At 51.4% G+C, this 115,343-nt stretch carries 98 protein-coding genes; 48 read left to right on the forward strand and 50 right to left on the reverse strand.

Annotation, left to right across the window (positions count from 1 at the left end; genetic code table 11):
- The first annotated feature begins 192 nt into the window (after positions 1-192).
- Positions 193-2,532, forward strand: coding sequence for a type IX secretion system anionic LPS delivery protein PorZ (gene porZ, locus RIC19_RS01070; protein WP_350175937.1), 2,340 nt, complete (start codon positions 193-195; stop codon positions 2,530-2,532).
- Positions 2,533-2,724: 192 nt separating this feature from the next.
- On the opposite strand, the gene bshA is transcribed toward porZ, so the two are convergent.
- Positions 2,725-3,858: an N-acetyl-alpha-D-glucosaminyl L-malate synthase BshA gene (gene bshA / locus RIC19_RS01075; RefSeq protein WP_350176227.1), complete on the reverse strand. Its 1,134-nt coding sequence runs from the start codon at positions 3,856-3,858 to the stop codon at positions 2,725-2,727.
- A 153-nt stretch (positions 3,859-4,011) separates the two neighbouring features.
- On the reverse strand, positions 4,012-6,876 hold the full coding sequence (locus RIC19_RS01080; protein WP_350175939.1) for a T9SS type A sorting domain-containing protein: 2,865 nt from the start codon (positions 6,874-6,876) through the stop codon (positions 4,012-4,014).
- 305 nt (positions 6,877-7,181) lie between these two features.
- Here RIC19_RS01080 and RIC19_RS01085 point away from each other — a divergent pair, with 305 nt between their 5' ends.
- The gene (locus RIC19_RS01085) at positions 7,182-8,096 is read left to right on the forward strand and encodes a MerR family transcriptional regulator (protein WP_350175941.1); all 915 of its coding nucleotides are present in this window, start codon (positions 7,182-7,184) and stop codon (positions 8,094-8,096) included.
- A gap of 61 nt (positions 8,097-8,157) precedes the next feature.
- A complete protein-coding gene (locus RIC19_RS01090) occupies positions 8,158-8,832 on the forward strand; it encodes a YceI family protein (protein ID WP_350175943.1) in 675 nt (224 codons plus the stop codon).
- Between the two features lie 102 nt (positions 8,833-8,934).
- Here RIC19_RS01090 and RIC19_RS01095 read toward each other — a convergent pair whose 3' ends face one another.
- Positions 8,935-9,387, reverse strand: coding sequence for a low molecular weight protein-tyrosine-phosphatase (locus RIC19_RS01095; RefSeq protein WP_350175945.1), 453 nt, complete (start codon positions 9,385-9,387; stop codon positions 8,935-8,937).
- Between the two features lie 115 nt (positions 9,388-9,502).
- Here RIC19_RS01095 and trkA point away from each other — a divergent pair, with 115 nt between their 5' ends.
- The 5 genes from trkA (at position 9,503) to mtnA (ending at position 14,373) form a co-directional block, all read left to right on the forward strand.
- The gene (trkA, locus tag RIC19_RS01100; RefSeq protein ID WP_350175947.1) at positions 9,503-10,846 is read left to right on the forward strand and encodes a Trk system potassium transporter TrkA; all 1,344 of its coding nucleotides are present in this window, start codon (positions 9,503-9,505) and stop codon (positions 10,844-10,846) included.
- A 24-nt stretch (positions 10,847-10,870) separates the two neighbouring features.
- Entirely contained in the window at positions 10,871-12,322 is a 1,452-nt protein-coding gene (locus RIC19_RS01105; RefSeq protein WP_350175949.1) for a TrkH family potassium uptake protein, read from the forward strand.
- A 76-nt stretch (positions 12,323-12,398) separates the two neighbouring features.
- Positions 12,399-12,545: a hypothetical protein gene (locus RIC19_RS01110; protein ID WP_350175951.1), complete on the forward strand. Its 147-nt coding sequence runs from the start codon at positions 12,399-12,401 to the stop codon at positions 12,543-12,545.
- Between the two features lie 69 nt (positions 12,546-12,614).
- Positions 12,615-13,169 carry a hypothetical protein gene (locus RIC19_RS01115; RefSeq protein ID WP_350175953.1) on the forward strand — a complete coding sequence of 185 codons (555 nt, stop codon included), beginning with the start codon at positions 12,615-12,617 and terminating at the stop codon, positions 13,167-13,169.
- A 79-nt stretch (positions 13,170-13,248) separates the two neighbouring features.
- On the forward strand, positions 13,249-14,373 hold the full coding sequence (gene mtnA / locus RIC19_RS01120) for an S-methyl-5-thioribose-1-phosphate isomerase (RefSeq protein WP_350175955.1): 1,125 nt from the start codon (positions 13,249-13,251) through the stop codon (positions 14,371-14,373).
- 2 nt (positions 14,374-14,375) lie between these two features.
- Here the strand turns inward: mtnA and hisIE are convergent, their stop codons facing one another.
- Both hisIE and hisF read right to left on the reverse strand, forming a co-directional pair.
- Positions 14,376-14,981, reverse strand: a complete 606-nt coding sequence (gene hisIE / locus RIC19_RS01125) for a bifunctional phosphoribosyl-AMP cyclohydrolase/phosphoribosyl-ATP diphosphatase HisIE (protein WP_350175957.1) — start codon at positions 14,979-14,981, stop codon at positions 14,376-14,378.
- Between the two features lie 26 nt (positions 14,982-15,007).
- Positions 15,008-15,763 carry an imidazole glycerol phosphate synthase subunit HisF gene (gene hisF, locus RIC19_RS01130; RefSeq protein ID WP_350175959.1) on the reverse strand — a complete coding sequence of 252 codons (756 nt, stop codon included), beginning with the start codon at positions 15,761-15,763 and terminating at the stop codon, positions 15,008-15,010.
- A gap of 149 nt (positions 15,764-15,912) precedes the next feature.
- Here hisF and RIC19_RS01135 point away from each other — a divergent pair, with 149 nt between their 5' ends.
- The 3 genes from RIC19_RS01135 (at position 15,913) to RIC19_RS01145 (ending at position 23,263) form a co-directional block, all read left to right on the forward strand.
- The gene (locus RIC19_RS01135; RefSeq protein ID WP_350175961.1) at positions 15,913-18,318 is read left to right on the forward strand and encodes a T9SS type A sorting domain-containing protein; all 2,406 of its coding nucleotides are present in this window, start codon (positions 15,913-15,915) and stop codon (positions 18,316-18,318) included.
- Between the two features lie 100 nt (positions 18,319-18,418).
- Positions 18,419-20,821, forward strand: a complete 2,403-nt coding sequence (locus RIC19_RS01140; protein ID WP_350175963.1) for a T9SS type A sorting domain-containing protein — start codon at positions 18,419-18,421, stop codon at positions 20,819-20,821.
- A gap of 24 nt (positions 20,822-20,845) precedes the next feature.
- Positions 20,846-23,263: a T9SS type A sorting domain-containing protein gene (locus tag RIC19_RS01145; protein ID WP_350175965.1), complete on the forward strand. Its 2,418-nt coding sequence runs from the start codon at positions 20,846-20,848 to the stop codon at positions 23,261-23,263.
- Between the two features lie 205 nt (positions 23,264-23,468).
- Here RIC19_RS01145 and RIC19_RS01150 read toward each other — a convergent pair whose 3' ends face one another.
- The 3 genes from RIC19_RS01150 to RIC19_RS01160 form a co-directional block, all read right to left on the reverse strand.
- On the reverse strand, positions 23,469-25,967 hold the full coding sequence (locus RIC19_RS01150; protein ID WP_350175967.1) for a TonB-dependent receptor: 2,499 nt from the start codon (positions 25,965-25,967) through the stop codon (positions 23,469-23,471).
- 391 nt (positions 25,968-26,358) lie between these two features.
- Positions 26,359-27,993, reverse strand: a complete 1,635-nt coding sequence (locus tag RIC19_RS01155; RefSeq protein WP_350175969.1) for a T9SS type A sorting domain-containing protein — start codon at positions 27,991-27,993, stop codon at positions 26,359-26,361.
- A 101-nt stretch (positions 27,994-28,094) separates the two neighbouring features.
- Positions 28,095-29,471 (reverse strand): serine hydrolase, encoded by a 1,377-nt coding sequence (locus RIC19_RS01160; RefSeq protein ID WP_350175971.1) that lies wholly within the window; start codon positions 29,469-29,471, stop codon positions 28,095-28,097.
- 285 nt (positions 29,472-29,756) lie between these two features.
- Between RIC19_RS01160 and RIC19_RS01165 the strand changes: the two genes are divergently transcribed.
- Together RIC19_RS01165 and RIC19_RS01170 are read left to right on the forward strand one after the other, a co-directional pair.
- A complete protein-coding gene (locus RIC19_RS01165; protein WP_350175973.1) occupies positions 29,757-30,305 on the forward strand; it encodes an acyloxyacyl hydrolase in 549 nt (182 codons plus the stop codon).
- 101 nt (positions 30,306-30,406) lie between these two features.
- On the forward strand, positions 30,407-31,390 hold the full coding sequence (locus RIC19_RS01170; RefSeq protein ID WP_350175975.1) for a hypothetical protein: 984 nt from the start codon (positions 30,407-30,409) through the stop codon (positions 31,388-31,390).
- Here RIC19_RS01170 and RIC19_RS01175 read toward each other — a convergent pair.
- From RIC19_RS01175 to RIC19_RS01200, 6 genes are all read right to left on the reverse strand, one after another.
- Complete coding sequence (locus RIC19_RS01175) at positions 31,387-32,049, reverse strand: endonuclease V (RefSeq protein ID WP_350175977.1); 663 nt, start codon at positions 32,047-32,049, stop codon at positions 31,387-31,389. The two genes, RIC19_RS01170 and RIC19_RS01175, sit on opposite strands and share 4 nt — an antisense overlap.
- The gene (locus RIC19_RS01180) at positions 32,042-32,701 is read right to left on the reverse strand and encodes a hypothetical protein (RefSeq protein WP_350175979.1); all 660 of its coding nucleotides are present in this window, start codon (positions 32,699-32,701) and stop codon (positions 32,042-32,044) included. The genes RIC19_RS01175 and RIC19_RS01180 overlap by 8 nt, the downstream gene beginning before the upstream one ends.
- Before the next feature lies 1 nt (position 32,702).
- On the reverse strand, positions 32,703-34,028 hold the full coding sequence (locus RIC19_RS01185) for an ABC transporter permease (protein ID WP_350175981.1): 1,326 nt from the start codon (positions 34,026-34,028) through the stop codon (positions 32,703-32,705).
- A gap of 19 nt (positions 34,029-34,047) precedes the next feature.
- Positions 34,048-34,944, reverse strand: a complete 897-nt coding sequence (locus tag RIC19_RS01190) for an ABC transporter ATP-binding protein (protein ID WP_350175983.1) — start codon at positions 34,942-34,944, stop codon at positions 34,048-34,050.
- A 184-nt stretch (positions 34,945-35,128) separates the two neighbouring features.
- A complete protein-coding gene (locus RIC19_RS01195; RefSeq protein WP_350175985.1) occupies positions 35,129-35,956 on the reverse strand; it encodes a DUF4249 family protein in 828 nt (275 codons plus the stop codon).
- Positions 35,957-35,964: 8 nt separating this feature from the next.
- Positions 35,965-38,340, reverse strand: coding sequence for a TonB-dependent receptor (locus RIC19_RS01200; RefSeq protein ID WP_350175987.1), 2,376 nt, complete (start codon positions 38,338-38,340; stop codon positions 35,965-35,967).
- Between the two features lie 343 nt (positions 38,341-38,683).
- On the opposite strand from RIC19_RS01200, the gene RIC19_RS01205 reads away from it, so the two are divergent.
- Positions 38,684-39,373, forward strand: coding sequence for a hypothetical protein (locus tag RIC19_RS01205; protein WP_350175989.1), 690 nt, complete (start codon positions 38,684-38,686; stop codon positions 39,371-39,373).
- A gap of 62 nt (positions 39,374-39,435) precedes the next feature.
- Here the strand turns inward: RIC19_RS01205 and RIC19_RS01210 are convergent, their stop codons facing one another.
- Entirely contained in the window at positions 39,436-40,071 is a 636-nt protein-coding gene (locus tag RIC19_RS01210; RefSeq protein WP_350175991.1) for a thymidine kinase, read from the reverse strand.
- A 188-nt stretch (positions 40,072-40,259) separates the two neighbouring features.
- Here RIC19_RS01210 and RIC19_RS01215 point away from each other — a divergent pair, with 188 nt between their 5' ends.
- The 4 genes from RIC19_RS01215 to RIC19_RS01230 all read left to right on the forward strand — a co-directional run bounded on the left by RIC19_RS01215 (position 40,260) and on the right by RIC19_RS01230 (position 43,723).
- On the forward strand, positions 40,260-41,012 hold the full coding sequence (locus RIC19_RS01215; protein WP_350175993.1) for an SDR family NAD(P)-dependent oxidoreductase: 753 nt from the start codon (positions 40,260-40,262) through the stop codon (positions 41,010-41,012).
- 92 nt (positions 41,013-41,104) lie between these two features.
- A complete protein-coding gene (locus RIC19_RS01220; RefSeq protein ID WP_350175995.1) occupies positions 41,105-41,431 on the forward strand; it encodes a HesB/IscA family protein in 327 nt (108 codons plus the stop codon).
- Positions 41,432-41,517: 86 nt separating this feature from the next.
- Entirely contained in the window at positions 41,518-42,474 is a 957-nt protein-coding gene (locus RIC19_RS01225) for a hypothetical protein (protein WP_350175996.1), read from the forward strand.
- A 91-nt stretch (positions 42,475-42,565) separates the two neighbouring features.
- Positions 42,566-43,723: a glycosyltransferase family 4 protein gene (locus tag RIC19_RS01230; RefSeq protein WP_350175998.1), complete on the forward strand. Its 1,158-nt coding sequence runs from the start codon at positions 42,566-42,568 to the stop codon at positions 43,721-43,723.
- A 6-nt stretch (positions 43,724-43,729) separates the two neighbouring features.
- Here RIC19_RS01230 and RIC19_RS01235 read toward each other — a convergent pair whose 3' ends face one another.
- Positions 43,730-45,079: a mechanosensitive ion channel family protein gene (locus tag RIC19_RS01235; protein WP_350176000.1), complete on the reverse strand. Its 1,350-nt coding sequence runs from the start codon at positions 45,077-45,079 to the stop codon at positions 43,730-43,732.
- A gap of 145 nt (positions 45,080-45,224) precedes the next feature.
- On the opposite strand from RIC19_RS01235, the gene RIC19_RS01240 reads away from it, so the two are divergent.
- Complete coding sequence (locus tag RIC19_RS01240; RefSeq protein WP_350176002.1) at positions 45,225-45,893, forward strand: phosphatase PAP2 family protein; 669 nt, start codon at positions 45,225-45,227, stop codon at positions 45,891-45,893.
- 18 nt (positions 45,894-45,911) lie between these two features.
- Positions 45,912-47,282, forward strand: coding sequence for an FAD-dependent oxidoreductase (locus RIC19_RS01245; RefSeq protein ID WP_350176004.1), 1,371 nt, complete (start codon positions 45,912-45,914; stop codon positions 47,280-47,282).
- Between the two features lie 225 nt (positions 47,283-47,507).
- Here RIC19_RS01245 and RIC19_RS01250 read toward each other — a convergent pair whose 3' ends face one another.
- Both RIC19_RS01250 and RIC19_RS01255 read right to left on the reverse strand, forming a co-directional pair.
- Positions 47,508-47,990, reverse strand: coding sequence for a DUF6438 domain-containing protein (locus RIC19_RS01250; protein WP_350176006.1), 483 nt, complete (start codon positions 47,988-47,990; stop codon positions 47,508-47,510).
- A gap of 24 nt (positions 47,991-48,014) precedes the next feature.
- On the reverse strand, positions 48,015-49,478 hold the full coding sequence (locus RIC19_RS01255) for a M48 family metalloprotease (protein WP_350176008.1): 1,464 nt from the start codon (positions 49,476-49,478) through the stop codon (positions 48,015-48,017).
- A gap of 175 nt (positions 49,479-49,653) precedes the next feature.
- On the opposite strand from RIC19_RS01255, the gene RIC19_RS01260 reads away from it, so the two are divergent.
- Entirely contained in the window at positions 49,654-50,541 is an 888-nt protein-coding gene (locus RIC19_RS01260) for a mechanosensitive ion channel family protein (RefSeq protein WP_350176010.1), read from the forward strand.
- On the opposite strand, the gene RIC19_RS01265 is transcribed toward RIC19_RS01260, so the two are convergent.
- Entirely contained in the window at positions 50,517-51,527 is a 1,011-nt protein-coding gene (locus RIC19_RS01265) for an SRPBCC family protein (protein WP_350176012.1), read from the reverse strand. The genes RIC19_RS01260 and RIC19_RS01265 overlap by 25 nt on opposite strands.
- 266 nt (positions 51,528-51,793) lie before the next feature.
- Between RIC19_RS01265 and RIC19_RS01270 the strand changes: the two genes are divergently transcribed.
- From RIC19_RS01270 to RIC19_RS01295, 6 genes are all read left to right on the forward strand, one after another.
- Positions 51,794-54,892 carry a ligand-binding sensor domain-containing protein gene (locus RIC19_RS01270; protein ID WP_350176014.1) on the forward strand — a complete coding sequence of 1,033 codons (3,099 nt, stop codon included), beginning with the start codon at positions 51,794-51,796 and terminating at the stop codon, positions 54,890-54,892.
- 91 nt (positions 54,893-54,983) lie between these two features.
- Entirely contained in the window at positions 54,984-57,557 is a 2,574-nt protein-coding gene (locus tag RIC19_RS01275; RefSeq protein WP_350176016.1) for a T9SS type A sorting domain-containing protein, read from the forward strand.
- Positions 57,558-58,016: 459 nt separating this feature from the next.
- Complete coding sequence (locus RIC19_RS01280) at positions 58,017-58,667, forward strand: hypothetical protein (RefSeq protein ID WP_350176018.1); 651 nt, start codon at positions 58,017-58,019, stop codon at positions 58,665-58,667.
- A complete protein-coding gene (locus RIC19_RS01285; protein WP_350176020.1) occupies positions 58,664-58,978 on the forward strand; it encodes a winged helix-turn-helix domain-containing protein in 315 nt (104 codons plus the stop codon). The genes RIC19_RS01280 and RIC19_RS01285 overlap by 4 nt, the downstream gene beginning before the upstream one ends.
- 45 nt (positions 58,979-59,023) lie before the next feature.
- Positions 59,024-59,707: a DUF1361 domain-containing protein gene (locus tag RIC19_RS01290; RefSeq protein WP_350176022.1), complete on the forward strand. Its 684-nt coding sequence runs from the start codon at positions 59,024-59,026 to the stop codon at positions 59,705-59,707.
- Positions 59,704-61,200, forward strand: a complete 1,497-nt coding sequence (locus RIC19_RS01295) for a DUF4153 domain-containing protein (RefSeq protein ID WP_350176024.1) — start codon at positions 59,704-59,706, stop codon at positions 61,198-61,200. The genes RIC19_RS01290 and RIC19_RS01295 overlap by 4 nt, the downstream gene beginning before the upstream one ends.
- 2 nt (positions 61,201-61,202) lie before the next feature.
- Here the strand turns inward: RIC19_RS01295 and RIC19_RS01300 are convergent, their stop codons facing one another.
- The gene (locus RIC19_RS01300) at positions 61,203-61,961 is read right to left on the reverse strand and encodes a LamG domain-containing protein (RefSeq protein ID WP_350176026.1); all 759 of its coding nucleotides are present in this window, start codon (positions 61,959-61,961) and stop codon (positions 61,203-61,205) included.
- A 123-nt stretch (positions 61,962-62,084) separates the two neighbouring features.
- Here RIC19_RS01300 and hisB point away from each other — a divergent pair, with 123 nt between their 5' ends.
- Genes hisB through hisA form a run of 3 tightly spaced genes read left to right on the forward strand, consistent with a single transcriptional unit; the run spans position 62,085 to position 64,554 of the window.
- Entirely contained in the window at positions 62,085-63,218 is a 1,134-nt protein-coding gene (gene hisB / locus RIC19_RS01305; protein ID WP_350176028.1) for a bifunctional histidinol-phosphatase/imidazoleglycerol-phosphate dehydratase HisB, read from the forward strand.
- A gap of 21 nt (positions 63,219-63,239) precedes the next feature.
- Entirely contained in the window at positions 63,240-63,827 is a 588-nt protein-coding gene (hisH, locus tag RIC19_RS01310) for an imidazole glycerol phosphate synthase subunit HisH (protein WP_350176030.1), read from the forward strand.
- Between the two features lies 1 nt (position 63,828).
- Positions 63,829-64,554, forward strand: coding sequence for a 1-(5-phosphoribosyl)-5-[(5-phosphoribosylamino)methylideneamino]imidazole-4-carboxamide isomerase (gene hisA, locus RIC19_RS01315; RefSeq protein WP_350176032.1), 726 nt, complete (start codon positions 63,829-63,831; stop codon positions 64,552-64,554).
- A 2-nt stretch (positions 64,555-64,556) separates the two neighbouring features.
- Here hisA and RIC19_RS01320 read toward each other — a convergent pair whose 3' ends face one another.
- A complete protein-coding gene (locus RIC19_RS01320; RefSeq protein WP_350176034.1) occupies positions 64,557-65,132 on the reverse strand; it encodes a nitroreductase family protein in 576 nt (191 codons plus the stop codon).
- Between the two features lie 102 nt (positions 65,133-65,234).
- Here RIC19_RS01320 and RIC19_RS01325 point away from each other — a divergent pair, with 102 nt between their 5' ends.
- Both RIC19_RS01325 and RIC19_RS01330 read left to right on the forward strand, forming a co-directional pair.
- Positions 65,235-65,999, forward strand: a complete 765-nt coding sequence (locus RIC19_RS01325) for a glycosyltransferase family 2 protein (RefSeq protein ID WP_350176036.1) — start codon at positions 65,235-65,237, stop codon at positions 65,997-65,999.
- The gene (locus RIC19_RS01330) at positions 65,986-66,825 is read left to right on the forward strand and encodes a glycosyltransferase family 2 protein (protein WP_350176038.1); all 840 of its coding nucleotides are present in this window, start codon (positions 65,986-65,988) and stop codon (positions 66,823-66,825) included. Before RIC19_RS01325 ends, RIC19_RS01330 begins: the two co-directional genes overlap by 14 nt.
- Positions 66,826-67,069: 244 nt before the next feature.
- Here the strand turns inward: RIC19_RS01330 and RIC19_RS01335 are convergent, their stop codons facing one another.
- From RIC19_RS01335 to RIC19_RS01360, 6 genes are all read right to left on the reverse strand, one after another.
- Positions 67,070-67,567 (reverse strand): dihydrofolate reductase, encoded by a 498-nt coding sequence (locus RIC19_RS01335; RefSeq protein ID WP_350176040.1) that lies wholly within the window; start codon positions 67,565-67,567, stop codon positions 67,070-67,072.
- 11 nt (positions 67,568-67,578) lie between these two features.
- Entirely contained in the window at positions 67,579-69,450 is a 1,872-nt protein-coding gene (mrdA, locus tag RIC19_RS01340) for a penicillin-binding protein 2 (RefSeq protein WP_350176042.1), read from the reverse strand.
- 43 nt (positions 69,451-69,493) lie between these two features.
- Positions 69,494-70,018 carry a hypothetical protein gene (locus tag RIC19_RS01345; protein ID WP_350176044.1) on the reverse strand — a complete coding sequence of 175 codons (525 nt, stop codon included), beginning with the start codon at positions 70,016-70,018 and terminating at the stop codon, positions 69,494-69,496.
- The gene (gene mreC / locus RIC19_RS01350) at positions 70,011-70,838 is read right to left on the reverse strand and encodes a rod shape-determining protein MreC (protein WP_350176046.1); all 828 of its coding nucleotides are present in this window, start codon (positions 70,836-70,838) and stop codon (positions 70,011-70,013) included. The genes RIC19_RS01345 and mreC overlap by 8 nt, the downstream gene beginning before the upstream one ends.
- Before the next feature lie 33 nt (positions 70,839-70,871).
- Positions 70,872-71,903: a rod shape-determining protein gene (locus tag RIC19_RS01355; protein ID WP_350176048.1), complete on the reverse strand. Its 1,032-nt coding sequence runs from the start codon at positions 71,901-71,903 to the stop codon at positions 70,872-70,874.
- A gap of 484 nt (positions 71,904-72,387) precedes the next feature.
- The gene (locus RIC19_RS01360) at positions 72,388-73,659 is read right to left on the reverse strand and encodes a M16 family metallopeptidase (protein ID WP_350176050.1); all 1,272 of its coding nucleotides are present in this window, start codon (positions 73,657-73,659) and stop codon (positions 72,388-72,390) included.
- A 204-nt stretch (positions 73,660-73,863) separates the two neighbouring features.
- Between RIC19_RS01360 and dnaN the strand changes: the two genes are divergently transcribed.
- From dnaN to RIC19_RS01390, 6 genes are all read left to right on the forward strand, one after another.
- Positions 73,864-74,979 carry a DNA polymerase III subunit beta gene (dnaN, locus tag RIC19_RS01365; RefSeq protein WP_350176052.1) on the forward strand — a complete coding sequence of 372 codons (1,116 nt, stop codon included), beginning with the start codon at positions 73,864-73,866 and terminating at the stop codon, positions 74,977-74,979.
- A 53-nt stretch (positions 74,980-75,032) separates the two neighbouring features.
- The gene (locus RIC19_RS01370; RefSeq protein WP_350176054.1) at positions 75,033-75,485 is read left to right on the forward strand and encodes a hypothetical protein; all 453 of its coding nucleotides are present in this window, start codon (positions 75,033-75,035) and stop codon (positions 75,483-75,485) included.
- A 10-nt stretch (positions 75,486-75,495) separates the two neighbouring features.
- The gene (gene nadD, locus RIC19_RS01375; protein WP_350176056.1) at positions 75,496-76,077 is read left to right on the forward strand and encodes a nicotinate (nicotinamide) nucleotide adenylyltransferase; all 582 of its coding nucleotides are present in this window, start codon (positions 75,496-75,498) and stop codon (positions 76,075-76,077) included.
- A 74-nt stretch (positions 76,078-76,151) separates the two neighbouring features.
- Positions 76,152-76,559 (forward strand): hypothetical protein, encoded by a 408-nt coding sequence (locus RIC19_RS01380; protein ID WP_350176058.1) that lies wholly within the window; start codon positions 76,152-76,154, stop codon positions 76,557-76,559.
- A gap of 23 nt (positions 76,560-76,582) precedes the next feature.
- Positions 76,583-76,936: a hypothetical protein gene (locus tag RIC19_RS01385; protein ID WP_350176060.1), complete on the forward strand. Its 354-nt coding sequence runs from the start codon at positions 76,583-76,585 to the stop codon at positions 76,934-76,936.
- 278 nt (positions 76,937-77,214) lie between these two features.
- The gene (locus RIC19_RS01390; protein WP_350176062.1) at positions 77,215-78,627 is read left to right on the forward strand and encodes a DUF2851 family protein; all 1,413 of its coding nucleotides are present in this window, start codon (positions 77,215-77,217) and stop codon (positions 78,625-78,627) included.
- Here RIC19_RS01390 and RIC19_RS01395 read toward each other — a convergent pair.
- From RIC19_RS01395 to RIC19_RS01445, 11 genes are all read right to left on the reverse strand, one after another.
- Entirely contained in the window at positions 78,570-79,598 is a 1,029-nt protein-coding gene (locus tag RIC19_RS01395; protein ID WP_350176064.1) for an SPASM domain-containing protein, read from the reverse strand. The two genes, RIC19_RS01390 and RIC19_RS01395, sit on opposite strands and share 58 nt — an antisense overlap.
- A gap of 261 nt (positions 79,599-79,859) precedes the next feature.
- Complete coding sequence (locus tag RIC19_RS01400; RefSeq protein WP_350176066.1) at positions 79,860-81,416, reverse strand: YifB family Mg chelatase-like AAA ATPase; 1,557 nt, start codon at positions 81,414-81,416, stop codon at positions 79,860-79,862.
- A 96-nt stretch (positions 81,417-81,512) separates the two neighbouring features.
- Entirely contained in the window at positions 81,513-82,334 is an 822-nt protein-coding gene (locus RIC19_RS01405) for a Spy/CpxP family protein refolding chaperone (RefSeq protein ID WP_350176068.1), read from the reverse strand.
- A 42-nt stretch (positions 82,335-82,376) separates the two neighbouring features.
- Positions 82,377-82,766, reverse strand: a complete 390-nt coding sequence (locus RIC19_RS01410; protein ID WP_350176070.1) for a hypothetical protein — start codon at positions 82,764-82,766, stop codon at positions 82,377-82,379.
- Between the two features lie 9 nt (positions 82,767-82,775).
- Positions 82,776-83,171, reverse strand: coding sequence for a hypothetical protein (locus tag RIC19_RS01415; RefSeq protein ID WP_350176072.1), 396 nt, complete (start codon positions 83,169-83,171; stop codon positions 82,776-82,778).
- Positions 83,168-83,710 carry an RNA polymerase sigma factor gene (locus RIC19_RS01420; protein WP_350176074.1) on the reverse strand — a complete coding sequence of 181 codons (543 nt, stop codon included), beginning with the start codon at positions 83,708-83,710 and terminating at the stop codon, positions 83,168-83,170. Before RIC19_RS01420 ends, RIC19_RS01415 begins: the two co-directional genes overlap by 4 nt.
- 291 nt (positions 83,711-84,001) lie before the next feature.
- The gene (locus RIC19_RS01425) at positions 84,002-85,126 is read right to left on the reverse strand and encodes an extracellular catalytic domain type 1 short-chain-length polyhydroxyalkanoate depolymerase (protein ID WP_350176076.1); all 1,125 of its coding nucleotides are present in this window, start codon (positions 85,124-85,126) and stop codon (positions 84,002-84,004) included.
- A gap of 64 nt (positions 85,127-85,190) precedes the next feature.
- Positions 85,191-86,072: a glutamate--tRNA ligase family protein gene (locus RIC19_RS01430; RefSeq protein WP_350176078.1), complete on the reverse strand. Its 882-nt coding sequence runs from the start codon at positions 86,070-86,072 to the stop codon at positions 85,191-85,193.
- Between the two features lie 349 nt (positions 86,073-86,421).
- Entirely contained in the window at positions 86,422-88,380 is a 1,959-nt protein-coding gene (locus RIC19_RS01435) for a histidine kinase (protein ID WP_350176080.1), read from the reverse strand.
- 518 nt (positions 88,381-88,898) lie between these two features.
- Complete coding sequence (locus RIC19_RS01440) at positions 88,899-89,042, reverse strand: hypothetical protein (RefSeq protein WP_350176082.1); 144 nt, start codon at positions 89,040-89,042, stop codon at positions 88,899-88,901.
- A 412-nt stretch (positions 89,043-89,454) separates the two neighbouring features.
- Positions 89,455-90,210, reverse strand: a complete 756-nt coding sequence (locus RIC19_RS01445) for a LytR/AlgR family response regulator transcription factor (RefSeq protein WP_350176084.1) — start codon at positions 90,208-90,210, stop codon at positions 89,455-89,457.
- A 703-nt stretch (positions 90,211-90,913) separates the two neighbouring features.
- On the opposite strand from RIC19_RS01445, the gene RIC19_RS01450 reads away from it, so the two are divergent.
- The gene (locus tag RIC19_RS01450) at positions 90,914-91,741 is read left to right on the forward strand and encodes an ion transporter (protein ID WP_350176086.1); all 828 of its coding nucleotides are present in this window, start codon (positions 90,914-90,916) and stop codon (positions 91,739-91,741) included.
- 3 nt (positions 91,742-91,744) lie between these two features.
- On the opposite strand, the gene RIC19_RS01455 is transcribed toward RIC19_RS01450, so the two are convergent.
- Together RIC19_RS01455 and RIC19_RS01460 are read right to left on the reverse strand one after the other, a co-directional pair.
- Positions 91,745-92,638, reverse strand: coding sequence for a universal stress protein (locus RIC19_RS01455; RefSeq protein ID WP_350176088.1), 894 nt, complete (start codon positions 92,636-92,638; stop codon positions 91,745-91,747).
- 3 nt (positions 92,639-92,641) lie between these two features.
- A complete protein-coding gene (locus tag RIC19_RS01460) occupies positions 92,642-92,848 on the reverse strand; it encodes a hypothetical protein (protein ID WP_350176090.1) in 207 nt (68 codons plus the stop codon).
- A 113-nt stretch (positions 92,849-92,961) separates the two neighbouring features.
- Here RIC19_RS01460 and RIC19_RS01465 point away from each other — a divergent pair, with 113 nt between their 5' ends.
- Together RIC19_RS01465 and RIC19_RS01470 are read left to right on the forward strand one after the other, a co-directional pair.
- Positions 92,962-94,056, forward strand: coding sequence for a transporter substrate-binding domain-containing protein (locus RIC19_RS01465; RefSeq protein ID WP_350176092.1), 1,095 nt, complete (start codon positions 92,962-92,964; stop codon positions 94,054-94,056).
- Between the two features lie 85 nt (positions 94,057-94,141).
- The gene (locus tag RIC19_RS01470; protein WP_350176094.1) at positions 94,142-94,894 is read left to right on the forward strand and encodes a DUF547 domain-containing protein; all 753 of its coding nucleotides are present in this window, start codon (positions 94,142-94,144) and stop codon (positions 94,892-94,894) included.
- A 3-nt stretch (positions 94,895-94,897) separates the two neighbouring features.
- Here the strand turns inward: RIC19_RS01470 and RIC19_RS01475 are convergent, their stop codons facing one another.
- From RIC19_RS01475 to RIC19_RS01495, 5 genes are all read right to left on the reverse strand, one after another.
- Positions 94,898-96,391 (reverse strand): tetratricopeptide repeat protein, encoded by a 1,494-nt coding sequence (locus RIC19_RS01475; RefSeq protein ID WP_350176096.1) that lies wholly within the window; start codon positions 96,389-96,391, stop codon positions 94,898-94,900.
- Between the two features lie 321 nt (positions 96,392-96,712).
- Positions 96,713-97,474 (reverse strand): zinc ribbon domain-containing protein, encoded by a 762-nt coding sequence (locus tag RIC19_RS01480; protein ID WP_350176098.1) that lies wholly within the window; start codon positions 97,472-97,474, stop codon positions 96,713-96,715.
- Positions 97,475-97,523: 49 nt separating this feature from the next.
- Entirely contained in the window at positions 97,524-98,576 is a 1,053-nt protein-coding gene (locus RIC19_RS01485) for a Nif3-like dinuclear metal center hexameric protein (protein WP_350176100.1), read from the reverse strand.
- Entirely contained in the window at positions 98,576-99,064 is a 489-nt protein-coding gene (gene rfaE2, locus RIC19_RS01490; RefSeq protein WP_350176102.1) for a D-glycero-beta-D-manno-heptose 1-phosphate adenylyltransferase, read from the reverse strand. The genes RIC19_RS01485 and rfaE2 overlap by 1 nt, the downstream gene beginning before the upstream one ends.
- 3 nt (positions 99,065-99,067) lie before the next feature.
- Positions 99,068-100,150, reverse strand: coding sequence for a lysylphosphatidylglycerol synthase transmembrane domain-containing protein (locus tag RIC19_RS01495; RefSeq protein WP_350176104.1), 1,083 nt, complete (start codon positions 100,148-100,150; stop codon positions 99,068-99,070).
- Between the two features lie 68 nt (positions 100,151-100,218).
- On the opposite strand from RIC19_RS01495, the gene RIC19_RS01500 reads away from it, so the two are divergent.
- The 3 genes from RIC19_RS01500 (at position 100,219) to RIC19_RS01510 (ending at position 101,925) form a co-directional block, all read left to right on the forward strand.
- On the forward strand, positions 100,219-100,443 hold the full coding sequence (locus RIC19_RS01500) for a hypothetical protein (protein WP_350176106.1): 225 nt from the start codon (positions 100,219-100,221) through the stop codon (positions 100,441-100,443).
- A gap of 84 nt (positions 100,444-100,527) precedes the next feature.
- A complete protein-coding gene (locus tag RIC19_RS01505; RefSeq protein ID WP_350176108.1) occupies positions 100,528-101,481 on the forward strand; it encodes an isopenicillin N synthase family dioxygenase in 954 nt (317 codons plus the stop codon).
- A gap of 216 nt (positions 101,482-101,697) precedes the next feature.
- On the forward strand, positions 101,698-101,925 hold the full coding sequence (locus RIC19_RS01510; protein ID WP_350176110.1) for a Sec-independent protein translocase subunit TatA/TatB: 228 nt from the start codon (positions 101,698-101,700) through the stop codon (positions 101,923-101,925).
- 263 nt (positions 101,926-102,188) lie between these two features.
- Here RIC19_RS01510 and RIC19_RS01515 read toward each other — a convergent pair whose 3' ends face one another.
- Positions 102,189-102,818, reverse strand: a complete 630-nt coding sequence (locus RIC19_RS01515; RefSeq protein WP_350176112.1) for a DUF937 domain-containing protein — start codon at positions 102,816-102,818, stop codon at positions 102,189-102,191.
- A gap of 426 nt (positions 102,819-103,244) precedes the next feature.
- Between RIC19_RS01515 and RIC19_RS01520 the strand changes: the two genes are divergently transcribed.
- Positions 103,245-103,565, forward strand: coding sequence for a hypothetical protein (locus RIC19_RS01520; protein ID WP_350176114.1), 321 nt, complete (start codon positions 103,245-103,247; stop codon positions 103,563-103,565).
- A 12-nt stretch (positions 103,566-103,577) separates the two neighbouring features.
- On the opposite strand, the gene rsmI is transcribed toward RIC19_RS01520, so the two are convergent.
- Positions 103,578-104,255, reverse strand: a complete 678-nt coding sequence (gene rsmI / locus RIC19_RS01525) for a 16S rRNA (cytidine(1402)-2'-O)-methyltransferase (protein ID WP_350176229.1) — start codon at positions 104,253-104,255, stop codon at positions 103,578-103,580.
- A gap of 504 nt (positions 104,256-104,759) precedes the next feature.
- A complete protein-coding gene (locus tag RIC19_RS01530) occupies positions 104,760-105,470 on the reverse strand; it encodes a CDP-alcohol phosphatidyltransferase family protein (protein WP_350176116.1) in 711 nt (236 codons plus the stop codon).
- A gap of 110 nt (positions 105,471-105,580) precedes the next feature.
- Here RIC19_RS01530 and RIC19_RS01535 point away from each other — a divergent pair, with 110 nt between their 5' ends.
- Both RIC19_RS01535 and RIC19_RS01540 read left to right on the forward strand, forming a co-directional pair.
- Positions 105,581-108,520 carry a T9SS type B sorting domain-containing protein gene (locus RIC19_RS01535; protein WP_350176118.1) on the forward strand — a complete coding sequence of 980 codons (2,940 nt, stop codon included), beginning with the start codon at positions 105,581-105,583 and terminating at the stop codon, positions 108,518-108,520.
- A 14-nt stretch (positions 108,521-108,534) separates the two neighbouring features.
- Complete coding sequence (locus tag RIC19_RS01540) at positions 108,535-111,522, forward strand: T9SS type B sorting domain-containing protein (protein WP_350176120.1); 2,988 nt, start codon at positions 108,535-108,537, stop codon at positions 111,520-111,522.
- Positions 111,523-111,693: 171 nt separating this feature from the next.
- On the opposite strand, the gene rpsU is transcribed toward RIC19_RS01540, so the two are convergent.
- On the reverse strand, positions 111,694-111,885 hold the full coding sequence (gene rpsU, locus RIC19_RS01545) for a 30S ribosomal protein S21 (RefSeq protein ID WP_350176122.1): 192 nt from the start codon (positions 111,883-111,885) through the stop codon (positions 111,694-111,696).
- Between the two features lie 639 nt (positions 111,886-112,524).
- On the opposite strand from rpsU, the gene RIC19_RS01550 reads away from it, so the two are divergent.
- Positions 112,525-114,432: a LuxR C-terminal-related transcriptional regulator gene (locus tag RIC19_RS01550; RefSeq protein WP_350176124.1), complete on the forward strand. Its 1,908-nt coding sequence runs from the start codon at positions 112,525-112,527 to the stop codon at positions 114,430-114,432.
- Positions 114,433-114,805: 373 nt separating this feature from the next.
- On the opposite strand, the gene RIC19_RS01555 is transcribed toward RIC19_RS01550, so the two are convergent.
- Positions 114,806-115,315, reverse strand: a complete 510-nt coding sequence (locus RIC19_RS01555; protein WP_350176126.1) for a hypothetical protein — start codon at positions 115,313-115,315, stop codon at positions 114,806-114,808.
- Between the last annotated feature and the right edge of the window lie 28 nt (positions 115,316-115,343).

Below are 115,343 nucleotides of genomic sequence, written 5' to 3' on the forward strand. Positions count from 1 at the left end.
TATAGGGTATGGATGAGTATTTTTTGCCAGATCAAAGAACGCCCGGAACCTCGTAGCCTAAGCTACGAAGGTGAGGACGAGATGCAGAGCTGGTGAAAAAGACCATTCAGAGACATACAAAATTTGCGTTAATAAACTCTATTCTAGGTAACTTATTATTGCGCCCCCTAAGCCTTGAATAAACTCAATGAGATGCGCCCATTTCTACTGCTGACTTTTGGTCTTTGCTCGATTTGCTCCTTTGTGCATAGTCAAACCCCATTGCCCATTGGGCAGTGGAGAAGCCACCTCCCTTATCAGTCGGGGCAATACGTCACTCAAAGCGCGGATAAGATCTACTTCTCCACCGAGCTATCCGTCCTGTCTGTAGACAAAACCGACTTCGCCGTTGATTTTCTATCTACTGTCAACGGGCTCAGCAATGCGGGGGTGGAGTTTATCCGCTACAACCCACTTAGCAATATCCTGGTCATCATCTATCAAAATACGGTCATCGACCTGGTCTACGAAGACGGGGAAGTGGTGACCCTGAATCAAATCCGAAACTTCCAGAATTTTTCCGGAGAAAAACGGATCAACGACCTGCACATCCTTAACGACAGTACGGTGTACCTGGCCGCTACCTACGGCGTTTCTGAGCTGGACATCCTGAATGCCGAGTTCCGTTCTACCACGCTGACCGGCGTGGAGGTCAACAGCGTGCATGTTTTTGAAGACGATCTCTATGCTGCGACGGAAGAAGGTGTTTACCGTATTGCTACGGATAACGTCAACCCCGATGACTTCGGCAACTGGGCACTCCTGGGGCCTGCGGAAGGCTTCCCGGCAGATTATAATGCCCGTGGGTTCGAAACCTTTGAGGGGGCCCTTTACGTTGGCGTCAACGATACAGCTTTCCGGTACGAGAATGAGCAGCTGGAATACTTTTACGCTGAGATGGGCAGCACCCTGCAGTTTATGTCGCACGAAGGGACGCTCCTGCTTGTTGGTTTCCGCCCCGGGCGCGTTGTTTACCTGCACCCGGACGGCAGGACCGGCGCATTGCCTTTCAACTGTATCTTCACTCCTAATTACGCTATTGAGGACGAGCGGGGCCGCCTCTGGTATGGTAACGAAGCTGTCGGGTCAGACTTCCGTTATGCGGAGAATTTTGAGCAAGGCTTCTGCGAGTCCTTCTCCTTCAATTCGCCCCGGTCTGAAGCCGTCTGGGACATGTCTATCGCCAACGGGCAGCTTTGGATGGCTTCCGGCGGGCTGGATCAAACCCTTGGCCCTATTTTCCTCTCTGACGGGTTCGCCTCTTTCATTGACGGGCAATGGTCAATCTACAACCGGGACCTGCGCGAAACGCTCAAAGGCGAGGACCTGAACAGCACCGATGATGACATACAGGTCTTTGTCACTTCTGCTATCAACCCCGAAAATGGCAAGGTCTTCATGGGCAGCTACATTGAGGGCTTAGTGGAAATAGACCCGGCTACCGACGAACTAACCGCCTACAACGTGGAGAACTCTACTTTGCAGATTGCACAGCAAGATGTACGGGTCCGGGTTGGCGGACTCGCCTTTGATGAAGACAACAATCTCTGGGTCGGCAACAACTCAGCTCCGGCCCCCATTTCCGTGCTGATGCCGGGTGGGGAATGGCGCAGCTTTCAGCCGGCCTGCGGGCAAAATGCCGTGCTGGATATCGCAGTAGACGGCAGCGGGTATAAGTGGATGCGCCTCGGTACGAACAGCGCAGGGCTACTGCTCTTTGACGAGGGCGATATGGAGGACCCTAATGACGACCGGTGCCGGGTTTTCACCTCCAATAACAGCGAACTGCCGAATAACGACGTGAATTGTATAGTAACGGATATCGAAGGGGACATCTGGGCCGGCACCACCGAGGGCGTCGTTATTTTCGAGTGTGGCAGCAGTGCCTTCGATGAATCCTGCCTGGGCACCCGCCGTATCGTGGAGCAGGATGGGTTTGGAGCACGCCTCCTGGAAACCGAGAACATCATCGATATCGCAGTGGATGGCGCTAACCGCAAATGGATTGGCACGCAGAATGGTGTCTTCCTGCTATCATCTTCCGGCGAAGAGCAGGTCGACCGGTTTACCGTAGCCAACAGCCCGCTATTCGACAACGAAATCGTTGATATCGAGGTGGACCAACAAACCGGCGAGGTCTTTATCGGTACCGCCAAAGGCATTATCTCTTACCAAAGCGATGCCGTAGCAGGCGGCCGGGTGCATAGCAATGACCTATTAGTATACCCCAATCCGGTACGGGAGGATTACGAAGGCCCGATCGCCATCAAAGGGCTGGCCCGGGATGCGGAAGTAAAAATCACGGACGTTACAGGGAAGCTGGTCTTTGAGACCAATGCTCTGGGCGGGCAGGCTATTTGGGATGGACGGGACTACAACGGCCGCCGCGTGCAAACAGGGGTCTACCTGGTTTTCAGCAGCAGCAATGCCCGAAACACCAGCCTTAATGCCCAGCCGGATGCGGCTGTTGCTAAAATTATGGTGATTAATTAAAGGGAAAGTCCATTTGGTACCGCTGCCGTGCCTGTTTGGCCTGATGGTGCTGACTGGTACAGAAGATTAAGAAGGTATAAACTTCACTTGCCTACCTGCTCCAAGGAGGGCGGGTACGTATGGACGGGGCGATTACCAAGTTGGAGGTATTTGGAGGTGATTACCAAGGTAAAGGCTGCTTCAAACCCATTCTTAATAAACCGTCATTTTGATGACTTCCTCGTAGTACGCTTCGTACTGCGGCAGGATGTGTTCGATATCAAACCGTTTGGCCTGCGCCAGGGCATTATTGCGGAAGGTCTGTAGCTTTTTGTCGTCCTGCAATATGCTCAGGGCGTTGCGGGCCATATCATCCACATCTCCCACCGGGCTCAGGTAGCCGGTTTTGCCATGTAAGTTTACTTCGGGCAGACCGCCTACGTCAGAGGAGATGACGGGCACTTCGCAGGCCATAGCTTCCAGGGCGGCCAGGCCAAAACTTTCACTGCCCGATGGCATCAGGAAGAGGTCGCCAACCGCCAGCAGCTCTTCGACGGCATCCTGTTTGCCCAAAAAGCGTGTTTCGTGGCACAGCTCCATCTTCCGGCAGAGTTCTTCCAGATTATGCCGTTCCGGCCCATCCCCAATCAGGAGTAGTTTGGAAGGTATTTCCTTATAGACCTTGGCAAACACTTTCAGCACATCATCCACACGCTTTACTTTCCGAAAATTGGAAACGTGCACCAAAATTCGTTCGCCATTGGGCGCAATGGCCTTCTTAAAATGATCTTTGTTGACTTTCCGGAAGCGTTCGAAGTCAATAAAGTTGTTGATGACCCGGATGTCGTTGTGCACATCAAAGTACTCGTAGGTTTGCTGCTTCAGGCTTTCGGATACCGCAGTGACCCCGTCCGACTTGTTGATGGAAAAGGCCACGACCGGTGCGAAAGCATTATTGGTACCCACCAGGGTAATGTCTGTACCGTGCAGGGTAGTGATCACAGGAATATATTTGCCTTCTGTGAGCAGAATTTTTTTGGCCATGTAAGCGACAGCGGCATGCGGGATGGCATAGTGCACGTGCAGGAGGTCCAGATGAGCAAACTTCACCACATCCACCAGTTTGCTGGCCAGAGAAGTGTCATAGGGCGTATACTCAAACAGCGGATAGTCTTCGGTAGCCACCTCGTGGAACACCACGTTTTCGTGAAATGCAGACAGGCGGGCCGGGCGTTTATAAGTAATGAAGTGGACCTCGTGCCCCTTACGGGCAAGTCCCAGACCAAGCTCTGTGGCGACAACGCCACTTCCTCCGTAGGTTGGATAACAGACAATCCCTATTTTCATAAGCGGTGACAGTCCCGCCATAACAGCGGGTTGAAGTTTTGGTTTGCTTAGGATGGATACGTTTGGGGGCTTAAATAGTTTAGTTTTTAACAACAACGGGGCGCTCCCTGCTGATCAGGAAACGCCCCGTTTGGGATTCTCAAGCTGGTATTCCTACAACCCGGCTCTGATCAGTTTGGCGGTCTTAACCTGGCCGTCTGCAAAGATACGGACCCAGTACATACCACTATCATAACGGCTGAGGTCAATTGGGTAGGTCCCCTCTGTGACCTGTTGGTCTACGGTTTCGTAAAGCAATTGCCCCATGGTGTTGAGCACCTGAATACGGGCATCCACCGGTTGCTTAAAGGCAACCGTGAGTGTGCTTGTGCCAGACGTGGGGTTAGGCGCAAGATTAACGCTGCCGATGTGGTCCAGCTCAATCGTACCTACCATTACATCCACTACAAAAGTCTTCACGTCCTGACAGCCAAAGCCATCAGTAATGGTAACAGTATACTCGCCTACGCCAAGGCCGGAGACCACGCGGGTAGAGTCGTTGGTGCTCCAGACATAGGTGAAAGGCCCTTCAGCGTTTGTGGGCAACACCTCAATACTGCCATCCATCATGTCCATCCCGCTTGTACCTGTGATGGTAGAATCAATGGTGATGCCATTACATCGGCGGATATTGATGTTGTCGATATCAAGCCAGTAGTCGCTTTCGCCCCAAATGCCCTGAAAGCGGACGCGGATGAATTCCCCTTCGAAGTCTTGGCCTAGGGGCAGCGCTACAGTGGTCATATCCACGGAGGGAGTATGCTCGGCACCGGAAATCGTGAGCACATCGGTGTAAGTCTCACCGCAGTCTGTAGAAACGGCAACGCCCAGGGTGTCCAGGTCTGTAAGCACGGTAGCCTCAGTACCCGCAAAGTAATCTACGTACCGGTAGTCAAAACGCAGGGTGTCCCCTGCTTCCACAGGGCCCAGTACAGGCATTTCCATGGCAATAGAGTCGTTGAAGGACCAAATATTGGCATGTATGGCGAAAGAAGCGTTGTTGTGCCCATTGGTGACCGAAACACTTGAGCTAACCTCCCAGTCATCGGGCACATTACCTGCTTCAAAGTCTTCCTTGTAGGGAAGATCGGCTGCGGTCTGAAAGCGGTATACCGTAGTATCATTAGACAGGAAGCCATCGCCGTCCAGCATAGCCCAGGCCCGGACTTCGTAAGTGCCGGGTACCGAAGAGTCAAAGGTTTGCTCGAAAGTGTAGACCAGTTGATCCCCAGGGAAAACAATAGGCAGGCCTGTAGACTCGACAACTATGGGGCCGCCATTTACAGAGTAGGCAACCGGAATATTTTGTTGCGGCTCATCGCCAACGTTACGAACGGTGAAGGTCACTTCATCATCGGGGCTGCCACAGGCAACATCCTGCAGTGTGGTAATACCGGAAGCCGCCATATCATCGGCAACCGTTGGCCCGATCAGGATATTGTCGATGCCAATCCCCTCACGAGGTACCGAAGCATCAGAAGAAAAGACAAAGCGGACTTTCACATCTGCTGAGTTGGCTGTGTTAGTCAGAATGTTTTGTACATAAGCCCAGCCTTCGAAGCCGCCAGTACCGTCCCACCAATCGTTGAAGGGATCATTGTACCAATTTACACCCGTGTCTGCTTCACCAACTTTTGTCCAGGTTTCTCCGTCATCGGTGGATACTTCCAGCCACAGTTCGTCACAGCAGGACTCAGACTCAAAGTTCATAAAAAAGGCAATCCGGGGGTCTTCATCCAGCTCGCTAAAGTCAAGGCAGGGCGATACCAGATAAGAAATCTCGCTGTTATTGTACTGCCCATCCAGGTTAGTAACCCAGGCGTTATCGCCACTTACCGCGCTGTTGATCAGGGTGCCTTCGGGTACGCCATACTCCCAGGTTGCTTCACCGGTACCGCCCTGCTCAACGGTCCAGCCTCCGCCCCACTCCTCAAAAGTCTGGTAGTAAGGGTAGGTGGTCACCTCCGGAATATTCACGATCAGTACGCGGGTGGTATCATTGGTCCGTACGCTGTCGCCTTCCAGGTCTGTCCAGACCTCAAACAGGTACTCCCCTGGTTCGGAGAGGTCATAGGTCGCATCAAATTGGGCGATATCCGTGCTGTCAGTGCCGATCACACCGGTAAAGAGGCCATCTGTAGGCATATTCACCCCGCCCGGAATACCATTCACTGCAAAATTGTAGGGAATGAGGGTTTGGGGTGCCCCTCCGAAGTTAGAGATCCCCAGGGTGATGCTGTCGACTATGCCCAGGTTACAAGCCGTGGTGGGGTTAAATAAGTTGACCACACCTACGTCATTCGCAAACGGTGTCGCAAAAGCATATGGCCCAATCACTATACTTGTATCTCCATTGGCACAAGCAGCAGAAAGGTAGATTTCGTATGCTGTATTTTCGGAGAGGTTAAATAAGGTAGTGGAAGCACCATTGATGGTCTTGAAAGTACCATCACCGGGCATAAAGCCGGCTTCACCAAGCTCAATGATAGTGCCCCCCTGTGGGTCAGACGGGATCAAGGAGACATCGGCGCGGAAGGCTCTGATATTTTCTACATCAACGCCACCGGTGGGCGGTGGCGGGCAGGATGGGCAGAACGCACTGCTGGTAAAAGCAATGCCCGTTTGAGGAGCACCGATCAGGCCATCTTCAAAAATGACATTGAGCTCTGCATCAACAAGATTGTAAGAAATTTCCGCGCCAAAAACACCTGCGCCAAAATTCAAAATGATGGTATCGCCTTCAGTCACCGTGATTGGGAATGACGCGAACGAGCCATCATCGTTGATGTTATCAAGCGCGTAAGTCGTGGTAGTATTACCGATGGTAACATCAAGGAAACCACCATTCCAACCGTCACCAAAACTATCGATTAGATTGAGCGTGTATTCGCAGGAAGTTTGGGCATTCAATGTACTGCCGCTCAGTAAAACTGACAGCAGGATGAACCAAAAGGGGCGCAGGGTAAAACTCCGCTTCATATAGTTTTCTTTTTAACTTTTGATAAGTCTTATAGCCGCTATTGTAGCATTGACTTGGCGGGCCCGTACGGTACCTTTGCCCACCACCTCATGCTCCATAACTAGGTGAGCTAAAATTAAGCAAAAATTCCAATACCCTTATGCCTCCTTCACGTCACCTGCCTGCCAAAGCAGCATGATTTTATCAGAAATGATTTTATTTAAACCTTTTATCACGTACGATGTTACAAATTTGTCTTGAATCGTAATAAAATCCAAAGATACTGTAAGGTGATATAACTCACTGATTTAAAATCAATTATAGCGTGGCTGTTTATTCCATAAAGGATCTGGAGAAGCTTTCGGGCATCAAAGCTCACACTCTTCGAGTGTGGGAGCAGCGCTATGATATTATTAAGCCTAAGCGAACGAAAACAAATATTCGGTATTATCTCGATGATGACCTGAAGTTTATCCTGAATATAGCGCTGCTGAATAAGAATGGTATAAAAATCTCCAAAATAGCAGATATGAGCCGCGAGGAAATCGCGGAGAAAGTAGCCGCTATTTCGGAAATCAATTTCGAATACGGTACTCAACTCGATGCGCTGACGATCTCGATGATCGAGATGGATGAGTATAAATTTGACCGTATTATCAGTACCAATATTCAACAGTTGGGTTTTGAACGCACGATGCTCGAAATCATCTACCCTTTCCTTGACAAACTGAGTGTATTGTGGTTGACTGGTTCCATTAACCCGGTGCAGGAAAACTTTATGAGCTACCTGATCCGGCAAAAGATCGTGGTCGCTATCGACAATGAGTCATTAGTAAGCCGTAAAGAAGCGAAAAGGTTTCTCATTTATCTGCCTGAAGGCGAAAAGCAGGAGCTTAGCATGTTATTTATGCACTATCTGCTTAAGTCTCGAGGCAACCATGTAGCTTACATCGGTCAGGATATTACCCTTGCGGACCTTAAAGACGCTTGCAACCTTTACAAGCCTGATTTCATTTTCACTATGATAACGGAAACGTTTTCTAAAGAACCTCTGCAGCAGTATGTTGATCGCCTGGCTAAAAACTTCAAGGAATGCACAGTTCTTCTTTCCGGTTATCAGGTCGTTGCCCAAAAGGTAGAACGGTCAGAAAATATTGAAATTCTGAAAAGCCTGGATCAAACCATGTCTTTCCTGGAACAATTACAGCAGACTAAGCAAAAGGTAAATTCCGGGAAGTAGCCCTCTTTTAAAGTCTGTATCCATCCTAATTTTATTATAACAAATTTCCTAAACAATCATTATGAAAAAGGCAATGCTCTATGCGGGCGCAGCACTGATTTTTGGATTTGCACTAACCTCCTGCGGACAAGCTCCAACAGGCGAAAAAGTAGAAGCGCAAGACGAGGTAGAAACCACTGAATCTGCAAGCAATACCGGGACGGCTTACCGTGTGAATACGGAAGAAAGCCTTATCAACTGGACCGGCAGCAAAATGGTGGGCGATGCTCACAACGGCTTTATAAGGCTGCAGGAGGGTCAGCTCAATGTTGAAGATGGCAAACTGACGGGCGGCACCTTCGCCATCGATATGACCACCCTTTCCAATACGGATATTGAGGAAGAAGGCAAACGCCAAAAACTGGAAGGGCATCTGAAAAGCGATGAGTTTTTCAACGTCGGAGCGCACCCTACCGCAACTTTCAAAATCGCTAAAGTTGAACCCGTTACAGGCAAGTCTAATGCCACCCATACCATCACGGGCAACCTGACCATGAAAGGCATCACCAAGAGCGTGACTATACCGGCTAACATCAGCATGGAAGGTGGCGTAATTAAAGCCTCTACCCCTCAGTTTGTCATCGATCGTACTCAGTGGGAGGTCATGTATGGCGCTTCCGCACTGGGCGTGGTCAAGGACAACATCATCCGGGATGAAGTGGCTCTTGAAATCAACCTGATTGCTGCAGCGCAGTAGAAGCTTGTTGGGGTACACCCATTCACACCAACGGGCTGTGCGAGTATGATACTTGTACAGCCCGTTTTGGGTTTGGTCTTCGATGGCTTTCTGCCACTACCGTCACTGATCCGTAGCAATAATTTTATCGCAGGCTTTGTCCAGCATTTGGTACACTTTTTCAAAGCCGTCATCATCCCAGTAAGGGTCAGGTACGTCCCCGGCAGTGGCATCAGAGGTAAAATCCAGTATTTTCCTGACTTTTTCTTCTTCCTCCGGCGATTGAGCCATACGGAGAATTTCTTGGTAGTTGGACTGATCCATCGCCAGGATGAGGTCGAAGTCCTGCAGGTCTTGCCGGCGGAACTGCCGGGCCCGCTGCCCGGAAATATCAAGCCCGTGCTGACCAGCGGTATAGACGGAGCGGGGGTCAGGTGATTCTCCAATGTGCCAGGAACCGGTCCCGGCGGAGTCCACCGACCAGTTCAGTCCTTTTTCTGCCGCTTTCTGTTCCAGAATGCCCTGTGCCAGAGGAGAACGGCAAATATTTCCGAGACAAACCATTAAGATTTTCATTAAGAACAGCATTTAAAACCCAAAGTAATCTGACTTTCCACTACCCTGCCTATATTTGCAGCTGGTAAAGGATTCGTTGTTAAGACAACTGCCATCGATTTGAAAAGTTCTAATCATGAAGATTGTAATCGCAGGAGCCGGCGACATAGGTTTCCACCTGGCCGAGCTGCTGTCCTTTGAAAAGCAAGATATCGTCCTCATTGATACCAATCAGGAGGTGCTCGACTACGCAGCCACTCACTTGGATGTGATGACCCTGCGCGGTGACGCTTCTTCTATTGATATCCTCCGGCAGGCGGATGTAGCGCGGGCCCGGTTGGTGCTGGCCGTTACGACTTCCGAAAAGACCAACCTGGTCACTGCCATTCTGGCGAAGAAGATGGGCGCCCGCCAAACCATCGCAAGGGTCAGCAACCATGAATACCTGGAGACCTCTCAGCGGGAGACCTTCCGGGAGTTGGGCGTAGACTCTCTGATCTCCCCTGTCTTGCTGGCCGGGGAAGAAATCCGGCGACTGATCCGGGAATGCTCCTTTACCGACCATTTTGCGTTTGAAGATGGTAAGATCAACCTGATTGGAGTGACCCTGGATGAGTACAGCCCGCTGGTGAACCAGCAATTGTTCAACATTGATGATGAGCAGGACACCGACCTCAATCTTCGCCCCATCGCGATCCTGCGCGGGCACCGCACCATTATCCCACGGGGCAAAACCATTCTCAGAAGAGGCGACCATGTTTACTTCATAACGAAGAAGAAGAACATGGAGCAACTCAACAACCTCATCGGTAAGCAAAAGTATAAAGTCAGGAATATTATGATTTTGGGCGGGACGTCGCTCGGGCTGGCCACCGCCAAGCAACTGGAGAATGAGTACAATATTACAGTAATTGAACGGAGCAAGGAGCGCTGCAAAGTTTTGGCAGAGCAACTCGACAACAGCCTGATTATCAATGGAGATGCCAGTAACATCGACCTGCTCGTAGAGGAAGGGCTGAACAATATGGACGCTTTCATCGCACTGAGCAGCAACTCCGAAACGAATATTATCGCGAGCCTCACGGCAAAAAACCACGGGGTGTACAAGACCATCGCTCAGGTTGAAAATAAGGAGTACATCCACATTTCTCAAAACATTGGCGTAGACACCCTCATCAATAAGAAGCTGATTGCCGCCAACAATATTTTTCGTTTCATACGCAAAGGCAAGGTGGAGGCGATCACCAGTTTGCACGGTGTGGATGCGGAAGTCATCGAGTACCTCATCCACAAATCTAATAAAATAACCCGCAAGCCTTTGAAGGACTTGCACTTCCCTCAAACCGCCCTCATTGGAGGGGTCATCCGGGGCGATGAAGCCCTGATCCCCAATGGGGAGTTCCAGTTGCAACTCAATGACAAGGTCATCGTTTTTGCATTGCCCGAGGCCATTGACAAGCTCGAGCAATTATTCCATTAAGCCCCGTACCCATAGCCTTTGCTAATGATCAACTTCAGACCCATTGCCCGTGTCATTGCTGTTTTGCTCGTCATTATTGGCGGTATGATGCTGACCAGCCTTCCTTTTTCTTTGTACTATGACAGTGGAGATTTTTGGGCGTTGCTCCATTCAGGGCTGATTTGCATCACGGTGGGTGGTGGATTGTGGCTGATCCCCATACCCGGCACAGGCAGTATCAAAAAACGAGAGGGCTACCTAATCGTCGCCATGGGGTGGTTGGCTATGGTCACCTTTGGCATGCTGCCGTACCTGCTCAGCGGAGTAATCCCGGATGTGATTGGCGCGTTTTTCGAAACCGTGTCCGGCATGACCACTACGGGCGCATCGGTGCTCACGGATATTGAGTCGGTCCCCAAAGGTATCCTCTTTTGGCGGAGCATGACTCAATGGATTGGCGGCATGGGTATCATCGTGCTGACGGTAGCCATTTTCCCCCTCCTGGGCATTGGTGGCATTGAGCTGTTTGTAGCAGAAGCGCCCGGCCCCACCTCTGATAAGCTCCACCCCCGGATAAGGGAAACGGCTAAGCGGCTCTGGCAAATCTACGTAGGGCTGACCGGCCTGCTTTGCATCGTACTCCTACTGGTAGGGCTCGATTTCTACGAGGCGATCAACCACGCCCTGACGACTATGGCAACCGGCGGTTTTTCCACTAAGAATGCCAGCATGGCCCACTATGACCTGCCACAGGTGCAGTACCCCATCATCTTCTTTATGTTCCTGGCAGGCACCAACTACACCGTCATCTATTTAGGGCTAAAGGGTAAGTTCAAGAATGTATGGCAGAGTGATGAATTTCGTGCCTACCTGACGATTGTTTTTTTACTCGCCATCATTGTCACTTTTGCGGTGCACAATAATACAGACCTGCCCTGGGAAAAAGCCTTCCGGGACAGCCTTTTCCAAATCGTTTCCCTTATCACCACCACAGGGTTCGTATCTGCTGACTATACGTCTTGGGGAAACAGCCTGACGATGTTATTCTTCGTGCTTTTGTTCCTTGGCGCATGTGCTGGCTCTACCAGTGGGGGCATCAAGCTCATTCGTCATCTGGTGTTTTTCAAGAACTCTTTTCTGGAGTTTAAGCGCATCCTGCACCCCCGGGCGGTCATCCCGTTGAAGCTGAACGGAAAGGTCGTAACCGGGCGGGTTCTAACCCATATCATTATCTTTCTGCTGCTGTACCTCATGCTATTTGTTGTAGGCTCCATTGTAGTTGCGGCCATGGGGCTGGAGTTCAAAACTGCCGTGGGCGCAACTGCTACCGCACTTGGGAACGTAGGGCCAGGCATTGGCGGTGTCGGCCCGGTGGATAACTTTGCCTGGCTGAGCCCGCCGATTAAGTTGTTCCTATCGATTCTTATGTTGCTCGGCCGCCTGGAGCTGTTTACGATTCTCGTGTTATTTACGCCTTACTTTTGGAAGTCGAATTAAGCGCACATTACAAAATACTGCCTATAAAAATTTGCTTGCCTAACCCAAAACGCCCTGGTTTAGACGGCAAAACCCAATGAAAACCCCAACGGGCTACAATTCATGGCTGAGCCTTCCCATTCTCATCATCGCAGCAGGCTTCGCCGTCCTTTTCCTGGTCAAGGGGCTATACCGAATTGTAAAGGGCGTACGCCAATTACTCCGTAGGCGCCGCAGCGGGTAACAACCATTTTACTGACTTTAATCATTGCGGATAATCAGTAGCAACTGCACTATGTGTGCAAAAGCCCCTATGAAAAATTTTGCCCTAACCCTACTGCTTACCGTTCTTACCCTCCACTTAAGCGCAGCTGCCATTCACTGGTCCGCTGATACGCTCAAATGCGATACCCTGCTGCTCAAAAATGGCATTGAACTCTATGCCCGGGTCCTGGATATTTCCGGCGATGCTTTTACGGTTCAGTACTGTAATGATGACCGCAAAACTTCCATAGCCGGCTCCAAACTGAACACTATACGGTTCGGGGATGGAAGGGTGATGGACAAAGCTGAAATTCGGCGGAAAATGAGACAGCAACGGAGAATCGCCAATGTATCGAATCCCGATCGAACTACGCTTAAAGGTGCCTTACAGCTTCTCGGTGTATTGCCCACTGGCTTGGCAACTGCCTACTTTGTATTTGCCATTGCCTTTTCCGGGGCAGGCTCAATTTTGTATATCATTCCCATCGCGTTGGCAATCCTGATGATTTACCTGCTCGTAAAGGGCGTTTCCAACCTTGTTCTTGCCGCGCGGCTGAGAAAAGAAGCCCGTTTGAGAGAACCACGAAAAGGCCGGAAACATTAAATCTGTATCAATTTTTCCGCAGCGGTAAAGATATTTCCCAATACGCCCTATTTTCAGGGCTCGCAAAACCTCCTCCGATATGAAAATTGATGGCCAGCACTTCCGTACGATCTGGGAAAAAGCAGACGAGCCCGGCGTTATTCAGATTATCGATCAGCGCCACCTGCCGCATCAGCTGATGATTGAAGACCTGCGGCGGCTCAGCGATTTTGCGAAAGCCATCAAAGATATGCACGTGCGGGGAGCGCCCCTCATTGGTGCCACGGCTGCCTACGGGCTCTACAGCGCTATGCTTGAAGCCCCGGCGGATAAGCGCCGCCTGCCCAAATACATCCGAAAAGCGGCGGATACCCTGCTGCAGACCCGCCCTACTGCGGTCAACCTCGCCTACGCTATTCGCTACAGCCTGCAGAAAATAGATACGCAGGCTGATTTGGAAAGCAAGACAGCCGCCGCCCTGCAGGCCGCCCGGGATATCACCGAAGAAAGCGTAGAGCACTGCCGCCTCATCGGGCAACACGGCCTACCGCTTATCGAAGCGATCAGCAAGCGGAAAAACGGGGCGCCTGTCAACATCCTCACCCACTGCAATGCCGGCTGGATCGCCTGTATCGATCACGGCACGGCTACCGCGCCCATCTATGCCGCCCACGATGCCGGCATCCCCGTGCACGTCTGGGTGGACGAAACCCGCCCCCGCAATCAGGGCGCACGCATCACTGCCTTTGAGCTGCTGCAGCACGGTGTACCGCATACGGTAATTGCCGACAACACCGGTGGCCACCTCATGCAGCACGGGCAGGTCGATCTCGTCATGGTGGGCAGCGACCGCACCACGCGGCGGGGCGATGTGGCGAATAAGATTGGTACTTACCTCAAAGCATTGGCAGCCAACGACAATGACGTCCCCTTTTACGTCGCCCTGCCCTCTTCCACCTTCGACTTTGAGGTATTGAACGGCATAAAGGAAATCCCAATTGAGGAACGCTCTGCGGAGGAAGTACGCTACATTCAGGGGATGCGCAACGGGAAGGTCTTTAAAGTCCTGCTCACGCCGGTGGATAGCCCGGCAGCCAACTACGCCTTTGATGTAACGCCGGCGCGGCTGGTCTCAGGGCTGATTACCGAGCGGGGTATTTGTGAGGCTACAGAAGAAAGTATTGCGCGTATGTTTCCGGAATTTAGCCTCCCGAAGACTGTTTGATCTTACCGGTGGCGCTCCTCCAAAACTTTCAGCACATCCTTCAGCTCGTAGCCCTTGGCGGCCAGTAAGACCAGATAGTGGTACATCAGGTCAGCCGCTTCATTGAGGAAGAGCGCTTCGTTATCATCCTTCGCTTCGATGACCAGCTCCACGGCTTCCTCCCCTACCTTTTGGGCTACCTTATTCATGCCACGGGCAAAGAGGCGGGCGGTGTAGGAAGTATCCGGATCGGCATTTTTCCGGCTTTGGATGACCGACTCCAGGTGGCCGAGAAAGCCTGCCGGGTAGTTGTCTTCCGCCCAGCAGGTGTCAGTGCCTTTGTGGCAAACCGGGCCCGCCGGATGGGCATAGACCAACAGGGAATCCTGATCACAATCGGCCTTGATATCTACCAGCGAAAGCGTATTGCCGGAAGTCTCGCCTTTAGTCCACAAGCGGTTTTTGCTGCGGCTGAAAAAGGTGACCTGCTTCGTATCGAGGGTTTTCTGCAGCGCCTGCTCATTCATATACCCCTGCATGAGCACCCGTCCGGTGGTGGCATCCTGTACAATAGCGGGCACAAGGCCATCGCCTTTCTGAAAATCTATAGTGGTTGGATCTACAGCCATCGTTGATTGTCTTTGAGGTTAATATTTTAAAGCCGCACGGTTACGCCCTTATCCCGAAGATAGGACTTCAGGTCGGTGATGCCGATTTCACGAAAGTGGAAAATACTGGCTGCCAGCCCGGCATCGGCTTTGCCTTCCGTGAAAACATCATAGAAGTGCTCCATGTTCCCGGCACCGCCCGAGGCAATGACCGGAATAGAAACCGTTTCGGATACCCGGGCGGTGATACCGTTGGCAAAGCCATTCTTGGTGCCATCGTGGTTCATGGAGGTGAAGAGGATTTCCCCCGCCCCCCGGTCTTCGGCTTCCTTTACCCAATCGAGCAGGCGAATCTCGGTAGCGAGCCGTCCCCCGTTGAGGTGAACAAACCAGTCGCCATCAATAGACTTGGCATCCACGGCTACCACCACAAACTGACTCCCGAAGCGTTTGGCGAGGTCTTCGATCAGCTGCGGGTTGCGCACCGCTGCCGAGTTGATGGAAATCTTATCTGCCCCGGAGGCCAGGAGGACGTCCACATCCTCTACGGATTTGATGCCCCCGCCGATGGTGAAGGGGATGCTCAGGTGCTCCGCGATATCGTGGGCCAGCGCCGCCAGGGTTTTGCGCTTTTCGTGCGTGGCGGTGATATCCAGGAAGACCAGCTCGTCGGCCCCCTGCTCGCTGTAGAGGGCGCCCAGCTCCACGGGGTCGCCCGCATCACGCAGGTTGACAAAATTGACACCCTTTACGGTGCGCCCGTCTTTGATATCCAGGCAGGGTATGATGCGTTTGGCTAGCATTTGAAAACATTACTTTCCGCGAAGGTAGGAAAATTGCGCTGCTCACACATTGAGGGATTGTATTCACGAAGTCAAAATACAATTTCACAAGTTCACATTGTCTATTGTCCGAAAAAACCAGTATCTTCTATCATTCAAAAGCCACTGATATGAAAAACGCACTTACCCTGTTTGCTTTATTACTGCTTAACCTGCCCAGTTATGCCCAATGCGACCGGACCATTTCCTCGATAAATTTATTTGGCAATGATATCGTTGCGCCGGTTACGACCGGAGGCAGCCTGTTTTGGGATGGCATAGACCAAAGCCTGGGGCGGTATTCTGATGAAGGGCAACCTGCTACCCTGCTGAACGAAGGTTTGTGGCTGGGCGGCCGATCACCGGAGGGCACTTTGCGTGTGGCGGCTTCGCTGTACGGCATTTCAATAAATGCAGATGACTATTATCCGGGCCCGCTTCCTTCAAACGGCAATTTACCGCAATACGACTGTTCCGACTGGAACCGGATATTCAGCGTGAGGCGCTTTGAAGTTGAGCAGCACTTGTCCGACTTTGCAGATAATGAAGTCATTGATGAACCCCTCTCTGCTATTTTGGAATGGCCCGCCAAGGGCAACCCACACTTTGAAGAACGTACCGGACTGGCACTCCCCAATGACGAGTATGGGCTGGCTCCCTACCGGGATGTCAACCAAAACGGCATCTACGATCCCCTGATGGGTGATTACCCGGCCCTGGAAGATACTGAGTTGCTGCCTGCACAGCTCGTTTGGAATGTCTTCAATGACCTGAACGGGCCACACGAGGAATCCAATGCCCTCCCGCTCGGCGTGGAGGTGCAACGGACCCTTTGGGCTTTTGGCTGCGAGAACAACCCTTTGCTTAATCAGTCGGTTTTTGTCCGGTACCACATCATTAACCGCAGCGCTGCCCCGATCGAAGATATGCGGATGGGCCTGTTTATTGATTTCGATATTGGGTGCCACTACGATGACTATATGGGTTCTGCGCCGGAGCTGAATGCCTGTTTTGGGTATAATGCAGCGCCGATGGATCAACAATTCTGCAGCGCCGGAGTAACGGCTTTCCAGGGTTCGCCCCCAATAAATTCAGCTATTGTCCTGGATAAATCCTTTGCTTCGGTCCAGTATGCCACCAGCTTCGACCATTCCATGGAGCCCGTGACCTATCCAAATGACTCCCTGGAGATCTACCGTTTGGCGAATGGCTTATTTACCGATGGGACGCCTCTGACCGAAGGAGGCTCAGGTTACGAAAGTGGCGGGTCTGTTACCTCCTTTGCCTTCCCCGGGCATCCAGCCGACCCTGAATCCTGGGCCTTACCCAATACAGAGGTAGAGCCAGGTGATTTTCGGCCGGTCGGAGGTATTGAAATCGGAACATTGCTGCCCGGCGAAAGCTTTGAGGTTACTACCGCCCGGGTGTATACGGCCACTACTGGCCTGAGTTTTGCAGAAGGCTTCGATCAGATGTACGAAGACCTCGCTCAACTGCAGGTGCTCTTCGACCAGCAATTTGAAGATGCCTGCACCACTCCTGCACCATGCGATACCAACTGTGTTTGGCCCGGGGATATGAATAACGACGGCATTGCCAATCATGCAGACCTTATCGAAATGGGGCTCAACCTCGGGGAAACCGGCCCTGCCCGGGCTTTACCACCAGCCTGGGGCCCGCAAAACAGCGGTGAATGGACGGTTCCCGGGCAGCAGTTTGCTGATGCAGATGGCAATGGCAGCATTGCTTCTGAGGATATTCTGATCACTCTTCTGCATTACGGGAATACCCGCGAAGGCTACGCTCCTGTCCACACCTATCCTGAAGGGCCGGAGCTGCAAGCGGCCAATGTAATTGGTGGCGTTTTCGGGACCTTCTTCCCGTCAGAGTCGTACTTCGGCCGCATACAACTCAACGCCCCGCCAAAGCTCAAAGGGCTGGCGTTTGAGCTGGAGTACGATCCCCGTTACCTGGAACTGACTTTGTCGGGCAATACGCCCCCCATCACAGACTCCCGCCTATCTATTGCACAGCATGCCTCTAACGCCCCGGTCCTGCAGTATGCGGACTTTCAGCTGGGGGATGAGAACAGTTGGATAAGCGGCGATCTTATTTTCAAAGCCTTTAATTTGCATACTTACGACAGCTATACGGAACCTCTGCCCTCTGATACCACTTACCTCCGGTTCCGGAACATCGTAGCCGTGAAGCCGGATGGTGCATTGCTGAACCTCGGTGGAATGGATGCCATGGTTGTTTTTGATGACCTGCCTGTAGTCAGCACCCGTAAGGATGCCATGCCCCAGTTATCAGTTTTTCCCAACCCCACCACCGGGCAATTGCACCTGCGGGCGCCCGGACAGGAATGGGAGGGGATCCGGCTGGTTAGCCCTACTGGCCGGATTTTATTGCAGCGACGAGGGCATTTCGCAGAAACGAGGGACTTAGACTTATCCGGTTACCCGGCTGGTTTCTACTGGCTGCAGGTGGAAAATCAGGGACAATGGTCCAACCGAAAAGTCATACTGACACCCTGAAAGCACTCATTCAGCCATTCCAGAGAAGCACTCACTCATTGCAGATGGCAGCCGCCAGGGAAAATGGCCATATTGGAATACACATCAAAAATACCAGCGTATGCAGACCCGGATACTTCTACTTCTTACCGTTTTAGGCTTGCAGCACCTCCTGAATGCACAGTGCGGGCCGCCTGAAAATATGAGCGACTTGTTTGGGAATGAAATCCAGGCACGGATCACTACCGGTGGTGATCTGTTTTGGAATGGCAATGACGGGCAGTTTCGCATCACAAGCGCTCCGGGTATGCCCAGTACTATTTTTGCGGAAGGGCTGTGGCTAGGCGGTATTGACCCCGCCGGCAACCTGAGGGTATCTGCCCAAACCTACGGCAGAGCCAGTGGAGAGAGCGATTACTTTCCGGGCCCCTTGCCTAACGGTGGCGCCATCGATGCCGATGCCTGTGCCAACTGGGACCGCACCTGGAGTGTGCGCAGGTATGAGATTGAGGCTCACCTTGCCGACTTTGCCGACAACGGTACGGTTGACACTCCCCTACCCGCTATCCTGGAATGGCCAGGCAAGGGCAACCCTTACTTCGAGGAGGCGTTCGGCTTCCCTCTGCCTAATGATGAGCACGGTCTTGCCCCCTTTGCCGATACCGATGGCGATGGGCTGTACGACCCCATGGCGGGGGACTATCCGGCCCTGGAAGAAGTGGCGGTGACACCTGAGCAAATGATTTGGAGTGTATTCAATGATGCTGGCGATGTCCCCGGGCAGAGTTCCGGCATTCCACTAAACATGGAGATACAGCGGACTTCCTGGGCCGTCAGTTGCGGAGGCAGCATCCTGGACCGGACGGTTTTTGTTCAGTACCAACTCATCAACCGCGGAGTGGAATTGCTGGACTCTTTACGGTTCGCCATTTGGACTGACTTTGACCTGGGTTGCTATACCGATGATTATGTCGGCTCCGCTCCCGAATACAATGCTTTCTTTGTGTACAACGACAATCCCATTGACCAAAACCCATGCCCGCAGGGCGTAGACAGTTTTGGAGAAAATCCGCCCGTGCAATCCTCGGTTATCCTCAGTCACCCACTGTCATCCTATATACTCTTCACTGGCGGTAATGGTCCGCCTGGTACAAGCAACCCCGGACAGCCGACAAGCTATTACCATTATATGAACGGCAGATGGCTGGATGATACACCCATCACTGTGGGAGGCAATGGTTATATGAGTTCTACAGAAGAAACCACTTTTATGTTCCCTGATGACCCGAACGATCCGGAGGGATGGTCTTTGTATTCAGAACAGCTTATCGGTCGAGACTGGCGTGGCGTAGGTGGCGTACGACTGGGCAGCTTAAGCCCAAACGAATCGGTAACTGTTGCCACCGCCCGGCTCTACACCCGCGTGCCCGGCAATGACTTCCTCGAAAACGTCTCCGCCATGTACGGCGAGCTCGATGCCCTGCACGAGGCTTACGCCAATGGCTTTGAAAATGCCTGCCCGCAACAGCAGCTTTGCACAGCTGACTGCGTCTGGCCCGGAGATGCCAATGCCGACGGTATTGCCAATCAGGAAGACCTGCTCGCTATCGGGCTCAACGCTACAGCCACGGGCCCTACCCGCGACGGCGGTTTATTCTGGGCCCCCAAAGCAGCCGAAGACTGGGCGATCGACCTTGTCAAACATGCCGATACCGATGGTAATGGCACTATTGACACCGCCGATGTGGAAGTCACCCGCCTCAACTACAATTTGCGGCGGCCCGACTATGTGGAGAGCCCGACTTACGTGGAAGGGCCGGAATTGCAGGTTGCCTCGGCTTTTTCCGATGGGTTTACCGATGTAACAGAAGGGCAGAGCATCCTCACCCTCATCTCTCTGGCGGAGGTGCCGGACCTCAAAGGCCTGTCCTTCGCCCTCGAATTTGACACCCGCTACTTTGCTGGCGTTTTCAATTCCGGGGAAGGCATCACAGCCACTTCTTCAGAACTGCGCGCCCGGATGCCCCTGAACGCAGAAGGGCTGATGGGCTTTGCCCGGTTTAAAATGGCGCCCGATGTACTTATTGAGGGTGCGGGCAACTACGAAGTGTTTACGCTGCGGGCCCGGGAGTTTTTCGATATCCCCGTCCCGTCAGACACCACCTACCTGCGCTTCCGGGACATCGTTGCGGTACGGGAAGATGGCAGCCTGATCCCCATTGGCGGCATGACCGTGCCTGTTACCTATGAGGGTGTTTTTGTGGACACGGAAGATGTGCCAAAGCAAAAGCAGCTTCAGGTTTTCCCCAACCCCACCACCGGGCAGCTCCACGTACAATTCGCCGGGCAGCAGGTGGAACAACTGGAAGTCTGGAACAGCACCGGACAGGTCGTACGCCGCGCGCAGGGCCCCTTCCATGAGCAGCATACGCTGGATTTGAGCGGGCTGCCGGCGGGGCTTTATACCCTGCGGGCGCGGATGGAAATGGGGATGCGGGTGGAGAAAGTTCTGGTACAGCCTTGATCTTAAGTAACGAATGAACTTTGTATGATGAGAATTTATAGCTTGGTGTTATTGGCGCTTTTGCTGCCTGCTTCTGTGCGGGCGCAGTGTGCGCCACCGGAGGCTGTCATACCCCTTTTTGGTAATAACATGCGGGGCATGGTCACGAGTGGAGGGGACACTTTCTGGGATGACCAATTTTTCAGGGTCAATGACCCCAGGCAACCTAGTACTATTGGAACGGAAGGGCTTTGGATTGGAGGAAAAGACTCCGAAGGGAATCTCAGAATAGCAGCACAGACTCTTGAGCGCTACTCAGGCCTCTCTGGATTTCATACCGGTCCATTACCGCAAGGCAGCTCAACCTCCGATAGTAGTTTTTGCATTCAATGGGACAGGTTGTGGAGCGTAAAAGGATATCAGGTCGCAGCTCATATTTCTGATTTTGAAGCAGATGGAGACATTGACAATCCAATTGATGCCCTGCTCGACTGGCCTGCCAAAGGCAACCCGCACTTCGCTGAGCGCTTCGGCTTTGAGCTACCTCACGATGAGCAGGGCCTCGCGCCCTTCACCGACCTGAACGGAAATGGGTTATATGAGCCGCTTTCAGGAGAGTACCCATCCATTGAGGCGGCAGCAGTAATTCCAAGCCAAATTATCTGGAGTGTTTTCAACGATGCTCAAAGTACCAACCCCTGGCTGGATAGCCTTCGGCTTCAGGTAGAGGTACAACGAACCCTCTGGACATTAGGCTGCGATGATCCCGTATTAAAGCATACCATTTTTGTAGATTACAAAGTTATCAACCGAAGTAACCAGGCTTACGACTCTGTACACCTTGCGCTGCCGACCTACTTCAGTATGGGTTGTGGTTTAGATGTTTGCATGGGCGCTGCACCGCAGCAAGATGCTTTTTTTGCCTATAACGAGGCTAATACTGAAGCATTGAGCTGTTACAACTCGAATATCAGCGGTTTTGGGGAGAACCCGCCGGCACAAGCTACCGTCCTGCTTAGTCACCCACTGGCTTCCTTTGTTTATTATTACCCGGGGCATCAGCCATGGATGCAATTGCCCAGTGAAAACCGGCATTTTTTCAATTATATGACTGGTCGTTGGAGGGACGGCACACCGATTACAGAAGGCGGAACAGGATACATGACTGGTGGAGCGGCTACTCCATTTGCCTTTCCGGGAAATCCCAATAATACAGCCGAGTGGTCAATGTATAATTCTGTAACCCCATTCTCCCAGAGCCCCTGGATGGCAGTTGGCAGTATAAGCCTGGGGCAATTGGTTCCCGGGGCACCGGTACACCTCAATACCGCCCGGCTTTACGTACGTGAACCAGGGCTGAACCACCTTGAGAACGTAACGGTCATGTATGAACAGCTTGACGAGCTCCGCGAAGGTTATGCGAATGGGTTCGGTATAGCCTGCAATCAACAGACTTGTGATACCGATTGTGTCTGGCCCGGCGACACCAACACAGATGGCATCGTAGACCACCGGGACTTACTGGCGCTTGCCGGATGGCAGAGCAATACAGGGCCGGAGCGGTCCGGACTGTACTGGGGGGCTCATACCGCTACGCCGTGGTCAGGTACACAAGCAACAGGACGCAATTTGAAACATGCGGATTCAAATGGAGATGGGCTAATCGATTTAAGTGATGTGGAAATCATAGGGCTGAACAAATACCTTACCCAAGTGAACTACAGTCCCACTGCGGCGCTTTACCCAGAGGGTCCTGAAGTCACTATAGTCGGTTTGGGTAATACGTCCACCGATACCCTCTTCGATACCCCTTTGGCCAACAACTTACGTATCGATGTTCAGGAATTACAAGACTTAATGGCCTTTGCCTTTACCCTGGAGTTTGACACCGGTTACTTCGAAGATTTTATTGACCTCACTTTTGACGGAGAGCTCAACGGGACAACTTTTAACGCTGACCGCGCCTATTTTTTTTCGCCGAGGATTTCAGAAGGTGCCATTGACGTTGCTTTTGCCCGGCGTGAGGGTACAGCACCATTTAGCACGCAAGAACTTTTCCTCGCTTTTGATCTGGCACCATATGCCCAACTCCCAGGCAACCAAGTCACCTTCCGGCTGAAAAACCTCATTGGTATCCGTAGCGATGGTGCCCCTTTTCTACTGGGAGCCAATAGCCGTACCTTTTACGTGCCGGAGATCCCGGTCACTGCAACGGAGCACGGCGAAACTCCCCTCCACCTCTTCCCCAACCCCACCACCGGGCAGCTCCACGTACAATTCCCCGGGCAGCAGGTGGAACAACTGGAGGTCTGGAACGGCACCGGGCAAGCCGTACGCCGCGCGCAGGGGCCCTTCCCTGAGCAGCATACGCTAGATTTGAGCGGGCTGCCGGCGGGGCTTTATACCCTGCGGGCGCGGATGGAAAGGGGGATTCGGGTGGAAAAGGTGGTGGTGCAGCCTTAATGCCAAAAAAACTTGCCAAATCTTTGAGGGCAAGAATATTTAATAGGGCTGAGGGAGCCTCGACTTCATGCGAGCGCATTGTGTAGATACAACCGCCGGGCATATGGTTAAAAAACAGTATGCCCGGCGGTGCATTTTCTTGGCTACTCAACGAGCAGCATCACAATGGCTTGACTACCATAGGAAGGTTATCAACCCTTAGCCTCTAAAAATTATCGTTCCCTCCACCTTTCTGATCGTCATTATTGATCTTGGAACGGCGCCCACGGCGGTTACCGCTGAAATCCAGCTCACCAAAATTATAGCTGATGCTAAAGCCAATCGAGCGGAACGGAATGCTAAAGTTGGAGCGCTGATAGAAGTTCTCGCCCTGAATTTCGGATGGGAAACTCTTGCGCTCGTTAAATGGCTCGATGGCGCGGATGCCCAGGCTGAAGCGCTTGTTAAATTGTTTACGCAGTCCCATACCATAAAGCCAGAAACTCGGGTTCTCTCCCTGTAGCGTCTGCTGTGGAGAACGGGCAAAACCGAACAAATCAAACTTCCAGTCGCGTGGCAAATTGATATTCGCACCGATATTGCCGTTCCAAATTACCGTGCTCCGGCTCAGATCAATGCTGTCTACCGTCGACTCGGCGTTATAGGTGAAGATATTGAAGCCCAGGCGAAAGGAACCTATTTCTTTGATGTTGACCGAAGTAAAGAGGTTGACCCCTACGCTGTTGTTCACCCCAATATTGAGATAGCTAGTAGACGACACCTCTGAAGCCGGCTCGATTTGGACGAAGGACTCAATAATATCCGTTGTCTGCCGGTAATAGACCGCGGCATTAATAGCGACCCCTTTGACGAAGGTATTGTAGCTCAACTCGTACTGGTCCACGACTTCGGGGTCAAGTGTTGGATTTCCAAAAACCAGGTTGTTGGGGTCACTGATTTGGGTGAATGGGTTGATAAAGAACAGACTTGGCCGCTGAATACGGCGCGAATAGCTGGCCTTCGCATTACTGAAGTTCTTGAACTGCTTGTTCAGGATAATACTGGGCAAAATATTATCGTATTGCTGGGTAAACGGCTCCTGCTCTAACTCCCGGTATGCGCCACGAATGGTGGTATGCTCATAACGCGCGCCCGTGATCAGTCCGATAGACTTGCTCAATTTCCAGTTAAAGGAAACATAACCGGCGTACACATCCTGATCGTACAGGAAATTGTCAGTAAGGAAAGGAATAGGCGTAAACATAACGGCATTCGTCTCCCTCGTCAGGGTCTCGTAATCACTATTGATGCGCCGAATGACGGTCTTGAGCCCCGTTTCCAGTTTTGTCCCTCCGGGAAAGGGGTGTACATAATCCGCCTGCAGAGTGTACTCACTGTTGATACCATCGTTGAAATTTCGGATATCTTCCTCGTAGCGCAATTCACTGCCATCCTGATCGGTGATGTTTTCCTGATCGCTGTTGGTCGTGCTTAGCTGAAAGGCCATGGAAAACTCCCGTTCAGATTTGGGATAGGTACGCTTGTAATCTACCGTCCAATCGTAGCCATTTCGTACGCTTGCATTATCATTACTGCGCACAAAATCCACGATGGAGCCCGTATTAGGGGCGATGCGGCCATTGGTTGTACCGTCCCGCCAATTATTAAAGCCATTGAACCGGATACTGGAGTTGATACTATTGTAAGCATTGAAGTCGTAGAAGGCCCCGAAATTACCGTTAAACCCGAGTACCTGACTACTATTCGGCCCACCCTGGCTAAAGGTGCTTAGTATGGTTTCGCCCTCCTGCTCCTCCCGCAGGAAGTCTACAGCCCCTTCGCGCCTCCAGGACCAGAAGCTGTTGGCACCACCGTTGAGCCCAAAGCGGCCACGCACCCAATTCAGATTGACCCCACCGTTATTTTGGCGGGTTCCGATTGAGGTATTCATGGAGCCGGTGAAGCCTTCAGCGTTTCGTTTTTTGGTAATGATATTGATGATTCCCGAACTCCCTTCTCCGTCGTACTTGGCGGTAGGCGTCGTGATCACCTCCACGGTTTTAATCTGGTTAGCCGGGATCGTTTTCAGGGCATCCGCCGGGTTGGAACCAAACAAGGTGGAAGGGCGGCCATTGATCAGGATTTGAATATTGGAGGAGCCCCGCAGGCTTACGTTCCCATCCAGATCTACTGACAGCAAAGGGACATTACGAAGTACATCTGCGGCGTCGCCCCCCACGGTACTCGCATCTTTTTCCGCGTTGTAAACCAGTTTGTCAATCCGGTTTTCCACCAGGGCCGCCTGCCCCGTCACCGTAACCTCTTCCAGGTTTACACCCGTTGGCAGGATATAAATAGTGCCCAAGTCCAGGTCGGGCTTTTCCAGGGTGGTTTCCAGGCCTTCCAGTACCTTAGGTTCGTAGCCCAAAAAGCTAATATTCAAATCGTATTTCCCATTCTCCACCTCAATGATCTTGAAGGAGCCATCCGATTCCGTAATCCCACCATCCTGTTGCTTCCCGTCGGCTGACTTGATTAAAACCAGGGTTGCAAATTCTACCGGCTGTCCACTGATCGAATCGATCACCGTCCCGGCAATACGCCCTTTAATGGTAGGCCCCTTCTTGCCGCCCCCAGTGCCGGCCCAGGGAGGCTGAGCCGATATAGCGGAAACCACCAGCAAACAAACTAGCAAGAGGGAAAAATGTATGGCGTTGGACTTCATACTAACGAATATTTTGGTGCAAAACAAAGTTCTCCCTGATCAGTTGCGAGGAACAAGCAGATTGTCACAGGAATGTAATGGCTGGCAAAAGTAAGCTTTTCGTATTTATCCAAGCTACTCCTGCTTTTTGTCGGAGACCATAGGTACTGCTGTTGGAGCAATCGCTTTTTTCAACTAAAAATCTGCGACGCCCGGGTTAAAAGTGTGACCCGGTTATCCCCTTAAAAATGTGATATCACCTGGAAGCTGACTGCATCAAAGATCCGGGAGGTCTTCGCTACCCGAAAAGACTTAGAGATGCTAACATAGCATCTCTTGGCTGTACTTCCTCAGAATCATTGCCGCAGGAGTAAATAGCAAAGGAAATATTGATAAAGAGAGTGGTGGCACATTAACGCCAAACCACTTTCTGCTGCGCCAGCCGCTGTCCCTGCCGCCAAAGGCTGACTACATACCATCCGGCAGCTTGGGTGGGTAAGAACAGTTGCTCTGCCAGATTCCCCGGGGCTTCGTGCACCAGTTGACCTATGGCATTGTGCAAGCGCACCACCACTGGTTGCTGTACGGGCAAAGACCATTCGACCTGTACCTGGCCGGTGGCTGGATTGGGCAGGGCTTTCAGATGAACGGCATTGAGGGCGGGCTCCGGGGTGTTGACGTAGAGCGTAGTGGCACAACTGCGGTTATTCGAGGGATTGTAATCGAAGCTGTAATTGGGTAATTCTGCTGTAACGCAAAGCTGGTAAGGATCTCCAATAATGCCGAAACTATTGAATTCGAACTCCGGGATGTCCCATTCTAGCTCAATGGTACTGCCCGGGGCAAAATCTAAGTTATCCCAGCGCCGTTTGCGGAACTGCTCCATAGAATAACAGGCATCCCATACATTATAACTGACCCATGGGAAATTAATGGTCAGGAAAAGGGTATGGATAGTGTCCGAACCATAGTTCTCAAGCGTAAAGCGGGCAATAGGTAAGTCGTAAGTCTGAACCTCACCGACCGGTGCTTGAACCGCAAGGGTACCCAAGATTGCAGGCCCTTGTACACTGATTTCAGAAAGCGCAATGTCATAACCTTTTGATTCGCTGAATCCGTTGAACTGATAATGTTTAATGAAGGGGGCAAATCCGGCTCGCCCGACTAATAGGTAACCAGTAGGGGTAACTGCAAAGTCGTTGGGCTGTATACCCTGGTCTATATTGAAGCCGCTTAGTGGCTGCAAGGTACTGTCATAAATATTGATCAATCCATTATCATGCAAGATGGCAACCTGCCCAAAGCCAATCGTAACAGACTCTATAGCGGCACCTGATGCCGATGCCACAACGGCCTGAAGCTGCATCGCCTCATCGTGCAGCCATACGGAGTCCTGATCATAGCTGATCAGCCCGCCTGAGCCATTCGATTCCACCTGCTGCCCACGGTAGCCTGGCAAAGTGTCCAGGACTGACAAAGCCGTATCCGTAATGATAATATGCTGAAGTGTCCCGATGGCAATAGTTGTATCACTTAGTCGTTCAAATTCCAGAAACTCCTGCCCACCAGGAAAAGGGATTTCCCGGACCACCTGCCCAGATACCTTTATTTCCTGAAGCATATCGTCGTAGTAATTGTGCACCAGAAAAGACTCCCCCGCTAAAGGAAGAACATTAAACGTAGTCCCCTGCTCAAAGGGCACTTCTTGCCTGACACCCTCCGAATCGATGAGCAGTATATTTGCCCAACCGGAACAAAACCCTACATTGACAGGAAAAGCGAGCGCACTATCCGGAGTTTCCTCTAAAGAAAACAGTTGCCAGGCATTGAGGTCATATGGAAGAGCCTCATTGGTGATCAATTCTCCAGCAGGAGTAAATTCCAGCAGCCGATTGCGGTTGGGCACCAGCATGGCATAATTACCGTTGTGCCGCTCTAGGATTTTCGTGACCTCCCCGGACATCAGCTCAGGAAAAGCTTTTTCCCATTGTGCGGACACGGTCGTGCTGAAAACAAAGAGGACTACTGATAGCGCTAACTTTTGCATCGTATTGGGGTTTTACGATCAATTTAACGCTTCTCTGTATCCGATACAATGTTTTGATATGGTGAATACTGCAACGGGGCTGACTAAACCCCAGGCCTAGATCACCGGTAATGATTCGTCACCACCACCAACACGCCATTCACCAGATCAAACCAGTTGGGGTGCGGGTCGTTGGTAGACAGGGCGATGCTGACATCGGCTTCCGGGACATACATAATGATGCTCCGGTAGTCCATCAAAGAGCCGGTGTGCCCGTAGTGGACGATGCCAAAGTCGTCCCACAGACGGGTGCCCAGACCGTAGTTGCTGCCGCCTACGGCAAAGCCATAATCGGTAATCATCAGTTCTTTGGAAGCGGCGGTGAGGAAGTTGCCCCCGTACACGGCATTGCCATACTTCGCCAGATCGGAAGGGGTGGAAACGATAGCGCCGGCAGCGCCCACTGAGGTCAGGTGGTACTCATAGGCGCGGCTGTTTTCCGCCAGGCTGTCGATTTTTTCTGCGTAGGAGCTGAAGTCGTCATACAAGGTTTGGTCCAGCCCGAGCGGATTGAAAATGTAGGATTTGTACAGGTCACCCAGCGACTGTCCGGTGACGGCTTCCGCCAAAGCGCCCAGCACGTAGAACCCCGTATTGGAATACCGGTAGCTGCTGCCGGGCCAGAAAAAGGAGCCCTGATCGACCGTGTAATCATAAATATCCTCGTGCTCCCACACCCGGGTCTGCCAGTCGCTGCCGGTGTAAAAGCCGCCATCGTTCAGGTGGTCGCCCATGCCAGAGGTGTGGGTCAGCAGGTGCTGAATGGTGATGGCTACCCCGTTGTCCAGTCCGGAGATTTCCAGGTACTCAAAAAGTTTATCGTCCAGCTCAAAGTAGCCTTCTTCCGCCAGCCGGAGAATAAGGGTTGCCGTAAAGGATTTGGTTACACTCGCCACCCGGTACCGGTAGTTGGGATCGAGTGGATTGCCTCCGCCGGGGCTGTGCTCCCCGCGGGTTGTGGTGATGAGTTCGTCCTCCGGCGTCATCAGGGCCACCGAAACGCCCAGCATACCGCTGGTGGCAAATTGAAATTTGTTAGTAACTTCGTTGTTGAGCTTTTCGGTGATGGACAGGTAGACCAGGACCGAGATTTTCAACGTCCGCTTTCGTTCGCCCACATCATCAGCGGCGATGATTTCTATTGTTACATTGCCCTGATCGGAGCGGCTGGGCGTACCCGACAGTACCTGGTCAGCAGCATCGTAGGCTAGCCAGTCCGGCAATCCTTCGAAACTGACCTCAGGGGTAGTCCCGTCGGGGTCGGTAATTTCCAGTTGAACAGTAAACAGGGAGTCGGCAATCGCCGAAACGGTAGACGGTGCGTCAATGACCGGCAGTTGGTTGGCCGGCATGATATCCTCCTGCTGGTCTTCTTTGGAGCAGCTGTGGAAAACGAGCGGTAGTGCGAACAGTGAAAGCAGTAATAAACGATGTAGCATAGACGGTAAAACTCTTGAGTATGCAGATTAAATGTAGAGGAAGTAATTTCTGTTGTTGCACGCAAAGCCGCAAAGGGTAGCGCAAAGATCGCAAAGTTATATGGCTCAGAACCTTCTCAATCGCCATAGCAACCATCCTTCGCGCCCTCTGCGTTGCATTTGCTTCGCGCCCTCTGCGTGAACCCTAGGTGAGCCATCGCTGTACCTGACAGACCACAAAACCAAAGGGATGACCAAGATAAGGAATTCTTCCCTTACCTTTGTAGCCCCAACAATAGAAGGACTATGGCCCGACTGCAAATTTGGATACTGCTTTCCTTGCTCCCCGCTCTGAGTATTGCCCAACAAGCCAACCGGCAGCACTACACCGGGCTCAACCTCGGGGTTAGCGTCATTCAGGAAGACCTGCGGGAAGGATATGCTTATCAGCCTTTCACCTTATTGGCAGAAACCTCACTTTGGCTCATAGGCCCGGTATCTGTATACGCGGAGGGGCAACTTGTCTACGCTGACACTCCCGTGGAGCCGGGTGCTGCCTACGAAGCAGGCCTCAATATGGGGTTCCGCTATCAGGCGCAGCTTTCGGAGCGATGGCTCTTTGGAGCAGCTATCGGGGCCGGGCCGCACTACATCACGCTTAATACAGAGAGCCAGGCACCGGGCTTTATCTTTTCTGATAATTTTGAACTGGGCTTTTCCTACCTCCCCCCTGCCAGAGACTGGGGCATCAATCTGCGCACTCGTTTTAGGCACATCTCCAATGCCGGCTTCAAATACCCAAATCTGGGCCTGGACAACCTGTTTGTCATTCTTGGCATTCGGCAACAGTTTTAATGGCTTCCTACCGAAAGTGCCAGAACATAGGAGCTCCTTTGTTGTTATAACAATGTTCTGCTTTTAGAATAAACACTTGCACAACAAAAAACCCTTCACTGATGAGATTCCTTACCATTATTTGCAGTTTGAGCTTCGTGCTTTTTGGATGTGACATGGGCCGGGAAGCACCAGACACAAAGACAACTAACGCCACGCCTGTCCAAACGGCTGCCTTTGCTTTTAATGATCAAGACCCGGGACTAAGCGACTATTGGTATCAGGGCAAAGCAGAAATCAGCCGGTATGAGCTGCAGCAGAACCGCTATCAGGATGTTCACCCAGGCGAAGCAGTCGCTATTTTCGTGACGGAAGACTTCCTGACCGACAAGCAGGTCAAAAATGATAACTACAGCAACCCCAACAGCACGCCGGCACTGAAGACGAACCTGCTGCTGAAGTTCCCGACCGGCATCTACGACTACAGCATTATGACTTCTGTTTTCACACCTACGAAGGTAAAAGAGCATCCTCAGACGCTGAAGGTTTCCACCACAGCACAGGATTGGTGTGGGCACGCCTACATGCAGCTCAATTACGAAGAAGAGCAGTACCGCATGCAACTGCATTCCTACTTTGAAAATGAGGCGGACCAGGACAAGAAGGTGGGCTACGCAATGCTTGAAGACGAGCTGTTCAACCGCATCCGGATTCATCCGGAAGGATTGCCGACCGGGCAGATCGAGATCATTCCGGCAACCACGGTGATCCGCCTGCGCCATTTCCCCTTCAAAGCCTATACCGCCAATGCCACTCATGTCGATTACAACGGTACAGAATTCGAAGGCAGCAACCTCAAGGTATATACGCTGGAATATCCGGAATTGCAGCGAAAGCTATCCATCGTTTACCAGGCTGAATCTCCCTACATTATTGAGGGCTGGAAAGACACCTATCCTTCCGCATTTGACCGGCAACCACGTACTACGCTGGCCCGCAGGACGAATACTATTTTATCGCCCTACTGGAAACTCAACAGCCGTGAAGATATGCCTGAGCGGCAGCGGTTGGATATGGAAGTCTTCCCTGGAAAAGCGGAGGATTAACCCCGGAATGCCTGCCGGGCCGCCTGATCGGCACGGCGCATGGGCTCGATGTTACGGTATTTGCCCATCAGCTGTTCTACGGTTTGGAGCGCGGTTGCCTGACTCACTTTATGCCCGGCGCTGACGAATACCGGCTTAACATTTTTGCGGGTGCGCAGGGCATGCCCCACTATTTTTTCATTTAGCATAATGGGCAATACAGCGCCCTGCTCCGGCGGTAGTTCCCCCTCATACGGCAGTAAAGTATCTTTAGCTAAACCAATTACCGGGTAGCCGGTAGTGACGCCCAGCCAGCAGGCCAGCCCAAACTGCCGGGGATGGTTGGTCCCGTGCCCATCAGTAATGATAGCCTTAGGGTAGCGGTTGAACTCCCGGGCAATGTCTTCCAACGCATTAACCAGCAATGGGCCTTCCCGAAAGGCGAAAAAACCGGGAGCATAAGGCACCATTACCGGGTACGTTTTGACTACCGTTCCGAAAGGCTCGCCGGGCCAGCGTAACACATCTACGGCTACGGCTCCAATATCTCCCTTGTATTGTACATCTGTGGTAAAGACCCAATCACCGGGCTGTAGCTGTAAATCCTGCCGTGGGCTTTGGGGGATACGCACTTGCTGTGCCAGGTCCAGTTGTCGTTCCCGCAGGGCTTGTTTATCCATTCCTTAGGTAGTTGTGAAGGCGTTGCAGTTGGGGGCGGTTCTTTAGTAAAGTGCCAGCAGGGACCTGGGCGGTCTTGGCTTCTTTCAGGTTGGGAAAGCGCAGTTTGCCATGCGCCAGGGAATACATCCATAGCAGATCCAGGTAGTTGAAGTACAGGTTGAACTTCTCGAAAGATGGTATTTCTACCAATTCAAACCCCAACCGCTCTGCTGTCCGCTCGCTGAAGAAATAGGAACTGCCTTTGACCAGGGTTTCCTCTGCGACCTCTCCTTTTTCCACCAAGTCTGTCAAATGAAGCAGCCCTTCCAAGTAATGAGTCAGCATACGGCGGCGCAGGGGTGCACCGGCGGGCGTGCCCCGCAGCACAAAAAGGTAGTCGAAAGAGGTGCCGTTGTGCAGTCCCCAAACCTTTTCATTGGGCGCATACACCAACAGCATGGGCGACAGATAGCGGTACAGCCCGATGAGCCTGAAGAAAGGCGTGAAGGCAAATTGTATCGCCGGGACAATGAGCAAGAGCAGTGGAATGTAAAAGAGCCAGTGCTCTGTGCCATAAATGATGACTTTACCGGTAAGGTAAGCGCCGGCCGCAAAAAGCAGTAACGCCAGAATCCACTGCACGGCCTTAGGCCAGGTGTAAAATGTATTCATATCAGTCCTTGTAAAAGAGCCATTTGCCCAGTTCCTTAAGTGTCACTTTCTTACCGTACATGAGAATACCTACCCGGTAGATCCGCCCGGACAACCAGACAAAAAAGATCGCTGTGGCGGCCAACAACACGACCGATAGCGCCACTTCCCAGACCGGAGGCGAAAAGGCCAGCCGGGCCGGCATCACAATTGGCGAAAAGAGCGGGAATATAGACGACCAAACCGCCAAACTCGAATTGGGGGCTTGTATAGCCACAATCATAATGTAAAACGCCAGGATCACCGGAATGGTAATCGGGATGGTCAGGGATTGCCCTTCGCCCAGATCGTCGCCCATCGCAGATCCTACAGCCGCGAACAGGGAAGCATACAAAAAATATCCCCCCAGGAAGAAGAAAATAAACATCGGCAGGATGACCCACCAGTTGAGGCTTTTAAACTCCTCAATGGCAAGGGCGACCATAGCTTCTGTGTCCTCCGGATTGAAATTGGCGGCGCCGGGCTGCTGCTGTGCCATCTCCATTTGCGCACTGGAATCAATGCCAAATAGCAGGCTGCTTACCAGTATGATAATCGGGATCAGGATGGCCCAAATAGCGACCTGCGTCAGCCCTACCGCGCCAACGCCTACAATTTTGCCCATCATCAACTGAAAGGGACGGACGCTGGAAATCATGACCTCTACAATACGGCTGGTCTTTTCTTCCATCACCGAGCGCATGACCATCATACCGTAAATAAAGACCACGATGTACATGATGATCCCCATGACACCACCAATACCGGCGGCAATGGCTCCGGTCAGCTTACTGGCATCCGTGCTTTCGTCATCAATAGGCTCTGGCTCCAGTTCGATGCGGGTATCGAGCGCCTCCAGTTGCTGAGGGTCGAGCTGCAGGGCTTCAATTTTGAAGTCGCGCATCTGCCCCCGCACCCGGTCGCGGATCAGCGCATCTATATCCAGAGAAGGCTGCTTGTCAGCATAGTAGTAAATAGTGTGGCGGGTAGCCATCACATCTTTGACCTTGGGCACGACAAGAATGCCATCGTAGTCGAAGTCGTCAAAATTTTGGCGGAGGGTTTCCAGGTCCGTGTCCACAAATTTGAAGTACAAATTTTCTTCATCTTTGATGGACCGGTCGAAGATATTGCCTTCATCGATGATCGCAATGCGCCGGGAATCGTCGCTCTCATACTGAAAGATCAGGCCCGCCACCACGAAAAACAGGCCAAAAGCCAGCGGGGTCAGCAGGGTAGCCAGGATGAAAGAGCGGCGGGTCACCCGTGTGAGGTATTCCCGCTTTATGATGAGCCAAAGCTTATCCATGATCGTTATTTAGGGTTAATTAGTTGACCTGACGAATGAAAATTTCGTTGAGCGTCGGCAGGATTTCCTGAAAGCGCTTCACAAAAACACCCCGGTCGAGCATCGCGCGGAGGAGGGTATTGGACTCGGCTGTTTCTGCCACCTGCACGGTGAGCCGCCCGGGCTTTTGATGGATGACGGTGGCTTGTTCCAGCAGGCCTTCCGGCAGCTCGCCCTCGTACTCCAGTTCAAACAGGTTTTGCTTAAAGCGGTCTTTGACGGCGCTGACTTTGCCCTCCAGCACGTTCTCGCCTTTGTTGATCAGTACGATGTGCTCACAGATTTCCTCGACCTGCTCCATGCGGTGGGTGGAGAATATGATGCTCATGCCCTTCCCACGCAAGCTGTGGATTTCGTCTTTGATCAGGTTAGTATTCACGGGGTCCAGCCCGGAAAAAGGCTCGTCCAGGATCAGCAGCTTAGGCTCGTGAACCACGGTGGCGATAAACTGAATCTTCTGCTGCATGCCTTTGGAAAGCTCTTCCACCTTTTTGTCCCACCAGTCCTCAATGCCAAATTTTTCCATCCAGTCGCTGATCTTGGACTTGGCATCCTTAGCGGATAAGCCTTTAAGGCGGGCCAGGTAGGTCAGGTGCTCGCCCACTTTCATTTTGCGGTAGAGCCCCCGCTCCTCCGGCATATAGCCGATTTCCTCGGGGTGGCGGCTGTTGAGCTTTTCGCCATCCAGGTACACCACGCCCTCATCGGCCCGGGTAATGGTAGTGATGATGCGGATGAGGGAAGTCTTCCCCGCCCCATTTGGCCCCAGGAGCCCAAAGATGCTCCCGGCAGGCACTTCGAAACTCACGTCATTGACGGCGACGTGCTTTTCGTAGGCCTTCACAATATTTTGAATATCAAGTATAGGTCTGCTCACGGTTCAATAGGTTGTGGGAGGGAAGATAAGCCCAATTCTTCGGGGGACGCAAGAAATTCGGTGAGGGATTGGGATTTTTGGATGAATGGGGTTGCAGCTACTCAGAATGTCAAGGCTCGCTGTCCTTTACATTGCTTAGTTGTGAATAGGTAAACTTTAGTCTTCCCGGTCTATTCAAAACCCATCAGAATCGTATTCCAACGGTGGCACTACTAACCGTAAACAGCACCCCATACCCGCCCTCAAAATTGGTAAACAGGTCGTCCTGAGGCGGAAAAAAGCCTCCAATCTCGTCATCTGGCACCGATGCCCGATAGGCATTATACTCATCAGAGATCGTACGGATAAATACCGCTGCACTGTCAATGCTGAGGGTATCCACCGGGACAAAATCCTCAAATCGGGTAACTTGGGCAGGAACAATTAAGTTAAAGCGGACCGTATCGTTTTCAATAAATGGCTCAGCACCACTGATCGCACTGCGCACCCGGTCCCTTACCAGTTGCCCATCAGCATATAAATCGGCAAAAACACTGTAGGAGTCGGCATCCTGCCCGGTATGACTGAAGGATAAAGCGATACTGTATTGGGAGGCCGATTCATTATAGTTGACCGTATAATCAAAGACTTTAGCCGGTGGAGGCAACAGTACTGTTTCTGACACCAGATTGGGGTAATCGTTATGGCGCACCTTCAGCTGATACTGCCTTCCGGGGACGCCCAGTGTAGCTGGTGCAGAGACATATTGATCTTCTTCAAACTGCAGTTCTTCCAAAAACCCGCCGTCTTTGTAAAGTTCCACTACCGCATCCGAAATAAAATTAGCCGAAGCGGTATCTAATGCCTGCACAGTAGGAAAAAGGTAGGCAGATACAGGCCGGTCATTCTCAATACTCGCAAAACAGACCAAAACGGGCGGAGCCTCAGGAAAAATATCCTCATCATACGACCGGGTCAATTCACAGGCGGTGAGCATTAGTAGTGGGGCAAGAAGCATTTTGTTTAATTTCATATGCTAAGCTATTTCCAGTCGAACGTTCGGCTGTAACTAAGTGAAGGAATGAAAGGGAACAGCCCGACAATGACAACCTCTGGCTGATCCTCTCCCAGGTATTGCCCGTCCCGGCTGAAGCGGGGTGTTGACTCTGTGCGAATAAAATAAGGATTAATGCGATTGTAGGCATTGTAGATGCTCAGGCTCAGGTCATGGGTAGGCCCTTCTTCTCTTTTCTGCCAGCTGTAAGTACACCCCAGATCAAGCCGGTGGTAAGAAGGCAGTGTGACATTATTGCGCTGATCGTTGATATGGGCGCCACCGGGGAAAAAAATATCCTCAAATGCAATGTTCGTATTGGGTATTTTGGCAGTGGGCAAAGTAATATGACTACCCGTTTGATAGCTCCAGGTGGCTGAAAATTGCCATTTTTCGGACAACGCATACAAGAGTACCACGGAGCAATCATGACGCCTGTCAAAGCGGAAGGGGAACCATTCCCCCTGATTGATCTGATCGAACTGCCGCTGGCTCTTCGACCAGGTGTAAGACAGCCAGCCGGTAAGCGGGCCTTCCTGCTTTCGTAGCAATAATTCCAGCCCATCTACCCGTCCTTCTCCATTAAACTCCAGGAGCTCTTCCCAGCGGTACACCTCCTCCAACCCACTATTGCCCACGGCCTTTAATTCCGTAAGGCCTGACATGCGCCGGTGAAAGGCTTCCAATGCTACCTCATAACGCGCGCTGGGATCCAACCACCTAATGCCCATTGCCACCTGTGCGCCCTGTTGCGGGGGAGCCGAAGCGGTGGCTCCCAACCAGATTTCATTAGCTTGCCCGGCATTACCCCCCGTAATCAAATGCATAAATTGCTGCCCGTAATTGGCGCTTAGGCTCGCCCATAATCCTTTGCCCACGCGGCTTTCAAATTCTAATCGGGGCTCCAGCGATAAAAAGGTGGTATCTGAAGCCTGATGCACCACCTGCCGAATGCCCAACCGAATATCCGTAGCCTTACCCAGCCGGATGTTCATGTCTGAAAAATAGTTCTGCTGAAAAGCCCGGGCATCACTCAACAGGAGCGTGGCAGACCGACCTTCACTCTGAAAAGTACTCTGCGGGGTGAACCGCTGAATAACCTGCTCAGCACCCAAAATAAAACTTAGATTCCGGTGGGTGTATTTGGCGAAGGCCCGTATCCCAAAATCCTGATTGGATGAGGTACTGGCATTGAAAGATGCTGTCGTCAAACCATTCGCAAAGAGATTCATCTCCCGCTGATAACCTGAAAATCGATACCGGGTATAGTAAATGATACTCTGCAGTGACCAACGATCGCTTAGAAAGGCTGCGTACCTCAATGATGCCGTTTGATTGCCCCATTTCACTCCAATTGCTTCTTCAGATCTGATTCGTTCCTGATTGCCCAGGCTGCCACCCGTAAGGACTTCTTCCACCTGACTGTCATCCAGACTACTATAGTAGCTTAAGTAAACCCTGTGGTTATCATTTATCCGGTGGGTAAGCTTTCCGTTTAGGTCGTACATGAGGTAACGCTGTTTGAAATCCTGGCCCGAAAATGCGTTAAACAAGACGCCCAGCCAGGAAGAGCGGGCCGAAAGCAGAAAGCTGGTCTTATCTGTTTTGAGTGGCCCCTCTACCAGAAAGCGGCCCAGTAAAGGGCTAATAGTTGCTTTGCCCTCCCAATGCTTTAGGTTGCCCTCGCGCGTCCGGATATCAATCAGGCCCGACAACCGCCCCCCATACTTTGCCGGCCAGCTTGCCTTGTAGACATCAAAGTGCTTAATGGCGTCAGTATTGAATACAGATAAATACGCCCCAAAATGGCTAAGATTGTACACCGGAGCCCCATCCATTAAAACCAGATTCTGATCGGGGCTGCCTCCGCGTACCAGCAAGCCGGTAGTGCCTTCTACGCCCTGCGCAATACCCGGCAGCAGCGTAATCGTTTTGAGCAAATCAGCTTCGCCACCTAGCTGAGGCAGCAACTGAAGCGTTGAAACAGGCAAAGAGACCCTGCCAAGTTTCGGCACGCCGTGATTAGAATAAGAAGACACTTCCACCTGAGGCAGGAAATTCGAAGTGCTCAGCTCAATGTGTAAAGCCTTCCCTTCTTCGAAGACTCCACAGATCAATTGGGGCTCATAACCGATGTACTGCGTACGTAAGCAGCCATATGTGCCGGGCAGGCTCAAAGTAAAAAAGCCGTACTCGTCAGAAATACTGTACGCTTTGCTCAATGTATCCTGTATGACCGCTCCGATGACAGGCTCGTGGGAGTTTGCAGATTTAATGGAGCCTCGAATATGGAGCACTGTCTGTTGCGCAAAGACCGCAACGGATACCAACAGAAAGAGGAGCGTGCAGCACTTACCTTTCACGAGAAGTCCTTTTTGTCGTTATTCGTTCTGTCAAAAAGACAAACTGTTAACTTAACGGCGCATCATTATTCTTGTGTTACAAAAGACACTTATTAACAACACAACTGAAATCCAACCACTCAAACATCCACTTATTTGCTGTCGGGCCAAGAGCTTATCCCCGATGCAAACTTGGAATCTTTAGGAAGCTTTTGATTAACACTGGTGAAGACTATGAATAAAGCAGGTTGTGAAGCAACGTGCCAACTATTCACTCTTTTAGAGCCCATGTGGATCGTCTCATGCATAGTATTCCCGATTTATTAGTACTTTAAACGGAAGTCGATTAAATCATTCAAAAGTTATGACTCTTTGCTTGCTATACAATAAGGAGAAGTTTACATTTTCTGGCTTATGCCTGATGCTTCTTCTATCGACAAGTTGTGTAAAAGATCAGGGCATTGACGATGCTGAAGGTGAAGCGCTTCCTGATACAACATGGCTGAGCTCCAATTATTCTTTAAGTCTGGAAGGGGCTTTATCAACCTACAGCGATGAAGATATAGGATATGACTTTTGTACCGATGTCAGCACAAGGAGTATTTCAACTTACAAGCTTTACGGTGACTCCACAGTAGTTTACGAGGTGATATTAAGCCCGCTTAATATCGTTAACCAACCAAAAGTGCTCAGCTATGCGTTCTACGTTTACTGGAATCGATTTGAAGAGACAGACCTTTCGCTTTACAATGCTGTCACTGATATCATTCAAAGCAACTCCTCGCGGAAATATCATTTGCAATTTTCGATAAGGGATGAGGATGTAAGTTACTCCAATAGCTTTTTCTATACAGAGCGTACTACAAACACTGATGCCGATTCTGATTCGGAATCAATCCTTCGCATCCCTGAGAACATTGATTGCAGGGTTTACGGAGAAAGGGTATGCGAATTAAATTTTCAGTACTCCGGATTCGTTTATTCCAATGGCAAAGCAGATTCCTTATTTGTGGATTATTTCGATTTGCAACTCTTTTTGCCTTTGTCGTTGTGAACCGGGTGCCTCCCGTACTAAGTACCTGGTATCCTAGAAGCTTTTATCTTTTTTTCAAAACCCTACATCCGCCGCACCTTCCCCTGCTGCTGCGCTTCGTTGGCTGGCTTCTCCGTCTTAAGGTCCAGGATATTACCCATATGGTAGCAGGTGCGGCAGCGGGCCTCATAGGTATCCTTTTCGCCCAGCACAACGGTGTGGTCATCTGCTGAGAGGCGGTAAGAATGGGTGGCCAGGTTGCCGCAGTGCTGACAGATGGCGTGCACTTTGGTGATGTACTCCGAGACGGCCAGCAGATTGGGCATGGGGCCGAAGGGCTTGCCCCGGAAGTCCATATCCAACCCCGCCACAATGACGCGCAGCCCGCGCAGGGCCAGCATCTGACAGACCTCCGGCAGGTCTTCATCAAAGAACTGTGCCTCGTCTACCCCAATGACGTTGACCCCCTCACTCAGCTCCAGCAGGCGGCTGGAGTGCTCGATCGGCGTGGAGAGGATGTAGTTGGCATCGTGAGATACCACTTTGGCCTCATCGTAGCGCGTATCTACCTTGGGCTTGAAGATTTCCACCCGCTGATTAGCAATTTTGGCGCGTTTCAGGCGGCGGATCAATTCCTCGGTCTTACCGGAAAACATGGACCCACAGATGATTTCTATCCATCCGCTGCGCTGTCCCTTAAAATGTGGTTCTAAAAACATAGGCTTGGGTCATTTGGGCTTGAACCCCTAAAGTTACGGCACCGGAAAGGGATTATGAAATATTCAGGGAAGTGGCGTTGTTTTTCCTGTTCAAACCACCGCTGAAAAACGCCGGCAAAGTGCTAAAAGTCATTGCCCTTTACTAAGGTTTCGGGTACATTAAAAGGTGGAACTAAAACAACCCGATTATGAAACAACTGAATGGAAAAGTCGCCCTCGTTACCGGTGGAAGCTCTGGTATCGGGCGCAGTGTAGCGCTTGCTTACGCGAAAGCAGGTGCAAAAGTAGCCGTGGCTGACCTCAACGAAAAGGGTGGCCAGGAGACGGTACAAAAGATTAAAGATGCAGGTGGTGCGGCCTTCTTCTTCAAAATGGACGCCGGCTCTGCCAAAGACAACGAAGCACTGGTGCAAGCCGTACTCGACCGGTACGGAAGGTTGGATATTGCCTGCAATAACGCCGGCATTGGTGGCCCACAGGCGCCAATCGGAGAATGCCCTATTGAGGGGTGGGAAAATGTTATCCGGGTCAATCTATCCGGCCCGTTCTACGGCATGCGCTATCAGATTCCTGCCATGCTGAAAACCGGAGGAGGTGCCATTATCAATATGGCCTCCATTCTCGGACAGGTGGGTTTTGAAGGCGCGGCCGGATATGTAGCCGCTAAGCACGGTTTGGTTGGCCTTACCAGGAATGCGGCATTGGAGTACTCCGGACAAGGCATACGGACTTTATCCGTAGGGCCGGCATTTATCGATACGCCCCTGCTGTCCGCCAATTTGTCGGAAGACCAGCTGGGCATGTTGTCGCAACTGCACCCGATTGGCCGTTTGGGCAAACCAGAAGAAGTGGCTGAGCTTGTCCTCTGGCTGAGTTCGGATGCCGCCTCCTTTATGACCGGAGCGTACATCCCCATAGACGGTGGATATCTCTCCCGGTAGGTTTGGTGAACTTGACTGGCTGGCCTAATGTTACTAACTTTGAGCTTCCGGCAAAAATGCCCGGACTACATCATGATAAATATTGGTCCGCCATGATAAAAGTTGCAGAAAGTGCAAAAAACCAGATTGCAGAAATTCGTAGAGCCAAAAATTACGGATCAGATTACTTCGTCCGCGTGTGGGTCACAAGCGGAGGTTGTTCCGGTCTGACCTATCAATTGGAGTTTTCGAATGAAGCAAAAGATGATGATCAGGTCTTTGAGGACAACGGCGAGAAAGTCGTGACAGACCTGCGCAGCTTTATTTATCTCTGTAATACTACGCTGGAGTTTTCCGGTGGGCTAACCGGGGACGGCTTTGTGTTCAACAATCCGAATGCATCCCGTACCTGCGCCTGCGGAGAGAGCTTTGCCGTTTAGAGCTTTCCCGCTAGTGAGGTCTTTTTGTACCGGTTGCAGGTACAAGGGCGGCGTGTAGCGCACTACACCTACAAAACTGTTGACCTATGGTGCAAATTGCAAATCCGATTTACGATGTGGTCTTCAAATACCTCATGCGTGATGAAAAATTAGCCAGGTTGCTGCTCTCTGCTATCATTGGAGAGGAAGTAGTCAGCCTGGCATTGCGGCCAACGGAGCACCATTTTCCGTTAGGAGAAAACCTGATGGTCTTGCGCATGGACTTCAGTGCCCGTATACGCTACCCCAACGGAGATGAAAAGCTCGTTATCCTTGAGCTTCAGAAAGCCAAGCTGGCTACCGACATCATGCGGTTCAGGCGGTACCTGGGAGAACAATACAAAAACAAGAATAACGTAGTACAGGAATCTGCGGAGGAGTATGCTTCCCGCAAAGCGCTGCCCATCTTGAGTATCTACTTTCTGGGGCATAAACTTGAGCATACGACTGCCCCTGTTATTCGGGTAAACCGTCAGTATATAGACGCCGCCACCGGAGAAGTGCTTGAGGGGAAGGAAACCTTTATTGAGAGTCTGACCCACGACAGTATCATCATACAAATCCCCCTCCTGAAGGGGCACCGTCGCAACGATTTAGAACAACTCCTTTCTATCTTTGACCAGTCTTCTATCACAAAAGACCGGCACTTATTAAACATAGAGGAATCCGGATTGCCAAAGCGGTACCGTCCTTTGCTCCGCCGCCTGCAGCAAGCTATAGCTGAACCCGTAGTAAGGGAAGTCATGGAGGCTGAAGATGAGCTGATTGACGAGTTTAAAGATTATCAAAGGAAAATCGCGGACAAAGAGCTGGAGCTTACGAGAATAGAGATTGAGGTCTCACAAAAAGAGGAAGTCATCTCACAAAGAGAGCATGAGCTACAACAAGCCTGGCATCAAATGGGCAGAGCTGTGCAGAGCCTGCATCAGGCGGGACATACTACGGATCAAATTGCCACAATGATGGACTTACCCTTGGAAAAGGTAAAACAATTGCTAAGTTAACGATACGACTTTACAAACAGACCACTTCAAGCTTTACCGCCCAATGCCTGACTCCTTTTATTCTCTGATAGCCACAAACGCCTGACCGCCTATGCTACGCATTGGATATGACGCCCGGCAATTGTACAACAACTTTACAGGGCCTGGCAGTTACAGCCGCACCTTGCTGTCCAACCTTGCAGAATACTTCCCGGACAATGCTTACTTTCTGTATACCCCGCATTTAACCAAGAACGAAGAAACGCAGTTTTTCCTGAATAGTGCCTTATACAATACGCAGCTCCCGCGGCGGCGAGGTGCCGGCCTGATTTGGCAGCGCTTTGGTATCAAACGCGACCTCAAACGGCAACGCATACAGCTATTCCACGGGCTCAATCAGGCTTTACCATTTGGTATGTCCAAAACAGATATTAAAAGCGTGGTCACAGTCCATGACCTGGCCTTTAAGCACTTCCCCGGGCAATACCCCTTCCACCAGCGCCTGGCGCTTGACCTACAGCTCAAATATGCCTGCCAGGAAGCCGATCACATCGTTGCCATCAGTGAGAATACCCGGCAAGACCTGCTGCGGTTCTATGAAGTCTCCCCGGGGAAAGTATCGGTCATTTACCAATCTTGCCACGAGCGCTACATGCAGGAGCGGTCCAACAAAACACTGGAGACTGTACGGAAGCGGTACAATTTACCCAAAGATTATATCCTCTCAGTCGGTATGATCATCCCCAGAAAAAACTTATCCGGTGTAATCAGGGCACTGTCTATACTACCTGAAGAAGAGCGTTTGCCACTCGTGATCGTCGGTAAAGGGCCAAAGCACAAACAACAAATCCAACGCCTGGCCCGGCAGTCTGGCCTTGGCGACTGTATCCACTTTGTGAATGTTGGGTTCAATGACCTGCCCGCGGTTTATCAAAACGCTTCCCTCTTCGTCTATCCTTCCTTCTATGAAGGCTTTGGTATTCCTATCCTGGAAGCCCTGTTCAGCAAAGTCCCCGTGCTGGCTTCCAACACCTCCTCTTTACCGGAGGCCGGTGGCCCAGGTGCCCACCTCGTAGATCCCAATCAACCGGAGCAGATCGCCGAAGGGATTCGAAAAATGCTGACCGATACTGAGTATCAGGAACGACTAGTCAATGCTGGTTTTGAACATGCCCAGCAGTTCCGGGGGGAGCCATTGGCTGAAAAAATGATTGACCTGTACGAAGACCTCATCGGCGAGGAATACCTTATGCCGGAACAGATTACCTGACAAAGGCTACTTTCCTTTCATCCATACATCACGCTGCGGGAACGGAATGACCACGTTGTTTTCCCGGAAAGCCTGATCAATCTTGAAGCGGATTGCGCTCTTCACATCTTCAATACGGATAAACTCGTGTGACCAGAAGTGAAGCTCAAAGTCCAGAGAAGAATCCCCAAAATCCACAAACCGGACGAAAGGCGCCGGATGACGGATAACCTCAGCATTACTGCGGGCAATGTCCAACAACAACTGCTTCACGAGTTCGGTATCAGAGCCATAAGTCACGCCCACTTTGATATAAAACCGGGCCTTGTTGTCATTGTGGCTCCAGTTGACGAAGTGCTGCACGATCAGGCGGGAATTCGGTACGATCACCACTATATTATCGCGGGTTTCTACCAGGGAAGTCCTGACTCCGATCCGTTTTACCGTACCAATTAACCCGTCTACTTCCACCACATCGCCTACTTCTACCCGGCGCTCAAACAGCAGAATAACTCCGGAGAACAAATCCTTGAAGGTTTCCTGCAGCCCCAGCCCTACCCCAACGAGCAGAGCCGCAGCGCCACCCCAAAGCAATGTAAGGGTGAAACCAATGGCTTCCAGTGCCATCAGTGCAGCGATGATGTACACGAAGTACTGCAGCAGTTGATTGATCGCATACTGTGAGCCGACATTGATCTGTTTACTCCGGTAGTATTGGCTCAGGATAAGCTGAATGATAACCCAGCTGAACAAACGAGCCAGGACAATAATAAAAGCGGCATTCAAAATATTGGAAACCGAGAAGCTGCGCGTCTGCCCATCCTCTGCGCCCGCAGGCTTGTAGGTATAGAAGGCCCAGTCGATTTCAAAAGCCTGCACAATAAAAAGCAGCGCCAGGATGTACACAGCATACTGTACCGTACGGTTGGTCTTCTTTTTGGAGTCCGTCTGATAGTGATCGAGCTGCATATTCTCCTCCTGCCGGTTACGGTAGTAGTTGGTAATGAGCAGGCGGGAGATGATGAAGTCGAGTAGCCGGGCAAACTGCCAAATAAGCATTGCATGAAAAAAGGTGGAGATAAAGAGGTTCGGCGCTTCCTCATTCGCGGTCTCGATCAACTGCCGGTCCAGGTTTAGAATATGCACCAGTGCAGTCAGCGCCAGAAGGATCAGCAGCCCTGCCAGAATACGACGGGCTTTCCGGCGTTCGTCCTGCGGCAACTCCAGGTGGCTGGCAATTTTGGGGAACAAGCGCTGCCCCACCAGCCAATATACAAAAGCAAGCAGCACCAAGAGGCTCGAGCCCAGCAAAACCTGTCCCAGGCGCAGCGCCCAACCGTTGTATTCCAGTAGTATCTGATTCAGTATCTCTTGCATTTTGTTTGATCTTGACGGAAAGTTAAGCAGACCGTTGTTGAAAACGGAATGGATAACCAAAAATTTACCCATCCTTTCGTCTGCAGCACGGTCAACTTTACTGCTTCAGAATTTGTATCTTTGAGCACAACCAAATCACCATTACATGCTGAAACCACTGGCGCAGGTCATCTCCATTTTGTTCCACCCACTATTGATGGTGACCTACATGCTGGTTCTTCTTTTATTGATCAATCCCTACCTTTTTGGGGTATACAGTATTGGAGACAAATTCAGCAAATTGCTTATCCTGCAGGTCTTCCTATCCACTTTCTTTATTCCTGGTTTTGCGGTAGCCATGCTCAGGTTCACCGGGCTGGTCAGTTCACTGGAAATGAAGACTAAACAGGAACGCATTGGCCCGTACGTTATTACGGGCATGTTTTACATTTGGATGTTCCGCAATTTCCTGGGCAATGCACAGGTTCCTACCGCTTTCTCCGCTTTCCTGCTGGGCGCTGCTATTGGGCTGTTTATCGCTTTTTTCATCAATATCTTTTCCAAAATCAGTGCGCATGCCGTAGGTATGGGCGGACTACTGGGCATGGTGGTCATCACCCTGTTGCTGTTCAGCCATGATACCTTTTTGATCAGCCTGGGAGCTATAGGCACCTATCAGGTTAGCATGCACTGGGTGCTCATGCTGACGATGCTGCTTGCCGGACTGGTGGGCACTTCCAGGCTCATTCTGCAGGCGCATGAACCGACGGACCTTTATGGCGGTTACCTCGTTGGATTTGTATCGCAATTTATTGCGCTGCGTTTTATGTTTTAAGATTCCAAAGCAATTGTTATGAAAGATCCTATCCTTATTGTTGGCGCCGGGCTGGTCGGCTCGCTATGGGCTGTGCTGTTGGCCAAACGTGGTTATCAGGTTGAGGTATTTGAACTCCGCGATGATCCGCGAAGAGCCGGATTTAAGGGAGGCCGGTCAATCAACCTCGCGATGAGCGACCGCGGCTGGAAAGCGATGGAGCGGGCTGGCATTAAGGATACCATCCGGCAGCAGGCCATACCCATGCATGGACGCAAAATGCATGACACCACCGGACAGCTGACCTTTCAACCTTACGGGGAAGCGGACCAGGCGATTTACTCCGTATCTCGGGGCGGCCTGAATATTGAATTGATCAACATCGCCGACCAGTACGGGCAAGTGAAATTCCACTTTGGATATAAATGCCTGGGCCTGGAAGCAGAATCGCCTACAGCCCACTTCGAACACCGGGAGACGGTTGAGCGGCTATCGGTAAAAGCCAGCCGGATTTTTGGCACCGATGGGGCCTTCTCTGCTGTACGCCGGAGCCTGATGAAAGCCTTGCCCCGATTCAACTATAGTCAGTCTTTTCTTGACTATGGGTATAAAGAATTGCACATTCCACCCACGGCAGACGGGAAACATGCCCTCGACCCCAATGCGCTCCACATCTGGCCTCGCGGGCAGTTTATGATGATTGCCCTCCCGAATGTCGATGGTAGCTTTACCGGCACCTTGTTCCTCGCCTACGAAGGGCAAACCCCTGCTTTTGAACAGCTGCATACCGACGAGCAGATCATGGCATTTTTCGAACAATACTTCTCTGATGCCATACCGCTTATCCCTAATTTACTGGAGGAGTTTCACGAAAATCCGACGTCCTCATTGGTCACGATCCGCTGCAGCCCCTGGTGCTGCGAAGACAAGGTGCTGATTATGGGTGATGCTTCCCACGCCATCGTACCTTTCTACGGACAGGGCATGAACTCAGGGTTTGAAGACTGTACGCTGCTGGACGAGCTACTTGAGGAGCACCAAGGCAATTGGACAACCACCATCGAAGTCTTCAACGCAACCCGCATCAAAAATGCCAATGCGATCGCAGACCTGGCACTACGCAACTTTGTGGAAATGCGCGACAAGGTTGCTGACCCCAAATTCCTGCTGCGCAAAGAAATCGCCGCCCACCTCAATAAGGTTCATCCGGAATTTTTGCCCCTGTACACTCAGGTCACCTTCAGCCATATCCCTTACAGCGAAGCATTGGCTGAAGGAGAAGCTCAGGATGCCCTTTTTGAGGACATCCTCGCGCTAAAGGATATCGAAAAGAACTGGAAAGGCCATCCGGAAATAGAGCGGATTTTCAAACAATGGATGGCTAACCGACAGGCACGGGCAACAGCCTGATACCAAAAGCCCTCAGCGTTTGTTATCCAATGCTGAGGGCTTTTAGAGCGTGTTGGGACTTTAGTAATCGGCCTTTGCTTATTCTTCGTCCCGAGAATCCTTCCCGCAAACTGCGGGACGAGCTATCTAACTCAGGCTAAACGCCGGTTTTCGTGCCTCATCTAACCAAAAAATGGTTAGTTTTCGGCTAGAAGACCAAAGTCCCAACACGCTCTTAATTTCTACCTACTCTTTCTCGGGCGCTTGCCCCTCCATCCATCCCTTACTCAGGGCGACCTCCTGCAGTTCGTCAGCGATACTGCCCAGTTCTTCCGGATAACCGTAATAGAGTTTGATCTTTTTTTGCTTGCCTTCGTGCTCGAAGGTCAGGTACGTGGTGGGCAAATCTGTAACATTATCAGTGTACTCCCGCTCATACTGATAAAGATCCGCTTCGATCAGGCGAGAAAAGATGGCGTTGGTGGTATCCGCCGAATAGGTGCGATAGTGCTGCCCCTCGGGCTCTACAAACCGTCGTCCATTGAACGTTGCCGAGCCATCTCCGCTGAGTGCGAAGGTGTAGGTAGGGCACTCGCCAAAACAACCTGTTCTCGCGATTTCAACGGAAGTCGTAGGCTTATACTCATATTTGCCACTTCCGCATTTTTGAGCGGTAAATAACAGGAACGCACTCGCGAGTAATAATGTAAATCGGATTGGACTTTTCATGGATTCTATTTTTGCCGCAATATATCAATTCCTTGCCTTATCAACGACCTTGATCAAGCCTCCCTTTTGCACCTGGGCGTTCAGCTCCATGCCATTCAGGATAGAAAATTCTTCCAGGCGGCTACTCGGAATGCCGTTGCTGGTCAGCAAGCTGCGCAAATTAGTAGCCCGCGGTGCTTCCACTATTTTAATCCGCTCCGGCTGCACATTTATCTTCGAAGCCTCCGTCAGGCGGTCAAAGCCATTCATGGTGCGTAGGAAACTCGTCTCATAATTGGCATACTGTTGCTGATAAGCCATACCCAAAAGCTGATAGACACGCCCGCCGTACTCTATGAAATACAGGAGAATATTGATTACCTGCTGGTTTTGTTCATCCACCTGCCGCCCCTGTACCACCCGGGCATTCAGTCCATTGACCTGCCGGTTGTTGCGGCTGGCCACTTCAAACTGATGAGTTTCCATATAAGCCTGCTCGGCCTGACCAAGGTTGGTTTGAGCAGAAAGCGAAAGCACCATCAGGGCGTTGCCATCCTCCGGCGCCATTTGTACCTGACTGGGGGTATTGATGGTGCGCCAGCCATTCGGAATCGGATACTGGAACTTCAGGTCTGGATGGTAAAAGGTATTGCGTTCCACATAGCCCTGCCGGGGGTCTTCGCCGTAAAGCAGCCCGTCAATCATGCGGAGGTAAGATTCCCGGCCAACTTTGAGATTCCGGCCCTGGTAACGCTGCTGCCATTTTTGTGCCAGGGCTTTCGTGTTTTCGTACCGGTTCGCCGGATCCGGGTGTGTGGACATAAAAGTAGGCAACCGTCCGCCCGCCTGATCGCTCAGGCGTTCCAGTGTCTTGAAAAAATCAGCCATTTCCCGGGCATCGTACCCGATCTTCGTAGAGTATTCTACGCCCAGGCGGTCAGACTGGCTCTCCGCATCGCGGCCGTACTTAAGGAAAAGCAGCCCCAGGCCCTGACTGGCGACATCGGCAAATTCCGCAAATTTTGGCGAAACAATAATACCGGCGATCAGCCCCACCTGCCCAAGCATCTGCCGGCTGTACTGCCGGGCGGAATGCCGGGCGGTCACATGCCCGATTTCGTGGCCCAGCACCCCTGCAAATTCGGCTTCGTTGTTGAAGTGAGCCATAATACCCCTCGTGAAATAAACAAACCCGCCGGGCACCGCAAAGGCATTGACTACAGGGGAATCAAGCACCTTGAACTCGTAGGGCAAATCCGGGCGGTGAGAAATTCGTGCCATTAATCGGCCCTGAGCCGTAATAAATTGCTGGATTTTTCCATCTTCGTAAAGTCCGTAGCTCGCTACCACCTGTGGATCGTAGCTGATGCCCATCTGTACTTCCTGGCTCTTACTGAGCAGCATGAATTCCTTCTTGCCCGTAACGGGGTTAGTCGCACAGGAAGACAGAAAACCGGCCAGCAGGAAAACAGTCAACATTTGAAAAAGGGTGGGGTGCAAAGTTTTCATGATATTTGGGTTTCTCGTTCTTGAGTTAAATTTTCAAGAACTGGTCTAAAAACTACTTACAATGCCCAAAATCGTCCTTTTGAGCCTGATTTTTTAACTATCGCAGCACTACGAAGTAGACGCGAGGCGAATTTTTAGACAAGTTCCAAGCTAAAATAGCAAAAGCTTACCAAAAATGACACAAAACATTTGGATATATATTGCACTGGTTGCAACGGGAGGAGGACTATTCCTTTTCGGCACCCTCAAAGTCATTACTGGTTATAAAAAACGGAAACTTAAGCGGTTAGGCGAAATACAAACGCTCAATCCAATCAAAACGGTTTCGCCTCCGGGCGATTCTCAGGAAGCCTCCCTGGAAAGAGCCGCTGACAATATCTCCGGCCGGTTCAGTATCATCAGGAAAGGGACTATAGCCTTTTCTATTCTGGTCATCGTCCTGATTGGGTTGTTGCCCTTTTCTACCAAGCTGCCTATCACTTCAATATCACTGCTTATTTCCGCCTTCGGTATTGTGCTGGGTATTGCCGCCCGCCCCATTATCGAGAATTTCATCTCTGGCATCCTCCTGAGTTTCTCTTCTGCCATCCGACTGGGCGATACAGTTATCATTAATGGATACTATGGCACTGTAGAGGATATCTCAATGTTGCATACAACCGTCAAAACCTGGGACTGGAAGCGCTACATTATCGCCAACTCGGATATGCTAAAGCGAGAAGTCGTGAATTATTCAGTACATGATACCTTCATTTGGGCGCATGTAGAGTTTTTCGTCTCCACCGAGGCCGAGATTGCCGATGTGCGTTATACCGCCTTGCGCATTGCAGAGCAGTACAACGCCGCACAGGTCAAAGAGCAGCCCAGGTTTTGGGTCATGGCAATGGGGGAAACCGCTATAAAGTGCTGGATCGCCGCCTGGGCTAATTCGCCAGCCAATGCCTGGGCTCTCCAACATAATATTCGTACAGATTTGGTCGTGGCGCTGCAAGAGATGGGCATTCAAACCCACCTCAATCAGCATCAGTTACAGTCGGATCAGTTCATCGCTGCCAAAGGGTAGTAGACACGGGTAAGCCACTTGGAGGTATCCGGTTCTGCTACTGTATCGGTAACGTACTCCTCAATTACGGGCATAGCAGCGGTTAGCCCTTCAATTTTCAGGTAGCCATCAATAGCCTCATGCACTGCGCCCAGCCCACCGTAGCTGCCATAGTGATCAACGAGCAAGGCTTTCTGCTCCGGTATTTCAATGGTTTCAAAGCCATTAAGCGTGTGCGCTTTTGCCAGCGGGATAGCCTGAGCACAGTCTGTGGTCCCCGTAGCTTCGTCCCATGTAAAGTACAAACCACACGGCATACCAGCTCTTGGCAGACCTGCCCCTGTCACCGCCTGATGAACCTTTGGAGTGTTTGTTGCAAACACCTTGTCCATTGAGGATATATCAACCGTTTGGCGTAGCGCCAGAAAGTAGTGCATCGGTAAATCAACAACCTGAATTTTGAGCTGAGGTGCTGCCATCGCCTTCGCTTCAACCTGCTCCTTTAATAACTCTAAACCACGGTCATAATCCTTCGCTATAGCTCCTTCAAAATCCTGAAACAACAACATCGCATTAAAGGGATAGGGAAAAACCGTATGAAAAGCCCAGGTTGTTTGCGTGCCCCCCTCTACCGGTTCAAAAGTCCAGGCTGCATCAGCGCCACCCTGCCCCTTAAAATCTACATGGGTAGTCAGTTTTTCAGGTGCCGTGGCTGATGTGATTTCCATACGCCCTTCTCCTGACTGCTCTCCCGTCCAGCTGTAGTGTGCACCCTCTCCAACCGAAGGTTTCCCCATCGTAACCTGCATCGCAGGGTCCATTTCTTTCCAGGGCGACCACGACTCCCAGGTATTTAGGTCATTGACGGTACCGAATACCATCTCCTGAGGTGCTTTAATGACCGTTGATCGGCTCAGCGCGACTTCACGTGGCGCAATAAGGCCGAGTACCGCGGCCAGACCAACTAAACCGAGAACCACAATTAATCCAATCTTTAAAATTTGCATGATATGTAATAGGTTTTAGTAACGGGTGAAATAGAGTATCGTCATTTCAGTGTAAAAATAAACAAATGTTTTAAACAAACCAATAGTAAAACAAATATTTGTTTTTGCCATTTGAAACACTTTGCCCTTCTCCCGAACGCGTTTGCAGAAAGCCCGATCTAAACAGAAATATAGCTGGGCTCAAAAGAGTATTAGGCTCAGCCGCTCACCTTTCGCACAATTTGCTTACTTTGGAAGCGAACGTACGACTGCCTCAATCCAAGCTTATGTACCGCCTGAGTATGTTGATGTTGCCCTTCCTTTTTTGCACCCTGCTCCGGGCGCAGAGCGATGTGCAGATCAAGGTATACGATTTCGAAGACGGGCTGAGCCACCGCATTGTATCCAAAATACTTCAAGACAGTACCGGTTTTATCTGGATCGCCACCATCAATGGCTTAAACCGGTTTGACGGGTATGAATTTGTCACCTACACCCCGCAGGACCCCGCAACCTGCCTGCCACACGAGTCCTTTTCTGATATGGCCATTGACTCAGCGCAACGGCTTTGGCTCGGCAGCCCCAATTTCATTACCCGGTTCGACCCTGGCAACAACAAGTTTGAAGATTACAAGGTCAAGAAAGGGGACGTAAGGGTCCGGGAGGCCGTCGTGCCTCACGATATAACGCTGGGGCCGGAAGGGCAGGTTTGGTCAGCGGCCTACCATGAGCAGACTGCTACCACTCAACTCATGCTCATGCAGCCGGATGGGCGCTATCAGGCCGTGCTCAAACTTGCAGGGAGACACATTGGCCGCCCAATGCTACACACACAGCAGAAGCTATTCTTAGGTGCTGTAGGCAATGAACTGTGGGCGTTGAGCCCCAAAGGCGATGTGTTGCAACGGCATATTGTACCCGTGCAGGAAAGCAACCGTATCGTACAGATTGCCAGGGCTGGCACCCAACTCTACGTGCTCTGCGCAGACGGGCAATTGTTCACCTTTGACCCGGGCCGGGAGGTATTCACCGAGCACCCCGCAAGTGTAAAGGGCGCAGTGGCTACCGCACTCCAAGCCGAGGAAGACGGCAGCCTCTGGATTGGCGGGCGCGGGCTCCTGCTTTACTATAATGCCAAACTCGGCAGCGTGGAAAACTTCGCCCCCAGAATCCGTGCAATCACCAAGAATACAGCCACCTACCGGCAAATCTTCCGCGACCAGTCCGGTGTTATCTGGATCGCCTCTGACTTCGGCGCTATACGCCTGGTACAATCCGAGCAGCTCTTTTCTCATTACCTGGAAGGCGGTAGTGAATATTGCAGCAACATCTATTGCAGTACGCGGGGTATAACGGAAGACGAAAAAGGCAATATTTACTTTTCCTATTACAGTTCCATTCATGTCCTCGATCCCAAAACCGACGGGCTTCGGCCGCTCTTCCCGTTCAATGATTACTTCAACTCCCCCTTTGGACTGACTTACTTCGATGGGGCCCTATACACCGGTAATGGCAAGCGTATTGACCTGAAAACCCTACAGGTCCGCGATATTCTCAAAAAGCCAGATAAGGACCTGGGGCATGTTGTCGCTGCACCAGACAGCACCCTTTGGATGGGTTATCTGCAGTGGTTGTACCGTTATTACCCGGCTACGGATAGCCTTGCACTCTTTGAAGACACTGCCGGGCCCTGGGACAGCCTCGATGGCAATATCAGCTACCTCCACTACAATGCGGTCAACAACCGTCTCTGGGTAGGGACGCTGGACAACGGGCTGCACGAAATCATTCCGGGCCAGGGCCGTACCGCACATTACCATACCGGAAAAGGCAGCCCCCTGCCCTTCCGGAGCAATCAGATAAATGCCATCTATCAGGATGCAGCGGAAAGGCTTTGGGTAGGGTCTGGCGATGGCCTGCACTGCCTGATGCCCGACCGGGATAGCCTCCGCATCTATACCACAACAGACGGGCTCTCCAATAATTTCATCAACGGGGTTTTGCCGGAGAGCGACTCCTGCCTATGGGTCAGTACCGATAACGGGCTAAGCCGGCTAAGCCTGCCCAGCGGCACAGTCACTAATTACTATGTTGAAGATGGCCTGACAGCCAACGAATTCAACCGCATTTCCTTCTACCGCTCCCGGGCAGGGCGGCTCTACTTTGGTGGACTGAATGGCATCAATGCCTTCTTTCCCGGCCCCCAATTCCGGGAACAGCAACTCGAAGCGCAGGAAGCCCACCTCCTCCTTACCCACTTCAGTAAATATGACGTTGCCGAGGACACCCTCATCCAACGAAACTATGGACTGACCCCTCAGACCAGTATTGACCTTTCCCCCTGGGACCGCATTTTCTCCTTCGGCTTCGCACTGGCCGACTACCGGCAGCCGCTCGAAAACACCTACAGCTATAAACTGGAAGGGTACGAAGAAGAGTGGAGCCGGCCCGGCACTAATACAATGGTCCGCTACAACAACATCCCTGCCGGGCAATATACCTTCCGGGTGCGAGCCAAAGCAGGCCCCAACAGCCCTGCCTGGAACCAACGGGAACTTACCATCCCGGTAATCGTACACGAAGCCTTTTACAATACCTGGTGGTTTTGGGTATTAATAACCCTGCTGCTGAGCAGCATCGTATTTGGAGTCATGCGGTGGCGGATCATCCTGGCCCACCGCCGGGAGCAGGAACTGGAAGCATTGGTACAGGATCGCACCAAAGAACTGGAGCAGGAAAAACAAAAGTCTGAAGAGCTGCTACTCAATATCCTGCCGGAGGAGACCGCCCGCGAACTCAAGGAATATGGATTTGCCAAAGCTAAGCGGCATGAGCTGGTCACGGTTATGTTTTCTGACTTCAAAGGCTTCAGTCATATCTCAGAAGGCATGGACCCCGAAGACCTCGTGGCAGAAATTGACCACTGCTTCCGGGCCTTTGATGAGATCATGGAAAAATACGGGCTGGAAAAAATAAAAACCGTGGGCGATGCTTACCTCGCTGTAGGCGGCATGCGCGATAACGACGAAGATGAAGCCGTACGGGTCACGCTGGCGGCCATGGATATTCAGGAGTTCATGGCGGAACTGAAGATACAGCGGGGAGCCGAAGGGCGTACGTGCTTTGAGGCCCGCATCGGCATTCACACCGGACCTGTGGTAGCGGGTATTGTAGGAATCAAAAAATTTGCCTACGATATCTGGGGCGATACCGTCAACCTCGCTTCCAGAATGGAGACCAACGGCGAAGCTGGCAAGGTCAATGTATCAGAGGCTACCCACGCCTTTATCCAGGACTTTTTCACCTTCTCCACAAATGGGCAATATACCGAAACCAAAGGCCAGGATATTGACATGTATTTCATAGATGCCTATCTTGGGGACTGATTACCTCCCTTCCCCCACCTTTGACGTCCAGACTACTTATTAAAAAGCACCTATCCCTTATCTTGCAATCCAGATATTAAATCCCATTTTTATGAAATACACCTGGCCACTCGCGCTTCTTTGTCTAGCTTTTCTCAATATAGTACTCGTCGATTCAGCGGGGCCTGCCCCCGTACAGCCTCTGCCTCAGCCCACTGATGGGCAAACCCTCGTCCGCTATGGGGAGGAAGAAGAAAAAACCGATGCCAGAGAGGCTTGGCTTGAGTTGATGCATCAGGCCGCGCCGGGCACCGACTGGAAAGCTATAGAGCACCAAAACCGGCTGTCACGGCACCGGGCAAAAGCACGTCAGGGCATTAACTTCAGGTCCGGTTGCGAAAGCGGCCTGTTCGCCGATGGGCTGCTCCCTGGGTCTTGGCGGGAACGGGGCAGTATCAATCAGGCTGGCAGTGTGTTTGACACTGAATACGATCCGGTTACAGATGAGCTCTGGTTGCTCTCTGCCGGAGGCTCCCTTTGGCGGGGCCTGCTCGATGGCAGCCAATGGGAAATTGTCAATCAGGACCTCCGCTTCACCCCGGGCCTCCTGGAATTCATCCCTTTTCAGGAAAGCCGGCGGATGATCGCTTTCACCGGACGTATACCCCACTACTCTGACGACGATGGCTACACCTGGGAGCAAGCCACAGGCATTACCCACGAAGACAGCTGGGGCAATATCCACTCGCCCATCCTCATCCAAGACAGTATTTCCACAATCTACGTGCTGGCCAAACCTTCTTACTGGGCCGACATACAGCTTTACCGCTCGGCAAGTCAGGGAGAGACCTACTCGGCCGTGAGCACCTTCAACACCAATGACTTTAACCGCCTGCGCCTTTCAGCCCCCCATCATTATCAGCGTATGATGCTGATCGAGAAATCCGCTGACAATACCGGAAAAATTTATCATGCCAACCCCGATAACGGGCAGCTCGACTGGATTAACCCTTCTACCAATCTCGATTTTGGTGGCGCCCGGGCCAATCTGGCGGGTACAGCCATAGCCGACAGCCTGGTCCTTTATGCTTATACCAGCCCGGAAGAAGGCAGCTGGGAAGTGTGGCGCTCCCTCGACAAAGGCACCACTTGGTCGAAGCGGGGCGATTTGCCCGCCCGCCCCTGGGATGTCGGCCTTTTTGTAAGCCCCGATAACCCCGATGTGCTCTACATGGGGGAGGTGGAATGCTTCCGCAGCCTGAATGGTGGCCAAAACTGGGAAAAAATCAATGACTGGTGGGCTTACTACTCCGATGTTGCCAATACCCTACATGCCGATATCATGCACTTTGATGCCTTCACAACAGCTGATGGTGCGCCTTTCACCCTGATCAGCAACCACGGTGGCCTCTCCGTGTCCTATGATCAGTTGGAAACCGTGGAAAATATCGGCATGGAAGACCTCAACGTCAGTCAGTATTACAGCGTGCGCACAGACCCCAACAACGACCGCTTCGTCTATGCTGGTTCTCAGGATCAGGGTTTTCAGCGGGCCCGCCACTTTGATGAGCCCGGTATACAGAGGTTTGACCAGATTATTTCCGGCGACTACGGGCATATTGTGTTCTCCAATGACGGGAAATACCTCTGGACCACCTACCCCGGTGGCTGGGTGTCTTACTACCAAACTCCTCAGAACGGCACCCTGACCGGCGACTTCGAACTACAGTCAGAGGATGAATCCGTCTGGCTGCCCCCTCTGATGGCGAGTCCATTCCCCAATGATGTTGGAGCATTTATGGCTGGTGGGAATACCAATGGCGGCCCGGGCTCCTACCTGATCCGGCTCGACCCTAATGCCAATGGCATCTCCGCTACTCAGATCGACTTCGACTTCGCTGCCGCTTCGGGAGATGGGGAACTGTCGGCACTCGAAGCTTCTCCTCTCGACTACAACCGCTGGTACGCCGCCACCACAAACGGGCGTTTTTTCGCCTCCACTGAAGCAGGCTATGCCTGGGAGCAAACGGTGAACTTCATCCCGGAGGGGCATTACCTGTACGGTCAAACCATCTACGCTTCCACGCAGGATGTCGACAAGGTCTACCTCGGGGGCAGCGGCTATTCCAATCCACCGGTGTATGTGAGTACAGATGGCGGACAAAACTTTACCGCGATGTCAGAAGGTCTGCCCTCCACACTGGTCTTCGAAATTACGGGCACGCCCGATGAAGCCTACCTCTTTGCAGCGACGGAAGCCGGCCCCTATGTTTTTGTATCAGCAGAAGAACGCTGGTACTACCTGGGGGGCGACTGTGCTCCTGCACAAACCTACTGGTCGGTGGAATACCTCCCACAAAGCCAAACAGCCCGCTTTGGGACTTACGGCCGGGGCATTTGGGACTTCGAGCTGGACCCTGTCTCAGCCGATGCTGCTCCGATAACGCCGATTGCCGGACTGAAAGTGGCCCCAAACCCCGTTGCCAATCAGTTTACAGCCACTTTGCCAGATGGCAGCTGGACACTTCAGCTCTTCAATAGCAACGGACAGGTTGTGGAAAGCTGGGCCAATATTTCCGGGTCCATTCAGTGCCAGATGGCGGGAAAGCCGAATGGCACCTACTACCTCGTCGCCCGATCGGCAGATGGGGAAATCCGCAGGCAGCCCGTGGTGTTGCAGCGCTAAGGGATTGCAAAGTATCGAGTGAGAAGTACCAGGGTAAACCAAGGGGAGGTTGAGATTAAGGTGGAGCCCCGGCGAAGAATAGCTTCCCCATTTGATGCGGCTCTTTTGCCGTCATGCTGCGTTACGCTATCGGTTTACGTAGCTATGCCCAGTTCTAGCTTTAGGCCACCTTCACCCCAAAGCTTGGAGAGCGCCTTGCCTGACGAAAAAATAGCTCGCCTGAAACAAGGAACTCATTTCTCTCCCGCCCAAAGGTCTGCCGAGGGAGGAATAGCAAGCCATTCCAGCCACCTGGCAGCACCTGATCAGGCTCAATTTTGGGCATACCTTCATACCAGGCAGGCAAGCCCCTATCATTTGTAAAAAACGGGTCCGAAAAAACTCAATTCGTAAAATAACCCCTGACTGCTTGCGTTCTAAGCTCAAAACCTTTAGCTTTGAATCTCAAAGTACTATAAAATGACAACTCATCATCAGGAACACCTGGAAGCGCTGACGGAGATCCGCAGCATCATGGAGCGCTCATCGCGGTTTATCTCCCTTAGCGGCCTATCAGGCGTTGCGGCCGGTATTTGGGCATTACTGGGCGCGTCGGCGGCGTTCTGGTATCTCGGCACAACGCCGTTTGGAAAGGAGCTGCCCTACATAATGGATCCGGGAGCGACGGGTGCCCTGGGGCTGAGCCCGCTAAGATTTTTCCTGCTCAATGGCACACTGGTATTGGTACTTGCCCTCAGCACCGGCATATACTTTACTACCCGGAAAGCCAGGAAGAGAGGGCTCCCAATCTGGGACCGACTGACTCGCCGGCTACTCATCAATCTCTTTATCCCTCTGGCCGCTGGCGGTGTTTTCTGCCTGGCCCTGCTCAAGCACGGTGAAGCTAGCCTGGTCGCCCCGGCTACTCTTATCTTTTATGGGCTCGCATTACTCAATGCGAGCAAGTATACCCTCAATGATATCCGTTACCTTGGGCTGACCGAAATCGGCATTGGCCTACTTGCCGCTTTCTTCCCAGGGTATGGACTGGAGTTCTGGGCGCTAGGGTTCGGGCTGATGCACATTGTGTACGGCACGGTCCTGTACTTCAAATATGAGCGGGGCGAATGAAGCATATCATCACACAATTAAATCCTGCTTTTGACCACCGGGTACGGCTGGGTATTATGTCTGTGCTCATGGTGGAAGAATGGGCAGATTTCAGCAGCCTCAAAGAAACACTCAGCCTTACCGATGGCCGCCTGGCTTCTCATATCAAAGCCCTGGAGAAAGAAGCCTACCTGGAAGTCCGCAAACGCTTCATCGGCCGCAAACCGAACACTTCCTACCGGGCTACAGTGGAAGGTAGAAAAGCTTTTCAGGCTCACCTTGACGGACTGGAAGCGCTGCTGCGCGCGGGCAGTGAGGGGGCTACCGGATAGCAGCTTATTTTTTTTAATCTTAAACTTTGAAATTCAAAGTACTTTATGAAAAACATACCTATTATCATCCTGGTACAAATCCTGGCAGCAACAGCGCTGTTGGCATGGCGATACCTGCTCGCCTACGGCGAACCCAACGGATATGCAGCCTTCACTAGTTTTCCGGCAGCTGGGAGCCAGGCTCTGTTATTTTTGGGCTGGAACCTATTTCTGGCTTTGGTCCCGTACGCGCTCTCTTTGTTATTGCCAATGGCCCAACATCGTTTATTGGGGGCTGCTGTTTTGTTCATCTGGCTATTGTTCTTGCCCAATGCCCCCTACCTCATTACTGATTTGATCCATCTCAGGCCCAGGCCACCGGTTCCGATCTGGGCAGACATACTAGTCTTTTTCTTTTTTGCCTGGACGGGGCTTCTACTCGGCTTAGCCTCCCTCCTAAACGTACAACGCTACCTACTGCGATGGCACACCATCAAACAGACACACTTCTGGATTATTGGCTTTGCCGTACTGAGCAGCTTTGGGCTGTACCTCGGCCGTGTAGACCGCTGGAATAGCTGGGAGGCTTTTCTGGAGCCGATGCATCTTTTGCGGCACAGCCTTAGTCTGCTCTCCGATCCTCCTATTGTTTTGCTTGCCTTTCTAGGGTTCTTCACCCTTTTGCAAGGGCTGGGTTACGCCTTCTTTTACCATCTATCTACTTCAAACCCTAAAACTTCAACACGATGAGTTGGAATACGATCAATCTTCAGCATCCATTCGCCAAACTTGCCCTGTGGATAACCGGGGCCACGATTTACGTTCAGTTGTTCTACGAAGCGCACCTGGGCCTAAACGCTTTGGTTTTCTCCATTCTTGCCATCGGTACTGCGGCACTGAGCTACCCTGAGTTACGGCACCAAAAGCCTTCCCGCTGGCTGGCAGCAGCTTTCCTAAGCAGTGCCGCCCTGGTCGCCTGGCGAAACTCAGATCTGTCCATTATGGTATTTTTCCTTTGTTTTCTGGTTTTTTCCGGGCATCTGCACCGGCGCCCCCTGCGCTTTTTGTGGTTTGCCGGGCTGCTGGGCATCACCAAACTACTGGGCAGCCCGATTGCAGCCTGCTACCAGCTCATACGGTCCTGGCCTTCCCTGGAATGGAAACCGGCAGTACGCTGGAGCCCTTTCGCCATACTACCTATAGGACTAGGCCTGGTCTTTGGCACCCTATATTACCATGCCAATCCACAGTTTGCCGCCTTTTGGCAGCGGTTCTGGCCGGGCAGCTGGCTGCACCTGGACTGGGAAGCAGAGCAGGCACTTCTGTTCCTCATTGGCAGCTTCGTTGTTGGCGGGCTCATCTGGCCCTCTCTGTGGGGAGACTTCCTGAAGGAATGGGAAGCGCCCTTCCGGTCTGTGCTGCGAAGAAAGCGCAGCACCCCCAAACCGAAGGCAGGCACGCTGGGGCTTAAACGGGAATACCAAACCGGCGTTTTCACTCTTGCCATCCTCAACGGCCTGCTTTTTGTAGCCAACCTGGCAGACTTGCGCTTTGTCTGGATCAACTACGGGCAGGCTACTCCTCAGGAGCTGAGCCAGTATGTGCACGAAGGCACTTCTCTGTTGATCTTATCCATCCTTATGGCGATGGGCGTACTGCTGTGGTTCTTCCGTAGCAACCTTAACTTTTTGCCAGATAATGAGCGCCTGCGATGGCTCGCTTACTTGTGGCTGGCCCAAAACGCCATGCTCATCCTTTCAGTAGGGCTGCGCAACTGGCAGTACGTAGCTAATTTCGGGCTTGCCTACAAGCGGTTAGGCGTTTTCGGGTTCCTCCTTGCGACCCTGGCAGGGCTATGGCTGGTCTACCTCAAAACACGGGACAAGCGTACCATAACGTTTGTGCTGCAAAGATCAGCACAATTGGGGCTGGTGCTCTTGCTGCTGTACAGTACCGTCAATTGGGACCGGATGATCACACGCTACAACATCCGGCAGGCCGCCCCCGGCAAGCTGGATGTAGAGTTTCTGACCCGTACACTACCACCGGTCAATCTTCCAACACTCTGGGAAGAACGGCACCGGTTACAGGTGGCTGCCGGCTGGACAGAAGACGAACTAACCCGCAAGCTGAAGGCGGTCAGCTCCCGGCTCAAAAAGCAGCACCGACCCGGATGGCGCTCTTGGAATTACACCACCTCCCGGGCCCGCCGAGGCGACCCGTTCCGCGACAGCGGCCGATAGGGTCAAGTCAGGCAGTCGGATGGAGCCTCCTCCACCGGATTGCGTTGGTAGATGGCCCAGATTTCCTCCGGGCTAAGGGCACGGCTGTAGACCCTGAGTTCATCCAACACCCCTTTAAACCGGCGGGCACTGCCCTGTTGCACACAGGGGCTGTTGCCAAAGGACAAGGGTACATTATTCGATATATCTACCCCGCTGCAACGAAAGGCTTTTTGGGCAAGCCGCCCATTGACGTAGGTAAAGGCACGAGTACCTTCCCGGGTGATGGCGAAGTGCACCCAACGAGTGGTGTCTAATCCCGGGCTTAGCCCGGGATAAAACTTATGAGGATTCTCATGCACCAGGGTCGTGATCTCCTGAGCATTCAGATCGAGCAGTATATCCATCATGTTGTAGGCCTCGCATTCTTCCCTTTTCGACAGCAGGCTTTGCTGGAAGACCAGGTACTGTTCGGGTTTGAAATAAAAGCTAACGGTAAAATCAGAGGTATTGAAGTACCGGTTTACGGAGCCCTCAAAGGCTACGAAATCGTCGATGCCATCAAAAAGCAGCCCGCTGCCCTCAATGCCACACCAACAACTGGTATTACCATACATCCTGCCGTGAGCAGCGTTGCCGGAATCGTCGCGGGCATCACAATCGTTGAAAGAATAATAGGCTACCAAGCCGGCTTCGGTGCCGCCTCCAGGAGACCATGTAGGCACGAAGGCGGTAAATAAGCTGAGTGCAAGAAATAATGCACTATAGGTCAGGGTTTTCATAAGGCAAATTTGTTATCCCATAAGATATAAAATTATCTTTAAAGTGTGTAGAGCCTCATCTATACGCTATCAGGATTTGGCACGGCTCTGTCTTCTCAATCCTGAATTTGCTACCTTTGCAGCATGAAAAAGTTATTGATCCTGGACCGCGATGGTACACTTATTTTAGAGCCGGAAGGCTATCAGGTAGACAGCCTGGAAAAGCTGGACTACTACCCTGGCATTTTTCAGTATTTGTCTCGTATTGTGAAAGAGCTGGACTACGAGCTCATCATGATTACCAATCAGGATGGGCTGGGCACAGCAGTTTTTCCGGAAGACACCTTCTGGCCTGCGCATCATAAAATGATGAAGACCTTCGAGGCAGAAGGGATTACCTTCATGGATGTACTTATTGACCGTAGCTACCCGGAGGACAACGCCCCTACCCGAAAGCCCCGGACCGGGCTTATGAAACCGTACATGAATGGTGACTATGACCTTGCCAACTCTTTTGTCGTTGGCGACCGGCTGACGGATATAGAACTGGCTAAAAATCTGGGTGCGAGGGGAATCTGGCTCAACAATCAGCCCGACCTGGGTGCCGACGAGGTAGAAGGCGACAACCGCGCTGTGCACAAGGCGATTGCGCTCACCACCACTGACTGGGAAGAGATCTACCGCTTCCTGCGGCTGAAGGAACGCACGGCCGAAGTGCAACGCACTACCAAAGAAACGGACATTCTCATACAGCTCGACCTGGACGGCAGCGGCAAAAGCGACATTGAAACCGGGCTGGGCTTTTTCGACCATATGCTGGATCAACTGGCACGCCACGGCGGGCTCGACCTGACCATCAAAGTCAAAGGCGATCTGGAAGTTGACGAGCATCATACCATAGAGGATACGGCGCTGGCACTGGGCGAGGCTTTCGCCAAAGCCCTGGGGGACAAGCTGGGCCTGGAGCGCTACGGCTATGCCCTGCCGATGGACGATTGCCTGGCGCAGGCCGCTATTGATTTTGGTGGCCGCCCCTGGATCGTCTGGGAGGCTGAATTCAAGCGGGAAAAAATCGGTGATATGCCCACAGAGATGTTCTTCCACTTCTTCAAATCCTTCTCGGATGCTGCCAAAGCTAATCTGAACCTCAAAGTGGAAGGCACCAACGAGCACCACAAGATCGAAGCCATCTTTAAAGCCTGGGCGCGTGCCATCCGTATGGCCAAGCGCCGGGATACGGAGCACCTGCAACTACCGAGTACCAAAGGTGTTTTATAGTTTTTCTTCTGAAACCTAAGCATGAAAGTAGCGATTATAGACTATAACGCCGGCAACGTCCGGTCCGTACAGTTTGCCATGCAACGCCTGGGCTTAGAGGCCCACCTGACGGGCGATGCCCGGGAGATTACTGCGGCTGACAAGGTCATTTTCCCGGGCGTGGGCGAGGCCAATACCACGATGGCTCACCTCCGGGAACGGGGCCTGGACGAGGTCATCCGCAATCTGAAACAGCCCGTTTTAGGCATCTGCCTGGGCATGCAGCTGCTGTGCCAGCATTCTGAAGAAAATGATACGGAATGCCTGGGCATTATCCCTCAGGAGGTGGTGCGCTTCCGCCCAAAGCATGGGGAGAAAATCCCACACATGGGCTGGAACAGTATCCGCAACCTGGACAGCGGTTTATTCAGCCCCGAGCTGGAAGGCGAATATGTGTACTTTGTGCACAGCTACTACGTGGAGCAGGGCCCTTACACTACGGCCACCACCGAGCACGTGCTGCCCTTCAGTGCTGCCTTGCAAAAAGACAATTTCTACGCCACACAGTTCCACCCGGAAAAATCCGGTAAAGTAGGCGAAGCCATTCTGAAGCATTTCATCAACTTGTAACATGCACCCTATTCCCGCTATCGACATCATCGAAGGCAAGTGCGTACGCCTGACCCAAGGCGACTACGCTCAAAAAAAAATCTATAACGAAGACCCGCTGGAGGTTGCCAAAGCTTACGAAGCGCACGGCTTGCAGCGCCTCCACCTGGTAGACCTTGACGGGGCCAAAGCCAAGCAGATTGTCAACTATAAGGTGCTGGAAAAACTCGCTCAGCAAACGGGGCTCCATATCGACTTTGGCGGTGGCCTGAAATCAGACGATGACCTGCGCATTGCTTTCGAAAGTGGTGCGCAGCAGGTTACCGGCGGCACCATCGCGGTGAAGCAGCCGGCGGTTTTCGAATCCTGGCTGCAACGCTTCGGCTCAGCGCGCATCATACTGGGCTCGGATGTCAAAGATGGAAAAATAGCGGTGAGCGGCTGGCAGGAACAAAGTGAACAGGAACTCTTCCCCTTTCTGGAGGATTACGTCGCCAAGGGCGTGAAGTACACCATCTGCACAGACGTTTCCAAAGATGGCTTGCTAGAAGGTACAGCCCTGCCACTTTACGGGGAGATCCGCGCCGAATTCCCGGAATTGCAGCTCATTGCCAGCGGCGGCATTACCGACCTGGAAGAGCTGGACGAACTGGAGTCTATCGGTTGCTTCGGAGCGATTATTGGTAAAGCCATCTACGAGAACAAAATCTCGCTTAAGGCGCTGGAGCAATGGGTATTGCGTGGCTGACCCTACATCCAGGTCACCTTCTCTTCGATAGGGCCGCGCTTACCCGGCAATTCCGGCAGATTATGGTAGCCCATGTAAAACAGCCCCAGGCAACGCTCCCCTTCCTGTAGGTTGAGCAACCCGGGGTCCCGCTGCAAGGTATTGGCGGAGCTCCAGTAGCTGCCGATGCCATGAGCGGTACAGGTCAGCCACATGTTTTGCACGGCACAGGCCACTGCGGCAATTTCTTCCCATTCCGGCACCCTTTCCTCCGGGTCGCGCTGCATACAGATGGCAATGATACATCCGGAACGCTGCGGCTTATGCAGGTTCTTTTCGTATTTTTTTTCAGAAAATTGCGCCTCGGGGGTATTGGCTTTGTACAACGCAGCCAGGTGTTCTCCTAAGCGGGTGCGTGCTTCACCCGTAAAAACACGGAAGCGCCAGGGTTCTGTAAATTTATGAGTAGGTGCCCAGTTGGCATTCTCCAGGACCTCCTCGATGATCGCCTTTTCAATCGGCTGGTCGACGTAGGTCTTTGGAAAGATGGCCCGCCGGCGGCGGAGGAGTGCGGTGGTTTGCTCAGGCGTCAGGCTCATGTAGCATTATTGTTTTTGAAAAGACACCTGAAGCGGCGTTTTGTTTACCGGGCGTCCTCCTGAAAAAAGCGTACTTTTGCGGCATAACTATAGGACGGTACCGTGAGCAACCCTGTAAGGATTTCTGGTGTTATTATTACCCTGAATGAAGCGAAGCATATCCGGGCGTGCATTCAATCTATGCTGCCGGTGGTAGACGATATTGTGGTGATCGACTCCTTCAGTACAGATGAGACACCAGCCATTTGCCAAGAACTTGGCGTCCGCTTTTTGCAGTACCCTTTTGCCGGGCACATTGAACAAAAGAACTACGCTATGCAGCAGGCAAAGTACGACTACGTGCTTTCCCTTGATGCCGATGAGCGGATTTCGGAAACGATGGCACAGTCAGTCCGGGCAGCTAAAGCCAACTGGGCAGCCGATGGCTATGCCTTCAACCGGCTGAACAACTACTGCGGGCATTGGCTGCACTACGCCTGGTACCCCGACCGTAAAACCCGGTTGTGGGACCGCCGGAAGGGACAGTGGGGCGGCACCAACCCTCATGACAAAGTGGTGGTACAGGGCCGTGTGGACCGGTTGAATGGGGACCTCCTGCACTACCCCTACGCTACGGTAGATGAGCACTTTGAGCAAAACCGAAAGTTCGCAGTTATTGCGGCCCGGTCCAAATTTGCCAAAGGCAGGCAGGTGAATTTCCTGATTGATGTGGTGCTCGGCCCCTGGTTCAAATTCATCAAGCTTTTCGTGTTCAAGCGCGGCTTTTTGGACGGCTACTACGGATTCATCTTCAGCGCGCTCGCTTCTTACGTCAATTTCATGAAATACCTCAAGCTCTGGGAACTCAACCGACATGGAGAACGCTAAAGAAAAACTGCACATCACGGTCATTATGGCCACCTACAATATGCCAGACTGGCTGGAGAAAGTCCTCTGCGGGTACGAACAGCAGACGTACCCCGATTTTGACGTTATCGTTGCCGATGACGGCTCCGGGCCCGAGACGCAGGCCGTGATTGACCGCTTCCAGGAGCGGGGCCAATTAAAGCTTACCCACCTCTGGCACGAAGACGAAGGCTACCGGCGGCAAACGATCCTCAACAAAGCTATTGTGGAGGCGCAGGGAGCCTATATTCTATTTACAGACGGGGACTGCATCCCGAGGGCTGACTTTGTCGCTTTCCACGCTGCACAAGCTGAACGGGGCCGCTTCTTATCTGGCGGTTACTGCAAGCTCCCTATGGAAACCAGCAAAGCAATTGCGCTAGGCGATATCGAATCTCAGGCTTGCTTTGCCCCCAATTGGCTAAAAAGTAATGGGCTAACCGGCCGTTCTCAACTGCGCAAGCTCTCGGCCTCTCCAGGCTGGGGCAAGCTCTTGGATGCCATCACGCCAACCGGAGCAACCTTCAACAACTGCAATACCTCCGCCTGGAAAGCAGACCTCCTGGCCGTCAATGGGTACGACGAGCGCATGCGCTACGGCGGGCCCGACCGTGAGATCGGGGAACGACTGGAGAATATGGGGGTACGGGGCAAACAGGTACGGCACCGGGCGGTAGTCGTGCACCTGGACCACGCGAGGGGGTATAAAACAAAGGAAAGCCTGGAAAAAAACCTGGCCATACGGGCACATACCCGAAAGGCAAAAGTGGTGCGGACAGCTTATGGCATCGAACAGGAAAAGACTTAGGGCTACCGGAGTTTTGCGGGCAGGCTGCCCGAGATCTACGAGCGATGGAAATGCCGTTGATTGCCTTAGAGCATGTTTGGGGCTCGTTACTATTGCAAATCAACGCTTTATGAACCCCGCAGAAATGCGGGGCAAGCTCTGACTTCCTCACTAAATTTTCATTTAGCCCGCTAAACTCAAATTTAGTGGCTTTGCCAGAACCATAAATCCTTGATTTTCATAACGAAACCGCTCCAAACCAGCGCTAACCCTGGCGCTCAAGCACCTTGAAAGTATAAGCATACGGGTTTTTCTCATCCGGTTGATGTGCCTCGCTGGAGACTTCCGTCCAAATGACGGGGTCGGGCTTTGGGAAAAAGACATCGCCACCTTCCACTTCGGTATCCACTTCGGTCAGGTAAAGCCGGTCGATAAGCGGCATGGCCTGCTCGTAGATTGTTCCACCACCAATAATAAAAGCCTCTTCTTCCCCATTGCTGCGTGCCAGCTCGATGGCTTGCTCCAGGCTATTGGACACCAGGCAATTGGAAACGATAAAGAAAGGGTTGCGGGTCACGATGATATTGGTGCGCTTGGGCAGCGGGCGCCCAATAGACTCAAAGGTCTTCCGCCCCATGATGATATGACGGTTGAGGGTGCGCCGTTTGAAATATTTCAGGTCTGCTGGCAAGTGCCAGGGGATATCGTCATCCTTACCGATGACCCCTTTTCGGTCTGTTGCGACGATGGCCGATAATATCATGATGATGAGCTTTAGGGTAGTTCTGGCATTAGATTGGCCTCGAGCATTCGCGTTTCCAGCCACTTGCGGTTATTGCTAATGGTGTCGGTCATGTACTTCTCGATCATCAGGCTGGCGATAGGCGCAGCGTAAGTGCCACCAAAGCCGGAGTTTTCGACGTAAACGACGATAGCGATTTTGGGGTTTTTCTTGGGCGCAAAGGCAAAGAATACGGAGTGGTCTTCCCCATGGGAATTCTCAGCTGTACCGGTTTTGCCACAAACCGGGATATCCGGAATGTATGCCATGCGTGCGGTACCGGACAGGGTCACTTTTTCCATACCATTGGCAATGATTTCAAAGTAGGAACTATCGATACCGATATAATTGCGCTCAGTAAACTGATCAGGTATTGGCAAGTCGACACTCCGGCCCCGGTAGCCCCGTACCAGGTGTGGTCTAATGTAGAAGCCCCGGTTAGCAATCGCCGCTGCCACATTAGCCATTTGCAGGTTGGTCATTTGGAGTTCGCCCTGCCCGATGCCCAGGGAGCGGATCCAAACGGAGTTCCAGCGCTGCCCTTCCTGTTGTTTGTTGAAGTAGTCGGTATAAAATTGCGAAGTAGGATAAAAACCACTTTGTTCCCGGGGCAAGTCTATACCCAAAGGCTTACCAAGCCCGAATTTATCCAGGTAGCTGTTGAAGAGGTCCAATCCTTCTTCCGGATTTCGGAAGCCGCCCGGGCCGTCCACGATTTCGCGGAAAGCGGTGACGAAGTAGGCATTACAGGAGTGCTGAATGCCCATTTCCACACTCGTGCAGGTAGGGTGACCGTGGCAGCCTGTTAGCCGCATACCATTGAAGTAATAAGCTCCGGAACAGGAGACGGTCCGGTTGGGGTCTAAATAGCCTTCCTGCATACCGACCAAAGCGACAATCGTTTTGAAAAGGGAGCCCGGCGGATATTGCCCCATGATGCTGCGGTCGAACAGGGGTTGGTTTTTATCCACAGACAGCCGGCCGTAAGGATTACCTTTGCCATGCCCGATAGCCAGTAGGTTGGGGTCGTAGTTTGGGGAGCTGACCATCGCCAGCACCTCTCCTGTAGCGGGCTCCAGTGCCACTATGGCCCCTATTTTTTGCTGCATCAGCTCTTCTCCGTACTGCTGCAATTCCAGGTCAATGGTAGTGATCAGATCTTTGCCGAAGACGGCCTCCACATCCAGCTCTCTGTCTTTGTAAGGCCCTACTTCCCGCCCCAGGTTGTCTTTCAGGACCAATGCAATGCCCTTTTCGCCACGGAGGGTATCCTCATAAGATAGCTCCAGGCCGCTCTTGCCGAGGTAATCACGAGGTTCGTACTTGCCATTGGACTGCTTGATGTCATTCTGATCGGCTTCCCGGATATACCCCAATACGTGTGAGGCATTCTTATGAGGGTACCCCCTGGCATGGCGCAATCGAGCCGAAAAGCCCGGGAACTGGTAGAGGCGTTCCTCAAAGGCAGCAAATTGTGCGGCCGAAAGCTGCGTCAGAAAGGGAAAAGGAACCGATTTGGAATAACGGGGGGATTGCCAGTTTTTATTGAGGGTTTCTTCAAAGTAACTCCGCTCAACGCCCAGCAAAGCGCAGAAAGCGGCAGTGTCCATTTCCGGATCCAACTGATTGTAAGTCACCATGAGGTCGTACATAGGTACGTTGTACACCAGTATTTTACCATTACGGTCGTACAGGGTACCGCGCGCCGGATAGATGACTTGTTCATCAATGGCTGTGGCATCCGGGTTTTTCTTGTAGGAAGTGTCAAGGACTTGAAGCTGGAAGGCACGGTAGATCAGCCCGAATGCCCCCAGCACAAAGAGGAAACGGATAATGTATTGCCGGCTGCTGAATGTATCTGCCACTTCAAAAGTATTTTCGTTGTGCGACTAAAGCTAAAACCAAAGACTAACGCCTTGGGTTGAATATAAACACAAAGATCAAGATAGCCACCATCGTGGAGATGAAGGTAAAAAAGGTACGGGTTAGTATCCCAAGGACATAAATGGGTGAAAAAGCATCTACGCTGAAATAGACGAGCAGGTGCAGGCCCAGCATGGAGGCCGAATACTTCAAAAACCAGTTCATGCCCAAATCACCAGGTGTAGGGTTAGCGTTGAGCTTGTACCCTTCCCGGGGCTCATAGAGGCTCAAAAAGAGCCCTCTTGCAAAGCCCATAGCCGTTAGTGCAGCGGCGTGCACCCCAAGTGAGTCATAGAACAAATCCACACTGATACCCATCAGGAAAGAAAGAAGCAGCACACCGGTGCGCGGTGTTTGTAACGGCAGCAACATGATAAAGAGCGGGTACAGAAAAATATTGATGTACAAACTGCCGCTCACCCAACCATCAGAAACCCGCTTCAGGAACAGCCCCTGCAGCGCCACTAACACAACAAACCGTATGATATTCCTAAAAACCGTATTATTCATTGACTGCTTCCTCTAATTCTTTGTGTTCTTTCCACATTTCATTTTTAATGATGTAGACATAGCGCACTGTATTCAAGTCATTTCGCAGTTTAACTTGTATATTATAAAAGTTGCCGCCACCGGATAGATCGTACTGCTCGACAACCCCGACACGCAGCCCTTCCGGGAAGAGCTGCGAAAACCCGCTGGTGACCACTGTATCACCGGCTTCCAATATGGCGTGTTTGGGAATGGCCTCTAACTGCATATACCTCGAGCTTTTCCCGTCCCAGGTCAGTGTGCCAAAGTACCTCGAACTTGCGATGGCCGCTTTGATCCGGGTTTGCCGGTGCAACAGGGACATTACCTGACTGTAGTGAGGGGTCACGGCTCTCACCACCCCTACAATTCCATCGGTAGAGATGACCCCCATGTTAGGCATCACGCCTTGGTTGGACCCTTTGTCGAGGCGTAAAAAATTCGTAGTGGAAATCGTGGAGTTGCTAATCACATTCGCAGGGATATAGGAGAAAAGCTGCTCTGTGGAGTCTCTTAGAAAGGTATCCTGCCGCACGGCATTAGAATACCTGGCATTGTCCAGTTGCTCCATTAGGCGGATATTTTCACCCTGCAACCTGATGAGTTCGTCCCGAAGCGCCCACTGTTCGCCCAGCCAGTCTGCGGATTGATCAAGACCAGCAGTTGCCATACCCCAGGAATTGTCCCAGATAAGCCCTTGCCGCTCATTGAAGTTGACCACAAGTATCAGCGCGATCAGCTCCAGGAGACCAAAAAGCAGGAAATTCCCATAAGCTGCAAAAAGCTGCATCAGGCCTCTCATGGCTAGCGATTTTTAGAATTTTCTTGAATCCGCCTAGACGCTCTTCCGGTCGATGAGGAAAGAAAAGCGGTCAGTATTCTTCAGGGCAATCCCTGTTCCAATTACTACAGCTCGCAGCGGGTCATCTGCGATGTGCACTTTGAGTTTGGTCTTCTGCGCAATACGCTTGTCCAACCCTCTGATCAATGCGCCGCCCCCTGTGAGGTAAATACCGGTACGGTAAATATCTGACGCTAACTCAGGCGGTGTAGTCTCCAGCGCTTTCAGGATCGCATCCTCAATTTTAGAGATTGACTTGTCAAGAGAATGAGCGATCTCGCCGTAAGAAATCATGATCTGCTTGGGGATTCCAGTCATCAGGTCCCGGCCGTTAACCGCGTAATCTTCTGGTGGGTTCTCCAGCTCATGCAAAGCAGAACCTACGTGGATTTTGATTTGCTCGGCAGTGCGCTCACCAATCAGGATGTTGTGCTGCCGCTTCATGTAGCTCATGATATCACTGGTAAACTCATCACCAGCGATCCGTATGGATTGGTCACAGACAATACCAGACAAGGCAATGACTGCAATTTCAGTTGTACCGCCCCCGATGTCAATGATCATGTTGCCGACAGGCTCCTCTACATCCAGGCCAATACCCAGAGCAGCTGCCATAGGCTCATGAATGAGGTAAGTCTCTTTAGAGTCTACGTGGTCTGCAGAATCGAATACAGCACGTTTTTCCACTTCTGTAATACCGGAAGGTATACAGATTACCATTTTCATGTGCGTAAAGAAGCGGCGGCGGCGACCGATCATATTGATCATGCCTTCGATCATATCCTCTGCTGCCTGAAAGTCAGCAATAACGCCATCCTTTAGCGGGCGGATGGTTTTTATCTCTTCGTGTGTTTTTTCGTGCATTTGCATGGCCTTATTGCCAACGGCAATAGGCTCTCCTGTACGGCGGTTCTTGGCAACAATAGAAGGCTCGTCCACAACGATTTTGCCGTCTTGAATGATGAGTGTATTGGCCGTGCCCAGGTCTATAGCAAGTTCTTGGGTAAAAAAGCTGAAAAGTTTCATTAGAACCTTTATGCTAGTTAAAAGTATCGTGTTTCGTACATCTTGTCAGCGCTTCATAAAAGGCAGCAGGGTGTGACCTATTGTCTTTTAGCGTGTTTTGGGACTTTGGGCTTCTTGTCAAAAACTAGCAAATTAGGGGCATCTCACTTCCGTTTTTCTCCTCCGCAGCACGTCCATCAACATTCTCCGGCACGCAGTACGAGGCTCAAAAATGGTTTTACGAGACCCTATTCGGGGCATTTCCGGCTTCAAAGCAAAGTCTTAACACGCTTATAAGCTTCACAGGAACTGAAATTAGCAATTTTTCCTATATCCGGGGTATGGTTTTTCAAAATTAACGCCGACTACCCCGTCTTTATCCTAAAAATTAAAACCCGTCCGGTTACACCGGTTATCCATATTCCTGCTACTGTGCGACTTTCTGACTCGCAAAACAACACATTTTTTCGGTCATTAAGAAGAATTTCGGAGCAAATTAAATAGGCTAAGGGCCAACGATGATTTGCCACATCTCTTTTTTGTTGAGGTATTTTTGAGCCAGCTCCTGCAGGGTTGAAGCCTCTATATTTTGTACCGTTGCCACCAAGTCGCCGAAGGCCTGCAGTGGCAGGCCATCCAAAACCAGGGTACGGATCACTTCGGAAACGTTGAACGGACCATCCAACATGGTCAGGAAATTGCCCGATAGGAAATTGCGCACCATCCTCAGCTCCTCCTCGCCTACCGGTGCTTCCTGCAGGCGCTTCATTTCCAGGTCAATTTCCCGCAGGACCGGCTCCACATACTCGGGGCTCACTTCTGTACCAATCAGCAGGGAACCATCGTAGCGCATAGTTTCCAGCATGCTATAGATGTTGTAGGTGTAGCCCTTTTCTTCTCTGATGTTGGTCATGAGGCGGGAGCCGAAGTAGCCCCCCAGGATGGTATTGAGGACATACAGCCCGTAGAAATCCTCATGGTGCCGGCTGAAAGCCCGGCGCCCAATCCGGACGGCAGATTGGACGGTATCGGGCCGGTGTTCAAAAACAGACTGCGGCTGCCCATCGGGATTAGGGATGCGGGGCTCTGGCTTTTCACCTGCCTTCAGGGCACCTGTCAACGCCTGGTTGAGCTCCCTGAGCACTTCTTTAGTCACACGCCCACTGATGAAAACCAGGCAATTGGAAGCATTGTACAATCGTTGGTGGTGTGCCTTCAGGTCCTCTGTATTCAGCGCATCATAGGTCTTCATGTTGCTGTTGTAGCCATAGGGGTGCTTGCTGCCAAAAATCTGCTCGGTAATCAACCGGTAGGCAAAGGTGTCGTTTTTCGCCAGATCAACAGAAAGGCTCCTTTGGTTCCGTTTGATGTAAGCTTCAAGGTCGCTATCCGAAAAAGCCGGAGCCGTCAGCATATCACTGATCAGGGGCAGGGTGCTGGCAAAGTGCTTATTGAGGCTGTACAGCACCATGCTTGACGTGTCGAGGTTGAAAGGCAGGCTCAGTGTAGCGCCGTAGTAATCCATGGCCTCGGCTATCTCCGCAGCGGTAAAGCGTTGCGTCCCCTCCCGCAAAAGACTAGAGGTGGCCCTGGCTACCAGGGGTTTTTGCTCGTACGTTCGTCCTGCGAAAAAGACCAGCTCCATCCGGATGACTTCCTGCGTCCCGAGGTTCGTCACGTATACCGGGATCCCGTTGTCCAGGTACAGGAGGTCCGGCTCGGGCAACCGAATGGTTTGGATATCATTAATAACAGGGGGCTGTGATCGGTTGGGCATAGATTATGTATTCAATGGGACAAGTAAGCAAGAATTCAACTTATTAACAGTCTGTTGGTTATTCGATAGTACGAAAATGAGCAAAAAAAATTACTTTTGTCTGCTATAGTGCTTGCAAAACTGCTGTGAACGCAGCATTCCGACGAAACGATGATAAGGCGAGCCTCCTGATTCATAAATTCTCAAACCCTAGCGGATATACCTATGAAGTTTAGCGTTTCCTCATCCGAACTGCTTAAGCGCCTGCAAATCGCCGGTGGCGCAATTGGCTCTAACCCCGTGTTGCCCATTCTGGAAGACTTCCTCTTTACCATCAGCAACAATAAGCTGCAAATTGCGGCAACCGACCTTGAGACCTCCATTAGCACTGAAATAGAAGTGATGGCGGACGCCGATGGCAAAGTGGCCGTACCCGCTAAAATCCTGCTGGAAACACTCAAAGCATTGCCACAGCAGCCGATTACCTTCTCTGTAAATGACGAGAATTTCGGTATTGAAATTACCTCTGCCTACGGTAAGTACAAGCTTGCAGGTGAAGATGGCCAGGACTTCCCCAGTATTCCGAAACCTGACGCTGTGGATAAGATTTCCATACCGGGTGGCTCACTGACCCACGGTATTACCAAGACTATTTTCGCAGCCAGCAACGATGAGCTCCGCCCGGCTATGACTGGCGTTTACTTCCAGGTTGATTTCAACAAGCTAATCCTGGTTGCAACGGATGCGCACAAGCTCGTCAAGTATACCTTCAATGAAATTGGCGGAGAGGTCTCCACCTCCTTCATCGTACCTAAAAAAGCACTCAACCTGCTCAAAGGCAGCCTCCCGGAAAACGAAGACATCAACATCGCTTTCAACAACGCCAATGCTTTTTTCTCCTTTGGCCACACGGAGCTGGTTTGCCGCCTCATTGATGCCCGTTACCCAGACTACAACGCGGTCATCCCGGTTGACAACCCCAATACCCTGAGCCTTTCCCGCTCAGATTTCCAGAACTCCCTCAAGCGGATCGCTATTTACGCCAACAAGACCACCAATCAGGTGATCCTGAATATCAATGATGGCAGCCTGACGATTTCGGCTCAGGACCTCGACTTCTCCAATGAAGCAACGGAGCAGTTGGCCTGCACCTATGAGGGCGAGCCTCTGACCATCGGCTTCAACGCCAAGTTTTTGGTGGAAATGCTGAGCGTACTGGAAAGCGATGAAGTAAAAATTGAGCTGTCCACTTCTACCCGGGCAGGCATTATGGTGCCCGCAGAAGAGACCGCAGGAGAAGAAATCCTGATGCTCGTGATGCCGGTCATGCTTAGCAATTAGGCGAAAGCCCGCACAGCCGCCCACGAACACTAACCCAACAATAAAACACACGAATGAAGTACAGCTACTTATGGTCCGGTATGATCATAGCAGCGTTCCTGTGGAGCTGTGGCAGTGAAGCCCCTGCCCCACCGAATGACCCGGAAGAAGTGCTCAAACAGTATCAGGGATTTGTAGATAAAAACCTGCTGGAAAAGGCTAAATCCCTGAGCACTCCAGCCGGACAGGCGTGGCTGAATGAGTTGAAAGCCATCGTGGAGGAAGAACAACCCGACAGCACCCTTTTTCATACCACGTTCCTCTCCGTCAATTGCACAGGTGATGGCGACACCCTGCTTTGCCAATGTGTACTGGAAGATCAGTACGAGCGCTACACTTCAGACTACCACCTGGTAAAGCTTAACGACCAATGGCTGGTAGATGCACCTCAGGATGAAATAAAGATCGACAACGATATCCTCGAACAGTTGCCAGACAGCCTGGTAAAGGAAATGATGCAAGAATAAACCTAAAACCATGAGCATTCCGAAAGTGGGGCTCTTCTTTGGCTCTTTCAACCCTGTCCACGTTGGGCACATGATCATTGCCAATTTTATGGCCACACAAACCAACTTGGAGGAAGTATGGATGGTCGTCTCTCCCCACAACCCGCTCAAAACTAAAAAGACCCTGGCGCGCGACCACGACCGGCTCCACCTTGTCCGCCTTGCGATCAGCGACAATCCCAAACTGAAGGCTTCAGATGTCGAATTTAGCCTGCCGCAGCCTTCCTATACCATCGACACCCTCTCCTATCTGAAGGAAAAGTACCCCAACCGGCAGTTTGCACTCATCATGGGCGGTGACAACCTGGCTACGCTCCACAAATGGAAAAACTATGAACTGCTGCTCAGAGACTACGAGCTATTCGTCTATCAACGCCCTCAACACGACTTAGGCGAGCTGGAAAACCACCCGAATATCAAAGTCGTCGAAGCGCCGCTAATGCAAATCTCTGCCAGTTATATCCGCCGCTGCCTTCAGGACGGAAAATCTGTGCAATACCTTGTGCCTGATGCCGTTTATCAATACCTTGAAGAAGTCCCACTATACCGATGAATTGTTAAACTTTCATTAATTATTGAAAGTTTTGGAAAAAAGAGTTAGATTGGGGTAGATTAAAACCCAAAGCCATGAAAAAAGGATTTCTGCTCTTTGACTTCGGCGTACAAACTTTACTGTTGGCTATCATAGCGGGCAGTGCGCTATATGCACTGGCTGCTCCCGAATACCTGCTTGTCAGCCTGTTCTTTGCGATGCCGCTGGGAGGCTGGCAACTGATCAGCGGTGCGTTGAAGGCGTTTTTCCTAAAAAGCAAAATGCACAGCTACTACACTTTGAGCGCAGTAATCTACCTAATGCTCCTTACAGGAGGTGCTACGTATTTACCGCCGGAGGCAACGTTTAACCCCTTTAAATATGGTTACCTGGGCAACGCTGTCTTCTGGTTCCCTGCCATATTTGGCGCCGTCTGGTACGCCCGTCAAACCTGGAAAGACTATCAGCACGCGGTTGAGTGGGGCCGCCCTGCTTTTGTATAACCGATGAACAAACTTCTGAGATCATGATCAGCCAATATAGAATGAAATTCGACCTCGTAGGTCAGTCTGTACTACTTGCCTTAGCCCTTATAGTCGTACTCGGCGAATGGTGGCTGTGGGCACTAACTGTGGTAGCGGGCCTTGCACTCTGGCAAACGGGTAGCGCTTTCCACCTGTTGGCCGCCTACGCCTACCGGGACCGGAAACCCTACTTGTGGGTTCTCGGCAGTTTACTCATCCTGCTCCCTTTCAAATTTTGGCTGGCTGGCTACTGGAGTTTGGTATTGCTTGGGCTTGCAGCCTTTACATACTTCCTCATCACCCTGCGTGATACGATTGTTGTACTGCGTCGGCCGCGGTCCTTTTGGGATATTTGAAAACTTTCCGTGTTCAAAACTTGAAAAACCCAACATTTTAACCGATCTTGTTTCTGATATTGATTCTGGCATGACTTTTTGAACGAGCCAGCAGTAGTGTTCCACGCGTATTTCGTTTCCCCTGCCATTCCCGGCAGCCTTCCATGATGTATTATTGATGTCTTATCTGGCAGCGTAAGTTCTGTTCATGCCCTGGGCGGCGTATGCCCCTATATGTTGAACTGAACGGGGTTCTCCGAAGCGCCCCTCTGTACTAACCACCAAAAAACTGAATCCTCATGAAAGAAGAACTCCTTCATTATGCCTGGCGTATGCGCCGGTTCAATGCTACTGCCCTGCAAACTACCGACGGGCAGGTTGTAGAAATCCTTCATCCCGGCCAACTGAACACCCATGCCGGGCCCGACTTCCTGAATGCCCGGCTGCGCATTGACGATACCGTTTGGGCGGGCAATGTGGAAATGCATCTCCGCAGTTCCGACTGGCTGCAGCACGGGCATCAGTCTGACGCAGCTTACGATAATGTCATCCTCCACGTCGTTTACGAAGATGATGCACCGATATGCAGGGGCAACGGCACGGCTATTCCCTGCCTGGAACTGAAGCAGCGTATATCGAGACGGTTAGCGGCTCACTATCAGCGGCTGATCAAAAGTGAGCAGTGGGTTCCCTGCGGCAATACGATTGGGCAGGTCAACGAGCTGACAATCAACCTGTGGCTGGACCGCATGGCTGCCGAACGGCTGGAAGCGAGAGCTGAGAAAATAAAAGCCCAACTCCTTCGTAATAAAGAAGGCTGGGAAGAGACGTTCTACCAATTCATGGCACGCAGCCTGGGGGGCAGGGTCAATGCGGAGCCCATGCAAATGCTGGCGGAGCGTACTCCGCTTATTTTGCTCTACAAGTACCGGCACAGCCTGTTTCAGTTGGAAGCCCTGCTGTTTGGGCAATCGGGGCTATTGGATGCCTCCTTCGTAGACGAATACCCCAAACGGCTGCAGCAGGAATATCGTTTTTTGAGGCAAAAACACGGACTGACCCCGCTGCCGCCCCAAACCTGGAAGTACCTGCGCCTGCGCCCCGCCAACTTCCCAACCATCCGCATCGCTCAATTGGTCACCATGATTTACCAGCAAGCCGGGTGGTTTAGTAAGGCTATGGCCGCCCACGACCTTACAGAACTGAACAATATGTTCCACATTAAGCTCTCCAATTATTGGTGGGACCACTATACTTTTGACAAGCCCTCGCACCGGCAGGCCAAAACCCTCGGTGTACAGACCATACGGTCGGTCATTATCAATACCGTTGCCCCCATGCTTTTCCTCTATGGCTCCCGCAAAGGCGACCACGTGTTGCGCGATAAGGGGCTGGATTTACTGGAAAAGCTGCCCGCCGAACAAAACAAGATTATCCGGGAATGGAAAAAGCACGGCGTGAAGGCTGATTCCGCCTACCAAACACAAGCACTATTACAGCTCAAACAAGCGTACTGTACTCCAAAACGCTGTCTGGAGTGTGCCATTGGCAATGCATTGCTAAAGCCAAAACCCAGAGCCGAAGAGCCCTGGCTGAATGAAGCGATTGGGGAAGACTGGGAAAAGGACTGGTCACTGTTTGATTTGGAAGCGCATCAGGCCTTCTCCCATACTTTGCAGCCCTCGGTACAATTGGTACAGATGTCGATCTGATCGCGCCCTCTCAAGAGCTGCGCACGAAACTGCTGGTAGTCCTCACCCTGCCATAACTCAGCGAAGGAGGTTTGCTTTAAATCGCCGAGCTGGTGCTGGGCGTCCTTGTCAAAGCAACAGGGCACGACGAGGCCGTCCCAGGTAATCACACAGGCGTGCCAGAGCTTCCAGCAGTGGTTGAGCAATTGGTTTTTCACCCGGTAGGTGCCATCTTCCTGTTGCGCATAGCGGGAGTAGCGCTCATTGAGCGGGATGAGTGGATTGCCTTGTTCATAGTCGTAGACCTGAGCCGTTTTTAACCGGACTTCATCAACCCCGATCTCTTTTGCCAGGCGGTAAATTTCCGGTATCTGATGCTCATTGGGGCGGACTACCAGAAATTGGAAAATCACATGCGGGGTAGATGAGCCCATTTCGCGTTTGGCGGCAATAACATTTCGCGCGCCCTGCAGTACGGTCTCCAGATTCCCCGCTTTGCGGTAATTTTCGTAGACCTCCTGGGTCGTACCGTCTACCGAAACAATCAGCCGGTCAAGCCCGGAAGCCACTGTTTTCCGGGCATTTTCTTTATTCAGGAAGTGGCCGTTTGTGGAAGTGATGGTATAAATCCCTTGTCGGTCTGCATGCTCCACCATGTTAAGGAAATCCGGATTGATGTAAGGCTCCCCCTGGAAGTAGAAAATCAGGTAAATCAGTTCCTCACCAAGTTCCTTAATAATCTGTCGGAAGAAGTCTTTCCTGAGGTTACCAGTCGGGCGCGTAAAGGAACGAAGCCCGCTTGGGCATTCCGGGCATCGCAAATTGCAGGCGGTAGTAGGCTCTACCGAAATAGTAACGGGCAAGCCCCATTGTACAGGGCGGCGCAGCAAGCGGGTCACGAAATAAGAAGCGAGTACTTTCGCTGCATTCCAGGCTCTGCGCAGGGTGAGCTTACGCAAAAAGTTGAATGCGTCTGCAAAATAGATCCTCATAAAGTACGGGTATTTTCCATTATATGTGCCCTGGCAGTCTGTCGTAGAGATTTTCAATGGTCTGCGAACGGCAAATATTACCTTGAACTTCCTCGCTCACCTACCTGCGCGTAGCTGCTTCGACGAAGGTACGGTCAGTCACGTAGCTAAGGCTATGTGATTCAAGAATAGGCCCCTTTAATCCCATTCTTGAATGTCTCGCGCCTTGTTCAGAACAATATTTGCTCGCTCTCGCCGCATCAGTACATCTCCGACAGGCTGCTACCCTGCCCAACCTTCGCGGTCAAGGCTTCGGAAGTGAATGGCTTCAGCCAAATGTTCAATTTCAATATTTTCGCTCTCATGCAAGTCTGCCGCCGTCCGGGCGACCTTCAGAATCCGGTCGTAGGCACGAGCCGACAACTGCAGCTTTTCCATCGCTTTCTTTACGAGCATTCGCCCGGCCTGACCGACCTCACAGTACTCCCGTACCTGCCGGCCCGACATTTGCGCATTCGAGTTGACCCCGGGAGAGTCTTTGTAGCGTGCCACCTGTATCTCCCGGGCCTTGATCACCCGGGCCACAATTTCACTACTGGATTCTGACGGCAGGCTTTTGCTGGCCAGTTCGTCATAAGATACGGGCGTGACCTCTACATGCAGATCGATACGGTCGAGCAACGGGCCGGAAATCTTATTGAGGTAGCGGTTGATCTGAGCAGGGCCACAAACGCACTCCTTATCCGGATGGTTGTAATAACCACAGGGGCAAGGGTTCATGGAGGCCACGAGCATAAAGCTAGCGGGATAGTCGACGGTGGTGCGGGCCCGGGAGATGGTCACCCGCCGTTCTTCCATGGGCTGCCGCAGTACTTCCAGGACCGTCCGCTTGAACTCCGGTAATTCGTCCAGAAAAAGTACACCGTTGTGCGCCAACGAAATCTCTCCAGGCATGGGGTTGCTCCCTCCACCGACCAAAGCCACATCACTAATGGTATGGTGGGGCGACCGGAAAGGGCGGTTGGCAATCAACGAAGAATCCGGTGGCAGCATGCCAGATACCGAGTGAATTTTGGTGGTTTCCAGTGCTTCGTGCAAATTCAAAGGCGGAAGGATCGTGGGCATCCGGCGCGCCAGCATGGTTTTCCCGGCACCCGGAGGACCGATCAGTACCACGTTGTGGCCACCGGCAGCGGCTATTTCAAGGGCCCGCTTGATATTCTGCTGCCCTTTTACGTCAGAAAAATCAATATCGAAGATATTCTGCTGCTCGAAAAACTCATCACGGGTCACCACCATTTTAGGGTTGATCTTGAGATCGCCGTTGATGAAGTCGGCAGCTTCGCGCAGGCTACTCACTCCGTATACATCTAAATCGTCGACGATTGCCGCCTCCCTGGCGTTTTCTTTAGGTAGTATAAACCCTTTAAACCCTTCTTTTCGAGCCTGAATGGCAATTGGCAAAGCACCACGTATGGGCCGTAGGCTACCGTCAAGCGAAAGCTCCCCCATCATGATGTACTGATCGAGGGCAGCACTCTCTATCTGTCCGGATGCAGCCAAAACGCCCATAGCTATGGGCAAGTCATAGGAAGAGCCTTCTTTCCGGATATCCGCAGGGGCGAGGTTCACTACGGTCTTGACCCGCATCATCTTGAAGCCAATATTTTGCATGGCTGCTTCCATACGGGAAAAGCCCTCCCGGACTGCATTGTCAGGAAGGCCTACCAGGTGGTAAAAGTTTTTATCTGTTGCTACCTTACCGCCAACGTTGACCTCTACGGTAATGGTTTGAGCATCGACACCCTGAACGGCGCCGGCATAAGTTTTGATTAGCATGGGCGTTCTTTCCTTTAGTGGTTATACAGAGAGATTGCTCCCAAAGCTAAACGCCCTGGGAGCAATAGAACACCCTAAATTTAGCAAATTTTTAGGTTAGTCGCGGATATTCTTATCAATTTCCGGTGTCAGAGCAGGGTCCATCAACAAAAACCGGCTTTTGTGGAAGGCAGGCTTTGGAGCACGATGCCCCATTTTTTCCTGCCCCTTACGGCCCTTGCCCTCGAGCCGGTGAGCTACTGCGATTGCTTTCATATCTTTTTTCCATTGCTCACGCTGCGGCTCAATCTCTTGCATCAGGGCGTTGATGTCATCGCTGTACTTTTGCACCAATGCCGAGAGTGCTTCCTTATTAGGATTGGTTTCAGCCTTTTCTCTTTTACCCCCGGAAGTACGGCCTTTTTCCTGTCGCATTCCCTGGCGTGCTGCCCGGATTTTGGCAAGGGTAGCTTTATCTGCTGCACTAATCTTTGCCTCCAGCTTTTTGCGCTGACTAAGCAATACGGGCTCAATGTTTTGCTCCTGATAGGTGCGCATTTCATTCCGGGCTTCCTTATGCTCCGCTTTTTTAGCGTCGTGGTGTGCTTTGAGCATTTGAGCCTGCTCCGGCGTCAAGATGCCATTCAACTCGCTTTTCAAAGACTCGTGTATGGCTTTTCTTTGCGCGCCATGCTCTTTTCGGGCTTCGCGCCCCTCTTTACGCCATTCCTTGTGTGCTTCCTGCGTCTTTTGCTGCAAGGCTTCGATAGCTTCTCGTTGCTCTGGCGTCAGTTTGAGTTCCGATTCCAGCTCTTCAATCGCTTCAAAAGGGCCGCCCTGTGGCGCGTGGTGCCGGCCGTTCGGTTGAGCCATTACTGTAACAGTGGACAAAAACAGCGTTGCCAACAGTAAGCTGGCATGCATCATTAATTTTTTCATAGCAATAATTTTTAAGGTTTGATGATACAGGCGTATCAGGGTTTAATCCCGCTTCCGCCTTTTTTTCGGATGGCCGTCCCGCATTTCAAACCGGCGGGAAAACCGGTCTAGTTTTGCAACCTGCTCTTCTGAGAGCAGGGGTTTGATTTCTTCGTGCATTTGTTCAATTGTAGCGCGGCGGTCGGCTCCAAAATGCTGATGCATACTGTCAATGAGCGTACCGTACCGCTGTACAATAGGGCCAAGGGTTGCGCGCTGTTCGGGTGTAGCCTCAATGCGCCGGTACAGCATGTCCTCAAAACCGCTGGCTTCGCGCATACGGGCTACTTCGTGTATTCGGTTAACTACCGTGCTGCGGTGCATGGCCCACCCGCCTGCAAAGCCAGCAGCAAGTAGTAACAATCCAATTAATAAAAGCTGTATTCGGCTCATGTTTATTGTTTAGTAAGCTTGTAGTAAAGTGACCGCATCCTCCGGTGACAGCTCGCTTACCCCTACCAACGCTTCGGCGGTCAGGCTGCCCGCTGACCAATAGATACTGATACCAGCAATGAGTATGATGGCAGCACTTGCTGCCGCTGCCCACTGTAGCCAATAGGCAGGGAAACGATAGACGTCCGACTGCTCTATCTGCCGCATGACCGCCTCCGTGAAGGCCTCGTCCGAGGGCTTCGGAAACGATCGGAAAGCTTCTCTCAGGTTCCGGAGCCGGGCAGACTCTTCCCTTAGCTCACGGGATTGCAACAATGCTTTTTCCAGTGCTTTTGATTCCGCCTGGCCTAATTCCTCGTCGAAGGAACGGCTGAGCAGTCCCCGGTAGTATGCTTCGTCTTTCATAGCCATGGTCCTAAAATTGATCTTAGTTTTTGCTGTGCCCGCGCCAGACGGGAGGCCACCGTACCTTGCGGCAAATCCAGGATCTCAGCGGTCTCCTTGACGGAGTAGCCTTCTACAAGGCGCAGGGTCACCACCGCCCGGAACTCGGGGTCAATTTGCTGCAGAGCACGCTGCAAGGCATCTTTCAAATCCTGCTGCTCGGGCCCCGCCGCCTTATCTTCTACCTGTAATTCCGGCCCATCTGTCTTGGTGAATGTCAACCACCGGCCTTTGCGTTTCCGCCGTTTCAGCTCATTCAGGGACAGGTTGATAGCGATACGGCTGAGGTAAGTGCTCAGTTTGGCATCGCCTCTGAACCCGGGCAGCGCCTGATGCAAGCGAATAAACACTTCTTGTGCCACGTCGTCTGCTTCCGCGACTTCGCCCAGCATACTGCGTACAGTCGCCCGGACCTGTCCCTGATGCTGTTCAACCAGCGATCGGAAAGCCTGGGCGTCACCACTTTTGGCACGTAGTATGCAGTCATTTTGCTGGAGCATGCAGCGGTTTTTTTCGGTTGCTTTCGAGGGTTAGACAACCATTAGGCCGGCTTTTTTCCCGGGGGGCTTATTTTTTTTTCATTTTGAAATGTTGATGCCTTCGGTCAGTGTAGTGGGAAAATGTGCTGTTTTCAACCACACACTCCCGCTATTTGTAGGGCTCTCGCGGCGCGAAAGCCCTACAAATAGCGGGAGTGAAGGAGTTCAGCCTGAGCTAACCGACTGAAGAAAGGCATAGTGTGGGCAGGAAAGAACCCTTTTAACCCAGCAATGATTCCCAACGCATCAAGTCTATTGAACAACCAGCTGCCCCACCCTGACCTGTGCTCCCTGCCTGACCCGGACCCAGTAAACGCCGGGCGTACAGAAAGAGACATTCAGCTCAGTAGTTTTATGCTGTATCGCCTGCCGGTGTATCAACTGTCCAGCTATATTGAATAAGGATAGCTCGCCGCCGGATGAAGGGAGGGAAACATGCACGCGCTCAATAGCCGGATTGGGGAAAAGATCTAAAGTGCCCGGACCCGCATAAGCCGCTATTGAAGAGAGGCCACTTCGGGTATACTGCCGGAAGAAATGCCAAATCTCCACGCTGCCATTAATATCCTGATTGGTCACCCCCAAACTAATGGGTGCCCCCGGCCAGGTATGCCCACCGTTATTGATCCGATAGTGCAGGACCTCCCCCCGCTCTGTACATCCTGTAGATTGTATTATGGAAACCGTTGACTCATCATCAGCATTGGTATTGGGCAACTCTTCAACGACCGGGTCGCCATCGCATTCATTATTGGCCCTCCAGAAACTGAGCAGCTCCTCTATTGAAATCGCAAGAAATGCCTGCCCGGTGTAGGGGACGGTAGGGTCTTCAGTACCGTGGATTTCGAGAACGGGCACGGGGCGCCCCGGGGTGCAACTGCCCATATAAGCGGGTACCATACTGCCGGTGACTGAGGCCACGGCAGCTATCCGGTCATTGAGTTCACAAGCCAGGCGATAGCTCATAAAGCCACCGTTGGACATCCCGCAGGCGTAGAGACGCTCCGGATCGATGCCATGATTGGCAATAAGCGTATCCAGGAGGGCATTGATGAAGCCCACATCATCAGCAGTGCTCCCAAACGTCCATCCTACATTCCAGGCATTATTGATCCCATTGGGGTAACAAACGTAAAAGCCGGCGGTATCCGCCACCGCATTCATTTGAGAATAGGCCTCCTGCTGCCAGGCGTTGGAGGTAAAGCCATGAAGGTTCAAAACCAACGGGCGCTCACCGGAAATAGTAGCCGGAGGTATCCTCAACCGGTAGTCTCGTTCCTGCCCGTCGAAAGAAAAACTCCCGATGATGGTTTCCTGAGCATTCGACAGCTGAAAGGAGAGTAAAAAGAGAAAGGTAACTTGGAGAAGTGTCCGCATAATTGACAGTATTTTGGTCTTTTTTTTCAAGATACACTTTTCCTTACTTTCCGGAAAAGTAATCCTAAGCCAAGCCTGCAACCAACGCTTCCAGGCTACCCGCCTCTTCTTCGAGGCCCAGTAAAGCAGCAGCCTGTTTAAACAATGGCGTAGGAGATTTGCCGGCTTCCCGCCAGGCCTTCAGTGACCCTGCACCTTTGCTTTTGGAGAGTTTTTCTCCATCGTTTCCGGTCAGCAAAGGGTGGTGCCAAAAAGTACTGTTCAGGAATGGTTCTGCTTCCAGCAATTGAGCCAGGTACAATTGCGACAGGGTAGAATCCCATAAATCTGACCCTCTGACAATTAAGTTAATCCCGTGGAGAAGATCGTCGACCAGTGAAGCCAGCTGATAAGCCGGGAAGCCGTTTTTTTGGCGCACAACAAAAGCATCAATTGGCTCCAGTGCAACCTTTTCCTGACTATTCCGCCAGTGGTTCAGTACCACTATGGTATTCTTTGGCGGGGCGATTATCCGCCAGGCCGTTTTGGCGGCATTGAAGGCCAGACTTCGGGTGCAGCAGGTACCAGGATAGCGACCATCAGCATTGATGTCGCGGATTTGTTTCCGGCTACAGGTACAGGCAAAAAGATGCCTCCCCTCCATGAGTTGCTGTAAATAAGCGCTGTATTGTTCCAAACGAGTATGCTGAGACCAGTTGGCGAAGAAGTCATCCACACCAGCCGGCCCTTCGTCATAGTCCAGGCCCAGCCAGTCCAGGGTGCGGAAAACATCCTCAACATAAGCTTCACGGGTGCGCGCTTTATCGAGGTCATCAATACGAAGTAGCACCTGCCCCTGCTTTGCTCTGGCGATGGCCCAGGTCATAATAAAGGAGAGCCCGTTGCCAGGGTGCAACAAACCACTGGGCGTGGGGGCTAACCGGGTGCGCAAGGGCGAATGCTCCATGAAGAAAAAGGTCTTTAACACAAAAAAACTCCTACATCAAGGGAGTCTGGATGTAGGAGCACTAACATACTATGAGAAAACTACACGGTCAAATTTAAGAAAAGCGAATAGGTAAACTGGAGGGGAATTAGAAAGCGGGGAGGCTGGAGTAGATTAAGGTGCCGGTCAGATAGAATATGGCAAAAAAAAACCTGCACCGATGTTGGGTGCAGGAGGTTCAAACAAACATACTATGAGAAAACTGAGTACAAGATAAGGTTTTGAGTATGGAAATGCGGGGGCTTTTCCGGGTACGGTTATTTTGAGCCGGTTAAAGGTGCCAATAGGTTATCTAACGGAGTCAGAGGCTCTACAAAGGGCTGGTTGTTTGAGAAGAGGGGCTGACCTTGATTTCCAGGACCGGGATTTTGATCTCGACCCGAGTCCCCAGTGGATGGCCGGTCACAGGGTCTTTCAGGTCTTCGGTATGCACGTAGATATCCTCCTTTTTTGAATTGCCACTGTGCAAAATACTCAGGCGCTTTTCCGTAATGCTTGTCCCCCGGGAGCGGTGGTTCTGGTATTGTGGGTCATTCATTTGAAGCTGAAGGGCTTTATCCCGCCCTATCCCGTTATCTTCGATCCGGCACAAGATCGTTTGCTCATCAAATAAAAAGAAGAAGACTTTAATCAACCCGTTGTCCCGGGTGCGCAGACCATGTTCGATTGCATTTTCAACGTAGGGCTGAATGATCATTGTCGGCACGCAAAAAATATCTTCTTCTATTTCTTCATCAATGATAATTTCGTAGCTCAGTTTGTTTTCAAACCGGAGTTTTTCATTGATGACGAGGTATTGCTCGAGGAACTCAATTTCTTCCTCAAGGGAGATCACTTCCAGTTCGGAGTACTCGAGGCTACGGCGCATGAGTTGGGCAAACTTAGCCAGGTATTTGGTGGCAGAGTCTACATCATGGGAAGTGATGTAGTTCTGGATAGAATTAAGCGCATTGTACATGAAGTGCGGGTTCATCTGCGCGCGCAGGGCCTTAAGCTGAAGCCGGGTGGCTTTTAGCTCCAGCAGTTCTGTTTCCTGACTTTTCTTTTCCGCTTCGTATTTAGCTTCCACTTCCCGCTGTTTGCGCTGGTCCACGTCGTTGTTGTAGCGCTCCTGGTACTCATCGTGTTTGCACTGGTACAGGTAGGCGGGCTCGTAATGGGCAAGCTCTGCGTGAAAAGTCGCCAACTCTTTACAGATGCCTGCAATCTGTTTGAAGTCGCCTTGCTTTTCGGCGTAGTGCAGCGCAATTTCCAGTTGTTCGAGTGCTCTTTCTGTATCATTCAGCTTCTGGAAGACTTCTCCTCTCCACAGGGCTACGTTGGAGAAGTTGTTGTAGTTCTGTTCAGGCTTCTTGGAGTAGATTTGATCTGCGCGGTCCAACAGGTCCAGGGCTTCTTCATATTGATCGCGCTCTATATAACAGAACCCTAAATTGGCATAGGCACTTGCGCGGGCATCCTCACTCGTGTCATCTGCATTTTCGATCGCCAAACGGAAAAAGTCTTCTGCATTTTCCTGCTCCCCTTGTGCCATATAGCTACTCCCAACACTAAGATAGTGCCAGGAAAGGCGCGTACGTATCCCCATCTGTTCGCACATGTCGACCACCTTTCTGCGGGCGCGTATGCTCTTTTCTGCCTCATCATTGACTTCGTAAATCTGCCCAAGCCCGGAATGGATAAGCGTCAGGAAATAATAGTCCTTCAATTCGAGTGGAGATTGCAGGGTCGTTATCATTTTGTCGGCCAGCAGCAATAACTCGATGGCTTTGGAGTAATTGACGTAGTGTAATTGCAGGAAGCCGTCGCGGCATATCAATCGGGCTTTTAAGCGCTCGCTGGGGAAAGTTTTAAGCAGTTTCCCTGCCTTAATGAGGTAATCGTGGGCCCGGCTCAAATCACCTGTATTGATACAAAGCCCGGCGTAGTCTATATAGGCCTCCGTCTGTTGGTTTAGAGACCCTCTTTCCTCCAGGATGGCCATAGCAGACTGATAATGAAATTCCGCCTGTTCATAATCGTACATCTGGTTCTTAATCGTTGCCTCGTAGAGGTGGTAGTTGAGCAGCAGGTCAGGCGTTTCAATGCTCTGGAGTATCTCGTAGAGCTCCTTTAGCAATTTTTCCGCCTGTTCAATATTGGAAAACACATAGTGTGCAATGAGCTTATCCAGTAAGATCAGGCGCTGCTTGGGGTCTGGCTGCATACTCAACTTGTTTTCAAGTTGCTGCAGGTTAACGACACGTTGTTCGGAAGCTTCGATAAACATGGTAGATGACGTAAGTATTTGAATAGCCCTGAAGGCAGATGCCAGACATGCACTATAGATATTTGCCCGGTCAGGGCAGGTATGTTCGGGGCTTGCCAAAACCCCAACATGCTCTTACAATTTCGGAATATTGGCAACCAATTTTAATAGCGTTCATTAATGTAGGTTTTGTATAGGTCATGGATTAGGATTTTTTGCCATATCAAGACCTGTCCCGCAAAGTAGCAGGAGAGCGCCCGGGAACCCCGACTTCATAAAAGGAGCCCTTTAATCCCCTTTCTTCGTGTAGCTACGGAGGTGAGGACCTGCCTGCGTGTCGATACTTCAGTCTCCGGTGGTCAGAGCCCACAGGCGACGAGACACAGACAGGCTTGATGCAGAGCTGGTGAAAAAGGCAATCCAGGGACGCACAAAATTTACGTTAATAAACTCTAATATAAGACAAATATAAAAAATGGCTATGCCTAAATAAATAGGGATAGCCATCTTTTCAGAAGGGGGGTAAATATTTTAGAAAGTTACTGCGGCACTATACCACCACAGCCCTTATTCCAATTTTTCTTTTTACCCTTTTTACCACCGACGATCTTTTTCATGTCCTCTTTTTTGATCGACTTGAGTTCCTTCTTAATGTCCTCGAGGTTCTTTTTTGATCTTCCCATAGTAAATTAGATTTTCTGCACAGACTCTTAATACCAAAAGCATTACAGCTACCTATGCATCCGTAAAAGTAAAAAAACAATCCAATGCACCGAAGCATTGTAACCGCAAGCTTGATATATTTATATCTTACATAAACGGTATTTCTATGTGACTGTTCTTCACACCATTTGGATCAGGTGCTTATGCGTTTGTAAATCGTAAAGTGTTTTGTGTAGATTTGTTCTAGGGAATTCAAGATAACAATATAAGGTTTTCTGCAATTGCTGAATGTAACAGACTTATGCTGCAAAAAACATAATTGCTAAGAGTATTTGCTCAAATATAACTCAACCTGTCACTCATACTCCCATCAGAACAAGCCCGATGGGGTTCCAGGTAACGATATGTAAGAAACGATGCCAATAGGAGATACTAAAGCCCCTCCTGCAACCTTTTCATTCTTTCCATGAAAGCGGGTCGGCGGCGTCGGGATACTTCTATCTGAATGTCATCATCCATGACGAGGTACCCTCCGTCTCCTTTGACGAACTTCCGCATAAAGTTTAGGTTGATCACGTGGCGTTTGTGGACTCGGTAGAAATTGAAGGGTGCCAACAAATCTTCGTAGGCCTTTATGGTTTTAGAAGCTGTTATGCGGTCTCCATTCTTTAGAAAAATATGAGTATAATTATCTTCTGCTTCAAACCGGACGATGTCCGCGATATTCACAAAGTAAATACCATCCAGAGCAGAAATGCTCATCTTAGTGAAAGCGTTCGGATTATTATAGTAGCTGTTGAATAAGTCCAGCCGTTTTTCTACTTCTGAATTTTGCCGGAGGTTGATGCGTGCCACCGCTTCTTTTAAAGCATCAGGGTCAATAGGCTTAAGAATATAGCCAATAGAGCTATATTGACAAGCTTTAACCGCGTACTCCTCGTAAGCTGTTACAAAGATTACTTCAAAATCGATAGGTCGAATCCGGTTCAGCATCTGAAAAACAAGACCATCCGGAAGGCTGATGTCGAGAAAAGCCACATCCGGCACCTCTTCATCCAACAGCGCAATCCCCTCCTCTATCGTACCTGCATCTCCAATTATATTAACCTGTGGGCAATGCTCCTTGAGCAGATTCTTCAGGTTATTGAGCCCTTTGGCTTCATCTTCAACAATTATGGCTTTGAACAAGGCTATCTTAATTTTAGCAGTTAAGGCACTAACAGCCACAAATTCCCTACCAAATATACAATATTTTTCGGTTAATTGGCACGCCCCTTCAAAAATAGTGGTACGTCAAGCCGAGGAATAAGTAGACTGAAACAGGAATATTCGAAATTCACTGCGGCAAATATAAATTAAAAATAATACAATATAAAAGATTTCAACCACCCCTTTTCTACTCAAAGCGAGCTATTTGCAGATAGCTAAGAAAATGCGTAGCGCTGACTTCCCCCTTCCGGGCATATGGCCTGCTCCTGAAAAGCGGCCGCCCGGGCTGAGACTATGTTTGGAGGTTGCCCCTATTGCACACAGGGGCTTATGAACCCCGTAATGCGGCGGGCAGGCTATGCTGCCACCTTAGATTTCCATAACGAATCCGCTCCAAACATACTCTTAGAGCGTGTTGGGATTTTGGTCTTCTAGTCGAAAACTAGCAATTTTTTGGTTAGACGAGACCCGAAAACTGGAGTTTAGCCTAAGCTAAATGAGGATTTTCGGGGCGAAGTATAAGCGAAAAAGTGCAGTTTACAGACCGATTACTAAAGTCCCAACACGCTCTTAGTCTGTGCGCACGCTTCTAAAATCAGATTTTCCCAACGGATGGGGCATCCCTGGTTTCTGAAATCTCTCAAGAAATCCTAATTTGCCGGAAAGCATCAATGCGGAGACTATGCAGCATTCTGATTCATCAAGACTAAAGCATAAAATTCATGAAATTATATTTGAGGCAGATACGCCCGAAGGCAAGGCGTTTGATGTTATTTTGCTCCTGCTCATTGCCGCCAGTGTCCTGACCGTCACGCTGGAAAGCGTGGAGCATCTACAGCAGCGGTACGCGACTGTGTTCACAATTGTAGAGTGGATCTTTACGGTTTTCTTCACCCTTGAGTATTTGCTCCGCCTGTACTGTGTGCTTCGCCCAATGAAGTATGCCACCAGCTTTTTCGGTATCGTCGACCTGCTCGCGATACTGCCGTCCTACCTGGCGCTGTTCCTGCCTACCGCTCAGTACTTTCTTATCATCCGCGCCTTCCGGCTGATCCGGATTTTCCGGATTTTCAAGATGGCGCACTTTATTAATGAAGGGGATATTATCATACAAGCCCTGCGGGCGAGCCGGGCCAAGATCACGGTATTCCTCACTTTTGTATCCCTGCTCGTGATTATTATTGGCGCAATCATGTATTTGATTGAGGGAGGAACTAATGATGGCTTTTCCAGCATTCCACGCAGTATATACTGGTCTATCGTCACCCTTACTACCGTAGGCTACGGCGATATAACGCCACTGACAGGTTTGGGGCAGTTCATTTCGGCCATTGTCATGATTTTGGGTTACGCAATCATCGCGGTGCCTACCGGAATCGTATCCGCAGAGTTTGTCAGAGAATACAGAAATAACAAAGCCACTACTCAGGCCTGCCGGTACTGTGGCAAGGAAGGGCACGATCATGATGCTATTCATTGTAAATACTGTGGCGAAGTGCTTAACCTCTAAAACTCACCGGACAACCAGTACCGGAATATGAAATTCGAAATTCAACAATTGTATAGCTGTGCTGCCCAGCAGCATAGCAGGGAGGTTACTCCGCCCTTTTGACCCGATAACGACCCAGTCCTTATTTTTTTGTATTGCAAAGTCATAAACGGCCTGTGCGGTGGTTCGGTCCTCGCTGTAAGTGAAAACACACGGCACTTCCTGTAAATCTTCCGGAAGGCTGCGCCGGAAACGCCGGTGTTGCGCTTCCGCTTCCTCCTTCATAGACTTTCGGAACCCCTGCACAGGGATAAAGGGAAAATAATGCATGGGAATGATGTACACGTGCTGATTGGTAAGGACCCCATCTACCGCTTTGGCAATACGGTGCCCGACCATCATCGCCCGCTTAGAAGCCTGGGAAAAATCTATAGGCACCACGATACGGCTAACAACATGAGGCGCTGTTTCCGGCACGCTGAGCAGGTCAGATCTAAGCGTCGTTTGCCGAAGCACTTTCTCAGCGACCTGCCCCGAGCCTTTGTAAGACAACTTCTTGCCTAGAACGATCAGGTCCACACTTTCGGCATTGGCTATCTTCACGATCTCCTGAGCGGTTGAGCTGCCTTCGGTCACCATTACCTCCCAGTCTACGTCCGGGGCAGACTGACTAGTATCATCCAAAAAATGGGTCTCTATCTGTTCCTCAAGCTCCTCTCCGATTAGCTCTGAGAGCGGGCTCTCCAGCTCTTCCATCAGTACTTCCAGTTCTTCGGGATAATCAAACCGGATGTTGTGCTGGAAATACACTTTTTCTATGCCGGGGAGGGTGTTGCACAAAAAACGTGCATACCTCAACAGGACCTGATCCATATCGGTCAAATCCAGGCCAAAGACCATTGATTTATAGGCAACCATAGGCTATTCCACTTTATTTTTTTTCTGCCTTTTGGCAATGAGTTCTGATAAAACCTTCTGGTAGGACGCCCGCTCCTTTTGCTGCTTTTGCTGTTGCAAGTCATCGTATTCCTGTACTAGTCCTTTATACAGGCTGTAGCACATAACAAACAACAGTAGCGTAAAGGGCAGCCCAAGGAGGTAGCGAGTCATTTGTAAAGTACGATTCATAAAAACTAGTGTTTAATTAAAAAGAAACATAGACCTGACAGGCTCCGAAGAGCACTGTTTTTCTTAACTTAAAAGAATAAATTGCTTAATTTTAGCACAAAAGCCTAAAATAAATGACAAAAAAACACATTACATCGTACATAATATTCACATTATTTTTTTTCACAGGGATCTACGGCCAGGAAAAAACGCCAAATACAGATAGCCTGTCGGCTATTCGTGTCGGCGTGAAGGTATCGCCTCCTTTTTTGTTCAAAAAAGATACAGATCAGCTGAAGGGTATTAGTGCATGGCTCTGGGAGCAGATTGCCTCAGAAATGGGCCGGTCCTTTGATTATCAAGAGCTTAGCCTAAGTGAAGTTCTTCGTCAACTGCAGTCAAAAGACCTAGACATTGCCATTAACCCTCTGACCGTAACGAGCGACCGGATTGAGCGTATCGGGTTCACTCAGCCGTTCTTTGTTTCCTCTTCTGCCATCGCGACCCGGAGCAGCAGCAGCTGGGAAAGTGCCGCTGCCTTTGTGAAAAAATTCTTCTCTGCCAACTTCATCAAAGCCATTTTTGTGCTTTTTATAGTCATTTTTATATTCGGCTTCATTGCGTGGCTTTTTGAGCGCAAGGCCAACCCGGATGAGTTCCCTGATGGCTGGGCCGGCATGTGGGAAGGCATTTGGTGGTCGGCCGTAACGATGACTACGGTGGGCTATGGCGATAAGTCGCCTCGTTCGCTCGGTGGAAGGGTCGTCGCTCTCGTGTGGATGTTTACCGCCATCATTATTATTTCAAGCCTTACGGCAAGTATTGCGTCTTCCCTTACGGTCAATCAGCTGAGCAGCGATATTGAGAGCCTGCAGGAGCTCCGGCAATACGAGGTGGGGTCAGTTGCTTCCTCGGCCAGCCTTCAGTTTTTGGAAGACAACTATGTGCCGGCTCAGCCTTATCAAAATATTCAGGAAGGATTGGATGCACTGGAGGAAGGTGAAATAGATGCTTTTGTGTACGATGAGCCCATCCTGAGGTACGAAATCCTAAGCAGCAACCGCAAAGCATTGCAGGTCCTCCCCTATCGGTTCAACACGCAGTACTATAGCTTTGGCTTGCCCAAAGGCAGCCCGCTGGCTGATCAGATCAACCCCATTATGCTGCGCATCCTGGAGAGCAGCCGCTGGCAGGCTATTCTTTCGGAGTACGACTTGAAGGAGAAGTAGTCCTGGCCCGGACATTCCCCCTGCTTCTCTTTCTTGTTGCGCTAACATTCAGGTGCAGGGCGTGTTATGCAAATAAACATTGCCTATGCGCTACCTGCCCTTGCTTTTTATGACCGCACTCCTATACGGGTGCAAAATCAGTGATTACGCTTCTGATTCCATGCCTGTGGAACACCGGATTTGGGATAGCCTGCTCCAAAAACACGTTACCGAAGACGGGCTGGTCAACTACGAAGGCTTCATAGCGGACAGTGCCCGGCTTAATGATTACCTGGATGTGCTGCGGCAAAACCACCCCAACGACAAACACTGGTCGCGGGACGAACAGCTCGCTTACTGGATCAATGCCTATAACGCATTCACGGTCAAACTGGTGGCCGACCATTACCCGGTGGAGAGCATTAAAGACATCAAGAATGGCATCCCTTTCGTTAATACCGTCTGGGACATCAAGTTTATAGAAATAGAGGGGCGTACCTACGACTTAAACAACATCGAACATGGGATCATCCGCCCCGGGTTTGAAGAGCCCCGCATCCACTTTGCGGTCAATTGTGCCGCTATTTCCTGCCCTAAGCTCAGTAACCGGGCTTACATGCCCGGGCAGCTCGATGCGCAGCTGACACAAGCCGCAAAAGATTTCCTTGCCCAGGAAAGCAAAAACCAGTTAAGCCCCAATTCAGTCCGCCTATCGAAAATCTACACCTGGTACGGAGGGGACTTCAAAACCAACGGGCAGACCATAATTGGCTACATCAATCAGTATGCCCCCATCGAAATCAATGAAGATGCAGAGATTTCTTACCTGGAGTACAACTGGAGCCTGAACGCACAGTAGCTGTTATTGCTGCAGCCGGGCAAGGCCAGCTTTAGCTTTTTGGTGCAACCCCACGCGGTACTCTTCGGGCCTTAGGCTGAGGCAACGCTCATAAGCCTGGCGCGCCTGGGTCCGTTCGTCCAGCTCTTCGTAGATCACGCCCATCTGTAAAGCTGCGTTGCAAGCATAAAACCAGGGAGAGTCGGCTCCTTTATCCAGCGTCAGCTGATAATGGCGCAGCGCCTCTTCATATTGCTCCATCCCGTGCAACAGCCGCCCCAACCGGTAGTAGTATTCCAGCTCATGGGCACTTTTGAAATTAGCGGCCTGCTGCACGGCCAGCAGCTGGTAACCTTTCTGAAAATAGCCTCCGTCAAAGAGCAAGCGTGCCCGGAGCAGGTCCAGGTTAGGCACAATACCGGCGGTAGCCTCCTGCTGCGCGTTTTTGTCTCCGCCGGCTACAGCGTCCCCGTGCGCAATACAATTCAGCATATGGCGCTTATACCCCTCCTGATTGCCGTTGATGAGAGCCTGCCAGCCTAGTTTCTGGTACGTTTCTTTGATGAAATTCCTGCCGTTGTACGCTTTGAGGTACTGCTGAAAGTACGGGGCAGCGTCCGAATCCAGCCTCCTTAGTTTGGCCAGCCCCAGCATATAATCCAAATAAGGGAAATTGAAATACACACCGTTTTTGGGATGGAGCTGCAGGACTTCAATCGCCTGATCGTTACGCCCGGTCCGCATAGCAACGTGGGCCAGAACAAAACAGTGCAGCGGGCTCTGACGAGGTGACAACCCGGCTTTGTTGACTGCTTTCCAAGCTGCATCCCCCTTGTTTTCCAGGTGCAGCAGCAGCATGGCGTAGAGCACTTTGGTCTCTTTTTCGAAGACGAAATCATGCGACTTGGCATATTCCAGCACCGCTTCCACCTCGCGCCGCCCTTCTTCAATCGTACCTTCAAGGCCGCCCAACAGCTTAATGCCCCATTTGTAACTGTCCGGAATAGTACCGACCATAGCATGTAGGATGCCCAGGTCCTTCTTGTTGGGCATGAAATCGGGGTACAGGGCTTCATTTTCCCTAAGAAGCTTGTAAGCCTTGCTTACTTCCGTAAAAGCGCCAATGTAGTCTTCAAACCGCAAGCGGACCAATGCCCACTGCAAGCGGATATCGGCCTGAACGAAGCGGTAGTAGGGAGAGTTGGGGTCGCCGTTGTTCGCGATGGTCTCCAGCCGGCGGTCCCTTTTGGCTTTCAGTACTTTGTAATCCTCCTCGTTTTCGTTGATGTACAGTTTGAAGAAGTCGATGTAGTTTTCAATATGGTGGACGATAAGATTGTCCGGTTCCTGCAAACGGACTTTGGCCAGGAGGGCATAAGCCTCACCAAAGCGCAGGTCGGTCGCCTTTTCGTAGGCGGTTCTGGCGTCAACGGTAAAATGGAAATACTTACCTGCTACGAGGCACACAGGAGCAAACAGGATTAGCGAAGCGAAAAGGAAAGTCCGGAGGGCGTACATATCACTTGGTTTGGGCACAAAGATAATAAACCAGTGCTTTGTCAAGTATGGAAAGCAGAGTAAGGTGTCAGCAGGTTTTTGTCCAAATCAAAGCCTGTCCCGCTGAATAGGGGGAGCGGTGGTTCGCGATTAACTTCGGAAAGGGCCCCCTTTAGTCCCCTTCTCTCGTGGAGCGATATGAGCTGTTCGCTAACGTAGAGCTGGGCAAAAAAGCTGCCACAGATTACCCGTTATTTCATACTTGACAAAGCACCAGGAAGCCCCGACAGCACATTACAGGCTTATCAGGGCTTCTTTAACAGGTGATTGGAGCAAACAGGGCTATGCAGCCTCCGTCTCTCCGGTTACTTCAGCAGCAATGGTATCATCTACCAATACGCGGCTGCAGTGCTCACAGGCAATGATTTTCTTCTGCATAGCAATCTCCAGCTGTAGCTGCGGCGGGATCATGTTGAAACAGCCACCACAGGCGTTACGCTCCACAGTGACCACCGCCATTCCGTTGCGGTAATTGGTGCGGGTGCGGTCATAAGCGCGCAGCAGGCGATCTTCAATTTTCTTGCGCCACTTCTCCGCTTCCTTGCGCAGCTTCTGCTCTTCTTTTTCGGTCTTCTTGATGATCTCCTCGAGCTCTACCTTTTTGGTAGCGAGATCCTTAGACTTACGATCCAGGCGCTCCTGATTGGCCTCCAGGGTTTCCGCTTTACGCTCTTTGTCTTTTTCTACACCGCGGATTTTCTTCTCAGAAAGCTGAATCTCCAGATTCTGCATTTCCAGCTCCTTCATCAGGGCATCGTATTCGCGGTTATTCTTTACGTTATCGAGCTGTGTATTGTAACGCTCAATTAAAGCCTCCGCCTCCTTGATATTCGCGCCGTGCTTGGAAATTTCCGAATCAAAGTCGGCAATTTGCTCATTGAGCCGGTTGATCCGGGTTTCCAGACCAGCAATCTCGTCCTCCAGGTCGCTTACCTCAATAGGCAGCTCCCCCTTCAGGATTTCAATCTCGTCAATCTTGGAGTCAATGGTTTGGAGTTCGAATAAGTTTTTCAGTTTCTCCGCAACAGTGGGTTCTCCTGCCATTATTGTATATTGATTTAATAGTGATCAGATGGAATTGTAGCCTTTTATACTACAAGTAATGAACGGGATTCGTTGTGACTTCCGTGCAATAAGCGGCAAAATTACTAAATTTCTGAGAAATAATCTCCTGCAACAGCTGTATTGTAAACTGCTCGCTTTCATAATGCCCGATATCGGCAATCACGATTTGCCCGTCTGCATCAAAAAATTCGTGGTATTTGTAGTCCGCAGTTATGAAAATATCCGCCCCCTGCCCCTTTGCAGCACCGAGCAGGAAACCGCCTGCTCCACCGCAAACCGCCACAGTCCTGACGGGCTGCCCGAGCAGAGCCGTATGCCGTATGACGCTGACATCCATTGCTTTTTTCAGGTGCTTCAGGAAAGCGTCTTCTTTCATGGGCTTTTCCAGGCGCCCGATCATTCCGGAACCCACCAGCGGGCTTTTATTTTCAATAGCCATCACTTCGTAAGGCAGCTGCTGCTCCGGCACACTGTCGCGGAGTGCCCGAAGCACAGCCGGCTGTTGGCCCGTAGCGAAAAAGACCTCCAGCTTGACCTCCGCTACCGTCTGCCCGCGCTGCGTACCTACACCCAAAGAAGCATAACTCAGCGCTTCTTCCTGACTGAGCGTGCCGGCTCCGGCGGCGAAGAGCGCCTTGCGGACGGTATCGCTATAGGCCGGCGGTACGTATACGCTCAGCTTTTTCATTACCCCAGCCGGTGCCAAAATCCGGGTATCCTGTAGCTTCAGCTTCTCCGCTATACGGGTATTGACGCCCTGATAGTAAACGCTGTCCAGATTGGTGTGTATAGCATATATGGCGATATCGTGCCGGATGGCTTGTATGACCACCCGCTCCACGTAGTTGCGGCCGGTGAGGCTTTTCAACCCTTTGAAGACAATGGGATGGTGGGCCACGATCAGGTTACAGCCCTTTTCGATGGCTTCCGCCACAATGGCCTCGGTAGAATCCAGGCAACAGAGCACTCCTTTTACTTCTGCGCTGTCATCTCCCGTAATCAGTCCGGCATTATCGTACCCGGCCTGATAGACCGGCGGTGCAATTTGTTCCAGGTGTTGTATGACGTCACGGATCTGCATTAGGATTGATTTCTGATTTTCGCCTCGATAGAGGTCGTGGAATAACCGTTAATATAAGATAAGACACGGACTTCTCCGCCATGTTCGAGCACGGTGCCGGCTCCAACAATTTCCTCAATCGTATAATCCCCTCCTTTCACGAGCACATCAGGCAGGAGCAGATCGATCAGGGCCGCCGGGGTGTCCTCCTCAAAAGGCACCACCAGGTCTACAAATTGCAGGGAGGCCATTTGCCAAAGGCGGGTAGCTTCATCATTGATGGGCCGGTTTGGGCCTTTGAGCCGTCGGACGGAGGCCGCTGCGTTGAGCCCGATGATGAGCGCATCGCCCAGCTCCCGGGCTTGCGCCAGGTAGTGAATATGCCCGTAGTGCAGCAAATCGAAACAACCGTTGGTAAAAACGACCTTCCGGCCTTGTTCCCGCCACAATTGCCGTTTGGCCTTTGCCTGTGCCCGGTCTGCTATCTTGGCTTTGATGTCCTCAATCATAAGTTATGCGTTGGCTGTGACTACCCGCTCCGGGCCATTGCCGGGCTGATAGTTGCGGTTGAGAATGGGCAGGAAGACCAGGGCGAAAATACCAACCAGCACATTACAGCCCAACTGTATAGAAAAGAAAGCGATGTTGGCCCAGGAAAAGCCGTCTTCTCCACTTATACCATACATGGTCAGTGCCGTCTGTGCCAGAAAATGATAGGTGCCCATACCACCGGGGGAAGGGATGACCACGCCCCAGCCACCAAAAACGAATACCGTAAGCCCTGCAATAGCCGGTAATCCGGCAGTAGGCGCAAAGGCAAAGAAGCAGAGGTAGGTCATCAGATAGTACATGAACCAGATGTTCACACTGTGGAAAAAGAACCACCAGGGGTTTTCAAGCTGACGTACCGTCTGCAGCCCTTCCCAAAAGCCGAGCGCCAGTGCCCGTACTTTTTTGTAAATCGCAGTGCGGGACAACGGCTTGCGCAGAAGGTACAGGAGCCCAAGGCCCAAAATGCCCACCCCGGCCGCGACGGCCATCAGGTTGCCCAGATTGGCCAGCTTGCCCAGGTCGGCCTTCTCATTTACAAACTGCCAGATGGTGTCGAACTCCAGCAAAAAAGCAAGGCCCGTGACCAGCAGAATGCTGATGACGTCAATGATACGGTCCACAACGATAGTGCCCATCACCTTTTCCAGAGGGATTTTCTCGTACTGTGCTAATGAAGCCCCTCTCACCACTTCCCCCATCCGGGGCAGGCCCAGGTTGGCAAAGTAACCCAGCACAGTGGTCAGAAAAGCATTGACAAACCGGGGCGTATACCCCATCGGCCGGATGAGCATGCTCCACCGGATTGCCCGGCTCACATTGCTCACCATGAAGGCGACCAGCACCATGAGCACCCAGAAGTAATTGGCTTCCTGAAAGTCGGTAACTACTTTTTGAAACAAACTGCAGTCTTCAGCGGAGATGCCTTTGAGGGCACATTCTTCCTGATACGCTGCATTTTGGCTTCGGTACACCAGGAAAAGAATCCCCAGCCCCAGGCCCAAAAACAACAGGAATTTCAGAATATTGATGAGTGTCTTTTTCAAAGGTCACTTGATTGATATTGCGCGCAAAGATAGGTGACAGTGGCTAAACCGCAAAGCGCCGGCCACCAGTGAAAAACATACTGAAGCTCAACATTTTAGAGCGCTCCGGGTTTTATGGCAAAAAAAGATTGAACCCCGGGAAGCTACACCCGAAAATCTGCCCCTTTACTGGCTTTTGGCCCACACCGGGGCGGTTAAGGCCCTTCGTTGAATTTGTTGGGCCGGTTAGCATCATTGAAGTCAGCCCTTACTATCCTAACCGGCTCAACAAGAAGCACGATCTGGCAATTTAACCTTCCTTTACGAATAATTTCTTGCTGAAAAGCAGTAAATTACGGTAATTTGCGGCGCATTATTGAAACAAGCATATCGTACCAATGACCAAAAGAGTAATTCCTGTAGTCGACCTGTCTCAATTCACTCAGGGGGATGCGGGCTCCCGCAAGGCTTTCGTAGCTGAACTGGGCCAGGCTTTCCACGAAATCGGTTTCGTCGGTGTCACCGGCCACGGTATATCCGAAAAACTGATCACTGATTTTTACAACGCTTCTAATGCCTTTTTTTCACTCCCTAAGGAAGTGAAAAAACAGTACGAAATAGCAGGCATGGCCGGGCAGCGAGGCTACACTTCTTTTGGTAAGGAGCACGCCAAGCAATCCAAAGTGGCCGACCTGAAAGAGTTCTTCCAAATTGGCCAGGAGGTACCCGACGACGACCCGCGCAAAGCGGAATACCCGGATAATGTGCACGTTGCAGAAATTGCAGCATTCACCAACCTCGGGCTGGAATTATACCGGGCCTTCGAAAAGGCAGGTGCCGAATTACTGAAAGCCATCGCCATCCACCTAGAGCTCCCGGAAGACTACTTTGAGCAGCACATCGAAAAGGGCAACAGCATTCTGCGGGCGATCCATTACCCGCCTATCACACAAGAGCCCGACTCTGCCATCCGGGCAGAACAGCACGAAGACATCAACCTGATCACCTTACTCGTTGGGGCATCAGCGGGTGGATTGCAACTGCTGAATAAAGACGGCGAGTGGCTGCCCATCATGCCGGAGGAGAACGAGATCGTGATCAATGTAGGGGACATGCTGCAGCGCCTGACCAACAACTACCTCAAGTCGACGACCCACCGTGTGGTGAACCCACCGCGTGAAGAATGGCACTTGCCCCGGCTTTCTATTCCGTTTTTCCTGCACCCGAAGTCAGAAATGGACCTCAGTGCACTGGAAAAGTGCATCACAACCGACAACCCACTGCACTACAAACCTATTACCGCCGGCGAATACCTGGACGAACGGCTGCGCGAGATTGGGCTAAAAAAATAAGGGCTGCAGAAAATCAACGCCCCTGATTTTGCTTTCAAGTGACTTCGGGACGGGCTCTTCAAAAGTCTTAAGAGAAATTCGGAAGTAATTTTTCAAGTCGTCCTAAAATACATTACTTTCACTAAACTTAAACCTCTTATTACGGTCTGATGACTAAAAGCAGGTTGATAAGGACAGCATAATGCTGTAATTTTGTACCAATTAAAACTGATCATTATGGAAACTATATTGTTGTTCAACTTCTTCGGTCCGGAAATGCTCGTCGTGCTTTTTGCGATTCTGTTGCTTTTCGGCGGTAAGAAGATCCCTGAACTGATGCGCGGCATCGGCAAGGGCATTCGGGAGTTCAACACCGCACGCTCTTCGCTCGAAAGCGAGCTCAAGGATGGCATGGATGCGGCTGAACGCAGAGAAGCTGAGAAAAAAGAAAACAGTAACGCATAAAATCCACGGCTTCGTGGCTAAGAGCATGTTTGGAGCTCGTTACTATTCCAAATCAACGCTTTATGAACCCCGCAGAAATGCGGGCAAGCTCTGACTTCCTCACTAAATTTTTATTTAGCCCGCTAAACTCGAATTTAGTGCCTTTGTCAGAACCATAAATCCTTGATTTTTATGACGAAACCGCTCCAAACAAGCTCTAAACAGAAAAAGCCATCCGGAAACATTCCCGGATGGCTTTTTTCATGCAGTGGCACTGGTGATGCTTATTTTCTGCCAAACAGCCCTCCCAGCATTTTCATGCCGATGCTCGCTACGTCATCCACTACACTACCATCGCCATCGCTGTCCAAAAACTTCATGGCCATATCGATAGCGGGATTGTCTGAATTTGCACGCTCTGCTGAAACGGTTCCGGACAGCAGGGAAGCGATCCCTGCAATATCCAGGCCTTGCTCCTTCTTGGTTTTGCCTAAAGCGCCCATCACGACCGGTGCCAGCATCGTCATCAGGCTACCCGTTTTATCGGAGTCCAGCCCACTCAGCTTGCTGATCATTTCTACCGCACCACCCTGCTTATTGCCCAGGACGTGGTTCAGGATGCCAGAGCCATTGAGCATCCGGGTGTCCTGAGACTGGGCTTGCTGACCGCTCAGCATCCCCACTACATCGTTCAGGATACTGCCGTCGTGGTCGCGCTCCAGCGCGTTATTCAGCGCTTGTGCGCCCTCTGTAGATTCTGCGTTTTTAGCCAGTGCGCCCATCAGCGTATTCACAATGCCAGAGGCTGCTGCGGCGGTACTTTCTTTATTGGCACCTCCGATTTGCTGGCTCAGTTGTTCAATCATTCCCTCGGAAAGAGAACCTTGCAGGAGGTTCATTAAGTTAGCTTCCATATTGTTTTTTATGGTTGATTATGGTGATAAGAGCTTATTTGGATTTTAAACTTTGGGCTGCTCTTGCCAAATTCCGTCCTGCTCTTCGGTCACGTAGCTAAGGCTATGTGATTCAAGATTGGGCCCCTTTAATGCCATTCTTGAATGTCTCACGCCTCGGTCAGAACAAAATTTGGCTACGTTCACTTCAAAAGCAAAATCCCAACAAGCTCTAAATTACAGATTGTTTTTCGGGTAGCAAAGCTTTCTGTCTGCCCGAAACAGCCTTTTGTAGACGTGTTTTCCCCGGCTGGTCACATCAACTATCAGCTGATTGGGCTGTTTCTTCAAAAAAGAGTGTGTTGGGACTTTAGCGATCGGTCTGTAAACTGCTGGTTTTCGACTAGAAGACCAGAGTCCCAACACACTCTAAAACCTTTCCGATTCATGATGTGGAACGATCTAAAAGCAGTAATGGCTTGGTTTCGCGGCGAGCAGGAGCCTGACACACCGGATATGGACCGGGGGGTATCCAGCCTCATGCGGCTTGTCGCAGCCAACACCATGGCCAACATACGCAAAGCTCAGGAACAAGCCAATGATCTTCCCTACGCTTCGGATGAATTGGATCAGGCCCTCCCCACTTCAACATCCGCTACCAAAGCACCGGAACGCCCGCATCCCTTTACGGAAAAAGACAGCATGGCGCACCTGGGAGGCAACGCCTCTGCCCGCAGAGATGAACAAGAACCGCCACAGGGCGCCTGAACACAATAGCCCCTACGCTGACTTGCCACTCACCACTACTACTATTTCGCCCTTTACTTTTGCCTGTTCGCCATAGTAAGCGATGAGCTCGTGCAGCGGGGCCGTCCTAATCTCTTCGTGCATTTTGGTCAGTTCGCGGGCCACGCAGGCCAGGCGGTCTGCGCCGCAACACGCGGCCAATTGCTGCAAGCATTTGACCAGCCGGTATGGTGATTCGTACAATACAAAAGTAACCGGCAGCTCCGCCAGGTAACTTAACCGCGTCTGACGGCCCTTTTTGTGAGGCAGAAACCCCTCGAAGTGAAATTTGTCGCAGGGTATACCCGAAGCAACAAGAGCAGGGACGAAAGCCGTAGCGCCTGGCAGGCATTCTACCTTTACGCCCTCCTGTACGCAGGCGCGCGACAGCAGAAAGCCAGGGTCAGAAATTCCGGGCATGCCTGCATCCGAAATCAGCGCCATGCGGGTACCACCTTTCAGCTGTTCCAGCAGGCCTTCGGTAATTTTATGCTCATTGTGCGCGTGGTAAGCCCGCAGAGGCGTGGTAATATCGTAATGGTCCAGTAGCTTCCTGGACGTACGGGTATCTTCAGCGAGGATAAAATCCACCTCTTTTAGCAGGCGCAGGGCCCGGAGTGTGATGTCTTCCAGATTGCCTATAGGCGTAGGAATGAGATGGAGCATATGAATTCAGTTCAGTGAAAATATCAAATGGCAATAGTGCTCTGTAAAGTATCAAATGAAGAGTGTAGTCAGGTCACTAAGCGACGAGTGCTTAGAGCGTGTTGTGTTTAGATAGCCCAGCGATTTTTTCTTTAGCCAAAGCCTGCCCCGCAGCATTGCGGGATTCCCGACCTTAGAGGCGCTAAGGCTGGCGGTTCTTCAACGCCGGATCAAGGAAAAAGCGCTCCTAGAAAACCAACCGTTATTGATTGCTCGTCGCTAAGCATTGGAAGACTTCGGAGAAGTCACACATCTTTAACCTTGGCAACACCACAGGAGATCGACTTCGGAGAAGTCGCATGTTACCCCCAGCCGGAAGAGATGCACCTTATGCTCATCTCTGGAAACCCAGCTTTTCATAAGACTTGACAAAGCACTCGTGGAGTATCTCGGAAGTGACTAAACGTAAAAGTTCAGCAAACCCAAGGCTTCCAAGCGTAAAATACGCCGCGTCATTTCGGACTAGCCGCACTAGTGCTTTGTAAAATGCCGAACGGCAGAAAAAACAACATACAGCACAACGACTGCTGAAAAAGCCACCTCCTGTGTCAGGATGAGCAACAGCAGCGCAATGCCTGCAAAAATAAATTTTATCTCGTTGCCAGCCCACGTCAATGATTTGAACTTGAGCGCAAACATGGGAATTTCGCTCACCAACAGATAAGACTGCAGCGCGATTAGCGCATACAGCACGATTGGGCTGCGCACAACCCACTCCCCCATACCGTAGCTGTCTAAAGCGTAGATCAGCATCAGGCCCGTCACAAACATGGTACTCGAAGGCGTGGGCAAACCGATAAACCCCTCCGTCTGACGGGTGTCGAGATTGAATTTAGCCAGCCGCATACCAGAAAATGCCGAAAGGACAAAACCGGGCACCGCTGCATACACCAAAGCTCCTGTACCCTCCTGTTCCAGCGCAATCAGCAGCAACTGATAGTAAATCGCACCGGGCACAACTCCAAAAGATACCACATCAGCGATAGAGTCCAGCTCTTTCCCTAATTCTGAATGAACGCCCAGCAGCCTTGCCACGAGACCGTCCGCATAATCGGCAGCCACAGCAGCCACGATAAAGCCAAAGCCCGTCACATACTGTCCGTACAGTATACTCACCAATGCGCAGCAACCAAAAACCAGGTTGAGCAGGGTAATAGCGTTTGGAATATGCTTTTTGACCATGATGGCGCGAAGGTACGAAAAGCCGGGGGTTCAGGAAAGTAGCCGACTAAGAGAGCGGGTTGGGACTTTAATTTTATTTAGTAACTTACCGTTGAATCACGTCCGACGCTATGAAAACGACAACCTACCTCTTTCTTATGGCGGTGTGCCTGCTGTCCGTTCAGTGGGCATTGGCTCAGCCCGCCAACGACGACTGTGCCAATGCATTCCTGATTACGGAGCCTGTCAATTGGTGCTCCTCAGAGGGTCAGTTCACGACTTCTGAAGCTACCGGAGACGCCACTTTCACCCCTTCCTGCTACGAGGCAACAAGTGATATTTGGTTTACCTTTACGGCTATAGCCCCCTCACTCAGCGTCTCTGTGTTGGGCGGTTTCTTATCCAATCAGTTAAGCCAGCCACAGGTCACCCTCTACACCGGCACCTGTGAGGGCCTCAGTGAGGTGACTTGTCAGGCCGGCACCGGGCTTTCCCTACAGGTGATTGAGAATGAGCTGGAGCTGGGGCAAACCTATTACCTTCAGGTCCAAGGCCTCACTGTTGGCAACCTGTCCCTGTGCATCAATAACTACTCCGGTGAGATCGGAGCGGTTTCTGACTGCCCCGATGCGGCTATCCTGTGCAATCAGGACCCCTTTGTCATACCACAGGTGCTGAGCGGTGGCAATGACCCCAGTGAAGCCGACGATGCCGGATGCCTCAACATAGCAGGCCTGCCGGTGGAGACCTTTTCCACCTGGTTTGTCTGGACGGCAGCGGAAGACGGCAGCCTTACCTTTTCCCTCACGCCCATCAATGCCACAGACGATCTGGACTTTGTGCTGTACGAATTCCCTAATGGCCCGGGGGATTGCTCCGGAAAGACCGTGCTGCGCTGCATGGCCTCCTCTTGTTTTGGCCCTACAGGCCTGAACGAAAGCGCACTGGACATTTCGGAGCCCCCCGGTTGCGGCCCCGGGCAAGACAACTTCCTGTCCGAAATCCAAATGGAAGCTGGTGTGACCTATGGGCTGATGGTCAACAATTTCTCCCAGACCACCATTGGTTTTGAAGTAGCGTTTGGAGGTACCGGTTCTTTCTTCGGGGGAGAGGAGCGCCTGGCTGCTGAGGCACAGGAAGTCTGCCAGGACAGCCTGTTGTCCTTCACGGGGCTAAACCCGCCGGGCAGTGCCACCGTTGTGGACTGGCAGTGGGCGTTTGGCTCAGGTGCAACACCGGCTTTTGCGGCGGGCCCCGGGCCGCATGAGGTGGCGTTCAGTAGTGCGGGCACTCAGTTCGTACTCCTGCGAGCCACGACCGAACAAGGCTGCACCTCCACTGAAATCCTGCCCATAGAAGTGCTTTGCTGTGCCGATCATTTCAGTATCGTGCCGACTATTGCCCGGCCCTCCTGCGCAGGCGAGGCAGATGGCTCAATCGCGCTCCAACTGGAAAGCCCCTACGGCCCGCCATTCTTCATCACCTGGGAAGATGGCACCGATAGCAACCCAAAGGAAGAGCTGGCGGCAGGCCTGTACAGCGTTACGATATCTGACACCTCAGAATGCCATACTGTCCGCATCTTTGAAATCCCTCAGGCGCAGCCCTTTGAAATGGACACCCTCCTGAACCTGCCCAGCTGTGATGCCGGCATGGACGGCAGCATCACACTCCATGTTTCCGGTAGCGCTCCGCCTTTCATGTTTGCCTGGAATGGACTGCCCTTCTCTTCCGTCAATACCCTTGACAACCTTACGGCAGGGCTGTACACCGTTGCTATACAGGATAGTCAGGGTTGTACAGACACCCTGGAAATTGACCTGCAAGAGCTGGAACTCGTTTTGGACCCGCAGGTGACCAGCATCACCGCACCTTCCTGCTTTGATTTTCCTGACGGCCAGATCGCTATCGCTATCGCCAATGGCTTACCGCCTTACCAATTCGATTTTAATGACGGCAACGGCTACGTGGCATCAAGCGCACTCAGTGAGCTCTCGGCCGGCACCTACACGATAGCAGTCCTCGATGCTAACCTGTGCGAGGGCCAGTTTGTCATTGAACTGGAAGCCCCTCTTCCTCTGGAAGCAAACCTTCAACCCACGACCATCTCCTGCTATGGAGCAGCAGATGGCGAACTGATCCCCACACCCAGCGGAGGCACCCCACCCTACAGCTTTGAATGGGAAGACAACAGTAGTATAGCCGAACGTACCGACCTGCCTCCGGGCACCTACGCCCTCACCGTCACCGATGTGAATGGCTGCCTGGCCAATACGGCCTACGAAATGGCAGTGCCCGCGCCCGTAGAAGCCGATGTTGACTCCCTGGCAGGGCCCCTCTGTTTTGGCGACCTCAATGGTTTCCTTGCGGTAAGCGCAACCGGCGGACAGCCACCGTTCACTTATCAGATTGACGGTCTGCCTCTACAGTCCGATCCGGTTTTTACGAGTCTGGCGGCGGGCAGTTATGTTATCACAATCAGCGACAGCCGCAACTGCACCACAAGCATTAGTGGCAGCCTGCCTGCTCCGGAAGCCTTGTCCCTCGCCATTCAGGCACCGCCACCCATTGTACTGGGCGACAGCGGGCAACTTACCGTAATTACCAATGCGGTTGATCCGGTGTACGACTGGGCCCCTCCGGTCTTTTTGTCCTGTACAGATTGCGCCTCACCGGAGGTAGTACAACCCACTGCATCCACCTATTATACCTTAAGCGTAACCGATGAAGCAGGCTGCCGTACAACCGATTCAGTATTTTCAGAGGTCTTTTTAACCTATCCGGCTTATTTACCCAACGCTTTTTCGCCCAACGACGACGGTATCAATGACACCTGGCAGCCCTACGGTGGCCCTGCACTGGAACGCTGGCTGCAATTACTGGTTTTTGACCGCTGGGGAGGCCTGATTTTCGAAGCACAAAATCCGAATAGCCAAAATGCCGTTTTAGAATGGGACGGCAGGGCTGAAAACCAGCCTGTGCCTATCGGTGTATATACGTGTATTATTGATGGTCAATTTATTGATGGTACGGTCCGGCAATTCCAGACTGACCTCCTGCTTACCCGTTAACGCAAAATGAAGTGATGAAGAACTATAGCCTGTTTTACTTTTTGCTGTTGTTGATGCCCCTGCCTGTGCTGGCTCAGGGAGAAGACTGCAGCACCGCCACCCCTTTGCCGAACATCAGCAGTTGGTGCTCGGAAGGCGGGGCCTACTCTAATGTCAGTTTTGAAGATTCCGGCTTTACCACCGGTTGCTTCCCGAACGGGCAGGACAATTTTGACGTTTGGTTTTCCTTTGTGGCCGAAGCCACTACTGTTAACGTAAGTGTGGCAGGCGCTACCGGGCAGAGCAACGGGGGTACGCTGGACAACCCGCAATTTGCCGTTTACAGTGGTGAATGTGGCATACTCACAGAGATTGGCTGCTTCTCGGATGCCATCGGCGTGGGCAGCGGGCAGCTATTTGCCGGGCCTTTGGAAATCGGGCAGACTTACTACATACAAGTAGGCGCCCGGAGTGGCAATCAGGGCACCTTCCAGCTTTGCGTGAACAACTACAATGATATCCCCGACCCTTCCAGCGATTGCAATACCGGCGTAATACTTTGCGATAAATCCCCCTTTACCGTTGAACAGGTCACCGGTGTGGGCAGCAACCCCAACGAAATTGGCGATGTGGCCTGCTCTACTTTTTCCTGCCCGCTCAGCGAAAGCGGCTCCGCATGGTACAAATGGACCTGCGATGAGGCCGGTTCACTTACCTTTTCCCTCACCCCACTTAATCCGGCTGACGATCTTGATTTTATTCTCTACCAACTGCCTAATGGCATTAACAACTGTGATGAAAAATTCGATCTACGTTGCATGGCTTCCGGTGAGGTGGTGGGTGCAGCTTTTGATATTTGGGAGCCCTGTACTGGTGCGACCGGCCTGGCAGATGGAGAAGAGGATACGAGCGAAAACTGTGGCTGTGACCCGGGAGATGACAATTTTGTCGCCCCAATTGAAATGGAGGCAGGAGTCAGCTACGCGCTTGTCGTCAATAATTTTAGCCAGTCCGGCAATGGTTTCACTGTGGAGTTTGGCGGTACAGGCACCTTCCTGGGCCCGGAGGCAGAATTCAGGACCGAGCCTGAGCTCGACACCCTCTGCCTGGAAAACAGCATCACGTTTGTAGACGAGTCCAGCTTCATCGGCGGCCTTTCAGGCTGGGAGTGGACCTTCGGCGAAGATGCCAGCCCGGCAACGGCTACCGGGCAGGGGCCGCACGAGGTTACTTATAGCAGCCCGGGGCTGAAGAGTGTCCTGCTACGGGTGCTGACCAGTGATGGTTGTATCGTATCGCATGTGGAAACGATCTACGTGCAGTGCTGCGAAAGCAATTTCACCATCGATGATGCCATCGCCGATGTCCCCTGCCCGGACGACAGCACAGGCACCATCAGCCTTACGATAACCGGAGGAGTGCCGCCTTATATTTTCAACTGGAGTAACGGAGCAGACACGCCAAACCTCAACAACCTGGCGCCCGGTGACTACACCGTGACGATTACCGACGACTACACCTGCGATTCTGTGCTGACCTACACCGTGGGCAGCCCCCCTCCGCTGGATGTAGACACCCTTATCACCATGCCCACCTGTAATGGCGGCACCGATGGCGGCATTGAACTGCAACTGACCGGCGGCACTCCCCCCTACGAATACAGCTGGGAAGGACAGCCTTTCGGCAATGACAATACATTAACCGATCTGCCTGTAGGCGACTATGAGGTGGTCATCCGTGATGCCAATGGCTGCCTGACCGGGCTGACTATTCCCGTTAGAGAACTGGAGCTCATGCTTGACCCCGCACAGCCCGGAATTATCAACCCGTCCTGTACGGGCTTTTCTGATGGGGCCATTACCATCAATATTGCAAATGGGCTGCCACCTTATCAATATGACTTTAACAACGGCAATGGTTACGTGGCCAACAACAGCATTAGTGGGCTTAGTGCAGGCATTTACACCGTAAATGTCCTGGATGCCAATCTTTGCGAAGGCAACTTCACGATTACCCTGGAAGATCCGCCCCTCCTGATTGCCGGCTTGGAGGTGCAGGGCATCAGCTGTTTTGGAGAAGCAGATGCCCTAATCACGGCAACCCCGGAAGGCGGCACCGGAGCTTACAGTATACAATGGAGTACGGGTTCGGCGGAAGCGACCATCAGAGGGCTGGGAGAAGGCACCTACAGCTATACCGTTACTGATGCCAATGGATGTGTGGCTTCTGCTGATACCACAATCACACAACCTCCGTTGCTTGAGCTTGCCATACTGGACATTCAAGACGTACTTTGCTTTGGTGACACTTCGGGCATCGTCGCCCTGGAAGGCGCCGGCGGTGTGCCACCTTACGAATTCAGTGCTGACGGGCAGGTCTTTCAGATTGGCCCTGTTTTCGAAAACTTAGCTGCAGGTGACTATACCTTTGTGGTGATGGATGCTAACGGATGTATGGCTACAGCGGATGCAACGGTTACGCAGCCCCCGGAATTACTTGTGGATGCAGGAGCGGACATTCGTTTTGAACTGGGTTACAGTGGACAGATTGATGCGAGTGTGTCGAACCCAAGCGTCACCTACAGCTGGATGCCACCCGACTCTTTGTCCTGTATAGATTGCCAGGACCCCACTGCCAACCCGGTCAATACGACCCTGTACACGCTTACTGTCACCGACGAAAACGGCTGTATGGCGGTTGATTCCGTCACTGTGCGGGTCATTAAAAACCGGCCGGTCTATGTTCCTAATGCCTTTTCGCCGAATACGGATGGGAGGAATGACAATTTCACGGTTTATGCAGGTCCTGGCGTACGGCAGATTCAGGAGCTAAAGATATTCAACCGCTGGGGCGGAATGGTCTTCGACGGGCGCAGCTTCCCGCCTAATGTACCGCGCTTCGGCTGGGACGGCACGTTCAAGGGCGAGCCTGCTCAGATCGGGGTGTATGCCTACTACGCCGCAGTCGAATTTATTGACGGGGTCGTTGTGCTGCTGGAAGGGGACCTACAGGTTGTCCGATAACGACAGGCGTTCATACCCGGCTATATAGCCATAAACCAGAAAGGGTTTCAAATGCACAAAGCAATTGAAACCTTTTCTCAGGTAATTAAGGTAGGTATAGAAACGGCTCTGAAAAGTGCCGCGAACGAAGAAAAGAATGGCTATTGGCAGGCCAGGCTATTTGACCTGTACCTATTCTGCTTCTCTTTGCTTGTCCATCTTGTAGCGAGCCTTGAGTACCTCATGCCGGCGCTCAACGGAAGGCTTAGTGAACTGCTTGCGCTTACGCAATTCCTTAATTACGCCAACATTACGGTGCTTACGCTTGTAACGCTTGAGCGCACGATCAATAGACTCTCCTTCTTTTACGTTGATGATGATCATGTACGAACTATAGACTTGAGGGCGAGAATAACCTGCCCCGTTGGTTAAAAAATAATCAGATCAATACAATGATTTACAGACGGCAATGCCACGTCCGCAAATTTGCCCGGCAAAGGTAATAATAAAATTAAAACAAGGCAAGGAAAATGAACAGCCCACTTCTTGAAAAAGAAGCGGGCCGTCATTTTAAGGTTAAAGGGGAACCTATATGTGGAAACTCAGACATTTGCTTCCAGCCCCATTAGTGGGTTTATCTGGCAGGCTTAAAAAAAACGCATGCCATTAACTGGAAGAAATCACAACAGAGGAATTCACCCCTGAAGGGCGCGAGTTCATAGTGTTCAAAAAGATACCCACCTATGTAGAGCAGGTATCGTAAATGATAAATGCACAAAAATCTTTATATCGGTTGAGGGGGGGATAAAATTCGATGCGAGCCAACCATCAAATCATTTTAGGAAAAAAGACGGTAGAGTTTGTTAATGCAATATTTGTTGAATAATTTTCATGCAGTATAGGCATGCTCAGCGAAAAAGTCAATTCTAAACTACAACTCTAACGATACATACCCTCTACAACACCTTATAATAAACTAATAACCAGATATTTAAACCCAAACCCCTACTAAACCCCTTGGAGATGAAAATCCAGTATTCCCCGACATTATTTATGCTGTTGTTCATGTATTTATCTGTTAGCCTCGGGGCCCGTACAGATTGTAAGCAGTGGATGGAGCAGGAACAGATCTCAGAAAAACCCCCAAAAGTCCTCATCACGAAGATGTACGAACTGATGCGGGTAGAAGATGACCACTACCACTGCCTTATAGATTATTTCAAGGCTCATCATCTCACGACACCTGAATACAAGCAGCTTTTTTACAACTTCATGGGGCAGTACCTCAGCCTGAAAGGGCAATACGACTCTGCCAAAGCGAGTATCCTGTTAGCGATAGAGCAGGACAGCCTGCTGACCGATAACCCGGAAGCCCTGCCGGCCGACCTGGCCACCCTTGGCAATATTGAGATCTATCAGCGTAATTTCCGGGGCGCACTCGAATACCTTGAACAAGCCCTGGATGCAGTAGACTGGAACGGCCGGCCTTTCGTTATTGCCGGTATTTTTTCCGCTATGGGCTACTGCTACGTTGAGCTGGAGATGCCGGGTAATGCCATGGCGCACTTTTCACATTCGCTTGAATACGCCTTAAAGGATACCACTCCCAACTCAAGAGGAAGAAGGTTGATGACACGGCATAATATAGCAGTAGTACACAATATCAGAGACCAATACCAAAGAGCGCTGGATATCCTGGAGCCTCTACTCGATTCTCTGGAAACGATAGACTTCCCCTACCTAGAACGGCTGGTGCACAGTACCATCGGTTATTCTTATCTGCAGTCTGGACAGCTGGACCTGGCAGAACAGCACCTGAAAACCATACTGAATGACAACCTGAATTTTGATGCCAATCAGGAAGAACTCTATTACTATCTGCTGGAGCTCTATGCACAAGAAAATGCGCATAAAAAAATGGGCCCTATCCTCGAGAGCATAACTTCGCATTACCAGGAACTCGACATACCTCCTCCCTATGACCATTATTACTGGACGGGCCGGTATAAACACCTCTCTGGCGAGCCCATTGAGCCTGTTGCCGACACCTACAAAAAAGGGCTCAGTCGTATTCCAGCTGATTCCTTCCCTTCTAACCGTGCCCTTTTTTATGAAGCTTTAGCGGAGCTGTACAGCGATTATGGTCAGTGGGAAGAAGCCTACGGGTACCAAGATCTTCTGCTGAAGGCCCGGGATGAGGAGCATATGCAGGGGCAGGCCCGCACAGCAGAGGATATAGCGGTAGCTTATGAAGTTAAAGAGTACCGAACGCGCGCAGAAGATGCCAGTAACCGGGAAAAACTATCTCTTGTGCGGGCAGAACTGGCGGAACGGAAAAACCGCTACACTTCCTGGGCGGCAGCCTTTAGCGCACTCACTTTATTGCTACTGGGCTTTAGCTATTGGCAGTTCCGGCAACGCTCTAAATTACAGCGGGAGGCTATACAAGAACGCAACAAACGCCTGGCTCAGGAACAAAAACAGACGCTGCAACAATTGGAGTACCAGAAAACAGCAGTACTCGACAAGACCCTCTGGGCAGCTGGCCTCAAGCCTAAAGTCAGTGAAGCTATCGCGAAATACCATAAACGGCCGGATTACCTGGAGCGCAAAATCCATCAGATTTTCATGGAAGAAGACATCCTGCCACAGTTTGAAAAGGAATTCCAGCTGTTTTATCCGGATTTCTCCAGGTCGCTGGTCCGGATAATCCCTAACCTGACCGACAAACAACTCCGGTATGCGATGTTGATCGCCCTGGGACTGAGCAACAAAGAAATTGCAGAAATTCTATCGGTAAGTGTCAAAGCCGTGGAAATGGCCAGATACCGGCTGAGGTCGGCATTTAAAATCGAACAGGAAGAATCACTCGAGGCTTTGCTGCGCAATCATTTGCTCGACACCCAACAGCTAGTGCTGGAGAAGGTATAAAAGGCCTTTATGCAGGAATCAGGAAAAGAATAAGCAGCTGAAAGTACATCAGCTGCCTATTCTTGAGCTTGTCTGAAAATTCACTCGCGCCTACTTCGTTGCTGCGATAGTTTAACCCACAGATTTTGAGGATCGCGAGGCGTTTCCAGAACAGGTTTGGAGCTCATTACTATTGCAAATCGATGCTTTATGAACCCCGTAGAAATGCGGGGCAAGCTTTGACTTCCTCACTAAAGTCCCAATACGCTCTTAGCCCGCTAAACTCAAATTTAGTGACTTTGCCAAAACCATAGATCCTTGATTTTCACGACGAAACCGCTCCAAACAAGCTCTAAAGCCCCTGAGCTTCAGGGCATCTCCACTTTGTTGCTGGCTATCTGGCCAGAATGTAGCGTACGCCAATATTGCCGTATCCTCCGCCAAAGCCTCTTGAGTAACCATTAAAGGCGAACGTCGGCACCCAGTCAATACTTAGGCTAATCGGAGTGTCCTGAAAGGCATAATCTAATCCCAGGTACCCTTGTACTCCGATAGCAGTGGAAGAATAGTCATCATCAAAAACAAACGCATCGTCGTAGTTCCAGAAAAAAACAGTTGCTCCAGCACCATAGTACCAGTACAGTCCCTCCAGCCCTTCAATTTCCAGTGGATTATGGATCTGATAAGCGGCACTGACGTTGACCCATCGGCCATAGCCCCAGCCACGGGTACCAACATAAGCCTCCAGCGCGTGCCCACTGTCATTGAGGAAGTACTTAAGGGAAGCGGAGAGCGGGTAGCCCAACCGGGCGCCCACTGCGGTACGATACTCTTGTGCAGAGGCAGAATCCGTGACCAGCATGATGCTGAACAGCAAGGGGAGAAGAAAAATCAGTCTTTTCATAATAAAAAGTTTATGGTTAATTAGGATT

Source organism: Phaeodactylibacter sp. (genome assembly GCF_040219495.1).
Taxonomy (GTDB): domain Bacteria; phylum Bacteroidota; class Bacteroidia; order Chitinophagales; family Saprospiraceae; genus Phaeodactylibacter.

Coding starts and splice junctions, on each gene's coding strand:
- RIC19_RS01175 (WP_350175977.1), bottom strand. CDS start 32,049: ATGGATAAACAAGCCCTGCGGGAACGACAACTGGACCTGGCACAGCAA.
- RIC19_RS01290 (WP_350176022.1), top strand. CDS start 59,024: ATGAAAAACATACCTATTATCATCCTGGTACAAATCCTGGCAGCAACA.
- RIC19_RS01510 (WP_350176110.1), top strand. CDS start 101,698: ATGGAAACTATATTGTTGTTCAACTTCTTCGGTCCGGAAATGCTCGTC.
- RIC19_RS01395 (WP_350176064.1), bottom strand. CDS start 79,598: ATGAGGATCTATTTTGCAGACGCATTCAACTTTTTGCGTAAGCTCACC.
- RIC19_RS01230 (WP_350175998.1), top strand. CDS start 42,566: ATGCTACGCATTGGATATGACGCCCGGCAATTGTACAACAACTTTACA.
- RIC19_RS01460 (WP_350176090.1), bottom strand. CDS start 92,848: ATGAATCGTACTTTACAAATGACTCGCTACCTCCTTGGGCTGCCCTTT.
- RIC19_RS01405 (WP_350176068.1), bottom strand. CDS start 82,334: ATGAAAAAATTAATGATGCATGCCAGCTTACTGTTGGCAACGCTGTTT.
- hisH (WP_350176030.1), top strand. CDS start 63,240: ATGAAAGTAGCGATTATAGACTATAACGCCGGCAACGTCCGGTCCGTA.
- RIC19_RS01470 (WP_350176094.1), top strand. CDS start 94,142: ATGCGCTACCTGCCCTTGCTTTTTATGACCGCACTCCTATACGGGTGC.
- RIC19_RS01475 (WP_350176096.1), bottom strand. CDS start 96,391: ATGTACGCCCTCCGGACTTTCCTTTTCGCTTCGCTAATCCTGTTTGCT.
- RIC19_RS01360 (WP_350176050.1), bottom strand. CDS start 73,659: ATGCCCAACCGATCACAGCCCCCTGTTATTAATGATATCCAAACCATT.
- RIC19_RS01265 (WP_350176012.1), bottom strand. CDS start 51,527: ATGCAAATTTTAAAGATTGGATTAATTGTGGTTCTCGGTTTAGTTGGT.
- RIC19_RS01320 (WP_350176034.1), bottom strand. CDS start 65,132: ATGAGCCTGACGCCTGAGCAAACCACCGCACTCCTCCGCCGCCGGCGG.
- RIC19_RS01440 (WP_350176082.1), bottom strand. CDS start 89,042: ATGGGAAGATCAAAAAAGAACCTCGAGGACATTAAGAAGGAACTCAAG.
- RIC19_RS01135 (WP_350175961.1), top strand. CDS start 15,913: ATGAAAAACGCACTTACCCTGTTTGCTTTATTACTGCTTAACCTGCCC.
- RIC19_RS01425 (WP_350176076.1), bottom strand. CDS start 85,126: ATGCGGACACTTCTCCAAGTTACCTTTCTCTTTTTACTCTCCTTTCAG.
- RIC19_RS01505 (WP_350176108.1), top strand. CDS start 100,528: ATGACCAAAAGAGTAATTCCTGTAGTCGACCTGTCTCAATTCACTCAG.
- RIC19_RS01550 (WP_350176124.1), top strand. CDS start 112,525: ATGAAAATCCAGTATTCCCCGACATTATTTATGCTGTTGTTCATGTAT.
- RIC19_RS01515 (WP_350176112.1), bottom strand. CDS start 102,818: ATGGAAGCTAACTTAATGAACCTCCTGCAAGGTTCTCTTTCCGAGGGA.
- RIC19_RS01400 (WP_350176066.1), bottom strand. CDS start 81,416: ATGCTAATCAAAACTTATGCCGGCGCCGTTCAGGGTGTCGATGCTCAA.
- RIC19_RS01165 (WP_350175973.1), top strand. CDS start 29,757: ATGGCCCGACTGCAAATTTGGATACTGCTTTCCTTGCTCCCCGCTCTG.
- RIC19_RS01555 (WP_350176126.1), bottom strand. CDS start 115,315: ATGAAAAGACTGATTTTTCTTCTCCCCTTGCTGTTCAGCATCATGCTG.
- RIC19_RS01355 (WP_350176048.1), bottom strand. CDS start 71,903: ATGAAACTTTTCAGCTTTTTTACCCAAGAACTTGCTATAGACCTGGGC.
- RIC19_RS01335 (WP_350176040.1), bottom strand. CDS start 67,567: ATGATATTATCGGCCATCGTCGCAACAGACCGAAAAGGGGTCATCGGT.
- RIC19_RS01455 (WP_350176088.1), bottom strand. CDS start 92,638: ATGGTTGCCTATAAATCAATGGTCTTTGGCCTGGATTTGACCGATATG.
- rfaE2 (WP_350176102.1), bottom strand. CDS start 99,064: ATGATTGAGGACATCAAAGCCAAGATAGCAGACCGGGCACAGGCAAAG.
- RIC19_RS01095 (WP_350175945.1), bottom strand. CDS start 9,387: ATGAAAATCTTAATGGTTTGTCTCGGAAATATTTGCCGTTCTCCTCTG.
- RIC19_RS01250 (WP_350176006.1), bottom strand. CDS start 47,990: ATGAAAAGTCCAATCCGATTTACATTATTACTCGCGAGTGCGTTCCTG.
- RIC19_RS01415 (WP_350176072.1), bottom strand. CDS start 83,171: ATGAAAGACGAAGCATACTACCGGGGACTGCTCAGCCGTTCCTTCGAC.
- RIC19_RS01105 (WP_350175949.1), top strand. CDS start 10,871: ATGATCAACTTCAGACCCATTGCCCGTGTCATTGCTGTTTTGCTCGTC.
- RIC19_RS01410 (WP_350176070.1), bottom strand. CDS start 82,766: ATGAGCCGAATACAGCTTTTATTAATTGGATTGTTACTACTTGCTGCT.
- RIC19_RS01275 (WP_350176016.1), top strand. CDS start 54,984: ATGAAATACACCTGGCCACTCGCGCTTCTTTGTCTAGCTTTTCTCAAT.
- RIC19_RS01110 (WP_350175951.1), top strand. CDS start 12,399: ATGAAAACCCCAACGGGCTACAATTCATGGCTGAGCCTTCCCATTCTC.
- RIC19_RS01285 (WP_350176020.1), top strand. CDS start 58,664: ATGAAGCATATCATCACACAATTAAATCCTGCTTTTGACCACCGGGTA.
- RIC19_RS01385 (WP_350176060.1), top strand. CDS start 76,583: ATGATCAGCCAATATAGAATGAAATTCGACCTCGTAGGTCAGTCTGTA.
- RIC19_RS01215 (WP_350175993.1), top strand. CDS start 40,260: ATGAAACAACTGAATGGAAAAGTCGCCCTCGTTACCGGTGGAAGCTCT.
- RIC19_RS01485 (WP_350176100.1), bottom strand. CDS start 98,576: ATGCAGATCCGTGACGTCATACAACACCTGGAACAAATTGCACCGCCG.
- RIC19_RS01530 (WP_350176116.1), bottom strand. CDS start 105,470: ATGGTCAAAAAGCATATTCCAAACGCTATTACCCTGCTCAACCTGGTT.
- RIC19_RS01090 (WP_350175943.1), top strand. CDS start 8,158: ATGAAAAAGGCAATGCTCTATGCGGGCGCAGCACTGATTTTTGGATTT.
- porZ (WP_350175937.1), top strand. CDS start 193: ATGCGCCCATTTCTACTGCTGACTTTTGGTCTTTGCTCGATTTGCTCC.
- dnaN (WP_350176052.1), top strand. CDS start 73,864: ATGAAGTTTAGCGTTTCCTCATCCGAACTGCTTAAGCGCCTGCAAATC.
- hisIE (WP_350175957.1), bottom strand. CDS start 14,981: ATGGCTGTAGATCCAACCACTATAGATTTTCAGAAAGGCGATGGCCTT.
- RIC19_RS01245 (WP_350176004.1), top strand. CDS start 45,912: ATGAAAGATCCTATCCTTATTGTTGGCGCCGGGCTGGTCGGCTCGCTA.
- RIC19_RS01170 (WP_350175975.1), top strand. CDS start 30,407: ATGAGATTCCTTACCATTATTTGCAGTTTGAGCTTCGTGCTTTTTGGA.
- RIC19_RS01520 (WP_350176114.1), top strand. CDS start 103,245: ATGATGTGGAACGATCTAAAAGCAGTAATGGCTTGGTTTCGCGGCGAG.
- RIC19_RS01145 (WP_350175965.1), top strand. CDS start 20,846: ATGATGAGAATTTATAGCTTGGTGTTATTGGCGCTTTTGCTGCCTGCT.
- hisF (WP_350175959.1), bottom strand. CDS start 15,763: ATGCTAGCCAAACGCATCATACCCTGCCTGGATATCAAAGACGGGCGC.
- RIC19_RS01480 (WP_350176098.1), bottom strand. CDS start 97,474: ATGGCAGGAGAACCCACTGTTGCGGAGAAACTGAAAAACTTATTCGAA.
- RIC19_RS01465 (WP_350176092.1), top strand. CDS start 92,962: ATGACAAAAAAACACATTACATCGTACATAATATTCACATTATTTTTT.
- RIC19_RS01150 (WP_350175967.1), bottom strand. CDS start 25,967: ATGAAGTCCAACGCCATACATTTTTCCCTCTTGCTAGTTTGTTTGCTG.
- RIC19_RS01220 (WP_350175995.1), top strand. CDS start 41,105: ATGATAAAAGTTGCAGAAAGTGCAAAAAACCAGATTGCAGAAATTCGT.
- RIC19_RS01185 (WP_350175981.1), bottom strand. CDS start 34,028: ATGGATAAGCTTTGGCTCATCATAAAGCGGGAATACCTCACACGGGTG.
- RIC19_RS01430 (WP_350176078.1), bottom strand. CDS start 86,072: ATGGAGCATTCGCCCTTGCGCACCCGGTTAGCCCCCACGCCCAGTGGT.
- RIC19_RS01435 (WP_350176080.1), bottom strand. CDS start 88,380: ATGTTTATCGAAGCTTCCGAACAACGTGTCGTTAACCTGCAGCAACTT.
- rpsU (WP_350176122.1), bottom strand. CDS start 111,885: ATGATCATCATCAACGTAAAAGAAGGAGAGTCTATTGATCGTGCGCTC.
- nadD (WP_350176056.1), top strand. CDS start 75,496: ATGAGCATTCCGAAAGTGGGGCTCTTCTTTGGCTCTTTCAACCCTGTC.
- RIC19_RS01225 (WP_350175996.1), top strand. CDS start 41,518: ATGGTGCAAATTGCAAATCCGATTTACGATGTGGTCTTCAAATACCTC.
- RIC19_RS01155 (WP_350175969.1), bottom strand. CDS start 27,993: ATGCAAAAGTTAGCGCTATCAGTAGTCCTCTTTGTTTTCAGCACGACC.
- RIC19_RS01260 (WP_350176010.1), top strand. CDS start 49,654: ATGACACAAAACATTTGGATATATATTGCACTGGTTGCAACGGGAGGA.
- bshA (WP_350176227.1), bottom strand. CDS start 3,858: ATGAAAATAGGGATTGTCTGTTATCCAACCTACGGAGGAAGTGGCGTT.
- RIC19_RS01345 (WP_350176044.1), bottom strand. CDS start 70,018: ATGAATAATACGGTTTTTAGGAATATCATACGGTTTGTTGTGTTAGTG.
- RIC19_RS01210 (WP_350175991.1), bottom strand. CDS start 40,071: ATGTTTTTAGAACCACATTTTAAGGGACAGCGCAGCGGATGGATAGAA.
- hisB (WP_350176028.1), top strand. CDS start 62,085: ATGAAAAAGTTATTGATCCTGGACCGCGATGGTACACTTATTTTAGAG.
- RIC19_RS01255 (WP_350176008.1), bottom strand. CDS start 49,478: ATGAAAACTTTGCACCCCACCCTTTTTCAAATGTTGACTGTTTTCCTG.
- RIC19_RS01380 (WP_350176058.1), top strand. CDS start 76,152: ATGAAAAAAGGATTTCTGCTCTTTGACTTCGGCGTACAAACTTTACTG.
- RIC19_RS01300 (WP_350176026.1), bottom strand. CDS start 61,961: ATGAAAACCCTGACCTATAGTGCATTATTTCTTGCACTCAGCTTATTT.
- RIC19_RS01540 (WP_350176120.1), top strand. CDS start 108,535: ATGAAGAACTATAGCCTGTTTTACTTTTTGCTGTTGTTGATGCCCCTG.
- RIC19_RS01205 (WP_350175989.1), top strand. CDS start 38,684: ATGACTCTTTGCTTGCTATACAATAAGGAGAAGTTTACATTTTCTGGC.
- RIC19_RS01450 (WP_350176086.1), top strand. CDS start 90,914: ATGCAGCATTCTGATTCATCAAGACTAAAGCATAAAATTCATGAAATT.
- trkA (WP_350175947.1), top strand. CDS start 9,503: ATGAAGATTGTAATCGCAGGAGCCGGCGACATAGGTTTCCACCTGGCC.
- RIC19_RS01180 (WP_350175979.1), bottom strand. CDS start 32,701: ATGAATACATTTTACACCTGGCCTAAGGCCGTGCAGTGGATTCTGGCG.
- RIC19_RS01140 (WP_350175963.1), top strand. CDS start 18,419: ATGCAGACCCGGATACTTCTACTTCTTACCGTTTTAGGCTTGCAGCAC.
- RIC19_RS01115 (WP_350175953.1), top strand. CDS start 12,615: ATGAAAAATTTTGCCCTAACCCTACTGCTTACCGTTCTTACCCTCCAC.
- RIC19_RS01370 (WP_350176054.1), top strand. CDS start 75,033: ATGAAGTACAGCTACTTATGGTCCGGTATGATCATAGCAGCGTTCCTG.
- RIC19_RS01295 (WP_350176024.1), top strand. CDS start 59,704: ATGAGTTGGAATACGATCAATCTTCAGCATCCATTCGCCAAACTTGCC.
- mreC (WP_350176046.1), bottom strand. CDS start 70,838: ATGAGAGGCCTGATGCAGCTTTTTGCAGCTTATGGGAATTTCCTGCTT.
- RIC19_RS01235 (WP_350176000.1), bottom strand. CDS start 45,079: ATGCAAGAGATACTGAATCAGATACTACTGGAATACAACGGTTGGGCG.
- RIC19_RS01330 (WP_350176038.1), top strand. CDS start 65,986: ATGGAGAACGCTAAAGAAAAACTGCACATCACGGTCATTATGGCCACC.
- RIC19_RS01270 (WP_350176014.1), top strand. CDS start 51,794: ATGTACCGCCTGAGTATGTTGATGTTGCCCTTCCTTTTTTGCACCCTG.
- RIC19_RS01280 (WP_350176018.1), top strand. CDS start 58,017: ATGACAACTCATCATCAGGAACACCTGGAAGCGCTGACGGAGATCCGC.
- RIC19_RS01240 (WP_350176002.1), top strand. CDS start 45,225: ATGCTGAAACCACTGGCGCAGGTCATCTCCATTTTGTTCCACCCACTA.
- RIC19_RS01195 (WP_350175985.1), bottom strand. CDS start 35,956: ATGAAATTAAACAAAATGCTTCTTGCCCCACTACTAATGCTCACCGCC.
- hisA (WP_350176032.1), top strand. CDS start 63,829: ATGCACCCTATTCCCGCTATCGACATCATCGAAGGCAAGTGCGTACGC.
- RIC19_RS01390 (WP_350176062.1), top strand. CDS start 77,215: ATGAAAGAAGAACTCCTTCATTATGCCTGGCGTATGCGCCGGTTCAAT.
- RIC19_RS01160 (WP_350175971.1), bottom strand. CDS start 29,471: ATGCTACATCGTTTATTACTGCTTTCACTGTTCGCACTACCGCTCGTT.
- mtnA (WP_350175955.1), top strand. CDS start 13,249: ATGAAAATTGATGGCCAGCACTTCCGTACGATCTGGGAAAAAGCAGAC.
- RIC19_RS01080 (WP_350175939.1), bottom strand. CDS start 6,876: ATGAAGCGGAGTTTTACCCTGCGCCCCTTTTGGTTCATCCTGCTGTCA.
- RIC19_RS01420 (WP_350176074.1), bottom strand. CDS start 83,710: ATGCTCCAGCAAAATGACTGCATACTACGTGCCAAAAGTGGTGACGCC.
- RIC19_RS01535 (WP_350176118.1), top strand. CDS start 105,581: ATGAAAACGACAACCTACCTCTTTCTTATGGCGGTGTGCCTGCTGTCC.